This window comes from Streptomyces sp. NPDC058295 (assembly GCF_042880655.1).
In the GTDB taxonomy this organism is placed as follows: Bacteria; Actinomycetota; Actinomycetes; order Streptomycetales; family Streptomycetaceae; genus Streptomyces; species Streptomyces coriariae.
This window is the reverse complement of record NZ_JBHVYO010000011.1, coordinates 115,344-228,720: the sequence shown is the minus strand read 5'-3', so window position 1 is coordinate 228,720 and position 113,377 is coordinate 115,344. Positions and strand designations below refer to the sequence as shown.

Below are 113,377 nucleotides of genomic sequence, written 5' to 3'. Positions count from 1 at the left end.
CAGCTCCGTCGGGTCCGTCATCCTCAGCCGGTTCCCGCTGACGGCCACCGCGGGCGTGCCCGGCAGCATGGGCATGCCCGGGGCGGTGGCCGACATCGGCGGACATGCCGTACGGCTCCAGCTCGCGCACCCCAAACCCCCGCTGCCCGGCCAGGTGCCCCTGTGGAAACGGGAGCTGGGGCGCCTGCGGGACTTCGCCGCCCGGTACGAGAACGCCCCGCTCGTCCTGGCCGGCGACTTCAACGCCACGCAGGACCACGCCGTCTTCCGCCGCGTCCTCGGCACCGGACTGCGCGACGCGGCCCGACTCGCCGGCGAGGACCGCGAGCCGAGCTGGCCCAGCCGCACCTCGCCCGCCTTCGGCGCGCAGATCGACCATGTGCTCGTGTCGCGCGACTTCGCGGCGGCCGGGGCCCGATTCCTCCACCTCGCCGGCACCGACCACCGCGCCCTGGTCGTCGACCTCACCCTCCACGAGGGCCGCCGGCCGGGGCCCGGAGGCCGGGCCGCCGCCGGGCGGGGACGATCGTGGACGCGGGCGATCGGCGCCGGGAGACCCTAGACCCCGATGTCCTGGCCGTCCTTGCGCCACACGGCCACCACCGCCGGGCGGACGATCTTCCCGGCGCCGTCCGGCCAGGTGCTCGCCGGCTTCTCGACCGTGGCGCCGTCGACCTCGCCCGGGTGCTGCACGGCGACGAGCACCCGCCGGTCCTGGACGATCGGACCGCAGGTCTCCGCACCCTTCGGCACCGTCAGGAACTGCTTCAGCTCGCCGCGTCGCGCGCCGCGCGTCGCGACACCGAACAGCCCGTCGTGCGAGCCGAGCTGGCTGCCGTCGGTGGAGATCCACAGGTTGCCGTGCGGGTCGAAGGCCACGTTGTCCGGGCAGGAGATCGGGCTGACCTCGTCCTTCGGGAAGCCCGCGAAGTAGGTCGCCGGGTCCTCGGGGTCACCGGCGACGAGGAACAGCGACCAGGCGAACGTGGTGCTCTCGGGACGGCCCCGCCGCTCGGTCAGCTCCAGGATGTGCCCGTGCTTGTTGGCGTTGCGCGGGTTGGCCTCGTCGGCCTTGGCGTTCGCGCCGACACCGCGGTTGGTGTTGTTGGTGAGGGCGACGTACACCTTGCCGGTGACGGGCGAGGGCTGGATGTCCTCGGGCCGGTCCATCTTCGTCGCGCCGACCTTGTCACCGGCGAGCCGGGTGAAGACGAAGACCTCCTCGGCGCTCATCCCCTCGACGTGCGAGACGGCGCCCTTGGCGGTGGCGGTGGCGATCGGGATCCACTCACCGCTGCCGTCGAACTCGCCGTCGGCGGGCAGCTTGCCGGTGCCGTCGATCTCGATCGCGGGGGAGTCGCCGGTGAGCCGGGCGACGTAGAGCGTGCCCTCGTCGAGCAGCGACAGGTTGTGCTCGCGGACGGCCCGGCTCGACCCCTTCTTCATCCGCTTGCTGCCGACGAACTTGTAGAAGTAGTCGAACCGCTCGTCGTCACCGGTGTAGACGACCGGCCGCCCGTCGTCGGTCAGCCGGACGGTCGCGGCCTCGTGCTTGAACCGGCCGAGGGCGGTGTGCTTGCGGGGCGTGGAGTTCGGGTCGTACGGGTCGAGCTCGACGACGTACCCGAAGCGGTGCACCTCGTTCGGCTCCTGGGCGACGTCGAAGCGCTTGTCGAACCGCTCCCACTTGCGCTCCGTCGCGCCGGTCCCGATCCCGTACCGCTTGTCCGTGGCCCGGCCGCTGTTGGCGAAGTACTGGTTGAAGTTCTCCTCGCCGTGCAGCGTGGTGCCCCACGGCGTGGTGCCGCCGGAGCAGTTGTTGAGCGTGCCGAGCACCTTCGTGCCGGTCGGGTCGGCGGAGGTCTTCAGCAGGTCGGAGCCGGCGGCGGGCCCGGTGAGCCGGAACTCGGTGGTGGCGGTGACCCGCCGGTTGAGGTGGTGCCGGGGCACGGCGGTCAGCTTGCCGGTCCGCCGGTCCTCCGCCACGACGACGACACCCAGCCCGTGCGCCGCCCAGGCCACCTCGACCTGCTGCCGGGTGGGGTTGGCGGCGTCGTAGCCACGGAACATGAGCACTTCGTCGGTGTACTCGTGATTGGCGACGAGCAGCTGCCGGTCGCATTCGCCCGGAATGGGCAGCAGCGCCAGGAAGTCGTTGTTGTAGCCGAACTGCCCGGCCTGGGCGGCGGCGGTCTGATTCTCCGGGTCGAAGGCGGGAGCCCCGCGCAGGATCGGCTCACCCCAGCGGATGACCACATTCTGCGCGTATCCGTCCGGAACGGTGACGGCGTCGGCGGTATTCGGAGCGACAGAGCTGTACCGCAGCCCCCGCGCGCCCTTGGCGGCCGGTTTCCCGGAATTCCCCGAACTCGCGGAATTCCCGGAGGACTGCCCGGAATTCCCGGAGGACTTTCCGGACGTATCGACGGACGCGGCCGCCGCGGGCAGCGCCCCGGCGACACCTGCGGTCCCGGCGGCGGCCGCGACGGTGACGACCGCGGCGGCTCGCACCATCGCGCGGCGGCCGATCGCCCCCGCGATGACCTCACCGACGTACGCGTTGTCGCTGGTGTTGGGCACCTCGTGGAAGCAGGCGTCACCACACCGGAAGCGGCAGGTCATGGCGGAGCGTCCGCCGGGATGGGACTGGGACGGCGTTCCGATCAACGGCAGAAGCTTGCGCACCTTTAATCTCCCCTTGCATGCCCTTGGTGTGCTCGTGACGTTAGGGGCACGTATGTGCGGAGGCGCTGCTGTGGGATGAACGGAAAGTGAAGCCCCGGCAGCCACAAGGGTGTTGGACTTGCGCGGAGGGGGGTCCGAGGCGGTATTGACACACCTGGATTCCTTACACTCACCCCTGCCCAAGATCACCATCCGGGGCCGCTAACCTTACGTGTCCGTCCTGGCCAGGGATTTACGGGCTTCAACTCACGCGAAGGGTTGCGCACATGGGCATTCTCACTCTCCTGCGGAACGCGTTCGGACGGTCACGCAAAGAGCGGGCCGCCGAGGCAGAGAGTGCGGAACAGGTTCCTTCGCAGGAACAGACCGCCTCCGAGGAGCGGGACCAGGAGTCGACCGGGGCCGCCCCCACGTCGACAGTCGCGCCGACCCCGGCGCCCGAACCGACGGTCCCGTCCCCCTCCCCCGAACCCACCCCGAGGGCCACCCCCACGGCCCAGGTCCCGGAACCCCGCCCGGCATCCCAGGACGAACACGACCTCGTCTCAGCGGCCTTCGACAACGTATCGGTCCCCAAGCCGACCCAGTCGACGGAGGATTTGCCTACGGAGACTCCGGAGACGCCCGAGCCGACCGCGAAGCCTGCCAAGGCTGCCAAGGCTGCCAAGGCCCTGGAGGCCGAGGCCGCCGAGACAACCGCGGACATCGAGCCGACCACGGAGGCCGCGGAAGCAGCGGAAGCAGCGGAAGCCGCGGAGGCCGCGGAAGCAGCAGAGACTGAGGCTGCGGCAGAGGCAGAACCCCAGGCCGAGGTGCCGCCGCAGGCCAAGGCGGAAGCCGAGCCCAAGGAAGAGGTCGGGCCCGAGGCCGAGGTGGCCGAGCCGACGGTAGTCGCGGTGGCCGAGGAGCCGACGTCGATGACGGCCGCCACGGAGCCTGCGGCGGAGCAGCCGGAGAACGAGCCGGTGGCGGAGGAGCCCACACCGGAAACGGCCGACGAGCCCGCGACCGCGCCGGAACCCGAGCCGACCACTGTCGCCGAACCCGAGGCCGCCGAGCCGACCGCTGCCGCCGACCAGCCCGAGGCCACTGAGCCTGCGGCTGAGGCCGACGAGCCCGAGGTCGCCGAGGTCAAGGCGGAGGTCGCCGCGCCGGCGACGGCGGAGGCCGACGAGCCCGCGGCCGCCGACGGCGAGGACGCCGCACAGGGGCCACTCGCGGCCGACAACGAAAGCCGCACGGGTGGTGCGGGTGGGAACGACTCGGCCGAAGGCGAAGCCGAGGCCAAGGCCAAGGCCGAGCCCGAGCCCGAGCCGGTCGCCGTCACCGACGAGCCCGCGCTCGCCGCGCCGGCGACGGCGGAGGCCGACGAGCCCGCGGCCGCCGACGGCGAGGACGCCGCACAGGGGCCACTCGCGGCCGACAACGAAAGCCGCACGGGTGGTGCGGGTGGGAACGACTCGGCCGAAGGCGAAGCCGAGGACGAGGCCGAGGTCACACCCGAGCCCGAGGCTCACCCGACCCCGACCCCGACCCCGACCTCAACCTCGACCCCCACCCCCACCCTCCCCGCCGGCCTCGCCACCGCCTACGCCGCGGCGGCCACCGCCCTGGAGGCAACCCAACTCACCACCACCCGAGCGAAGCTCTACCTCGTACTGGACCGCTCCGCGAGCATGCGCCCGTACTACAAGGACGGCTCCGCCCAGGCCCTCGCCGAGCAGACCCTCGCCCTCGCCGCCCACCTGGACCCCGAGGCCAAGGTCCACGTCGTCTTCTTCTCCACGGAACTGGACGGCACCGGCGAGCTGACCCTCACCGACCACGAGAACAAGATCGACGACCTGCACGCAGGGCTCGGCCGCATGGGCCGTACCAGCTACCACGCGGCGGTCGAAGCGGTCCTCACCCACCACGAGAAGGAAGCCGCGGACACCCCCGCCCTGGTCGTCTTCCAGACGGACGGCGCCCCGGACGCGAAGACCCCGGCCACCCAGTCCCTCACGGACGCGGCGAAGAACCACCCCGCCGTCTTCTTCTCCTTCGTCGCCTTCGGCGAGCCCGACAACAAGGCCTTCGACTACCTGCGCAAGCTGAAGACCCCCAACACGTCCTTCTTCCACGCGGGCCCGACCCCGCGCGAGCTGACGGACGCCGAGCTCTACGAAGGCGTACTGGCCACCTGGCGCCCGTAGGCCCCCTTCGGGGGGTGGAGCATCACGTCCACCCCCCGAAACGCATGTGAGTGGATCTTCGCGGGCCCAGTAGGATTTCGGGCATGGCGGCCACTGGAACCGAGAAGCAGGGTGGCAAGGCGTTCTACGTCTCCACCCCCATTTACTACGTCAACGACGCTCCTCACCTGGGCCACGCCTATACGACCGTCGCAGGCGACGTGCTCACCCGCTGGCACCGCCAGCGTGGCGAGAAGGTGTGGTACCTCACCGGCACGGACGAGCACGGTCAGAAGATCATGCGCACCGCGGAGGCGAACGGCGTCAGCCCGCAGCAGTGGGCCGACAAGCTCGTCGACGAGGCCTGGCGCCCCCTCTGGGAGCACCTGGAGATCGCGAACGACGACTTCATCCGCACCACGCAGCAGCGGCACACCGACCGCGTCCAGGAGTTCGTGCAGGACCTGTACGACAAGGGCGAGATCTACAAGGGCGGCTACGAGGGCCCGTACTGCGTCGGTTGCGAGGAGTACAAGCTCCCGGGCGAGCTGCTCGATGGCGAGGGCGAATTCGCAGGTCAGAAGCTGTGCCCGATCCACAAGAAGCCCGTGGAGATCCTCAGCGAGGAGAACTACTTCTTCAAGCTGAGCGCGTACGGCGACAAGCTCCTCGCCCTCTACGAGGCGAACCCGGGCTTCATCCAGCCCGAGTCCGCGCGCAACGAGGTCGTGAACTTCGTCCGGCAGGGCCTGCAGGACCTGTCCATCTCGCGCTCCACCTTCGACTGGGGCATCCCGATCCCGTGGGACCAGAAGCACGTGATCTACGTGTGGGTCGACGCGCTGCTGAACTACGCCACGGCGGTCGGTTACAACGAGAACCAGGAGAAGTTCGAGGCCACCTTCCCGGCCGACGTCCATCTGGTCGGCAAGGACATCCTGCGCTTCCACGCGGTGATCTGGCCCGCGATGCTGATGGCGCAGGGCCTCCCGCTGCCCGGGAAGATCGCCGCGAACGGCTGGCTGATGGTCGGCGGCGAGAAGATGTCGAAGTCGAACCTGACGGGCATCAAGCCGCAGGACCTGACCTCGCACTTCGGCGTGGACGCGTACCGCTGGTACTTCCTGCGCGCCATCGCCTTCGGCCAGGACGGTTCGTTCTCGTGGGAGGACTTCTCCGCCCGCTACACGAGCGAGCTGGCGAACGACTACGGCAACCTCGCCTCCCGCGTGGCCGCGATGGTCGGCAAGTACTTCGGCGGCGTCCTGCCCGAGGCCACCGCCGACAGTGAGGCGGAGAAGGCGCTGCACGACGGCCTGGCCACCGCGGTCGCGGTGGCCGACCGGAAGATCGGCGAGGAGCTGGACTTCCAGGGCGGCATCCTGGCCGTGTTCGACTTCGTCAAGCAGGTCAACGGCTACATCACGGAGCAGGAGCCGTGGAAGGTGGCCAAGGACGACAGTCCGGAGGGCAAGGCCCGCCTGGCCACGATCCTCTATACCGCCGCGGAGTCCCTGCGCGCCGTCGCCGTCCTGCTGAACCCGGTCATGCCGGACACCTCCCAGAAGCTGTGGGACTCGCTGGGCGCCGAGGCGGTCCTGGGTGCTCTCGCGGACCAGCGGGTCCAGGAGGCCGGCACCTGGGGCATCCTCCCGGCCGGTACGACGGTCACCAAGGGAGCGGTGCTCTTCCCGCGCCTGGAGGAGAAGCCGACCGCGTAGCGCGTCGACGACCGACCACGGGGTCCGGGAACGAGGAGTTCCCGGACCCTGGTCGGAAGATGTAGAGGAAGAGTCGTAGAGGTTCCCCCGACTCGGGCATGTTCCCGCCAAGCCGTATGGTTTCCGCCATGGCAGTCCCCAACGTCATTCCGATCGCCTACGAGCCGAAGCACCGCACCGAGTCCATCGGACGGTACGCGGACGGCCAGTTCCTCGCGTCGGTCACGTACGCCTTCCCCGAAGGGTTCCGTCTCGACGACGGCTGGGAAGAGCACAAACGCCTCTACACCGTGCTGCACACCTTCGACGCGGACGGCACCTACCGCGACTCGGACATCTGGTGTGCCGGCACCTGGGCGGAGCAGCAGCGCGACCCGTACGGCGACGACTCGGTCCTCACCCGGGCCCGCGTCCGCCTGGCGACCCTCCTGCGCAGTCTGCCCCGCCGCTCCTACACGGACATCGCGGTCCGCCCCTTCCGGCTCACCTTCGAGGGCGTGCTGTTCGGCCTGGTGATCCGCGAGGACAAGGACGAGGACGGCGAGCCGGAGACCTGGGCGGAGCTCTACCCGGACCGCCTGGCCTTCGCCGAGCCGTGGGACGGCACGTACGACACGTGACGACGCCTGACGGCTGGTGAACGCGAGGGCCGGGGGCTCGTGGTCACCCGGCCCTCGCGTGTTCGGGGGTGTTACTTCAGGACGCTCGCGCCCGTGGTCGTCGCGAGGGTCGTCGGCAGGTTCTTCGCCGAGGTCTCCAGGCCCGAGGTGAGGGCCGGGGTCCAGTTGACCGTGGTCTTCAGGTCCTTCGACGAGGCGGCGTTGTACGCGGCGACGACGTCGGTGACCGTGCCGTTGACGAGGTTGCCGGAACCCTTGACCGCGCCGGTTCCGTCGCCGCTGAGGAGCTTGGCGACCTTTCCGCCGGTCGGGACCTTCCAGTAGTTGTTCTCGGCGACGACCTGGGCCTTGGCACGGGAGTTGATGCTGTACTGCGTCGCGTAGCCGTTGAGGGTCGTGACGTCGTAGTAGTTGTTGTAGATGTGCACCTGGCCGACCCGGGCCAGCGGGGCGCGCTGGACGATGCCCTTCCAGATGTTGTGGTGGATGGAGACGCGCAGCTTGCCGGCGGGCTCGCTGTCGCTGCTGCCGATCAGCATCGTCTTGTCGTGGTTGGTGAACTGGTTGCGCGAGACGGTCACCAGGTCCGAGCTCTTGGTGATGTCCAGGGCGCCGTCGTGGATCTGGTACTCGCGGCCGTAGTACTTCGGGTTGGCGCTGTCCAGGTGGGGCGCGTCGGTGAACGTGTTGTGGTCCGCCCAGACGTGGGTCGCGCCGCGCAGCGTGACCGAGTCGTAGTTGGAGTTCCAGTTGCCGTCGTCACCGTCGGTCGGGTCCCACTGCGGGAAGCAGTCCTCGGTGCCGGCGAAGGTCAGGTTGCGGACGACGACGTTGTCCACGTTCTGGATCTGGAGCATGCCGCCGGAGATCCCGGCGTTGGTGCCCGGCACGCCGACGACGCTGGTGTTGGCCGGCACCTTGAAGACGATGTTCTTCGCCTGCTTGGTCTGGGCCGCGGCGCGGGCCTTCTCCTGGGTGCCCGAGGGCAGCTTGGAGGTGCCGTAGGACGAGGGGTCGTACGCCTTCAGGTAGGCGGAGAGCGAGTAGCCCGTGCCCGACGCGTAGTCGGCGCAGGTCAGCTTCTTGCCGGCGTCGTCGGTGTTGGCGTCGATCGTGCCCTTGATCTTGATGATCCGGGGGGTGGTGTCGGAGGCGGACCCCAGCGCCTTCACCAGCTGGGCGCGGGTGGAGACGGTGAAGGTGTGCGCGGCGTCGGCCTTGGTGCCACCGGTGGTGCCCGTGCCGGAGGAGGCCCAGCCGTCCTTGGCGGCGAGCGTCTGGTGGTACAGGTCGACGGTCCCGGCGTTCGCGTTCATCACGACGACACCGGCGCCGACGGCCGCGGCCACGGCTGCGGCGGAGACGACGAGGGCGCGGCGCGAGCGGAGGGACCGGCGGTGGGAGGGAGCTGCCACGGGGGATCCTTACGGGGAGGAGCGGACTTACGTCCTGTCAGTGGTCGCCGCCGCGTGAAGAGTTGCCGCGTGAAGAGGGTTTTTTCCGGGGCCGTCTCCGCCGGTCGATCAAACACCTTCACGATTCCCCCACCTCCCCCTTAAGGTGCGCATCGGGGACGAAGACCTCTCTCCGGGGAGGGATCACCACACATGGACCGGCGTCATCGTCAACTGGGGGATCTTCCATGGCACTCTTCGGCAACGCGCACCCGATCGACCCGGCGCAGGCGCAGCAGGACTACGCCCGTCTGCTGGGCCAGGGCGAGCATGTGCAGGCCGCCTTCCTGCTGATCCGCGACACCATCCTGTTCACGGACCGGCGGCTGATTCTCGTCGACAAGCAGGGGATCACCGGCAAGAAGACGGAGTACCACTCCATTCCGTACCGCAGCATCACGCACTTCGCGGTGGAGACCGCCGGCACCTTCGACCTGGACGCCGAGCTGAAGATCTGGGTGTCCGGCTCGTCCGTGCCGATCGAGAAGACGTTCACCAAGGGTGTGGACATCTACGAGGTGCAGGCGATCCTCACGCAGTTCGTGGCGAAGTAGCCCACCCTCGTCTGAGCCCGGGTCGCCCGGCCACCACCCGGTGACGGCCGGGTGACCGGATCCGCGCCGCCTCGCATCCGGACGCCCCTGGAGGGCAGCGCGCGGTGGGAGTACTCGTCGCCGGTGACGCCGCCGCGCCCGCCGAACCCCGCACGCCGGTCACCGCACCTGGTACGACTACCCGGTGGACCTTCTCGAACCCCACCTCCGGCTCCTCGCCGAGGTCTTCGACGTGGCCGCCGCCGGCGCCCCCTGGGCCCTGGCCGGCGGCTACGCGCTCCAGGCGCACGAGCTGCTCCAACGCCCGCACGCGAACGTGGACTTGGCGACCGAGAGCGCGGAGCCGATGCCCCGGCTCGCCGAGGCGCTGGGCGCGGCGCTCACCTCCCGGGGCGGCCACGAGGCGACGGTCCGGGACGCGGACCCGCTGTCCGCACACCTGGCCGTGCTGGACCGCGCCACGGACACGGTCCTCCGGTTGGCCCTGCACAAGGAGACCTTCTGGAGCCCGCCCGTCCCGACCCCGTACGGTCCGGCGCTCGCCCTCCCCGACGCGGTGGGCACGAAGGTGCGGGCGCTCTACGACCGCGGTCTGGCCGTCGACCTGATCGACGCGAGGGCGGCCTCGGCCCGCTTCACCCACCCCGACCTGGAGGAACTGGCCCGCCGCCACGCCCGGGACGACTTCGACCTGCCCACCCTCCAGACCCGGCTGACGGGCACGGACCACTACCCGGACACGGCGTTCACGGCGTACGGCCTGACCGAGGACCAGCTCATCGACCTGCGCGCGTGGGCCCAGAGCTGGTCGACGGACATCGCGGAGCGGCTGCTGGAGGAGGGGGCGTCACCGGACGAGTGACCGGGACGCAACGGTGCACGGGACGCCCCCGCCGCCGCCCGGATCAGCTGGAAGAGGCCGACGCCTCGGCCGACGCCGTCTCGGACGCGCCCGGCTGGACCGCGTCGTCGGTGCCCTCGTGGGTGGCGTCGGGCTCGACGCCCATCGTGATCGAAGCCACGACACCCTTGGCGATGTTCTTCTTGTTGTACTTCAGCGTGAGCAGACCGCCCTGGACACCGCTCTGGTCGTAGATCGTGTCCTCGGTGAGCGTGGTGCGCTCGGTGGTGCTGGTCGAGTACGGCTCCACCTCGGCCGAGGCGAGCACGGACTCCTCGTCGAAGAAGAACTGGCCCGTGTGGCAGGTGTTGCCACCCTCGTAACCGGCGTCGGTCCACTCGCCGTTGACGTGCACCTTGGTGTGGATGTGCACCGTGCGGCCGCGGTACCAGCCCGGGAAAACCGTCTTGAAGGTGACGCGTCCCTGCCTGTCGGTCTTCCAGGTCCCCCGCAGATAGCGCTCGTCGTCGGTGGGCTCCTCGTGCGCGCCGCCACCGCCACCGCCGGACGGCGGCTCGCCGGTCGGGGTGCCGGTCGGCGCGTCGGTCGGCGTGCCGGTCGGGGTCCCGGACGGCGCGTCGGTGGGGGCGCCGCCGCCACCACCGGTGGAGAGGCTCTCGTAACCGGAGTAGATGCCGAGGGCGTCGCAGTGCCAGACGTCGACGGCGGCGTTCGCGAGGGGCTTGCAGGTCTCGGAGTCGATCACCTTGAGGGCGAGGGTGAGCGGGATGCCCTCCTTGTCCTCGGTGATGTCCTGGCGCAGCTTGTCCGCGTCGATGTAATACGGGCCTTCGGTGGTCTCGGAGGTGAGCTTGTAGCAGACCTCGCCGGCGGAAGCGGCGGCCTTGGGCTTGTGCCCGCTCTTCTCCCCGGCGAAGGCACCGGCGGCGAGCGCCCCGCCCGCCCCGACGGCGACGGCCGCGCCCGCACCGGCCACGACCACCTTGCGTCGGGTCAGATCACGCTTGTGCCTGGGGCCCTGTCGGTCATTCTCGGCACCGGCTGTGTTTGCTGGGTTTCCTGAGTTTCCCGTCATGGCCGCGAAGCTAGGAGGCGGGCCTGTCAGAGGCGTGGGAACGACCTGTGGAATTCCAAGGGCAGGCAAAAAGCGCCGGGCTCCGGGTCTGTTTTGAGCCTACTCATGGTAAAGCGATTGGTGAGGCTTCCTTACTTTTATCTCCCGCCTCCGCGCGCGACTCGGCGCCGTCCGACGCCACCCGGAAGCAGCACTTGACGTCACCCGGAAGCGCCGCCCGGCACCCGCCCGAGCATCGCCCGGAAGCAGCATCTGACGTCACCCGGAAGTCCCGACTGGCGCCACCTGGAGCACCTCCTGGCACCACCTCCGCGCCACGAGGTGCCACGGGGTGCCATGTGGCGCGATGCGGGTGCCATCGGGTGCCACCGGGCGCCATTCGATGCCACCAGAAACCCATGAGTGCGTATGGCGCCATGATGACCCAAACAAGTGCCATCGCATTTCCGCAGGTCAGCGCGATATCGTCAGCCAATGACGCAGAGATGCCGCTGCACGGCTTGCACATGGCGCCATTGTGGTGCCATCATGGCGTCATGGACCTCACCCCGTACGTCGACACCCTCCGCCGCGAACTCGCGGTGGCCGCCGAAGCCGGCGGTGACGAAGCCCGCGAGCTGGCGGAGCGGCTCACCGCTCCCCTGGAGTCGGCGACCCGGCTGACCATGCTCCATGTGCTTTCCGCAGCCACGGACGAGATCACCCGCGATCTCGCCCCCGGCTCGGTCGACGTACGGCTGCGCGGGCTCGACCCTCAGTTCGTGGTGACACTCCCACTCGGCGACGGCGGGGCCATCGCGGAGCCGGTCGCGCCCACCGAACCGCTCAAGGCTCCGGCCGAAGGCGACGAGGGCGGCACCGCCCGCGTCAACCTGCGCCTGCCGGCCCACCTCAAGGCCCGCGCCGAGGAGGCCGCGACCCGCGAGGGCCTGTCGGTCAACGCGTGGCTGGTGCGCGCCGTGTCGGCCGCGGTCGACGGTGGCGCCCGGGCGCCGCGCACGACGGAGAAGACCCAGGCCCTCGGACAGAGCTTCACGGGCTGGGTGCGCTAGCCCCGCTCCCGCTCGCACCCCACCACACCGCACCGCACCGCACCCGCACCACCTCACCCACACCACGTCCCACCAGCGGGGACGCCCAGAAGACCCAAGAGGACGGGACAGCCATGCCTTCTTTCGACACTCCCGAACCGATCTCGGTCACCGCACGCGTGGACGCCGGTTCGCTCCAGTTCACCGCGACCGACCGCCCCGACACCGTCGTCGAGGTGCGACCCCGCGACCCGGAGAAGGACCTGGACACACGGGCGGCCGCCCAGACCGAGGTCACCTACGCGAGCGGTGTGCTGACCATCAGGACGCCCAAGCCCACGCTGTTCGGCCTCGGCCGCACGGGCACCGTCGACGTGACGGTGGACCTGCCCACGGGCTCACGCCTCGACACGACCGGCGCCTGGACCCAGGTGATCGGCGAGGGCCGGCTCGGCGAGGTCCGCGTGAAGAACTCGGCCGGCGACGTCCGCCTCGACACCACGGGCCCGCTGGAGCTGACCGCCTCGCACGGCACGATCACCGTGGACCGCGTCGAGGGCTCCGCCGAGATCACCGCCAGCTCCGGCAGCATGCGCGTCGGCTTCGTCGACGGCTCCGCCGTCCTGAAGAACTCGCACGGCAGCACGACGGTCGGCGCCGTGACCGGCGAACTGCGGGTGAGCGGCGCCAACGGCGACATCGACATCACGCGCGCCGAGGACTCGGTCACCGCCACCACCGCCCACGGCACCCTGCGGGTCGGCGAAGTGGTCCGCGGCACCGTCCAGTTGGAGACCTCCTACGGCGCCATCGACGTCGGCATCCGCGAGGGCACGGCCGCCTGGCTCGACGTCAGCTCCGACTCCGGCCAGGTGCGCAACACGCTCACCGCGTCCGAGTCCCCGGAGAAGACCGAGGACACCGTGAAGATCCGCGCCCGCACCCGGTACGGCAACATCCACGTCCGCCGCACCAAGGCCTGAGCACCGCGCTCGACCAGCCCCGCCCCCACCCACCTCGAGCCTTCGAACGGAGGGCCCCATGCCTTCTTCTGTCATGCCCACGCCCAGTCGGGGTGACGGTCACTCGTCGCCGATCGCCGTCTCCACCATCGGGCTGCGCAAGTCCTACGGCGACAAGACCGTCCTCGACGGCATCGACCTGCGCATCCCGGCCGGTTCCGTGTTCGCGCTGCTCGGGCCGAACGGCGCCGGCAAGACCACGGCCGTCAAGATCCTGTCCACGCTCATCGCCGCCGACGGCGGACAGGCCCAGGTCGCGGGTCACGACCTGGCGGCCGATCCGCAGGCGGTGCGTGCCGCGATCGGTGTCACCGGGCAGTTCTCCGCCGTGGACGGGCTGATCACCGGCGAGGAGAACATGCTCCTCATGGCGGACCTGCACCACCTGTCCAAAGCCGAGGGACGACGGGTCACCGCCGCCCTGCTGGAACGCTTCGACCTGGTCGAGGCCGCCAAGAAACCCGCCGCCACCTACTCCGGCGGCATGAAACGCCGCCTCGACATCGCCATGACCCTCGTCGGCAGCCCACGGATCATCTTCCTCGACGAGCCGACCACCGGCCTCGACCCACGCTCCCGGCACAACATGTGGCAGATCATCCGCGAGCTGGTCGCCGACGGCGTCACCGTCTTCCTCACCACCCAGTACCTGGAAGAAGCCGACGAACTCGCCGACCGCATCGCCGTCCTCAACGACGGAAAGATCGCCGCCGAAGGCAGCGCCGAAGAACTCAAACGCCTCATCCCCGGCGGGCACGTCCGGCTCCGCTTCACCGACCCCGCCGCCCACCGCTCCGCCGCCCGCGCCCTGGGCGAGGTCACCCGGGACGACGAGGCACTCACCCTGCAGATCCCCAGCGACGGCACCCAGCGCGACCTGCGCACCGTCCTCGACCGGCTCGACACGGCCGGCATCGACGCCGACGAACTGACCGTGCACACCCCCGACCTCGACGACGTCTTCTTCGCCCTGACCGCCTCCACCGTGCCGCTCCGGTCCAGCCGGCCCGACCAGCCCAAGGAGAACGCCCGATGAGCTCCCTCTCCCTCGCCGTACGCGACTCGACGACCATGCTGCGCCGCAACCTCCTGCACGCCCGGCGCTACCCGTCGATGACACTGAACCTGCTGCTCACTCCCGTCATGCTGCTGCTGCTCTTCGTCTACATCTTCGGCGACGCGATGAGCGCCGGCATCGGCGGCGGCGACGCCGACCGCTCCGCGTACATCGCCTACCTCGTGCCCGGCCTGCTGCTGATGACCATCGGCTCCACCACGATCGGCACCGCCGTCTCCGTCTCCATGGACATGACCGAAGGCATCATCGCCCGCTTCCGCACCATGGCCATCCACCGCGGCTCGGTCCTCTTCGGACACGTCGTCGGCAGCGTCATCCAGTGCGTCATGAGCGTGACCCTCGCCGGAGCCGTCGGCGTGGCCATCGGCTTCCGGTCCACGGACGCCACGGCCCTGGAATGGCTGGCCGCCTTCGGACTGCTCGTGCTCTTCGCCACCGCGCTCACCTGGATCGCCGTCGGCATGGGCCTGTCCAGCCCGAACGCCGAAGCGGCCAGCAACAACGCCATGCCGCTGATCTTCCTGCCGCTCATCTCCAGCGCCTTCGTCCCGGTCGACGCGATGCCCGGCTGGTTCCAGCCGATCGCCGAGTACCAGCCCTTCACCCCGGCCATCGAAACCCTCCGCGGACTCCTGCTCGGCAGCGAGATCGGCCACAACGGATGGCTCGCCGTCGCCTGGTGCCTGGGACTGGCGGTACTCGGCTACTTCTGGTCCAGGTCGCTGTTCGACCGCGACCCGAAGTAACCCGAAGTAGGGAGAAGGACCGGTCAGCATCAGCAGCGTGCGGGCATGCGCCCGAAGCTCGTCCCGCTGCGGGGCGGCGCACTCCGGCCCCGCGTCGGCGTACGCCGCCCCGCAGCCGTTCACGCGGCGGCACCGAGGGAGGGGCGGCGCGTGGAGGGCCGCCCCGCGAACAGGGCAAGGCAGACACAGCAAGGCAGGCGCGGCGAGGCAGATACGGCGAGGCAGGCCAGGCAGGCGCGGCGAAGGTCGTCTAGCGGGACGGGACCGCGCAGGCCGCGCCGACCGCCGGGACACGGGCGGCACGGGGGAGCGCGGGTCCGTCCACGGCCGAGGCCGGTTGTCCCAGCGCCGCACGGGCCGCCCGTAGATGCTCCAGCCCTTCCTTCGCCACCCGTGTGACCTCCTCGTACTCCCCCGCCGTACGGGCCCCGGACAGCCGGTCGCGCGCCGTGCGATGGCACTCCGCCGCGCTGGTCAGCGCCCGGCCCGCCGTCTCGTCCGCACCCGCCCAGGCCCGCGCGCCCGGCGGGACGAGACCGCCGCCCAGCCGGATCAGCCAGTGGTTCGCCTCCGCCTCCGCATCCAGGTCGGACAGTCCGGAGGGGCCCGACGCACCGGACCGACCCGGACGCCCGAGCCGCCCGGACCGATCGGGGCGATCGGGGCGATCGGGGCGTCCGGGCCGACCGGCCGGGCGTCGGGTGCGACGCGCGCGGCGCTGGGCCACCACCCCCGCCACCGCGCCGACGATCAGCAGCACCGACAGCGTGATCATGAACCCCGTGGATCCCATGGCTGGCTTCCTCCCTTGCCCCGTCGGCCCGTGCCGGCGTACCGCTATGAGACGACGCGGCGCTGTGCTCCCGCCTCGGGCTTCCTGTGCGCCTCCGGTGAGGTGTCCAGGAGCGGTTCGGAGGCCGCGTGGGCCCCGCGGATGTACCTCGCCGCGACCACCGCCAGCAGCGACGCCGCCGACAATGTGTACAGGCCGCCGTTCGTGCTGCCGGTCGTGTCCTTGAGGTAGCCGAAGAGCGTGGGGGAGAAGAAGCCACCCAGGTTGCCGATGGAGTTGACCAGCGCCAGGCCCGGCGCCGCGATCCTCAGGTCGAGCCCCGACTGCGCCATCGGCCAGAAGAGCGTCGCCGCGCACTTCGAGCCGACCCCGGCCAGCGTGATCGCCGCGAGGCCGAACCAGGGGGAGCCCAGCGTGGCCAGAAACGTGCCCGTCGCCGACAGCACCAGGGTGATCGCCAGATACGGACGGCGGTCCGGGGCACGGTCGGTGAAGTGGCTCATCGAGTACATGGCGATCATGGAGCAGACCGCCGGGATCGCGGACAGCAGCCCGACCTGGAAGGACGACAGTCCGCCGATGTCCTCGATCAGGCTCGGCAGCCAGAAGGTGATCGCGTAGCCGGTGAGCGTCATCGCGAAGAACGCGCCGGTCAGCAGCGCGACCTGTGGATGGAAGAGCAGCTTGAACCGTGACTGGTGCGGGGCGCGGCTGCGGGCCTCCCGGTCCTCGGCCACCGCCGCGCCGAGCACGTCCTTCTCCTCCCGCGTGAGCCAGCGCGCGTCCTCGATCCGGGAGACGAGGAAGAACCCGGCGACGATCCCGACCACGACCGAGAACGCGCCCTCCAGCCCGAACATCCACCGCCAGCCGGCGACCCCGCCCGCGCCGTGCAGCTCGAGCAGCGCCCCGGTGACCGGGCCGGTCACGATGCCCGCCGCCGCCGAACCGCCGAGGAAGATCGCCGTCGCCCGGCCCCGGCTCGCGTCGGGCAGCCACTGCGTGATGTAGAGCATCGCGCCGGGGAAGAAGCCGGCCTCCGCGACGCCGAGCAGGAAGCGCAGCGAGTAGAACATGGTCACGTTGTGGATGAAGCACATCGCCACGATCACCAGACCCCAGGTGATCATGATGCGGGTCAGCCAGACCCGGGCGCCGAAGCGCTCCAGGAGCATGTTGCTGGGCACCTCGAACAGGGCGTACCCGATGAAGAACAGGCCCGCCCCGAGGCCGTAGGCGGTGGCGCTGATACCGACGTCGGCCTGGAGCTCGTCCTGGACGAAGCCCACGTTCGTCCGGTCGAGATTGTTGACCAGGAGCATCAGGACCAGGATCGGCATCATCCGGCGAAGGAACTTGCCCACCGCCCGGCTCTCGGCGCCGTTCCCGGCCCCGTTCTCAGCCCCGCTCTCGGGTTCTGACATCGTTGTCTCCCCATCATGCTGTTCACATACTTGAACTACTGTTATGTATGTGGGAACGATATGGAGGCAACGACTCCGGGTCAATGAGTTGTTCATACACCCACATACGTGAATGACCCATGAAGAGAGCCACGCCCCCGACACGCAGGTCGGGGGGCGTGGCCCGGAGAAATCCGTCAGCTGTCGGAGGCCGAAGGTGAAGCCGAGGCCGAGGCGGAATCAGACGCCGAAGGCGAAACTGACGTGCTCGGCCGCGGCGGCGCACCCTGGCCGTCCTCCGTCGCCTCCGGGTCCACCCCGACCGTGAGCGACCCGTGGACGCCCCTCGCGATGTCCCGCTTGTCGTAGCGCAACTTCAGCAGACCGCCCTGGGTGCCGCTCTGGTCGTAGATCGTGTCCTCGGTGAGGGTCGTGCGCTCCGCGGCGTTGCTCGCGTACGGCTCCACCACCGCCGAGGCGAGCACCGACTCCTCGTCGAAGAAGAACTGACCGGTGTGGCAGGTGTGCCCGCCCTCGTAACCGGCGTCCGTCCACTCGCCGTCCACGTGCACCTTGACGTGGATATGGACGCACCGGCCGCGGTACCAGCCCGGGAATACCGTCCGGAAGGTCACCTGGCCGTGCCGGTCCGTTCGCCAGGTGCCGCGCAGATAGCGGCTGTCGTCCGTGGGCTCCTGGTGGCCGCCTCCCGGGGGTGCCCCGGTGGGCGCCCCCGTCGGAGGTTCGCCGGTCGGGGGTTCGCCGGTCGGAGCGGGACCGCCGCCACCGCCGTTGCCCTGGTCCTCGTAGCCCGAATACACCCCCGCCGCATCGCAGTGCCAGATGTCGACGGCCGCGTCCCGGATCGGCCTGCACGTCTCCGAGTCGATCACCTTCAGTCCGAGGAGGAGCGGGATGCCCGCCCGGTCCTCCGTCACGTCCCGGCGGATCTTGTCGGCGTCGATGTAGTAGGGGCCCTCGACCGTCTCCGAGGTCAGGCGGTAGCAGACCTCCCCGCCGGTGCCGGTGCCGGTCCGAGCCGGTCTGCCGTGCCCGTCGGCGGCGCTCGCGGCGAAGGCGGTGCCGCCCAGGCCCGCCGCCGCGATGCCGCCCGCGGCGACGGCCACGACCTTACGACGTGATAAGTCCTGTTCGCTGTGTGGTTTCTGAGATCCCGTCATGAGGCCGGGACGCTAGGGACGAAACCTGTCAGCAGCATAGGGAAGAGCTGTCAGTTGCCGGGGAAAACGAAAGTGGCCCGGAACCGACGTAGGTTCCGGGCCACTCCGCGAAAGGGCCTGCCGATACCGCTCGTGCGTGCTACTTCGGCTGCGGCTTGCGCACCGACAGGTGCAGTTCCCTCAGCCGGGCCTCCTCCAGCTCCGTCGGCGCGCCCATCATCAGGTCCTGGGCGTTGCCGTTGAGCGGGAAGGCGATCGTCTCGCGGATGTTCGGCTCATCGGCCAGCAGCATCACGATGCGGTCGACGCCCGGCGCGATACCGCCGTGCGGCGGGGCGCCGAAGCGGAACGCGCGCAGCATGCCGGCGAACTTCTCCTCGACCGTCTCCCGGTCGTAGCCCGCGATCTCGAACGCCTTGAGCATGATCTCCGGCTCGTGGTTCCGGATCGCGCCGGAGGACAGCTCCACGCCGTTGCAGACGATGTCGTACTGCCAGCCCAGGATGTCCAGCGGGTCCTGGGTCTCCAGGGCCTCCAGACCGCCCTGCGGCATCGAGAACGGGTTGTGCGAGAAGTCGATCTTGCCGGTCTCCTCGTCCTTCTCGTACATCGGGAAGTCGACGATCCAGCAGAAGCGGAAGACGTTCTCCTCGAAGTGCCCGGCACGCTTGGCGGCCTCGACCCGCACCGCGCCCATGATCTTCGAGACCTCGTCGTACTCGCCCGCGCCGAAGAACACCGCGTGGCCGGCGGCCAGCGACAGGCGCTTGGTCAGCTCGGCGACGTTCTCCTCGGTCAGGAACTTCGCGATCGGACCGGTCAGCGAGCCGTCCTCGGCCACCCGGACCCAGGCCAGACCCTTCGCGCCCAGCGTCACCGCGAAGTCGCCGAGCTGGTCGAAGAACTTACGGGACTGCGCGGCGACGTCCGGCACCGGCAGCGCACGGACGTGCTTGCCCGCGAAGGCCTTGAACTCCGAGCCCTCGAAGATGTCGGTGATGTCGACGAGTTCCAGCTGAGCCCGCAGGTCCGGCTTGTCGGAGCCGTACTTCAGCATCGACTCGCGGAACGGGATGCGCGGGAAGGGGGAGGTGACGTGGCGGCCGCCGCCGAACTCCTCGAACAGCTCCGTCATGAGCTTCTCGATCGGCTGGAAGACGTCCTCCTGCTCGACGAAGCTCATCTCGACGTCGAGCTGGTAGAACTCGCCCGGCGAGCGGTCCGCGCGCGCGTCCTCGTCGCGGAAGCAGGGCGCGATCTGGAAGTAGCGGTCGAAGCCCGAGATCATCAGCAGCTGCTTGAACTGCTGCGGGGCCTGCGGCAGCGCGTAGAACCGGCCCGCGTGCAGACGGGACGGGACGACGAAGTCGCGGGCGCCCTCGGGGGAGGTCGCAGACAGGATCGGCGTCGCCATCTCGTTGAAGCCCAGCGCCGTCATCTTGTGCCGCATCGCCGAGATGACCGACGTGCGCAGCATGATGTTGCGGTGCATGCGCTCACGGCGCAGGTCCAGGAAGCGGTACTCCAGGCGCCGCTCCTCGTTGACCCCGTCCTCGGCGTTGATCGTGAAGGGCAGCGGCTGGGCAGCGCCGAGCAGCTCGACCTCGCCGACCTCGACCTCGACCTCGCCGGTCGGCAGGTCCGCGTTGACGTTCTCCGAGCCGCGCGAGACGACCTTGCCGTCGATGCGGACCGTCGACTCCTTGGTCAGCCGGTCGAGGGTCTCGTACGCGGGCGTGCCCGGACGGGCGACGAGCTGCGTGATGCCGTAGTGATCCCGCAGATCGATGAAGAGGATGCCGCCCAGGTCGCGCCGATTGTGCAGCCAGCCGCTCAGCCGGACGTCGGTGCCGACGTCAGAGGCGCGGAGCTCGCCGCAGGTGTGGGACCTGTACCGATGCATCGTCGTTCATCCAGTCTTCGCGGATCGGGGGCGTGTTTCACGTGAAACAACCCCCAGCGTACCGGGCGGTCACTGATCACCTCCCCTCAATACGGGTGCGGCGATCAGTGGCACTTCTCCATCCCATCTTCCTAAAGTGGGGCAATGCGCACTCGCGAGCCGTTGCCCGCCGTGGGGGAGGTCCTCGCCTCCCTCGCGACCGGCCTGTGGCACTGGGACACCGCCACCGGGCTGGTCACGGTCGACGCCGAGGCAGCCCGGCTGCTCGGGCTGCCCCCGGAGGAGACGGTCCTCACCGAGGCCCAGACCCGGGCCCGCCTCCACCCCGTCGACTGGAACGAGATCACCGGGGTGATCCAGCTCGCCGTCGCCGAGGGCACCCTCGCCGAGGTGCGCATCCGGATCATGGACGACCGCGGACGGGTCGTCCGGGTCGTGCGCAGCCGCTCCAAGCCGGCCTTCGACCCGGTGAAGAAGGCGTACGAGCTGATCGGCACCCTGCAGGAGGTGACCGAGCCGACGCCGGGCACCCCCGCGGGGCGGACCGCCGTCACCGGCGACTGGCGGCGCTCACGCGAGGCGTTCCTGCTGGACGCGGGCCGGGCGCTGGCGGAGGCGCGGTCCACCGAGGAGGTGCTGAGGGTCGCGGCGGCCCTGTCCATGCCGGGCTTCTCCCCCGACGGACTGGCCGTCTTCGGCGTGGAGGGCGAGCGGTTGACGATCATCGGCCACCACGGACACCGGTCCGGCGACGACGACCCCTTCAGTCAGATGTCCATCCATACGGACTATCCGGCCGCCGAAGTCGTGCGCACCGGACGAGCCGTGTATCTGTCCTCCCCCGAGCGGTACAAGGAGCGCTACCCGCTCACCTGGCCGCTGGCCGCGCACTTCGGCCGTCACTCATGGGCGTTCCTGCCGCTGACGGTGGCCGGCCGCACGATGGGCGCCTGGATGGCCGGCTTCGCGTACCCGGTGGCGTTCACCCCGGACGAGCGGTCCGTGCTGACGACGGTCGCGCGCATGCTCGCCCAGGCCCTCACCCGCGCCGGCGCGGCGGAGACCCAGCGCGAGCTGACCGACGGCCTCCAGCGCTCCATGCTCCCCACCCTCGGCCCCGAGATACCGGGCATGACCCTCGCCGCCCGCTACATACCGACCGGCGGCGGCCTTCAGGTCGGCGGCGACTGGTACGACATGATCCCGCTGCCGAGGGGCCGCTTCGCCCTGGTCATCGGCGACGTCCAGGGCCACGACGTCCGCGCCGCGGGGCTCATGGGCCAGCTGCGCATAGCGGTACGGGCGTACGCCGCCGAGGGCCACCGCCCCGACGCCGTCCTCTCCCGCGCCTCCGGCTTCTTCCACGGCCTCACCGACACGGATGGCGGAGCCGGGGCCGATCCGCGTTTCGCCACCTGCCTGTACATAGAGGTGGACCCGGTGACCGGGGTCCTGGAGACCGCCCGGGCCGGACATCTGGACCCCACGATCCGTATGTCCGACGGCACCGTGCTGGTCCGCGCCACCGCCGGTGGCATGCCCCTCGGCATCGACCCGGACGCCGACTACCCCACCACCCGGCTCGCCCTGGAACCCGGCGAGGCGCTGATGCTCTGCACCGACGGCCTGCTGGAGACCGGCGGCCACGACCTCGACACCGGCTGGCGACGCGTCCGCAAGATCCTCGAGGCACACCAGGGCGACCTGGAGGAGCTGGCCGACGCCCTGGTCCAGGCGGTGCACGGCCCTTCCTCTCACCACACCACGGGCCCTCTCGCGGACCGCCGCGAGGACGACATCGCCGTGCTGCTCCTGTGCCGCCAGGGCGAGGGCTGCTGCGGCCCGGGGGCCGCTCCCGTGCCGGTCCGGCAGCCCGTGCGGCGCTCGATGCTGACGGTCGCGCAGGCCGAGCCCGAACGGATCGCCGTGGCCCGGCAGCAACTGCGGGAGCTGCTGCACGACTGGACCTGCGAGGACCAGGTCGACTCGGCGGTCCTGCTCGTCTCCGAGACGCTGACGAACGTCCTCGTCCACACCGACGCGGACGCGCTGCTCGTCGCCGAGGTCACCGGCGCCCCCGGCGAACGCCTGCTCCGTATCGAGGTCACCGACGCCGGCGACGACCTCCCCCACAAGCGCCGCCCCGGCGAACTGGCCTCCTCGGGGCGTGGCCTGGTCCTCATCGAACTGCTCGCGGACACGTGGGGGGTGGCACCCCGGGGCGAGGGCAAGAGCATCTGGTTCGAGCTCTACGAGTTCGGCGATCCCTCGGCGGGAGCCCTGTGACGCGTCCGTAGTTCGTGCAGGACCCCGAAGGCGGCGGCCGTCACGGGCACGGCGAGCAGCATGCCCAGGATCCCGGCCACGGACGCCCCGGCCGTGATGGCCACCATCACCACCGCCGGATGCATCTGCACGGTACGGCTCTGGATCACCGGCTGCAGCACATGCCCCTCCAGCACCTGCACCGCCAGCACCACCCCGAGCGCCCACAGCGCGATGACGAAGCCCCGGTCGGCGAGCGCCACCAGCACGGCGACGGCCCCGGAGAGAAAGGCACCGAGATAGGGGATGTACGCCCCGACGAAGACCAGGGCACCCAGCCCGACCGCCCCCGGCACATCGAGGACGAGCAGTCCGAGGGTGATGCACACGGCGTCGATGAACGCGATGAAGGTCGTGCCCCGCATGAACCCCTCCACGGCCCGGAAGGCCCGCCGGGCCATGGCCTCCAGGGTGTCGCCGGTACCGCGTGGGGCGACGGAACGCAGCGCGCCGACCGCCCGGTGCGAGTCGCGCAGAAAGAAAAAGACGAGCAGCAGCGCGAGCACGGCCATGGCGATGCTCTCGCCGACGACACTCACCCCGCTGATGACATTGGACGCGGCCGTCCCCCCGAACTTGGTCAGCAACTCCTTCGCGTTGGACGCGAGGTCGTCGAGCGAGGTCCCGGCGGCCCCGAAGTGCTCGGCGATACCCCGCGCCGCCGACCTGAGCGCGGCGACGATCTGATCCCCGCTGTCGATCAGCGCGGCGACGACGATGTACACCGCCCCGCCGACCACGGCGACGACGGCGACACACGTCAGCCCCGCCGACACCGACCGGGGCACCCCCACCTCCACCAGCCGCCGGTACAGCGGCCTGAGCAGCGCGGTCCCGAGCAGCGCGAGCAGGACGGGCGTGACGGCCGTACGGAGCTCGGCACACAGCCGGATCCCCACGTACCCGACACCCGACGCCAGCAGGATCACGGCACACCAGGCGGCGAACCGGCGCGCGGGAACGGGGAGCAGGTGCACGGGTCCAGCGGATCACGGACCCGCCGGGTTGTCCTGACCGGACGGCCGCCCGGGTGACGGGACATGACTCGGACTCAGAATCGAACGTCCGCTCCTAAAGGGTGAACATCCTTGCCAGCGAGGCCAGTTGCGGTGGCATATGCCTATTTTCCATGGCGGAGGTGATGCTCGATGTACGAGCAGAACAACACACCGCCGCCGGACCGGTCGGCGGCACAGCAGGACGCGATCGAGATCAGTGACTTCGTCTACGCGGCGACCGGCGCACGGGTGCGCAGGCTCACCACGCCGGACGGGACGCACTGGTTCCCGGCAGTCGACGTGTGCAGGAATCTGGGCTACGCACACGTCGGATCCGCTCTGCGCAACATTGCCGACGCAACCAACTTCGACAGTGTCGAGAGTGTGCTCCTGAAGCACACTCTCGACGTTCCCGCAGGTCGGAAGTGGCGCCGAGACATGAAACTCGTCAGCCTCCAGGGCTTGATCCTTTTGGTCAACGCCTGCACCAAGCCGGAGGCCCAGCCCTTCAAAACCTGGGTCGCAGGAGTCATCGCCACCATCCAACGCGACGGCTCCTACTCCCTGGAACCGGCCGCCGTGCAACCCGCCCTCGTCGGCGGCACCGCGTACGCCATGCCCGAGCAAGTCGTCGACGCCATCGTGCGCCTCGAAGAACGCAACATGCAGATGGACGAGAGGCTGGCGGCCTTCGCCGGCGAGCGCAACGACCTGCTGCGGCAGATCAACGACAGCCTCCAGGGCATCGCAGCGGCTCTCAAGCGTCCCGACGACCGCTCCCGGCCCTCACCGGCTCCGGAACTGACGCCTCAGCAACTCCTCGCCAAGTGGAGGGCGAAGAATCTCGTCATCGCTGAGGATGTTCACACGGTGGGCGCCTACCTGGCCCCGGCCCTGCTGCACGGCGGGGCCCGGTATCGCGTGGAAGAGATCACCGCCCACACAGGTCTGTCGCACGAGCGCGTACACGACTGCTTGCAGCTGCTGTTCGAGCAGGGGTGTGTGCGGCATGCGGGCCGTGCACCGGACGGGAGCCCGATCTGCGTACTGCCGTAACGCCGTAGCGGGACCGGACTGACAAGGGCCCGAAGTCGCAAACCTAAGTTGCGGCTTCGGGCCTTGTCACACCGTAGCGGTTTCGGCGGGGCCGGAGGGCTAGATGCCCTCCGCCGTCATCCCGTGCACCGCCGGAATCGTGCCCAGCCGGCCCTTCTGGAAGTCGTCGAAGGCCTGCTGGAGCTCGTCCTTGGTGTTCATCACGAACGGGCCGTAGTGGGCCATCGGCTCACGGATCGGCTGCCCGCCCAGCAGCACGACCTCCAGGTCAGGCGTGTGCGAGTCCTGCTTCTCGTCCGCGCGGACCGTCAGAGAGGAACCCGCGCCGAAGACCGCCGTCTGACCCAGGTGGATCGGCCGGCGCTCGGCGCCGACCGAACCGCGGCCGGCCAGGACGTACGCGAGACCGTTGAAGTCCTCACGCCACGGAAGAGTGAGTTCCGCGCCCGGCGCGAGGGTCGCGTGGACCATCGTGATGGGGGTGTGGGTGATGCCGGGACCGGCGTGGCCGTCCAGCTCGCCCGCGATGACCCGCAGCAGCGCGCCGCCGTCCGGGCTCGCCAGGAGCTGTACATGGCCGCCGCGGATGTCCTGGTACCTGGGCGCCATCATCTTGTCCTTGGCCGGCAGGTTCACCCAGAGCTGGAGGCCGTGGAAGAGACCGCCGGACATGACCAGCGACTCCGGCGGCGCCTCGATGTGGAGGAGACCCGAGCCGGCCGTCATCCACTGGGTGTCGCCGTTGGTGATGGTGCCGCCGCCGCCCTGGCTGTCCTGGTGGTCGAAGATCCCGTCGATGATGTAGGTGACGGTCTCGAAGCCGCGGTGCGGGTGCCAGGGGGTGCCCTTCGGCTCACCCGGCGCGTATTCCACCTCGCCCATCTGGTCCATCATGATGAACGGGTCGAGGTGGCGGTAGTTGATCCCGGCGAACGCACGGCGTACCGGGAAGCCCTCACCCTCGAAACCGCTGGGCGCGGTCGTGACGGTGAGCACGGGACGTGCGACCGCGTCGGCCGATGCGGTGACGCGCGGCAGGGTCAGCGGGTTCTCGACGGTCACTGCGGGCATGTCCGTACCTCCTTGGGCGACGTACGTCCCAGTTTAGTTGAGCATTGAACTTTCTGCTACCCGTAACGATGGAAGCCCGGAGGACATTCCCGCGGAGAGGCGACCGCGCAGGGGCAGTGGCGCGGGGGAACCCTATGACATGGCTGTGAAGGGCATGAGGCATCCACCGGACACCCGAGGGACGGCCGGTAAGAAGGAGAAGGAAGCAGAAGGAGGGAGAAGACGGGACGAGAAGACAGGGGGAGAAGAGAGGAGCGGAAGCGAATGAGAGGGAGAGGGAGAGGGAGAACCCTCAGCCGTACATCCGCCGCATCGCGAACTCGACCATCTGCTCGACCGCCTTCGCGTCGAAGACCATCCGGTGCTCACCCTCCATGTCGAGGACGAAGCCGTACCCGGTGGGCAGCAGGTCGATCATCTCGGACCCGGTGATCACGAAGTACTTGGACTCCTTGCCCGCGTACCGGCGCAGCTCCTTGAGCGAGGTGAACATCGGGATCACCGGCTGCTGGGTGTTGTGCAGGGCGAGGAAGCCGGGGTTGTCACCGCGCGGGCAGTAGACCTTGGAGGTCGCGAAGACCTGCTGGAAGTCCTCCGCGGCCAGCTGCCCGGTGGTGAAGGCCCGCACCGCGTCCGCGAGGGACGGCGGGGACGGCTCCGGGTAGAGCGGCGGCTGCTGACCGTACCCGCCGTGGCCGCCGGGCATCTGCTGCTGCGGCGGGGCGTACTGCTGCTGCGCAGCACCGCCGTCCATGGGCTGGCCGTATCCGTACATGGGCGCAAGCGTACCGAGCGCGCCCGGCGGGCGGGGCGGTACGGGGGCCCCTTCCGGGGCGCACGGGACGCGTTACGCGTCACAGATGGCCGGTTCGGGGTTGCGACTTATTACCGACGGGTAGCATCATCGGTAGCTACTTGTTGGTACGTGAACTAGCGCGAGGATCCAGTCCCTCGCCGATCTCTCTTTTACGGAGCCGTCGCCATGGGGCACTACAAGTCGAATCTCCGCGACATCGAGTTCAACCTCTTCGAGGTGCTCGGGCGCGACAAGCTGTACGGCACCGGCCCGTTCGGGGAGATGGACACCGAGACCGCGAAAAGCATCCTCGAGGAGCTGACCCGCCTCGCGGAGAACGAGCTGGCGGAGTCCTTCACCGACGCCGACCGCAACCCGCCGGTCTTCGACCCCGAGACCAACACCGCGCCGGTCCCCGCGTCCTTCAAGAAGAGCTACCAGGCCTTCATGGACTCGGAGTACTGGCGTCTGGGCCTGCCCGAGGAGATCGGCGGCACCACCGCCCCGCCGTCCCTGATCTGGGCTTACGCGGAACTGATCCTCGGCGCCAACCCGGCCGTGTGGATGTACTCCTCCGGCCCGGCCTTCGCCGGCATCCTCTTCGACGAGGGCAACGACGTCCAGAAGAAGATCGCGCAGATCGCCGTCGACCGGCAGTGGGGCTCCACCATGGTCCTCACCGAGCCGGACGCCGGTTCGGACGTGGGCGCCGGCCGCACCAAGGCGGTCCAGCAGGAGGACGGCTCCTGGCACATCGAGGGCGTGAAGCGCTTCATCACGTCCGGCGAGCACGACATGTCGGAGAACATCCTCCACTACGTGCTGGCCCGTCCCGAGGGTGCCGGCCCCGGCACCAAGGGCCTGTCCCTCTTCATGGTGCCGAAGACGCTCTTCGACTTCGAGACCGGTGAGCTGGGCGAGCGCAACGGCGTCTACGCCACCAACGTCGAGCACAAGATGGGCCTGAAGGCCTCCAACACCTGCGAGATGACGTTCGGCGACCGGCATCCGGCCAAGGGCTGGCTGATCGGCGACAAGCACGACGGCATCCGCCAGATGTTCCGCATCATCGAGTTCGCCCGGATGATGGTCGGCACGAAGGCGATCTCCACGCTCTCCACCGGCTACCTCAACGCCCTGGAGTACGCCAAGGAGCGCGTCCAGGGTCCCGACCTGGCGAACTTCATGGACAAGGCCGCGCCGAAGGTCACCATCACCCACCACCCCGACGTGCGCCGCTCGCTGATCACGCAGAAGGCGTACGCGGAGGGCATGCGCGCCCTCGTCCTCTACACGGCCTCCGTCCAGGACGCGATCGCCGTGAAGGAGGCGAACGGCGAGGACGCGAAGACGGAGCACGCGCTCAACGACCTGCTCCTGCCGATCGTCAAGGGCTACGGCTCGGAGAAGGGCTACGAGCAGCTCGCCCAGTCGCTCCAGACCTTCGGCGGCTCCGGGTTCCTCCAGGAGTACCCGATCGAGCAGTACATCCGCGACGCCAAGATCGACACCCTGTACGAGGGCACCACGGCCATCCAGGGACAGGACTTCTTCTTCCGGAAGATCGTCCGCAACCAGGGTGCCGCGCTGAACTCCCTCGCCGAGGACATCAAGAAGTTCCTGGCGCTGGGCACCGGCGGCGAGGAGCTGGCCGGCGCCCGCGAGCACCTGGCCAAGGCGGCCGTCGAGCTGGAGGCCATCGTCGGCCTGATGCTGACCGACCTCGCGGCCACCGAGCAGGACGTCAAGAACATCTACAAGGTGGGCCTGAACACCACCCGCCTGCTGCTCGCCTCCGGTGACGTCATCGTCGGCTACCTGCTCCTCAAGGGTGCCGCCATCGCCGCCGAGAAGCTGGAGTCGGCCGCGACCAAGGCCCTCTCCGCGAAGGACGTGGCGTTCTACACCGGCAAGATCGCCGCGGCGAAGTTCTTCGCGGCCGACGTCCTGCCGGGCGTCACCCTGGCCCGCAAGATCGCCGCGGGTGTCGAGCTCGACCTGATGGAGCTGGACGAGGCCGCCTTCTAGCACGGGGAGGCCGCGTTCCAGGACGCATCCGCACAACCGCCCAGCACTCCACATTGTCCTCACGAGGGCCCGCTCCCCATCACCGGGAGCGGGCTCTCGTACGTCGTTAAGGTGAACCCCATGAGCGCACCCTCCCGCTTCGACCGCGGCCACACCGACGACCTCATGACGTTCCTGACGGCGAGCCCGTCGCCGTACCACGCCGTGGCGAACGCGGCCGAGCGCCTGGAGAAGGCCGGGTTCCGGCAGGTCTCGGAGACGGACGCCTGGGACGCGGAGACCTCGGCGGCCTCCGCCTCGGGGAGCGGCGGCAGGTATGTGCTGCGCGGCGGCGCGATCGTGGCCTGGTACGTGCCCGAGGGCGCCGCGCCGCACACGCCGTTCCGGATCATCGGCGCGCACACCGACTCCCCGAACCTGCGCGTCAAGCCGCAGCCCGACACCGGGGCGCACGGCTGGCGCCAGGTGGCCGTGGAGATCTACGGAGGTCCGCTGCTCAACTCCTGGCTGGACCGCGACCTGGGTCTGGCGGGGCGGCTGACCCTGCGGGACGGCTCCACGCGTCTGGTCGACGTGGGCCGTCCACTGCTGCGGGTCCCCCAACTCGCCATCCACCTGGACCGGGCCGTCAACACCGACGGCCTCAAGCTCGACAAGCAGCGCCACCTCCAGCCCGTCTGGGGCCTGTCCGGCGACGTGCGCGACGGCGACCTGATCGCCTTCCTGGAGCAGGAGGCCGGGCTGGCCGCCGGTCAGGTCACCGGCTGGGACCTGATGGCGCACTCCGTGGAGCCGCCCGCCTACCTGGGCCGCGACCAGGAGCTGATGGCCGGTCCCCGGATGGACAACCTGCTCTCCGTGCACGCCGGTACGGCGGCGCTGACGGCCGTGGCGACCGGCGGCGAGGCCCTGCCGTACATCCCGGTGCTGGCCGCCTTCGACCACGAGGAGAACGGCTCGCAGTCGGACACCGGCGCGGACGGGCCGCTGCTGGGCAGCGTGCTGGAACGTTCGGTCTTCGCGCGCGGAGGGTCGTACGAGGACCGGGCGAGAGCCTTCGCGGGCACCGTCTGTCTGTCCTCCGACACCGGTCACGCCGTCCATCCCAACTACGCGGAGCGGCACGACCCCACGCACCACCCGCGGGTCAACGGCGGCCCGATCCTCAAGGTCAACGTCAACAACCGCTACGCGACCGACGGTTCGGGCCGGGCGATCTTCGCCGCCGCCTGCGAGAAGGCGGGCGTGCCGTTCCAGAACTTCGTCTCCAACAACTCCATGCCCTGCGGCACGACCATCGGCCCGATCACCGCGGCCCGGCACGGCATCCGCACCGTCGACATCGGCGTGGCCATCCTGTCGATGCACAGCGCGCGGGAGTTGTGCGGCGACGCCGACCCGTACCTGCTGGCCAACGCGCTGGTGGCGTTCCTGGAGGGGTAGCAAGTCGGCGCCCGCGCATGGGAGTCGGGCCCCGGGGTACCCGGATCCGGTGGTGAACCGGAGTGGCCGGTACACCGGACAGGAGGCAACATCATGGGCCTCGGCGGATGCATCATCCTCATCGCCGTGGGAGCCATCCTCACGTTCGCGACGGACTGGGACCTGCAGGGCGTCAATCTCGATCTGGTCGGCGTCATCCTGATGATCGTGGGGCTGATCGGCGTGACGACGTTCAGCAGCATCGCCCGGCGCCGCCGGGTGATGGTGCCTCCGACCTCGACCACGGTGGTCGAGACAGAGCGGCACCAGCGCGACGGTTACAACGGCGGCTACGGCGTCTGACCGTGACCCGGGTCAGGCGCCCGGTTCGGCCAGAACCGACGGAATCCGGTCCGCCCCGCCCTCGGGGGAGGCGGACCGGGACACTCCGGTCCTGCCGGTGGACAAGGCGGGCGGGGTAACTCCCCCGGCCCTCGACTGGCCCTCGACTGGCCCTTCGGGTCGGGCTCCGGCGTGCGGGACGGGTCCGTGCCCCGCGGCCGCGCCCTCACTCTCACCCTCGTTCTCGCCCTTGAGCAGCGGCTCGGGCGGGCCGACGCAGACCGGCAGCCGGGTCGGCCGACGTCGGGCCGACGCGACGGCCACGATGTCCTCGTCGGCCGACCGTCATGTCAGTTCGACATCGGCTCGACGCCAGCTCAGCTCGACGTCAGCGCGTGCCCCGTGGTGGCGTCCACATGGTCCGGCACGTCGTCGTGACGGTCCCCGACGGTGAACGTGCCGGTCGGCTCGAACACGAGGATCTGCGTGGGGACCGGCGCGAACGGCTTGTGCTCCGTTCCGCGCGGGACGGTGTACACCGAGTCCTTGGGCAGGACGACGGTGCGTTCGCCGCCCGCTTCCCGCAGCGCGATGTGCAGCTCACCGTCCAGGACGAGGAAGAACTCGTCGGTGTGGTCGTGGACGTGCCACACGTGCTCGCCCTCGACCTTCGCGACGCGCACGTCGTAGTCGTTGACCGTGGTGACGATGCGAGGGCTCCAGCGCTGGGTGAAGGAGGCGAGGGCAGTGGCCAGGGAGACGGGTTCGGTGGTCATGCGCTCAGCGTGCGGGATGCGCCGACCACCCCACGAGTGCTAGGAATCGCACATGCCGCAAGATTCCTCTCAACGCGCCGTGCGTGCGCCGCACCGGGTCGCCGTGATCGTGGACGAGGGCACCAATCCCTTCGAGGTCGGTGTCGCCACCGAGCTGTTCGGACTGCCCCGGCCCGAACTCGGGCTGGCCCGGCCGCTGTACGAGGTCGTGCTGTGCACCCCCGCGCGCGAGGTGCGGATGAACCACGGGTTCTTCACCATGACCGGCGGGCGCGGCCTGGAGGCGGTGGACTCGGCGGACACCCTCGTGGTGCCGGGCCGGCCCGACAACGTCGTCCCGCGCGGCCCCGCCGTCCTCGACGCCATCCGGCGCACCCACGCGCGCGGGGCGCGGGTGATGAGCTTCTGCACCGGCACCTTCGCGCTCGCCGAGGCCGGGCTGCTCGACGGACGCCGGGCCACCACGCACTGGATGTGGGCCGAGACGTTCCGCGATCTGCATCCGAAGGTGCTGCTGGAGTCCGACGTCCTCTTCGTCGACGAGGGCGGCATCCTCACCGCCGCGGGCAGCGCCGCCGCCCTCGACCTCGGGCTGTACGTCGTACGGCGCGACCACGGCGCGGAGATCGCCAACGCCGTCTCCCGCCGGCTGGTGTTCGCCGCGCACCGGGACGGCGGCCAGCGGCAGTTCGTGGAGCGCCCGGTACCGGACGTGCCCGACGAGTCGCTGGCACCGCTGCTCGCGTGGGCGCAGGAGCGGCTGGGGGAGCCGCTGACGGTGGCGGAGCTCGCGGCGCGGGCGGCGGTGAGCCCGGCGACCCTGCACCGGCGGTTCCGGGCGCAGCTCGGCACCACCCCGCTCGCCTGGCTGACGGCGGAGCGGGTGGCGCTCGCCTGCCGGCTGATCGAGCGGGGTGAGCAGCGGCTGGACGTGGTGGCGGCCAGGAGCGGGCTGGGGACCGCCGCGAACCTGCGCGCACGCGTGCGACGCGAGACCGGACTCAGCCCATCGGCCTACCGGCGGCGTTTCGGACCGGCCGTCGGGGAAGCCGTAACCGCATGAGATTCCTCGTACGCGACCGGCTCCTCGGCTTCGGTGACGACTACTGGATCGAGGACGACCACGGCAACAAGGTGTACCTCGTCGACGGCAAGGCGATGCGGCTGCGGGAGACCTTCGAGCTGAAGGACACCCGTGGGCGGGTCCTGATCGACATCCACCAGAAGATGTTCGCCCTGCGGGACACGATGGTGATCGAGCGGGAGGGCGAACCGCTGGCCACGATCCGGCGCAAGCGGCTGTCGCTGCTGCGCAACCACTACCGGGTGGCCCTGGCGGACGGCCGCACCGAGCTCGACGTCAGCGGCAAGATCCTCGACCGGGAGTTCGCGGTCGAGTACGACGGCGAACTGCTGGCCGTCGTCTCCCGGCGGTGGCTGCACGTGCGGGAGACCTACGGCGTCGACGTCGTACGGGAGGACGCGGATCCGGCGCTGCTCATCGCGGTGGCGGTGTGCGTGATCCACCTCGCCGACAAGGAGCGTGAGGACTGACGCGAGGGCCAGCGCGAGAACCAGCGCGAGGGCCAGGGAGAGGGCCAGGGAGAACCAGCCCGTGGGCCAGGAGCGGGAGATCAGGAGCGCGCAAGGCCGGGAGCGGCTGGGAGCAGGACGCCGGGAGCGGCTGGGGGCGGGATGCCGGGAGCGGCTGGGAGCAGGACGCCGGGAGCCGCTAGGGGCGGGAGGCCGGGAGCGGCTGAGGGCGGCGTTCGGGAGTGCGCAGGCCGAGCACCCGGTCCTTCAGGGCCGGGAACTGCTCACGGGTCGTGGCGACCCTGGACGGGTCGAACTCGGCCCTCAGGACCTCCTCGCCCGAACCCGCCTCCGCCAGCACCTCGCCCCACGGATCCACCACGATCGAGTGACCCGCCTGCGGAACTCCGGCATGTGTCCCGGCCGTTCCACAGGCGAGCACGAACGCCTGGTTCTCGACCGCCCGCGCCCGGGCCAGCAGCGTCCAGTGCGCCCGGCGGCGCTCCGGCCAGCCCGCGGGGATCACGAGGGTCTCGGCGCCGGCGTCGACGAGACCGCGGAAGAGTTCGGGGAAACGGAGGTCGTAGCAGGTGGCGACACCGACGGTCGTTTCGGGGAGGCGGACCGTCACCAGTTCCTCGCCCGCGCCCATCAGCACGGCCTCGCCCTTGTCGAAGCCGAAGCGGTGGATCTTGCGGTAGGAGGCGGCCAGCTCACCGGAGGGGGAGAAGACGAGAGACGTGTTGTAGAGGGGCCCCTCGCCCGCGGCGGAGCCGCCGCCGGACGGAGCCCGCTCCGGGATCGAACCCGCGTGCAGCCACACACCCGCGTCGCTCGCGGCCTTGGCCATCGCCTCGTACGTCGGCCCTTCCAGGGGCTCGGCCTCGCTGCCGAACTCCTCGTAGGCGAACGCCCCGGTCGTCCACAGCTCCGGCAGCACCACGAAGTCGGCGGCACCGGCCTCTTCTCGTACCAGTGCGGCAACCCGCACCCGTCGCGATTCGACCGATTCGCCCTCTTCTACAGCGATCTGGATCAGAGAGGCGCGCACACTACCACCGTCCTGGCATTCGAGTCGTCCACACGGGCCTACGATCGTCACACGAAAGCACTGCCGGGGTGCCTCACAGCAGCGTAACTTAGCGTTCCGAGACACCCGCCGACACCCGGCGACACCCGCCGATACCTGCCCACACCGCCACCTCCCGCTGGCAACGCCGCCACAACCACCCGAGTACCGACCGCCGAGGGGTCCCGTTTCCGTGAGTCTGCATCCCACCCTCCAGCCCTACGCCGACGCCTGGACCCACTCCATCGAAGCGATATCCGAGCTGGTGCTCCCGCTGGTGGAGGCGGACTGGAACCGCCGGACGCCGTGCCCCGGCTGGTCGGTGCGCGACATCGTTTCGCATGTCATCGGGCTGGACTGCGAGATGTACGGCGACCCGCGTCCCATCCACACCCTGCCGCGCGACCTGTACCACGTCACCAACGACATCCAGCGCTACATGGAGATGCAGGTCGACGTCCGCCGCCACCACACGGCGCCGGAGATGACGTCCGAGCTGGAGTACACGGTCATCCGCCGCAACCGCCAGCTGCGCAACGAGTCGCGCCAGCCCACCACGATGGTGCGCGGTCCGCTCGGCACCGAGCTCACGCTCGAGGAGTCCATGCGCAAGCACGCGTTCAACGTGTGGGCGCACGAGCAGGACCTGCGCGCCGCCCTCGGCCGGCCCGGCAACCTCGACTCGCCCGGCGCGCACATCGCCCGTGACGCGCTGCTCGCCGAACTCCCGGCGGTCGTCGCCGAGAAGGCCGACGCCCCGCGCAGCTCCGCGGTCGTCTTCGACGTGCACGGTCCGATCGAGTTCCTGCGCACCATCCGCGTCGACATCCAGGGCCGCGGCACCCTGGAGACGGCCCCGGCGCTCGGCCCGGCCGCCGCGTTCACCCTCGACTGGGAGACGTACGTGCGGCTGGCCTGCGGCCGGGTGACCGCGGAGGCGGTCGCCGACCGGGTGAAGGCGGAGGGCGATCCGGAGCTGACGGCGGCGATCCTGCGGAACTTCGCCGTCACCAGGTAACGGTCACCAGGTAGCGGTGGCCGGCGGCGCTCCCCTCGGCCGCCGCGGTCGCCGCGGTCACCGGCATGAGCGCACCCCGCCCCCTCGACGGAACGGGCCCGTCGTGACGATCACGACGGGCCCGTTCTGAAGGTGCTACCGATTGAGCAGGTGTCAGCCCAGCCTGGCGAAGCCGTAGTTCAGCAGCTTCGTCGCGTCGGCGGCACGCACCGTCGCGCTGGTGGAGGCCAGCACCGTACCCACAACGGTCTTGCCGTTGCGGGTGGCGGCGAAGACGAGGCAGTACTTCGCCTCCGGGCCGGAGCCCGTCTTCACACCGATGGTGCCGCTGTAGCTGCTCAGCAGCGTGTTGGTGTTGGTCCAGGCCGCCATGGTGCGGGTGGAACCGGTCTTGGTGATCGTCTTGGCGGTGTACGACTTCGTCTTGACGACCGCACGGAAGTTCGCGCTCTTCAGCGAGTTGCTGGCGAGCTTCGTGAGGTCCTTGGCGGTCGAGTAGTTCGACCCGTTGCCGATGCCGTCGAACGAGTCGAAGTGCGTCCTCGTCATGCCGAGCGCCTTCGCCTTGCTGTTCATCTTGGCGATGAAGCTCTTCACGCGCGCGGCCCGCGTCGTGCCCGTGCCGAACTTGTCGGCCAGGGCGTACGCGGCATCACAACCGGACGGCAGCATCAGCCCGTAGAGCAGCTGACGGACCGTGACCTTGTCGCCGACGATCAGGCGCGCGGACGAGGCGTTGTTCGCAACGATGTAGTCGCTGTACGCCTTCTGGATGGTGACCTTGGTGTTCAGATTCAGGTTCGTCTGCGACAGCACGACGTTCGCCGTCATGATCTTCGTGGTCGAGCCGGTGGACAGCTTGGTGTCCATGCCCTTGTTGTACAGCGCGGCGCCGTTCGCGTTGTTCATCACGAAGCCGGTCTTGGCGGCGATCGTGGGCGTCGTGACGGCTTGTGCGGGCGCCGCGGTGAGAGCTCCGGTCGCGAGCACTGCGCCGACGGTGACGGCGACGGATGCGGCCCTGCGGACTCGGATGCCCTTGGTGGCGGTTATCAACTGAAATACCCCGATTACGTCGAATGCCCCTGCGATGCGGCCAAGTTGAAGGGGAAAGAAGAAGAAGGGGCCGCATGTGTGTGACACGTAAGTAGCACAGAAAGTTGTGCGCTTGCTGGGCCGAATTTCCGATTACTTGACCCGGCTCTTACCCGGCCCTCGCCCACCCCGCTTCCCGCGCCGCTCCCCACCCCGCTTTCCACACCCCTCCCGCCTCCCTCGCCGCACCCCTCTTCACACCCCGTCACGGGTCCGCATTCTGGACCGGTCCCCCGTTGCGTACGTGTTGTATCTATCCTGTGGGCATGCCGTCCTCCGCCCCGCCCGCCCCCGTCCCCGTGAAGCAACCGCCCGCCGCCGACCGTGTGTACGCCCACGTCAAGCAGGGCGTCCTGGACCGCCGCTACGAGGGCGGCACCCTCCTCACCGAGGGAGAGCTCGCCGAGGCCGTGGGGGTCTCGCGCACTCCGGTGCGGGAGGCGCTGCTGCGCCTGGAGGTGGAGGGGCTGATCAAGCTCTACCCGAAGAAGGGCGCCCTGGTCCTGCCGGTCTCCGCACAGGAGATCGCGGACGTGGTGGAGACCCGGCTGCTGGTGGAGGAGCACGCGGCACGCAAGGCGGTCCCCGCCTCGGCCGCGCTGATCCAGCGACTGGAAGAGCTGCTCGCGAAGCAGAAGGCGCAGGCCGCAGCGGGCGACCTGGCCGCGGCCGCCGTGACGGACCGCTGCTTCCACGCGGAGATCGTCCGCAGCGGCGGCAACGACATCCTGTCGAGGCTGTACGACCAGCTCCGCGACCGTCAGCTGCGGATGGGCGTCGCCGTGATGCACTCCCACCCCGACCGGATAGCCAAGACACTGGGCGAGCACGAGGAGATCCTTCAGGCGCTGCGCTCCGGTGACGCCGAGGCCGCTGTCGAGATCGTGCACCGGCACGTCGGCTGGTTCTCGCACCTCGCCCGCGGGGAGGTCCGATGAGCCCCGGCTCCCGCGGCCTGAACTCCACCCTTCCGGGTGATCCGCCGGGCGGACGGCGCGCGATGGCCGTCTGGGGGATCGGCGTCTCGGTCTACTTCGTCGCGGTCATCTTCCGCACCTCCCTCGGAGTGGCCGGCCTGGACGCCGCCGAACGCTTCCAGGTCAACGCCTCGGCCCTGTCCACCTTCTCCATCCTCCAGCTCCTGGTCTACGCGGGCATGCAGATACCGGTGGGTCTGCTGGTCGACCGGCTCGGCACGAAGAAGGTGCTGACCATCGGCGTCGTGCTGTTCACGGCCGGCCAGCTCGGTTTCGCCTTCTCCCCGTCCTACGGCACGGCCCTCGCCTCACGCGCGCTGCTCGGCTGCGGGGACGCGATGACGTTCATCAGCGTCCTGCGACTGGGCACCCGGTGGTTCCCGGCGCGCCGCGGGCCGATGGTCGCGCAGCTGGCGGGACTGGCGGGGATGGCGGGCAACCTGGTCTCCACCCTCGTCCTGGCCCGCCTCCTGCACGGCATCGGCTGGACGGCGGCCTTCGCGGGCAGCTCGCTCGCGGGAGTGGTCGTCCTGGTCCTGCTGCTGCTGTTCCTGAAGGACCACCCCGAGGGCCACGAGCCCGAGCCGTTCCCGCACCAGGGCGCGGCGTACGTCCGCCGCCAGATCGCCGCGTCCTGGCGCGAGCCGGGCACCCGCCTCGGCCTGTGGGTGCACTTCACCACCCAGTTCCCGGCGATGGTGTTCCTGCTCCTGTGGGGCCTGCCGTTCCTGGTGGAGGCGCAGGGCCTGTCGCGGGCGACGGCCGGCGAACTCCTGACCCTGGTGGTGCTGAGCAACATGGTCGTGGGCCTGGTCTACGGCCAGGTCGTCGCCCGCCACCACGGAGCTCGGCTGCCGCTGGCCCTGAGCACGGTCGGCGCGACCGCCCTGATGTGGGCGGCCACGCTCGCCTACCCCGGCGAACGGGCGCCGATGTGGCTGCTCGTGGCGCTCTGCGCGGTCCTGGGCGCGTGCGGCCCCGCCTCCATGCTCGGCTTCGACTTCGCCCGCCCGGCCAACCCGCCCGAGCGCCAGGGAACGGCTTCCGGCATCACCAACATGGGCGGTTTCGTGGCGTCGATGACGACGCTCTTCGCGGTCGGCGTGCTGCTGGACGCGACCGGCGACGACTACACGATCGCCTTCTCCTGCGTCTTCGTCCTGCAGGCCCTCGGCGTCAGCCAGATCCTTCGGCTGCGCCGCCGAGCGGCTCGGCGGGAGCGGGAGCGGCTGGTGGCGAGCCGAGTGGAGACGGTGCACGTCCCGGCGTAGACGGCCCGGAGGACCGAGGGCCCGGACGGCCGGAGGCACGGACGGCCGAGAGTGCCTGGACGGCTGGACGGCTGGACGGCCCAGCGGGCTCGGACGGCTGGACGATAGGCGACGTAGACGACGCAGACGGCATACAGGCGCCGACGGCGTGCGGGCTGTTCATGGCGTGCATGCCGTTCATCGCTCCTCGCCGCCGAAACACGGTTGAACGGACGCCCGTTCGACGTCTACCGTCGGGCCTCATCGACGTGTAGCTCAGCAGCCAGAGCACCGGGCTTTTCACCCGGAGGGCGCAGGGGCGGAACCTGCCACGTCGGCTCATCGACGTGTAGCTCAGCAGCAGAGCACCGGGCTCGGGACCCGGAGGGCGCGGGGGCGGCACCCGCCACGTCGGCTTATGAACGACGACGCTGACCAGCAGCACCTCGCAGAGGCCAATCCGGGCTACGCCTCCGGCCAACTGGCCAGGGCGCTCAGCACCGCGCTCACCCACGAAGACCCCGACACCCGCCGGCGCGCCGGGGAACGACAGCGCGCGTGGCGGTCCGTACTGGCGGGCATGGCGAACGGGCTGCTCACCATCGGCTCCCGCACACCGGTCCGGGATCTGCCCGCGTGGGTGACGCCCGAGGTGCTCCGGGGCGGCTTCGCCACCGGCGCGCCGAGCGCCGGCGGCCCCCTGACGGAGTACGAGACCGAGGCCGCGCGCCGGGCCGGCGTGCCGCGGGACCGGCAGGCGCTGTTCGCGTACTGGCTGTCCGAGGACGGCCTGGCGCAGCTCTACGAACTCCTCGACGGCGGACGGTACGAGGTGACCGTCCCCGAGGAGGCCGCCCTGCTCACCGTGGCCTGGCTGGCCCGGGCCGGGGAGACGGACGCGGCGCTCGGACTCGTCGAGGAACTCGCCCCGTTCGCGGGCCGGCTGCGGTTCACGCCCCGCCCGTCCACCCGACCGGCGCCCGACGCCGGCACGGTGCACCGCCGTACCGTCGCCGAGGCCGGGGAGAGCCTGGCGCGGCGGCGGACCAGCGAGGCGGTGGAGACGCAGCGGGAGGCGCTGGCCGTGTGGCAGCCGTTCGGCGACGAACTGCTCGCCCACTGGCTGGAGACCGCCGACGCCGGGCAGCCGGCCCGGGTGCTGACGCGCGCCCCCGACGCCGCCTGGCACGGGCATGGTGCCGAACTGCTGCGCCGCTACCGCGACCTGGCCGATCGTCACACCTACTGCACCAAGCACCTCAAGCCGAAGGAGAACCTGGGGATCCTGCGCGGGGCGCTGGAGGAGACCGTCGCCGGACGGGAACTGGACGCGCGCCGGCTCGGGTTGCTGCGGCACGCCGTCACGTCCATGGTGGGGCGGCGCGGGCTGCCCGGCTCCGCGGAGCTCACCGCGCTGCGCCGGGAGCAGGCCGCGCAGGCGGCGCTGCCCTCGCACCACGCGCTGGCCCAGCTGGTGCTGCGCCGGCTGTCCGGGCTGGACCAGCAGGCGGGCGTGGCCGAGGTCGCGCCGCTCGTCGCCGAGGTCGGCGAGGAGGAGGCGCGGGAGACGGGGCTGCCCGTGGGCGCGGTGGTTCCGGCGGGCGTACGGCGGCCCGTCGAGGCCGCGCTGAGCGCACCCCTGAACACCCTCGTGGAACGCGGTGTCGTGCCCTCGGCCGAGGTGCTGGCCGAGCTCGTACCACAGCTCGTCGCCGCCACCACCGCGCAGGCCTATCCCGACCCGGCCCTGCGCACGCTGGCGGCCGCCCACCACCGGGCGTTCGCGGGCCGCCGTTCGCTGCTGCTGCTCAACCTCCAGCGGCAGGTACGGGCGGAGGAACTGCCGTGGATACGGGCCGTGGCCGGGCAGCGCGCGGACGGCGAGGCGGGCGCGGTGTCGGCCGTCGCGCTGCGGCAGCTCGGCGAGCTGGCCGTGCAGGCCTTCCCCGGCACGATCCTGCCCAACTCCCTGGTCCGTGAGCTGTCCGTGCTGGCCCGTCAGGCCGACCTGGGCGCTCCCCTGGTCGAGGAGCTGGCCGCGGACATCTTCATGGGCACCTTCACCCCGAAGTTCCTCGCCGCGGCCCGGATCGCGGCGGAGCTGCTGGGCGGCGGCTCGCTCTACGAGCGCTACTACGCCATCGACTACCGGGCCGTCCGCAATCTGGCGATCGTCGAGGCCGGCGAGGCGCTGACGCGGTCGTACGGGGCCAGGACCTCGCCCGGGTTCGCGAAGCTGTGTGTCGAGCGGGCCGAGGCCGGCTCGTCCCGGTCGCGGCGCGGAGACGGATCGGTGGCCGCGAACGGCAAGGTGATCGAGCAGGCGCAGATCCTCACCACACACAACCTGGCCACCCTGGTCCACCGGGTCGGCATCGAGCCGGCCGCGGGCTGGGCGGACCTGGCCCGCCGCTGCTTCGTCACCGTGTGCCGGCTGACCGGCCGCGTGCATGGCAACCCGCGCCCGCTGAGCACGATCAAGGACGTGGCCTACGCCTGGCGGCAGCTGGTGTTCCACCTGTCCCTGTGCACCCCCGGCGAGCGGGCCCGCACGCTGGCCTGGCTGCCGGAGGAGCTGACCCGGCACCCCGGCCATGTGGCGGCGCGGCTGGCCCCCGCCCTGACCGGCCTGCACCAGGTCGCCGAGGGCGGCCGGGCCGACGAGGGCACCGGGCGGCTGCTCCTCGGCTGGACCACGGACGGACACTGGCTGCGTCCGGACCCGGCCTCGGCCGCGGCGGGCTGAGGCCGCCGGGTCGTGGGCCGCGCCCCCTCGGGGTGCGCGGCCCGGCCGGCCGGGCCGCCGCTAACCCCAGGTGATCAGCTTCTTGGGCTGCTCCAGGATCGCCGCCACATCCGCCAGCACCTTGGAGCCCAGTTCCCCGTCCACCAGCCGGTGGTCGAAGCTCAGCGCCAGCGTGGTCACCTGACGTGGCTTCACCTTGCCCTTGTGGACCCACGGCTGGAGCTTGATCGCACCGATCGCGAGGATCGCGGACTCGCCGGGGTTGAGGATCGGGGTGCCGGTGTCGACGCCGAAGACGCCGACGTTGGTGATGGTCACCGTGCCACCCTGCATGGCGGCCGGGGACGTCCGGCCCTCCCTCGCCGTCGAGACCAGCTCGCCCAGGGACTCCGCCAGCTCCGGCAGCGTCTTGGCGTGGGCGTCCTTGATGTTCGGGACCAGCAGGCCCCTGGGTGTCGCGGCCGCGATGCCCAGGTTGACGTAGTGCTTGACCACGATCTCCTGCGCCGCCTCGTCCCAGGACGCGTTGATCTCCGGGTGGCGCTTGACGGCGACCAGCAGGGCCCTGGCGATCAGCAGGAGCGGGTTGACCCGCAGGCCCTGCATGTCCTTGTCCTGCTTGAGCTCCTCGACCAGCTTCAGCGTGCGCGTCACGTCGATCGTCACGAACTCCGTGACGTGCGGCGCGGTGAAGGCCGAACCGACCATCGCCGCGGCCGTCGCCTTGCGGACGCCCTTGACCGGGACACGGGTCTCACGGGCCGTGTCGTACGACGGCACGGGCACGGCCGCGGAGGTCGTGACCGGCGCCTGTGTCACCTGCGGCACCGGCTCGGCCACCGGAGCGGCCTGGGTCGCCGGAGCGGCCTGGGTCGCCGGAGCGGCCTGGGTCGCCGGGGCGGCCGGGGCCACCGCCGCGTGGACGTCCTCGCGGGTGATGATGCCGTCCGGGCCGGACGGGACCACCGTGGCGAGATCGACGCCGAGGTCCTTGGCCAGCTTGCGCACCGGCGGCTTGGCCAGCGGGCGCTCGCGCACGGCGGGCGCGCCGCCGTGGCCGTTGAGTTCCGCCTGGATCGTGTCCGGGACCCGGGAGACCGCGATCTCCGGGCCCTTGCGCGGACGGCGCTTGGTGGAGGACGCCGCCACGCCGTACCCGACAAGGACCGGCTGGCGGCCGGAGCCCACCGGCTTAGCCGCCTCGGCCCGAGGCGCTTCGGCCTGCGGTGCGTCGGCCTGAGGTGCTGCGGCCTGCGCCGCCTGCGGCTGCTTCTCCGGGGCGGCCGGGGCCTGCGCGGGTGTCTGCACGGCCGCCTGTGCCGGTACCTCGGCGACCGGGGCGGCCACCGGGGCGGCGCCCGCTCCTCCCGACACGTCCACGGCAATGATCGACATGCCCACGTCGACCGTGGTGCCCTCGGGGAAGTGCAGCGCGCGGACCACCCCGTCGTAGGGGATGGGCAGCTCGACGGCGGCCTTGGCCGTCTCGACCTCGCACACCACCTGGCCGTCCGTCACCGTGTCCCCGGGCTGGACGTACCACTTGAGGATCTCGGCCTCGGTGAGCCCCTCGCCCACGTCGGGCATCTTGAACTCGCGTACGGACGCTTCCGTCATCGTCGTCACGACCCTCTCCTCAGTACGCCAGGGCACGGTCGACGGCGTCGAGCACCCGGTCCAGGCCCGGCAGGTACTCCTCCTCCAGGCGCGCCGGCGGGTACGGGGCGTGATAGCCGCCGACCCTGAGCACCGGAGCCTCCAAGTGGTAGAAGCAGCGCTCGGTGATCCGGGCGGCGATCTCCGCGCCCGAGCCGAAGAACACCGGTGCCTCGTGGACCACGACCAGGCGGCGGGTCTTCTCGACCGACGTCTGGATCGCGTCGAAGTCCATGGGGGACACCGAACGCAGGTCCAGGACCTCCAGGTTCTTGCCCTCCTCGGCGGCCGCGGCGGCGACCTCCTGGCAGAGCTTCACCATCGGACCGTAGGCGACGAGGGTCAGGTCGGTGCCCTCGCGGACGACCTGGGCCTTGTGCAGCGGGCCGGGGATCGCCTCGAAGTTGACCTCGCCCTTGTCCCAGTAGCGACGCTTCGGCTCGAAGAAGATCACCGGGTCGTCGCTCTGGATGGCCTGCTGCATCATCCAGTACGCGTCGGACGCGTTGGACGGGGAGACGATCTTCAGGCCCGACACGTGCGCGAAGAGGGCCTCCGGCGACTCCGAGTGGTGCTCGACCGCGCCGATGCCGCCGCCGTAGGGGATGCGGACGACGACCGGCAGCTTGACCTTGCCGAGCGAGCGCGCGTGCATCTTGGCGAGCTGGGTGACGATCTGGTCGTAGGCCGGGAACACGAAGCCGTCGAACTGGATCTCCACCACCGGGCGGTAGCCGCGCAGGGCCAGCCCGATCGCGGTGCCGACGATGCCGGACTCGGCGAGCGGGGTGTCGATGACGCGGCTCTCGCCGAAGTCCTTCTGCAGGCCGTCCGTCACCCGGAAGACGCCGCCGAGCTTGCCGACGTCCTCACCCATGATCAGGACCTTGGGGTCCGCCTCCAGGGCGCGGCGCAGCGACTCGTTGATCGCCTTGGCCAGGGCCAGGTTCTTGGACGTCACGGTTTCCGCCATCTCAGTTTCCCCCCGAACCCGCGGCGAAGCCGCTCTCGGCTTCCGTCGCGAACGATGCCTGGTAGGCCGCGAACTGGGCCCGCTCCTCGTCGACGAGCGCGTGTCCGTCCGCGTACACGTTCTCGAAGATGGCGAAGCGGTCCGGGTCCGGCATGGCGCGGACCGCTTCGCGCACTCGCCTGCCCAACGCCTCGCTCTCCGCCTCGAGTTCCGCGAAGAATCCCTCGTCCGTGTGGTTTGACGCCTCCAGGTGGCGGCGCAGGCGCAGGATCGGGTCCTTCGCCTCCCAGGCCTCGCGCTCCTCGTCGGCCCGGTACTTCGTCGGGTCGTCGGAGGTGGTGTGGGCGCCCATGCGGTACGTGTACGCCTCGACGAGGGTGGGGCCCTCGCCGTCGCGGGCCCGGTCCAGCGCCCAGCGGGTGACGGCGAGACAGGCCAGGACGTCGTTGCCGTCGACCCGGACGCCGGGGAAGCCGTAGCCCTGCGCGCGCTGGTAGAGCGGCACCCGGGTCTGCTTCTCGGTGGGCTCGGAGATCGCCCACTGGTTGTTCTGGCAGAAGAACACGACGGGCGCGTTGTAGACGGCGGAGAAAGTGAAGGACTCCGCCACATCGCCCTGGCTGCTCGCGCCGTCGCCGAAGTACGCGATCACCGCGCTGTCCGCGCCGTCCTTGGCCACGCCCATGGCGTAGCCCGTGGCGTGCAGCGTCTGGGAGCCGATGACGATCGTGTAGAGGTGGAAATTGTTGCCGTTGGGGTCCCAGCCGCCGTTGTTCACCCCCCGGAACATGCCGAGCAGGTTGGTCGGGTCGACCCCGCGGCACCAGGCGACGCCGTGCTCGCGGTAGGTCGGGAAGACGTAGTCGTCGTCGCGCAGGGCCCGGCCGGAGCCGATCTGGGCGGCCTCCTGGCCGAGCAGCGAGGCCCACAGACCCAGCTCGCCCTGGCGCTGGAGGGCGGTGGCCTCCGCGTCGAAGCGGCGGGTGAGCACCATGTCGCGGTAGAGGCCGCGGAGCTCTTCGGGGGTCACGTCGGCGACGTACTTGGCGTACTCGGCGTTCTTCGCGTTCTTGACCCGCTTGCCCTCAGGCGTCAGCAGTTGCACGAGCTCGGGCTCGGCGGACTTCCTGGCGGTGGTGCGGGTGGTGCGCTCGGTGCCGGTGGTGCCGGCCTTGCTTCCGGCGCTGCGTCGCGGCTTGCGCGCGGCAGTGCTCTCCACGGTCACGTGTGCTCCTCCGTCGGTCCGGCCCCCGGGGTTGCCGGGTAACCAGTGCGGCTCACCTGTTCCGGCACCCGTGCACGGGGTGGGTGTCACTCGGTCGGAACAGGCGTGACAGGTGCCCCGGCGAGCGCCCTGCGGTCATCACGTTACCCAGTGCTTCACATTTCTGTGAAACCCCTCTTGACCTGCGTTTTTGCTTGGATTTCCAAGTAAATCGGCAAAGTCGGGAGAGAGCCAGGTCACAGCCTTGCAGGAGGCCGGAGCAACGGCACGTTATCCCGCGCACCCAGTCCACGGGAAGACTCCGTATGTGAGACCGCCCGCGTGCGCGAATAGGGAAAAATCACCGTTTTCCTAGTCGCCGACCATGAGGTCGTCCGGCGCGGGGTCCGCGAGATGCTCTCCGTGGAGAGCGACATCGAGGTGGTCGGCGAGGCCGGCACGGCGGCCGACGCGCTGGTGCGCATCCCGGCCACCCGGCCCGATGTCGCGGTGCTCGACGTACGGCTCCCGGACGGCAGCGGCGTGGAGATGTGCCGCGAGATCCGCTCCCGGGACGACGCCGTCAAGTGCCTGATGCTGACCTCGTACGCCGACGACGAGGCACTCTTCGACGCGATCATGGCAGGTGCCTCCGGCTACGTCCTGAAGGCCATTCGCGGCCAGGAGCTGCTGACGGCCGTACGGGACGTCGCCGTCGGCAAGTCGCTCCTGGACCCTGTCGGCACCGCGCGCGTGCTCCGGCGGCTGCGTGAGGGCGCTCCCAAGGCCGACGACCGACTCGCGCACCTCACCGACCAGGAGCGCGGGATCCTCGACCTGATCGGCGAGGGCCTCACCGACCGACAGATCGCCGGCACCGAGTACGGCCGGGTGGCCGCCGGCCCGCGCGCGATGCCCTTCCTGGCCTCTGCCCGCCACATCGTGACGGACGGCCGTCTGCTGCTGCGCATGCACCGCGGCCACGGCTACCCCGGGCCTGCGTCGGCCATGTGGTCGCCTACGGCTCGGACAACCTGAACCGGGCGCGGCCGGGCTCCGCCGAGGGCCGGTGGCCGGTGGTCGGTGGTCGGTGGTCGGTGGTCGGTGGTCGGTGGTCGGTGGTCGGTGGTCGGTGGTCGGTGGAGATCGTCGGGAAGTGCGCGGCGTGGAACCCACCGCGGTCGAACTGGAGCTCTTCGGACCCGCGCCCCGGTCCGTGGACGGTGGGGTCCCCTTCGACCCGGTCTACCTGCGCGTGACCTCGCAGTTCGTGACCGTGCACCATCAGGAAGCGACCTGAAGCGACCGGGGAGGCGACCTGGAGCGCCGCGAGGCGACCCGGAGCGACCACCCGTGACAGTTGTTGATCTTTAGTGACTGTCTGTGACAACGCCCAGCTCACAGCCTCGGATCGTGCCCTAGCATCGGGCGCGTGCCGCGCTCCTGTGTACCCCCTTTAGTGCTCCACGCGCCCCCTCTGGGCGCCCTGCTCCGCCGGTACTCCGCCGGCACCGCGCTCACCTGTGAGCCCGTCGACGAGGGGCTGCTGAACCGCGGCTACCGGCTGCGCACCACCCGCGGCCGCTACTTCCTCAAGCACCACTTCGACCCCGACACCGCCGACCCCGCCTCCATCGCCCGCCAGCACCGGGCCACCGCGCGACTGGCCGACCTCGGCGTCCCGGTCGCTCCCCCGCTGCCCGGCCACGACGGACGCACGGTCGCCGTCGTCGGCGGCCACGCCTACGCCCTGCACCCGTGGATCGACGGCCGCCACCGTCACGGCGCCCAGCTCACCCCCGGCCAGTGCGGCCGCCTGGGAGCGCTGCTCGGGGTGGTGCACGCCAGCCTGGAGCAGGTGATGCGGGCGGCCCACGGCGAACTCCTGCCCCCGGTCCGCGGAGGACACGTGCCCCGGGGCCTCGGGGTCGACACGCCTCCGGGGAGCGACGCGCCCACGGGGGACCACGCGCCTCCGGCAGGCGGCCCGCGACGCGGCCGGCGACGCGACCCGGACCGTGCCCCGGGGTACGCCCCTGAGGGCCGCGGCGCCCCGTCCGAGCGCCCTGTGCGCGCCGCGGCCACCGCTCCCGCCGGGCCCGCCACCGCCGCCGAGCGCACCCCGCCCGTCGCGGCGGCCGTCCCCGCCGCGAGCCCCGACCCCGCCGACACCTTCGTCCTGATCGAGGACCTCCTCGCGCGCGTGCGGCGCCATCGCCCCGCCGACTCCTTCGACGAACTCGCCCGCCACCGCCTCCTGGAACGGCGCACGCTGCTGGAACGGCACGCGGACCGGCGTCCTCCGCACAGCGGCCCGGTCGGCTGGGTGCACGGGGACTTCCACCCCTTCAACCTGCTCTACCGCGGGGACGCCCCGGCCGCAATCGTCGACTGGGACCGGCTGGGCGTGCAGCCCCGCGCCGAGGAGGCCGTCCGCGCCGCCGCGATCTTCTTCGTCCGTCCCGACGGCACCCTCGACCTGCCGAAGGCGAGGGAGTACGCACGCGCGTACCGGCGCGCGGCCGGGGCCACGCCGTCCGAACTCGGGGCGGCCGTGCACCGGGTGTGGTGGGAGCGCCTCAACGACTTCTGGATGCTGCGCTGGCACTACGAGCGCGGCGACACCCGCGCGGACTCCCAGTTCCCGGCGGCCTCGGCCCTGGCCGTGTGGTGGACCCGCGAGTACGACGCGGTGTGCGGCGCGTTCGCGGCCTGACCCGGGCTCCGCGAACGCGACACGCGCGCGGGGAGCCCTGTGCCGGGTCCACGCGCGCGTGAGGCGTACTGCGGTCAGTTTCCGATGCTGCCGAGGGTGCCGCCCTCGGTGGCCGGGTCGCTCGGCTCCACATCCGTCGGATCGTCCGAAGGCTGCGTGTCCGTCGGATCGTCCGAAGGCTGGGTCTCCGTCTCCTCGTCCGTCGGCTCGCTGCTGGCCGATTCGGAGGGGGAGTACGACGGCGAGTACGAGGGCGAGTACGACGGCGTCCAGTCCGAATCGGAGTTCGAACCGGAGTTGTCGTCCGAGGTGTCGTCCGTGGACGTGTCGGTCGCCTCGTCGCTCGGCGTCGCGGTGGAGGTGTCGTCCGTCGCGGACTGCGAGGTGGACGGCGACGGCGAGGTGTCGGTGCCGCCGCTGCCCTTCCCCTGGCCGTTCAGCGCGAGCGCGACGCCCGCGGCGATGGCGATCACCGCGAAGACGGCGAGGATCCACAGCTTGCCGCGACCGCTGCCCTTGTTGCCGTGCCCCTCGAAGCCGCCTTCGTCACCGCCGCCGTAGCCGGTGGGCAGGATCGGCTGCGGGATCTGCGAGGTGCTGGAGGCGTCGGCGCCGTGCGCCAGCGCGGTCGTGCTCGCGAAGCCGCCGGCGGGCGTGCCGCGGCCGTCGTGCGCGCCGACCGGGCCGGTGTTCCAGGTACCGGTGTGGCCGCCCTGGTCGTACAGCATCTGGAGCCCGTACTGGACCAGACCGCGCATCTCCTCCGCCGTCTGGAACCGGTCGTCGGGGTCCTTGGCCAGGGACCGCATGACGAGACCGTCGAGCTCCGGCGGGCACACCCCGTCCGAGGTCTGCGACGGCGGCACCGGGATGTCCTGCACGTGCTGGTAGACCACCGACAGCGGCGTCTCGCCGGTGAACGGCGGCCGCAGGGCGAGGAGTTCGTACAGCAGGCAGCCCGTCGCGTACAGGTCGGAGCGGTAGTCGACGGCCTTGCCGAGCGCCTGCTCCGGGGAGAGGTACTGCGGGGTGCCCATGACCATGCCGGTCTGCGTCATCGTCGTGGACGCGCCGTGCAGGGCGCGCGCGATGCCGAAGTCCATCACCTTGACCGCGCCGTTGTGCGTGATGATCACGTTCGCCGGCTTGATGTCGCGGTGCACGATGCCGTGCTGGTGCGAGTAGGCGAGCGCCTCCAGCACCCCCGAGGTGATGATCAGGGCCTGCTCGGGGCCGGGCGCCTCGGCGTTGAGGAGGAGGTCGCGGATGGTGCGTCCCTCGACGATCTCCATCACGATGTACGGCACGCTCTGGCCGCCCACGAAGTCCTCGCCGGAGTCGTACACGGCGACGATCGCATGGTGGTTGAGGCCGGCCACCGACTGGGCCTCGCGCGTGAAGCGGGCCTTGGACACGGGGTCCTCGGCGAGATCGGCGCGCAGCAGCTTCACCGCGACGGTGCGTCCGAGGCGAACGTCCTCGGCCGCGAACACCTCGGCCATGCCACCTCGGCCGAGTCTGCGGGTCAACCGATATCGGCCGTCCCCGACCAGCCCGCCGTTGCCCCAGTTCTCCGGCGCATCTGACATACCGCCGCCAGTCGCCTCGGGGTCGGACGGGCCCTGAGCGCGCTGCTGTGCCATCAGTCCTCGCCGTCGTTTCTGCCCGCGGAACGCGCGGTGTTGTTACGGTCTCCGTCGGCCACGCTACAGCCTCCACGCAAGCCTCCGGCCCGGGACGATCCCCGGGACATCGCCCGGGGCGAGCCCGGGCGCCGGTCCGCGACGGACCGGCCATCAAACCTGTACTCCGTACCGACGTGCAAATTCTGTGTACCGGCCGTACGGCACCTGTAACGCTTCCGCGACGCTTCTTTCTCGTAGGGTCACGGAACGGGCACCGAGCTTGACGTGTCAGTGCGCTACGGCAGACTTGGCCGGGAATAGCACTTTCGATCAACGACAGTCAACGGCGCCTGAGGGCCTACGGGGGACGCAGAAGATGAGCCAGGACGGCGCGCAGGGCCGGTATGCGGGGCGGGCGCTCGCCGCCGGCCGGTATCAGCTGCGCGACTTGCTCGGCGAGGGCGGCATGGCCTCGGTGCACCTCGCCTACGACGCCGTGCTCGACCGTCAGGTCGCGGTGAAGACCCTGCACACCGAACTCGGCCGTGAGCAGGCCTTCCGCGAGCGCTTCCGCCGCGAGGCCCAGGCCGTGGCCAAGCTCACGCACACCAATATCGTCTCCGTCTTCGACACCGGCGAGGACGACGTCGAGGGGTTGACGACTCCGTACATCGTCATGGAGTACATCGAGGGCCGCCCGCTCGGCTCGGTGCTCGACGAGGACGTACGGCAGCAGGGCGCGATGCCCGCCGACAAGGCGCTGAAGATCACCGCGGACGTGCTGGCGGCGCTGGAGATCAGCCACGAGATGGGGCTCGTCCACCGCGACATCAAGCCCGGCAACGTGATGATGACCAAGCGCGGCGTGGTCAAGGTGATGGACTTCGGCATCGCCCGCGCGATGCAGTCCGGGGTCACCTCGATGACGCAGACCGGCATGGTCGTCGGCACCCCGCAGTACCTCTCGCCCGAACAGGCCCTGGGGCGGGCGGTGGACGCCCGGTCCGACCTGTACTCGGTCGGCATCATGCTGTTCCAACTGGTCACCGGGCGGTTGCCGTTCGAAGCCGATTCGCCGCTTGCGATCGCGTACGCGCACGTGCAGGAGGAGCCGGTGGCTCCTTCCTCGATCAACCGGGCGCTGCCGGCGGCCGTCGACGCGCTGATCGCCCGCGCGCTGAAGAAGAACCCGAACGAGCGCTTTCCGACCGCCGTCGCCATGCGCGACGAGTGCCTGCGGGTCGCCGCCTCCTTCCAGCCGGCCCCGCCGAGCATCGTCCCGGGCGCGCAGACCTCGAGCGGGGCGGGCGTCGGTTCCGCGGTGTTCCCGCCGATCGGCCCGGGCACCCCGGCGCCGCAGGCGGGCGTCCAGACGCCCTACCAGCCCGCGCCGACCCCGAACCCGTACGGCACCCCGACGCCGCCCGCCTCCTACGGCTACCCGCAGCAGGGTTACCAGACGCCCGCTCCGGCCTACGGCCACCAGCAGGCCCCGCACACCCCGCCCGCGTACAACCTCAGCCCGCAGCCGTCCACCTCGGTGTCCTCGGGCGGTGGAGGCCGCCGCAACAGCAAGCCGGTGCTCATCGGCTCGGCCGTCGTCGCCGTGGTGGCGGTGGGCGGCCTCATCGCCAGCCTCGCGATGAGCGGAGGCGACGACGACGCCAAGGGCGGTACCTCCAGCTCCTCGCCGTCGGTGACGAAGGCGGCGGACTACCGGGCGCCGGACACCTCCAAGACGATCGAGCCGACGGAGTGCTCCGAGCCGCAGGAGTCGTACAACGACCCCGACAAGATCCGGGTGCCGAACCTCAAGTTCAAGTACATCGGCTCGGTCAAGGAGTGCTTCCAGGCCGCCGGCTGGCAGTACAAGATCGTGAAGGTGGACGAGAACACGTACGGCGACGGGGCGGTCATGGACCAGTTCCCCGCCGCCGGGACGGACGTCGACCCGAAGGACATGCCCGAGATCCAGATCAAGGTCTCCACGGGCAACCCGGCGTCGTGACCGCCTGACGTCAACCGCCTGATGTCATGGGAGAAGGGCCCGGCGCCGAATACGCCGGGCCCTTCTCGTGTGTACGGCTACGGATGACTGTCCGGCGCTCTAGAGGTACGGCCCGCCGGTACGGCCGCCCGCCGCGCGCGGATCGTCGACGCCCTCGTGCCCCACTCCCGGCGGCAGCGCCCGGCGCATCTGCTCCAACTGGGCACGTGCGGCCATCTGCTGGGCAAAGAGCGTGGTCTGGATGCCGTGGAAGAGGCCCTCCAGCCAGCCGACCAACTGGGCCTGCGCGATGCGCAGTTCCGCGTCGCTCGGCGTCGAGTCCTCGTTGAACGGCAGGGACAGCCGCTCCAGTTCCTCGACCAGCTCCGGCGCCAGGCCGTCCTCCAGCTCCTTCACCGAGCTCGAGTGGATCTCCTTCAGCCGGACCCGGCTCGCCTCGTCCAGAGGAGCCGCGCGTACCTCCTCGAGCAGCTGCTTGATCATGCTGCCGATCCGCATGACCTTCGCCGGCTGTTCGACCTGCTCGGTCACCGGGATCTCACGGGAGTCGTCGTCAGCGTCGATGTCACCGAGCGCCATGCCGTCCTGACCTACGACCAGGATCTTCTGGGCGTTCTCCGGCGACCTTTCGTTCCTCGGCATCTCCATGCCGTCATTCTCTCGCACGTCCCCACCTCATCACCGTGGCACCCCCCGGGAAAGGTGATCCACTGTTTCCGTTCGGCGGAGTCCGGAATGCGGTGACAGTTCCCCGATGTGAGGCTTGTTGCGTCTTTTCTTGGCGACTGGGCACCGGGAGGGGGTCACGGACGTGGCTCCATGGCAGCAGGCGTGGTGCGCGACGCGGGCAGGCGTGGGCGTCGGAGCGGTCGTGCTGGGCGGGCTCGTGCTGCCCTGCGGGGGCGTCTCCTCGTACGCGGCCGTCGCGTCGTACACCGCCGTGTCGGCGTCCGCCACCCCCGCCCCCTCCTCCTCCGCACCCGACCGGGCCGGCAGCCGGGCGGGCGAGGGACGCCAGCGGCCCGGCCGGGCCGGCGACCACGCGGAGGAGGCCGACGAGGACGCGGAAGAGGAGACGCAGGACACGGAGGGCGAGGACAGCACGGGCGAGGGCAGCGACGACGGCGGCCTCTCCGACGACACCGCCGCGTCCGAGTCGCCGGAGACCACCGCTCCCATGCCCTCGGGCGCGCCACGGGACCCCGCACGGCGTCCCGTGGCGCAGCCGGAGGGGTCCGACGGCCCCGTGCTGCAGATCCTGCCGCTGGGCAGCGGTCTCGTCCTCATCGGCCTCGGCATCGCTCTCGCCCTGGCCGCCCTGCGGCTGCGCCGCACCTGAGGCCACCGCCGCGTCAGGGCCTCCCTAGGTCGTGACCAGCAGTACCTTGCCGACGTGGGTGCTGGCCTCGACGATCCGGTGGGCCTCGGCCGCGTCGCTCATCGGGACCTCGCGGTCGACGACGGGGCGGACATGGCCGGCGGCGAGCAGTGGCCAGACGTGTTCGCGTACGGCCGCCACGATGGCCGTCTTCTCCTCCAGGGGACGGGCCCGCAGCGAGGTCGCGCTGATCGCGGCGCGCTTGCCGAGAAGCGCGCCGATGTTCAGCTCGGCCTTGATGCCCCCCTGCATACCGATGATCGCGAGGCGGCCGTTGACGGCGAGCGCCTGGACATTGCGATCCAGGTACTTCGCGCCCATGTTGTCGAGGATGACATCGGCGCCCGCGCCGTCCGTGGCCTGCTTCAGCTCGGCGACGAAGTCCTGCTCGCGGTAGTTGATCAGGATGTCCGCGCCCAGCTCGGCGCACTGGTCCAGCTTCTCCTTGGTGCCCGCGGTGACGGCGACCCTGGCGCCGACGGCCTTGGCCAGCTGGATCGCCATGGTCCCGATGCCACTGGAGCCGCCGTGCACCAGCAGCGTCTCGCCGGGACGCAGGTGGGCGATCATGAAGACGTTCGACCAGACGGTGCTGGTCACCTCGGGGAGCGCGGCGGCCCGCCGCAGATCGACGCCGGCCGGCACGGGCAGCAGCTGGCCGGCCGGCACGGCGACCTTCTCCGCGTATCCGCCGCCCGCGAGCAGCGCGCACACCTCGTCGCCGACGGCCCAGCCGGAGACGCCGGGGCCGACCTCGACGATCCGGCCGGAGCACTCCAGGCCGGGGTAGCGGGAGGCACCGGGCGGCGGATCGTAGAAACCCTGCCGCTGAAGGATGTCGGCCCGGTTGACGGCGCCGGCCACCACCTCGACCAGGACCTCGCCCGCGCCGGGTACGGGATCGGGGACCTCGTCCCACACCAGCGCCTCGGGACCACCAGGTTCGGGAATCGTGATCGCATGCATGAAGGGGACGCTACTCCTCCCGCCTCCTGGCTCCCGATCATGGTCCGCGGCGGCGATGGCGGGGGAGCGCGAAAATCGAGATGCGATCACCGATGAGTTCGGGCGACGGTAAAGGTCTCCCCATGCGTAGCCCAAGTACGCGGAAGGAACCCCATGAGCCAGCACACCGCCGGCCTGGCGATCGAGACTGCGGGCCTGGTCAAGACATTCGGCGAGACCCGGGCCGTGGACGGCGTCGATCTCGCCGTCCCCACCGGCACGGTCTACGGCGTCCTCGGGCCGAACGGCGCCGGCAAGACGACCACCGTGAAGATGCTCGCCACGCTGCTGCGGCCGGACGGCGGCCAGGCCCGAATCTTCGGCCACGACATCGTCCGGGAGGCCGACGAGGTGCGCGGCCGGGTGAGCCTGACCGGCCAGTACGCGTCCGTGGACGAGGACCTCACCGGCACCGAGAACCTGGTGCTGCTCGGCCGGCTTCTCGGGCACGGCAAGAAGGCCGCCCGGGAGCGGTCCGCGCAGCTCCTCGCCGCGTTCGGGCTCACCGGCGCGGCCGGAAAGCAGGTCAAGCACTACTCCGGCGGCATGCGGCGCCGGATCGACATCGCCGCGTCCATCCTCAGCACGCCCGACCTGCTCTTCCTCGACGAGCCGACGACCGGGCTCGATCCGCGCAGCCGCAACCAGGTGTGGGACATCGTGCGGGCGGTGGTCGCCCAGGGCACCACCGTGCTGCTGACCACGCAGTATCTGGACGAGGCCGACCAACTCGCGTCCCGGATCGCCGTCATCGACCGGGGCCGGGTCATCGCCGAGGGCACGAAGGGCGAGCTGAAGGCGTCCGTCGGCGCCGGCTCCGTCCATCTGCGGCTGCGCGACGCCGAGCAGCGGCCCGAGGCCGAGCAGGTGCTGCGGCTGGCCCTGGACGCGGACGTCCAGCGGGAGCCGGACCCGGTGGCGCTGACCGCCCGGCTCGACGCGGCGGTGGGCGACGCGGCCGCAGCGCAGGCCGCCCGGGCCCTCGGGGAACTGGCCCGGGCCGGGATCGTCGTCGACAACTTCTCGCTGGGCCAGCCCAGCCTGGACGAGGTGTTCCTCGCCCTCACCGGACACGATACGAAGACCGACACCGAGCCCGGAACACCGGCCGACGCCGGTACATCGACCCGCGGTCAGAAAGGCGAGGTGCCGGTATGAGCACCGTGACCAGCACGGACGTCCAGGATCTGGCCCCCGTCAGCGCCGAGTCGCTGGCCGCGCTGCTCGTCGCACAGGAGCGGCCGCCCCGCCCGAGCGCCCTCTCGGCCTCCCTCACCTTCGGCTGGCGGGCGATCCTCAAGATCAAGCACGTGCCGGAGCAGCTCTTCGACGTCACCGCGTTCCCGATCATGATGGTGCTGATGTACACGTACCTGTTCGGGGGCGCCCTGGCCGGGTCCCCGGAGGAGTACATCCAGTTCCTGCTGCCGGGCATCCTGGTGATGTCGGTCGTGATGATCACGATGTACACGGGTGTCTCGGTGAACACCGACATCGAGAAGGGCGTCTTCGACCGCTTCCGGTCGCTGCCGATCTGGCGGCCGTCGACGATGGTCGGCTATCTGCTGGGCGACGCGCTGCGCTACACGATCGCGTCCGTCGTGATGCTCACCGTCGGCATGATCCTCGGCTACCGGCCGGACGGCGGGCTCGCGGGCGTGGTCGCGGGAATCGCCCTGCTGGTCGTCTTCTCGTTCGCGTTCTCATGGATCTGGACGATGTTCGGGCTGCTGCTGCGCACCGAGAAGTCGGTGATGGGCGTCAGCATGATGGTGATCTTCCCGCTCACCTTCCTGTCCAACGTGTTCGTCGACCCCCGCACCATGCCGGGCTGGCTCCAGGCGTTCGTCAACAACAGCCCGGTCACCCATCTGGCCTCGGCGGTACGGGGACTGATGGCGGGTGACTGGCCCGCTGCCGAGATCGCCTGGTCGCTGGGGTGGGCCGGACTGTTCGTGCTGGTCTTCGGGCCGGTGACGATGCGGCTCTACAACCGCAAGTAGCGCCCGCCGCCCTCTTCGAGCACCCCGAGCTGTCCGACCCGCCGGCGGGCAGCGCCCGGGAGCGTGCGCCTCAGGCCGGCGGGAGCGGCGGGACCCCGGGCATGCCGGGGGTCCCAAGGGGGGCCCGGCTACGGTCCGGGCCCACCCGCACGATCGTGACCACCCGGTCCGTCGGCTCCAGCATGCCGATCGCGGGATCGTCGTAGGCGAGGACGCGGTGCCCGCGGACGACACTCACCACCAGGTCGTCCGTCTCCCGCGGTCCGCGGCCGGCCTCGGCCTTGGTGACGGGCCGTTCGACGAGGTCGAGCCCGTCGCCCTGCTGGATCAGGTCCTCCATGACCCGGCCCGCCGCCGGGCTGAGCACGGACAGGCCGAGGAGCCGGCCGGCCGCACCGGCACTGGTGATGACCTCGTCGGCGCCCGACTGCCTGAGCAGCGGGGCGTTCTCCTCCTCGCGGACCGCCGCCACGATCTTCGCCCTGGGGTTGAGCTGGCGGGCCGTCAGCGCCACGAGGACGGCCGTGTCGTCCCGCTGGGTCGCGATGACGATCCGTCCCGCCCGCTGCACCTCGGCCCGTCGCAGCACATCACTGCGGGTGGCGTCCCCGACCACACCCTCGTACCCCTCGGCCGTCGCCGCGTCGATCACCTTCGCACTGGGATCGATCACCACGACCTGTTCCTTGCGCAGGCCCGCCGTGCAGGCCGTCCGGATCGCGGACCGCCCCTTCGTTCCGAAGCCGACGACGACAGTGTGGTCGCGCAAGGGGACCTCCGGGATCATGGATCTGTGGACTCATGGACACGTGTTGCTTCATGACGGGCAGGAGCCCGCCGGGAACCATGGTGCCCACCGATCGGATCACCGTCACAGGGGGCACACGATGAAGGACCACGAACGACCGCCGGCCGGCCCGGCCAGACTCTCCCTCTTCAGGTCCCTCTGGTACCGCTCTCGCACCGAAGCCCGGGACGACGCCGAGGCGGGCCGTTCCATCACGATGCCCATGCGCATCGCCGTCCCCCCGCTTCTGCAGGTACTCCGACGCCTCGCCATGGGCCTGCTGGTACTGGCCGTCACCACGTTGATCGTCTACGTCGACCGTGACGGCTACAACGACAACTCGGACGGCTCCGTCAGCCTCCTCGACGCCGCCTACTACGCCACCGTCACCCTCTCCACCACCGGCTACGGCGACATCACCCCGGTCAGTGAAACGGCCCGGCTCGTCAACATCCTCGTCATCACGCCACTGCGCGTGCTGTTCCTGATCATCCTGGTCGGCACCACCCTGGAAGTACTCACCGAGCGCACCCGGCAGCAGGTCCGCGTCCACCGCTGGCGGGCCCGCACCAGCAATCACGTCGTGGTAGTCGGTTACGGCACGAAGGGCCGCCACGCGGTGGAGACCCTCGTCGGGCAGGGCATCGCCAAGGACCGGATCGTCATCGTGGACGCCCAGCGCAAGGCCGCGCTCGCCGCCGGCGACGACGGACTGGTGTCGGTCACCGGGGACGCCACCCGCTCGGAGACGCTCCTCAAGGCCGAGGTCCACACCGCCTCCCGGGTGATCGTCGCCCCGCAACGCGACGACACGGCCGCCCTGGTCACCCTCACCGCCCGGCAGCTGAACCGGCGCGCGACGATCGTCGCGGCCGCCCGGGAGGACGAGAACGTGCCGCTGCTCAAGCAGAGCGGCGCGGACACCGTGATCACCAGCTCCAGCTCCGCCGGCCGGCTGCTCGGCGTTTCGATGGTCAGCCCGACCGTGGCCAGGACCCTGGAGAACCTGATGACCCTCGGCAACGGCCTGGACCTCATCGAGCGGCCGGTCAGCAAGGCGGAGGTCGGCGCGGCGCCCCGCAGCTGTGCGGACCTGGTCGTGGCCGTCGTCCGGGGCAAGGAACTGCTGGACTACACCGACCCCCGGCTCTCCCGGCTCCATATGGGGGACCGCGTGATCACGGTCAGCCGCGCCGTCCCGGCGCCTGAGCAGGCATGACGATGTTTCACGTGAAACCGGGGGCGAGCAGGGGCGAGCTCGACCAAGCCGGGGCCGTTTCACGTGAAACATGGGTGGATCAGGGCTGTTTCACGTGAAACAGGCGTCGATCCCGGCCGTCGCCCACGGCAGGTCGAGGAGCTCCGTCTCCTGACCCGTGCGTGCACCGCCCGGCGGCACGACGGCGAGGGCGTCGGCCGCCGCGATGCCTCGCAGCATGGCCGGGCCGTTGTAGTGCAGCGGCACGGCATGGTCACCGCGCAGGACGACCGGGATGAGCCGGGTGTCGTACGGGTGCCCGTGCACCGATTGCCGCAGCGGCAGCGCGTACGGCTCGGGAGCCGGCCGGGCGGCGAGGGTGCGCAGCAGCGGCTCGGCGAGCGTGAGCAGGCCGGAGACGGCCGCGAGGGGGTTGCCGGGCAGGCCGACGAGGTGCTGGTTCTCCTTGAGGCGGGCCAGCAGCATCGGGTGACCGGGGCGCACCTTGACGCCGTCGACGAGGAGTTCGGCGTCGAGCCGGCGCAGGGTGGGGTGCACGTGGTCGACGGGTCCCGAGGCGGTGCCACCGGTGGTGACGACGAGATCGGCGCCGGATGCGGTGATGGCCTTGTGCAGGGCCTTCGCGTCGTCGCCGAGCCGGCGTACGGAGGTGACCTCGGCGCCCAGCGCCCGCAGCCACGGGGGCAGCATCGGCCCGAGCGCGTCCCGGATGAGGCCGTCGTGCGGGCGGCCCTCGGTGAGCAGTTCGTCGCCCAGGACGAGAACCTCGACCCGGGGTCTGGGGACGGCGGCCAGCGTGTCGTACCCGGCGGCCGCGGCGAGGCCCAGGACGGCCGGGGTCACCACCGCCCCGGCCCGCAGCAACTGATCCCCGCTGCGGCATTCCTGGCCCCTTGAGCGGATGTCCTGGCCGTGCTGCATCTCGCGGGTCGGGTGCAGCCGGCCGTTGTCGTCGGTCCGGCCGTGCTCGCTGCGCAGGACCGCGGTGGTGTCCGGGGGGATCCGGGCGCCGGTGGCGATCCGTACGGCCTCGCCGTCGGCCAGGGGCGCGGGCGCCGAGCCGCCGGCCAGCACGCCCTCCTCCCGTACGTACCAGGGGCCGGGACCCGCGACAGCCCAGCCGTCCATCGCCGAGGTGTCGAAGGAGGGCAGGTCGGTGAGGGCCGTCAGCGGGGCGGCCAGCACGAGGCCGAGGGCATCGCCGAGGGTCACGGAGACGGGAGCGGTACGGGCGGCGCCGGAGCGGGCGGCGCGGGCGGCGATCGTCCGGGCCTCGGACCAGGAGGTCGCCCGGTGGCGGTGCTCGGCAGCGTCGGCCCGGTGACCCGCCTCCGGGCTCCGGGCCGAGGAAGAAGGGGAGGAGGAGGGCGGCGTGCCCTCGCCGCTGCCCTCGCGCTGTGCGGGGCCGTGGCCGCCGGGGCGGCGGGCGGTGCCGTTGCCGTCCTTCACGAGGGCGAGCGCCTCCTCGACGTCGAGGTCCTCGGCGTCGAGGCCCTGCCGGGTACCGCGGGCGGTCATCCGGCGTCCGGTCCGGAGCCGCCGGGCTTGTCGGCCTTCTCGGCCTTCTCGGCCTTCTGCTGCTCGGCTTTCTCCTGTTCGGCCTCCTCCGCCCAGCGCAGCGCGAGCGCGGCGGCCTTGCGGGCGGCCTCGGCGACGGCTTCGGGGCCTCCCTGGGCCTGCGCGGCCGCATAGCCGACCAGGAAGGTGGTCAGCGGGGCCGCCGGCCTGGCCACCCCGTGGGCGGCGTCGCGGGCCAGATCGAGGAGGGCGCCGGTGTCGACGTCGAGGTCGATGCCCAGCTCGTCCTTGACTGCGGAAATCCATTCATCCAACACGTGGTCATGCTCCCTGATACGTGCCCTGGCGGCGGCGATGTCGTCCCAGGTGTCGCAGTCGAACGACGCGACCGGGTCGGGGACGCGGGTGAGGTCGAGTCCGGCGGTCAGCCGGCGCAGCGGCAGTCCGGTGAGGCCGCCTTCGCCGGCGGTGAGCACCGCCAGTTCGCGGCGCAGGGCGGCCGTGCGGTACGCGGCGACGAGCGGCTGGTCACGGCCGTCGGCGTCGGTGAGCAGCACGCCCTCGGCCGCGCCGACGCGCAGGGCGGTCAGCAGTCGCCGTACGGTGTCCGCCGCGAGGAAGGGCAGATCGGCGGAGAGGACGAGGACGTCGTCCGCCGTGGTGTGGCGCAGTCCGGCGTCGAGCGCGGCGACGGGCCCCGCGCCGGGCGGGTCCTCGCGCGCCCAGCGCACGGGCCGCGCGGTGGGGCGGGGATCGGCGACGACGACGGTGGTGCGCGCGTCGGCGCAGGCGCCGAGCACCCGGTCGAGCAGCGCGCGTCCGCCCACCCGCACCCCCGGCTTGTCGGCGCCGCCGAGCCGGCGGGCGCCGCCACCGGCGAGCACGACGGCGTCGTGGGCGGCGGGCTCGTTCGAGGTCACCCCCCGAGTATGCGGGCCGCCCCGGCGATGCGGGCCCGCCGGATCACGGGAAACGCGCGAATCGCCGGGGCACGCCCGCCATCACAGGGTGCGCAACAGCACCGCCGGCTGCTCCACGCAGTCCGCCACGTAGCGCAGGAAGCCTCCCGCCGTTCCGCCGTCGCACACCCGGTGGTCGAAGGTGAGCGAGAGCTGGACGACCTGGCGCACCGCCAGCTCGCCCTCGTGCACCCACGGCTTCGGGATGATGCGGCCGACACCGAGCATGGCCGCCTCGGGGTGGTTGATGATCGGTGTGGAGCCGTCGACTCCGAACACCCCGTAGTTGTTCAGGGTGAAGGTGCCGCCGGTCAGGTCGGCGGGGGTGAGACGGCCTTCCCGGGACGCCTCGGTGAGCCGGGCGAACTCCGCGGTGAGTCCCTCGGCGTCCCTGGCGTGCGCGTCGCGGACGACGGGCACGACGAGTCCCCGCTCGGTCTGCGCGGCGAAGCCGAGGTGGACATGGTCGAACTGGACGACCTCCCGGGCCGCCAGGTCGACGGTGGAGTTGAGCTCCGGGAAGCGGGCCAGCGCCGCGGTGCAGATACGGGCGAGCAGCGCGAGGAGGGAGATCTTCGGCCCGCCGGACGCGTTCATGGCCGCCCGGGCCCGCATCAGCTCCGTCGCGTCGGCGTCCACCCAGCAGGTGGCGTCGGGGATCTCGCGTCGGCTGCGGGAGAGCTTGTCGGCGACGGCACCCCGGACGCCCTTGAGCGGGACGCGGCGGCCTCCGGAGGGAGCGGAGGACCGGGACGGCAGCTGGGCCGCCTGGTCCCGCGGGGCGGCCCCCCGCAGCGCGTTCTCCACGTCCGCCCGCAGGATCAGCCCCTGGGGCCCGGAGCCCGTGAGCTCCCGCAGGTCCAGGTTGTTCTCCCGGGCGAGTCTGCGCACCAGGGGGGAGATCACCGGGACGGGGCCGTCGGCTGCCACGGTCGGAAGGACCGGCGCCGCCGGGGCCGCCGGAGCCGCGGCGACGGTCACGGCGGCGGGTTCCGGGCGCGCCGACCGGACCCGGCGCCTGCGCGCGGGTGCCTCCGAGGTGCCGTAACCGACGAGCACGTTGCCCGACCCCTCGGCGCTCTCGGCGGGAACGTCCAGGCCGTCGGCGGCCGGCGCGCCGACCGCGACCGTGATCAGCGGGGCGCCGACGGGCAGTTCGGTGCCCTCCTCGCCGAAGCGCGCGGTGACCACACCGCCGTAGGGGCAGGGCACCTCGACCATCGCCTTGGCCGTCTCGACCTCGACGACCGGCTGGTCGACGGCGACGACGTCGCCCACCTGGACCAGCCAGCGGACGATCTCCGCCTCGGTGAGTCCCTCCCCGAGGTCGGGGAGCTTGAACTCCAGCACCTGTGCCATCAGTTGCCCGCCTCCCACTGCAACCGCGCCACGGCGTCCAGGATGCGGTCGACGCCGGGCAGGTGGTGGCGCTCCAGCATCGGCGGCGGGTACGGAAGGTCGAACCCGGCGACGCGCAGCACCGGCGCCTCCAGGTGGTGGAAGCAGCGCTCCGTGACGCGGGCCGCGATCTCGCCGCCCGGGCCGCCGAAGGAGCCCGACTCGTGCACGACGACCGCGCGTCCGGTCCGCCGGACCGAGGCGCAGACGGTCTCGTCGTCGAAGGGCACCAGCGAGCGCAGGTCGACGACCTCGAGGTCCCAGCCCTCGGCGCGCGCCGCCTCGGCGGCTTCGAGGCAGACCGGCACCGAAGGACCGTAGGTGATCAGTGTGGCGCTCCGGCCCGGGCGCCGCACCACCGCGCGGCCGATCGGTTCGACACGCTGCGGTTCCTCCGGGTTCCAGGAGTCCTTGGACCAGTACAGGCGCTTGGGTTCGAGGACGACGACCGGGTCGTCGGAGGCGATGGCGGCGCGCAGCAGACCGTAGGCGTCGGCGACCGTGGCGGGCGTGACGACGTGGAGGCCCGGGGTCGCCATGTAGTACGCCTCGGAGGAGTCGCTGTGGTGCTCGACGCCTCCGATGCCGCCGCCGTAGGGCACCCGGACGGTGATCGGCAGGGGCATACGGCCGCGGGTGCGGTTGCGCATACGGGCGACATGGCTGATGAGCTGCTCGAACGCCGGGTAGGCGAAGGCGTCGAACTGCATCTCCACGACCGGCCGCAGTCCGTACATCGCCATGCCGACGGCCGTGCCGAGGATGCCCGCCTCGGCGAGCGGGGTGTCCGTGCAGCGGTCCTCGCCGAACTCCGCGGCGAGCCCGTCAGTGACCCGGAAGACACCGCCGAGGGTGCCCACGTCCTCGCCCAGGACGTGCACGCTCGGGTCGGCGGCCATCGCGTCCCGGAGCGCGCGGGTGAGGGCCTGCGCCATGGTGGCGGGCTTGAGGGCGACGGTGGTCATCGGTGCGTACCCTCCTGGTCGGCGTGCTCGGCCTCGAGCTCCGCCCGCAGCAGGTCCCGCTGCTCCCGCAGTTGGGGGGTGGGTTCGGCGTACACATGGGCGAACAGGTCCATGGGGTCGAGGACCGCGTCCTGGTTCATGCGGGCGCGCAGGTCGGCGGCCATTACCTCGGCGGCGTCCCGCGCGGACTGCTTCACGTCCTCGTCGAGCAGCCCGCGCGTGGTGAGTTCGCGCTCCAGCAGCTGGATCGGGTCGTGTTCGCGCCAGGTCTCGACCTCGGCGTCACCGCGGTAGCGGGTGGCGTCGTCGGCGTTGGTGTGCGCCTCGATGCGGTAGGTCACCGCCTCCACGAGGGTGGGGCCGCCGCCCTCCCGCGCGTGCCGTACGGCGTCGGTCAGCACCTCGTGCACGGCGGCCGCGTCGTTGCCGTCGACCAGGCGGCCCGGCATGCCGTATCCGACGGCCTTGTGGGCCAGCGAGGGAGCGGCGGTCTGCTTGGCGAGCGGTACGGAGATCGCGAAGCCGTTGTTCTGCACGAGGAAGACGACCGGGGCCTGCCAGACGGCGGCGAAGTTCAGCGCCTCGTGGAAGTCGCCCTCGCTGGTGCCGCCGTCGCCGACCATCGCGAGCGCGACCACGTCGTCGCCCTTGAGGCGGGCGGCGTGCGCGAGACCCACGGCGTGCGGGAGCTGGGTGGCGAGCGGGGTGGACAGCGGCGCCACCCGGTGCTCGTAGGGGTCGTAGCCGGTGTGCCAGTCGCCGCGCAGCAGGGTGAGGGCCTCGACGGGATCCACGCCGCGCGCGACGACGGCGAGGGTGTCGCGGTAGCTGGGGAAGAGCCAGTCCCGCTCCTGGAGAGCGAGCGCGGCGGCGACCTCGCAGGCCTCCTGGCCGGTGCTGGAGGGGTAGACGGCGAGTCTGCCCTGCTTGGTGAGGGCGGTGGCCTGGACGTTGTAACGGCGGCCGCGCACCAGCTGGGCGTACAGCCGACGCAACAGCTCCGGGTCGGCCTGCGCGGCCGCGTCGGTGCCGAGCACGCGGTACGGCTCCGCGTCGGGCAGCAGCGGCGCGGGGTCGGTACGGGGCTGCCAGGCCGGCGGCGGAGTCGGCCGGTAAGCGCCCCGCTGCTCCATGACCGTCATGACGGCACCTCCTCATGGGAGTGGCTACGGGAGACGCGTCGGTTGTGATGCGCCTCACCTACCGATTGTTCGGTCGTCGGCACATTTTGGCTACAGGGCCCCTCAGGCTGTGGACAAACGGTTCTCCACAACCTGAGATGGGTGCAGTACGTCCATGGCAGGGAGGCAGGGGGACATGGCACCTGAACAAATGGCCGAAGGGCCGGAGAACGGCACCGCGCCGCCTCCGGGCAACCCTCCGCCACCGACCGGTGTCCTGTCGCCCAGCAGCGCCCCGTCACCGGGCGGCGCCCCGCTGCCGCTGCCGCCGCCGCGTCCGCTGGACGCCATCGACCAGGACATCCTGCAGATACTCCAGGCGGACGGCCGCGCCTCTATACGGTCGGTCGCCGAGCGGGTCCACGTCTCGCGTGCCAACGCCTACGCGCGGATCAACCGGCTCATCGAGGACGGCGTCATCCGCGGCTTCGGCGCCCGTGTCGACCACGAGCGCGCCGGGCAGGGCACGAGCGCCTACATCACGCTGAAGATCGTGCAGAACTCCTGGCGGACGGTGCGCGAGCAGCTGAGGCTGCTGCCCGGCGCCTCCCACATCGCCCTCGTGGGAGGCGATTTCGACGTCCTGCTCCTGGTGCACACGCCGGACAACAGGGCGCTGCGCGAGGTGGTGCTCACCCGGCTCCAGCTGATCCCCGAGGTGCTCAGCACGCGCACGCTGCTGGTGTTCGAGGAGGAGGACCTGGAGCCGCAGGGGTGAGCCCTACGACGCCCTAAGGTGCTGTGCGCAGCCCCTCGAAGACCAGCCGCACCACCGCGTCGGCGACCTCGATCTCGACCATCCCCCGGCCGCCCGGCCGGTACCACTCGACGATCGAGTTGATCATCCCGAAGACCAGCCGGGTGGCCAGCCGTACCTCCATGTCACCGCGTATGTCCCCGTCGGCGGCGGCCGCCTTGAGCAGCTCGGCGACCCGGTGGTCGAAGTCGCGGCGCCGCTCCAGGGCCCACCGTTCGGTGTCGGTGTTGCCGCGCACGCGCAGCAGCAGTGTCACGTACGGCAGTTCGCCGATGAGCACCTCGACCATGCGCCGCACGACGTACTCCAGGCGCTCCGAGGCGTCCCCCACGCGCGCGTGCTCCTCCTCGAGGATCCCGAAGAGGCCGTCCAGGGCCCGGCTGACGGCCCGCCGCAGCAGTTCCTCCTTGCCGGCGACATGGTGGTAGATCGACGACTTGGAGATGCCGGCCGCCTTGGACAGGTGCTCCATCGAGGTGCCGTCGTAGCCGCGCTCGTTGAAGATCTGGACGGCGACGGAGAGCAGGGTCTCCGGGGTGTACGTGTCGCGCTTGGCGGTCGTCACGAGGCGCCCTCCCGCTTCTCGGTGGCATAGGAGTGGCGGTACAGCGCGAGGGACGGCGCGTAGCGGCCGGAGGGGTCGCGCTCGTGCAGGTCGTCCAGGAGGGAGCAGGCCCAGGTGCGGCCCAGCCTGCGGCTCCACTCGAAGGGGCCGAGAGGGTAGTTGACACCCAGCCGCATCGCGGTGTCGATGTCCTCCTCGGTGGCCACGCCCTTGGCCACGGCGTCGTGCGCGAGGTCGACGATCCGCGCGACCGTACGGGCGACGATCATGCCCGGGACGTCGCCGATGACGCTGACGTCCTTGCCGAGCGCCTGGAACAGGCCGATCGCCTCGGACATCGTCTGCGTGGAGGTGTCCTGGGAGGCGGACAGGGCGATGCGGGTGGCCTTGCGGTAGTCCAGGGCGAGGTCGAAGTAGACGACGTCCCGGAACTCCACGGACGTCTGGCCGTCGGCGAGGGCGAGCTGGCCGCCGCCGGGCAGCACCAGGCGGGTGCCGTGGTCCTCCTCCTCCTCGCGGACCTGGATGCCCGCCTCGCGGATCAGCGCGAGCAGTTCGGAGGCGGGGCCCAGATTGCCCTCGGCGGCGACGTACGCGGGCGGCTGGGCCTTCTCCGCGGTGTGCGGTTCGGCGGCTCCGGCCTTGTCCGCGTAGTCGTACCAGCCCTGGCCGGTCTTGCGGCCGAGGCGCCCCGACTCGACCAGACGCCGCTGGGCGAGCGAGGGCGTGAAGCGCACGTCCTGGAAGAAGGACCGCCACACGGAGTGCGTGACCGACTCGTTGACGTCCTGTCCGATCAGGTCGGTCAGCTCGAAGGCGCCCATCTTGAAGCCGCCCGACTCGCGCAGGATCGCGTCGATGGTGGCCGGGTCGGCGCCCTGCGCCTCGTAGACGGCGAACGCCTCGGCGTAGAAGGGCCGCGCGATGCGGTTGACGATGAAGCCGGGGGTGTCGGCGCAGGCGACCGGCGTCTTGCCCCAGGAACGGGCCGTCTCGTACGCGCGGGTGGCCGACGTGACGTCGGTGGCGTACCCGGAGACGACCTCGACCAGCGGCAGCAGCGGCGCGGGGTTGAAGAAGTGCAGGCCCACCAGGCGGCCCGGGTTGCGCAGGGCGCCCCCGACGGCGGTCACCGACAGGGACGAGGTGTTGGTCGCGAGCAGGCAGTCCTCGCCGACCACGTCCTCCAGCTGCCGGAACAGCTCCTGCTTGGCCTCCAGGAGCTCCACGACGGCCTCGACGACCAGGGAGCAGTCGGCGAGGTCGGTGAGGCTCTCCGCGGGCCGCAGGCGGGCACGTGCCTCGTCCCGGTCGCCGGCGGCGAGGCGGTCCTTCTCGACGAGCCGGTCCAGACGGGCGCCGATCGCGTCGGCCGCCTCGCGGGCGCGGCCGGGCACGGCGTCGTACAGCCGCACGGGATGACCGGCGACGAGCGCGACCTGGGCGATGCCCTGGCCCATGGTGCCGGTGCCGACGACGGCCACGGGGCTGCTGAGGTCGAGTGCTGTCATGTGCGCGATCCTCCCGCACGGGGTTTTCCACAGATGCGGCAGGCCCCCTTGTCCCGACCGATCGTTCGGTTACTCTAACCCTGACTGGCTGTTCCTGCCCAGGTTTCCGCCAGGTCATGAGCTCGACGGAGAGTTCTCAAGACGAGGAGTTGGTCCCGCATGGCCGCCGCCGAACCGACCGCGCACGCTCTGATCGCCCAGCACCGGCCCACCCTCGACCAGGCCCTGGAAGCGATCCGCACCCGCGCGTACTGGTCCCCGCACCCGGAACACCCCAAGGCCTACGGGGAGAACGGCAGTCTGGACGCCGCGGCCGGCAAGGCCGCCTTCGACGCCGTGCTGCACACCCGCCTCGACCTCGGCCAGCCCGGCACCGACGACTGGGTGGGCGGCGAGGTCTCGCCGTACGGCGTCGAACTGGGCGTGACCTACCCGCACGCGGACGTGGACACGCTGCTGCCCGCAATGCGGGCCGGACAGGGTGCCTGGCGGGACGCGGGAGCGGAACTGCGCGCGGTGGTCTGTCTGGAGATCCTCAAGCGGATCAGCGACCGGACGCACGAGTTCGCGCACGCGGTCATGCACACCTCCGGCCAGGCCTTCATGATGGCGTTCCAGGCGGGCGGCCCGCACGCGCAGGACCGCGGCCTGGAAGCGGTGGCGTACGCGTACGCGGAGCAGGTCCGCACGCCCGGCACGGCGGAGTGGAGCAAGCCCCAGGGCAAGCGCGACCCGCTCGCGATGACCAAGCGCTTCACCCCGGTCCCGCGCGGGATCGCCCTGCTCATCGGCTGCAACACCTTCCCGACGTGGAACGGCTACCCGGGCCTGTTCGCCTCCCTTGCCACCGGCAACGCGGTCCTGGTCAAGCCCCACCCGCGCGCGGTGCTGCCGCTCGCGCTGACCGTCGGCGTCGCGCGCGAGGTGCTCGCCGAGGCCGGCTTCGACCCGAACCTGGTCGCGCTGGCCGCCGAGCGCCCCGGCGAGGGCATCGCCAAGACCCTGGCCACCCGCCCCGAGATCCGGATCGTCGACTACACCGGCTCGACCGCCTTCGGCGACTGGCTGGAGGCCAACGCCCGCCAGGCGCAGGTCTACACCGAGAAGGCCGGCGTCAACACGGTGATCGTGGAGTCCACGGCGAACTACAAGGGCATGCTCGCCAACCTGGCGTTCTCGCTCTCCCTGTACAGCGGCCAGATGTGCACGACCCCGCAGAACCTGCTGATCCCCCGCGACGGCATCCGCACGGACGAGGGCGCGAAGACCTTCGACGAGGTCGTCGCCGACCTCGCCCGCTCGGTCGACGGCCTCCTCGGCGACGACGCACGCGCGAACGCGCTGCTCGGCGCGATCGTCAACCCGGACGTCAAGGCCCGCCTGGAGGCCGCCGCGGGCCTCGGCGAGGTCGCCCTCGCCTCCCGCGAGGTGAGCAACCCGGAGTTCCCGGACGCGATCGTGCGCACCCCGGTGCTCGTCAAGCTCGACGGGGCGCGGAAGTACTGGGAGGGGACGGACGACGAGGCCGCCTACATGGGCGAGTGCTTCGGCCCGGTCTCCTTCGCCGTCGCCGTCGACTCCGCGGCCGACGCGGTCGCCCTGCTGCGGCGCACGGTGCGCGAGAAGGGCGCGATGACGGTCGGCGCGTACACCACCGACGCGGAGGTCGAGCAGGCCGTCGAGGAGGTCTGCCTGGAGGAGGCCGCCCAGCTGTCCCTCAACCTCACCGGCGGGGTGTACGTCAACCAGACGGCCGCGTTCTCCGACTTCCACGGCTCGGGCGGCAACCCGGCGGCCAACGCGGCCCTGACCGACGGCGCGTTCGTCGCCAACCGCTTCCGGGTGGTGGAGGTCCGCCGGGACGCCTAGGCGACCGGGCGTTTCCTCGTCTACGGGACGTGCGGTGCGCCCCCGGTGGCGCTCCAGTGGTACAGCGTCATGGCCACACTGGTCGCGAGGTTGTAGCTGGAGACCTGGGGGCGCATCGGCAGGGCGAGAAGGTGGTCGGCACGCGCGCGCAGCTCGGCGGAGAGCCCGCTGCGCTCCGAGCCGAAGGCCAGGAGGGCGTCGTCCGGCAGCTTGACGCCCCGGAGGTCGTCACCCTCCGGATCGAGGGCGAACACCGGGCCGGCCGGCAGCTCGCCGACGGTCAGCCGCTCCACGGCGGTCGCGAAGTGCAGCCCCGCCCCGCCGCGCACCACGGTCGGGTGCCAGGGGTCGAGCGTGCCGGTGGTGACCACCCCGGTGGCCCCGAAACCGGCGGCCAGCCGGATCACCGCGCCCGCGTTGCCGAGGTTGCGCGGGTTGTCCAGGACCACGACGGGAGTGACGCGGGGCGCGTGCTCCAGCCGCTCCAGATTGGCCTCCCGGCTGGGCCGTACGGCCAGGGCGGCCACCGCGGTGGGATGCGGGCGCGGCACCAGGGAGGTGTACGTCGCCTCGGGGACCTCCGTCAGCAGAGCGTCCAGCGCGTCGCGCACGTCCGGGGCGAGTTCGTCGGCGAGGGCGAGCGTCGCCCGCCGGTCGGCGGTGACCGCCACCGGGACCTCGGCTCCGAAACGCACCGCGTGCTTGAGGGCGTGGAAGCCGTCGAGCAGGACGGAGGCGTCGGCGAGCCGCCGCCACCGGCCGAGCGGATCGGAGCCGGCGGTCACGGGGTCGGTCATGCCGTGAACCCTACGCGCGCGTGCTCGGGGTCCTCCTGGGCCTGCGGCCCCGGTGACCCGGGCTCCGGGGTACGACCGACGCCGGAGAACAGCCCGTCACGCGCGCGTGACGCCCATCCGCCCACCCGGTGCAGGAAGGTCGTCGGCAGGAAGACGGCGTCCGTCGCGATCATCGCCAGCGAGAAGAACGGCAGCCCGAGCACCAGGGCGATCACCGCGTGCTCCGTCATCATCAGGGCCAGCAGCACGTTCTTCAGCCGCCGGTTGGCGAGCGTGAACGGGAAGGCGACCTGCACGATGACGGTCCCGTAGGTGGCCAGCAGGACCATCGTGCCGCTGCCGGCCAGCAGGTCGGCGAGCGCGGGCCAGGGCGAGAAGTAGTCCAGATGCAGGGGGTAGTAGGCGGCGGTGCCGTCCTGCCAGCGCGAGCCCTGGATCTTGTACCAGCCTGCCGTCGCGTAGATCAGACAGGCCTCGGCCATGATCACGACCAGGGCGCCGTTGTGCAGGATGTTGCCGATCACGTCGAGCAGGATTCGGGGCTCCGCCGACTTCGTGCGGCGGCCGACGGCCCACCACAGGCCCTGTACGGCCCACGCCGCCCACAGAAGCGCCGGAATCATCCAGGCGCTGTGGAAACGGCCCGCCACGGTCACCGTGACCAGGACGAACCCGGCCACGGCCCACAGGGCGGGACCCACCCGGTCCGTGACCCGCTCCCCACGCGCGCGTGCCTCCTGCGCGCGCCGTTCCCGCCGCGCGTCCAGCGACCACACCCGGCCGCATCGTATGAACACGAGATAGATCGACATCAGGTGCAGGACGTTGTCCCCGCCGTCCCCCATGAAGACGCTGCGGTTCTGGAGCGACAGCACGCCGACCATGAACAGGACCGACATCGCGCGGGTGCGCCAGCCGAGGAGCAGCAGCGCGGCGGAGAGCAGCGCGAGCAGGTACACCGCCTCGAACCAGCCCCGCCCGTCCGACCACATCAGCGCCGAAAACGCGCCGTTGGTGTCGATCAGCTGGCGGGCCAGCTCCCAGTCCCAGGGACCGTCGGGGCCGTAGAGCTCATGGCGGTGGGGGAACTCGCGCAGCAGGAACAGCAGCCAGGTGGCGCTGAAGCCGATCCGGACCACGGCGCTCTGGTACGGCGCGAGCGCCGACTCGGTGACGCGCGCGATGGCGCCGGACACCTTCAGGGAGAACCGGTTCACCTCGTGCCCCCCTCGGTCTCGCCGTCCGGCACCGACCACCAGGACAGTTCGCGGTACACCGGACTCATCGACACCTTCTCGGTGCTCCACGTCGGCGGGGTCACGTTGGTGGTCTGCGAACGGATCTGGATCCGCTCGACGACAGCGCCGTCATCGGCCACGCCGCCGCGCTCCAGACGCAGCACCACGATGCGGCGCAGGTACGTCTCGGAGAGGGCACCGCGCAGGGCGACGGGGCGGTTGTTGTTGTCGTGCGTGGCGGTGAAGAAGTCCCAGGCGCGGCGCAGCTCGTTCTGCTGGGTGTGGCTCGGCACCAGATTGCCGTCGATGGCCCGGCCGTCCTGCGCCGACAGGTCGTACCAGCCGGTGGTCCGGGACCCGCCGTCCGCGGTACGGACCTGGGCCCGGACCTGGACCGCGACGTTCTGCTGAAGCGGGTTCGGCGCGAAGAGCTTCCAGTTCTGCTCGAACTCCGGGTAGATCCAGTCGTCGATCGCCTTGCCGTGCGTCTTGGTGACCGTGTTCGACGGAGCGACGTGCAGGAACACCATCCCGACATGCACGCAGACGGTCACCGCGACGACGGCCAGCGCCAGCGCGGCGCCGACCTGATAGCGGGGCGAGAGGGCGGCCACACCGGTACGGGACTCCGGCCGCCGAGGCCCACTCACGAGACCGGTGGCGGGCTCACCGACGGGATCACCGGCAGACTCGCTGACGGAGTCACCCACGGGATCACCGACGGGGTCGGAGACGGGGTCGGCGGGCTCAGTTTGGAAGGCACCGCCCGAGTCGGCGTGCGCGGCCCGCGGAGCTTGCTCGGAGTCCCCGTCCTCGGCCCGGGAGGCAGGCCCGGGGTCCGCGCCTTCGGCCCGGGAGGCGGCTGGTTCGGGGCTCGGGAGTTCGGCTCGGGGGCGGGGCACGGTGTCCCGGGCGGGTGGCGTCTCCGCCTCCGCCTCCCTCGACGTGTTCGGCCCCTGTGGAGAGCCGGCCCCTCCGTCGTGCACGTCCATTCCGCCCCGTTCCCCGATACCGGTCGTCTTCGCGCTGCGTCGCGCAATCGCGAACGGTACTCAGCCTCACCCGTTCGGCGCAGCCCCCTCCCCGCGACACCCGGGCCGGGAAGGGCCGGGGCAGGTTGTCCACAGGGGATGCCCGCAGGTTATCCACAGCGGTTGACACCTTACGACGGCCGTCCCACCATGGAATCGCACGGACCGAACGATCGGTCGGGAGACGGCTCGGCAGAGCCGAGGCCGAGGCAGCGCGCCGAGGCCCGAGGTCAAGGGGGACCGCATGGCGACAGCAGCCGCGCACCAGACGGCCCGCACACAGCCGCACACCGGGCAGGACAGCGGAGCCGGCGCCGACGAGGCGTACGCGCGCGTCTTCGACGCCACCGTGGCCGCCGACGAACGCATCGAGCCACGCGACTGGATGCCCGACGCCTACCGCGCGACGCTGGTGCGCCAGATCGCCCAGCACGCCCACTCCGAGATCATCGGCATGCAGCCGGAGGCCAACTGGATCACCCGCGCGCCCTCCCTGCGCCGCAAGGCCATCCTCATGGCGAAGGTCCAGGACGAGGCGGGCCACGGGCTCTATCTGTACAGCGCCGCCGAAACCCTCGGCGCCAGCCGGGAGGAACTGCTCGACAAGCTCCACTCCGGCCGCCAGAAGTACTCCTCGATCTTCAACTACCCCACGCTGACCTGGGCCGACGTCGGCGCCATCGGCTGGCTGGTGGACGGCGCCGCGATCACCAACCAGGTGCCCCTGTGCCGCTGCTCCTACGGCCCGTACGCACGCGCGATGGTCCGCGTCTGCAAGGAGGAGTCCTTCCACCAGCGCCAGGGGTACGAGCTGCTGCTGGCCCTCAGCCGAGGCACCCCGGAGCAGCACGCGATGGCGCAGGACGCGGTGGACCGCTGGTGGTGGCCGTCACTGATGATGTTCGGCCCGCCCGACGACGAGTCCGCGCACTCCGCGCAGTCGATGGCCTGGAAGATCAAGCGCCACTCGAACGACGAACTGCGCCGGCGCTTCGTCGACATCTGCGTCCCCCAGGCGGCCTCGCTCGGCCTCACGCTCCCCGACCCGGACCTGAAGTGGAACGAGGAGCGGGGCCACCACGACTTCGGAGCCATCGACTGGACCGAGTTCAAGGAGGTCCTCAAGGGCAACGGCCCCTGTAACGAACAGCGGATAACGCAACGCAGGCGCGCACACGAAGAGGGCGCGTGGGTACGAGAGGCGGCCGTCGCCTACGCGGCCAAACACAGCTCGCGGACGGAAGTGGAGCAGGCATGACGAACACCGACTGGCCCCTGTGGGAGGTCTTCGTGCGCTCCCGGCGCGGCCTCTCCCACACCCACGCCGGCAGCCTGCACGCGCCGGACGCCGAGTTCGCCCTGCGCAACGCGCGCGACCTGTACACCCGGCGCGGCGAGGGCGTCTCGATCTGGGTCGTGCCGTCCTCCGCGGTCACGGCCTCCTCGCCGGACGAGAAGGACCCGTTCTTCGAATCGGCCGCCGACAAGCCGTACCGGCACCCGACCTTCTACGAGATCCCGGAAGGGGTGAAGCACCTGTGACCGAAGCACCTGTGACCACGACGACCCACACCCACACCGCCGCCCTCGCCCTCGGCGACGACGCCCTGGTGCTCTCCCACCGCCTGGGGGAGTGGATGGGCCACGCGCCCGTGCTCGAGGAGGAGGTCGCCCTCGGCAACATCGCCCTCGACCTGCTGGGCCAGGCCCGGATCCTGCTGTCGATGGCGGGCGACGAGGACGAGTTGGCGTATCTGCGTGAGGAACGCGCCTTCCGCAACCTCCAGTTGGTCGAGCAGCCCAACGGCGACTTCGCCCACACCATCGCCCGTCAGCTGTACTTCTCCACCTACCAGCACCTGCTGTACGCGCGGCTGGCGTCCGTGGAGGGCCCGTTCGCGGGGCTGGCGGCGAAGGCCGTCAAGGAGGTCGCCTACCACCGCGACCACGCCGAACAGTGGACGCTGCGGCTCGGCGACGGCACCGAGGAGAGCCACGAGCGGATGCGGCGGGCCTGCACGGCACTGTGGCGGTTCACCGGGGAGATGTTCGCCCCCCTGGAGGGCCTCGACCTCGACCGGTCGGAGCTGGACGCGGCCTGGCTGGAGTCGGTGCGGAGCGTGCTGGAGCGGGCCGGCCTGGCCGTGCCCGAGGGATCACGCACCGGAGCCTGGCGCGCCGGCGCGGGCCGCGAGGGCCTGCACACCGAGTCCTTCGGCCGGATGCTCGCCGAGATGCAGCACCTGCACCGCAGTCACCCGGGTGCGTCATGGTGACGCTCACCCCGCTGGAGGCGGAACTCCTCGAGGTCGCCGGCTCGGTGCTCGACCCCGAACTGCCCGTGGTCACCCTTCGGGAACTCGGCGTGCTGCGCGCGGTGCACGTACGCGACGCGGACACCGTCGACGTCGAGCTGACCCCCACCTACACCGGCTGTCCGGCGGTGGAGGCGATGTCCATGGACATCGAACGGGCGCTGCACGCACACGGGGTCCGCGAGGTCACCGTGCGCACGGTGCTGTCCCCCGCCTGGTCGACCGACGACATCTCCGCCGAAGGGCGCCGCAAACTCCGGGAGTTCGGCATCGCACCGCCCCGCGTGCGCAGGGCGGCCGAACCGGTCGGCGTCACCCTGGGCCCCACCCGGACCCGGGACGCGGACCTGGGCGTGGCCCTGGAGCCGATCCTCTGCCCGCACTGCGGCTCCGCCGACACCGAACTGCTCAGCCGCTTCTCCTCCACCGCCTGCAAGGCGCTGCGGCGCTGCCTCGCCTGCCGTGAACCCTTCGACCACTTCAAGGAGTTGTGATGGCCCGCTTCCACCCGCTCCAGGTGGCCGCGGTGGACCACCTCACCGACGACTCCGTCACCCTCACCCTCACGGTTCCCGACGCGCTGCGCGAGGAGTACCGGCACGCGCCCGGCCAGCATCTCGCCCTGCGCCGCGTGGTCGACGGGACCGAGGTCAGGCGGACGTACTCGATCTGCTCGCCCGCACCCGGACCCGACGGTGCGGGGCCCGGCACGCTGCGGGTGGGCGTCCGGCTGGTCGAGGGCGGGGCCTTCTCGACGTACGCGCTGAAGGAGATCACCGTCGGCGACGAGCTGGACGTGATGACGCCGGCCGGCCGGTTCACCCTCACTCCCGCGCCCGGCCGGTACGCGGCGATCGTCGGCGGCAGCGGGATCACGCCCGTGCTGTCGATCGTCTCCACACTGCTGGCCCGCGAGCCCGCGGCCCGGTTCTGCCTCATCCGCAGCGACCGGACGGCCGCCTCGACGATGTTCCTGGAGGAGGTCGCCGACCTCAAGGACAGGTACCCCGAGCGGTTCCAGCTGGTCACCGTGCTCTCCCGGGAGGAGCAGCAGGCCGGGCTGCCGTCCGGGCGGCTGGACCGGGAGCGGCTGACCGGGCTGCTACCGTCGCTGCTGCCGGTGGCGGAGGTGACGGGGTGGTTCCTGTGCGGGCCGTTCGGCCTCGTCCAGGGCGCGGAGCAGGCGCTGCGGGAGATCGGGGTCGCGCGGTCCCGGATCCACGAGGAGATCTTCCACGTGGAGGTCACGGCGCCCCCGGTACGTGTGGCGGCGCCCACCCACAGCACCGTGACCGCCCGGCTCGACGGCCGGGGCGGCAGTTGGCCCGTGCGGGACGGGGAGTCCGTCCTGGAGACGGTGCTGCGCAACCGGCCGGACGCGCCCTACGCCTGCAAGGGCGGGGTGTGCGGGACCTGCCGGGCTTTCCTGGTCTCCGGCGAGGTGCGCATGGACCGCAACTTCGCGCTGGAACCGGAGGAGACGGACTCCGGATATGTGCTGGCCTGCCAGTCGCATCCGCTGACGGAGGCGGTGGAGGTGGACTTCGACCGGTGAGGGGCACGCGATGAGGGGAATGACGGGCGCGATGAGGGAGGGCGATGAGGAGACGACCGACCGTTTCCCCTCGGACCGACCGTTCCCTTCTTCTAGAACCTGTTCTATCTTGACGCTCCGTCAGATCAGCTGACCCGTCGGGAGGACAGGCCGTGGACTTCACCTTCACCGAGGAGCAGCAGGCAGCGGCGGAGGCGGCGCGGGGGGTGTTCGCCGGGGTCGCCCCCGACGAGGTGCCGAGCCCCGCGCTCACCCGGGGCGCCGTGGCCGACGACTTCGACCGCGCGCTGTGGGCCACACTCGCCTCGGCGGACCTGCTGAGCCTGCTCCTGGACGAGGAGTTCGGCGGGGCCGGCCTCGACGCGATCGCGCTCTGTCTGGTGCTGCGCGAGGCGTCGAAGGTGCTGGCACGGGTGCCCCTGCTGGAGAGCAGCGCGGCCGCGGCCGCCCTACAGGCCTACGGAGGACCGGAGTTGAAGTCGTCCCTGCTCGCCCGGGCCGGCCGGGGCGAGATCGTCCTCACCGTCGCCGCCAATGGCCGCACCGGCCACGATCCGGCCGAACTCGCCGTGACCGCACGGCAGAACGCCATGCCAGGCACGACCGGCGCGACCGGCACGGGTGACGAACACGGTGCGGGCGGCGGCGCGGGGGAGCCGGGCGCCGGCGAGTGGGTGCTGGACGGGGTGCAGACGGTGGTGCCGTGGGCGTACGACGCCGACTTCGTCGTCGTACCGGCGCGCACCGGCGACGACCGGAGCGTCCTCGCCGTCGTCGCCCGTGGGCACGAAGGAGTCGTGCTCGCCGAGCAGATCTCCACCACCGGTGAGCGGCTGGGCGAACTGCGCCTCGAATCGGCGAGGATCGCCGACCGGGACGTCATCACCGCCGACGGCGCCTGGGAGTGGCTGCGCGCCTTGCTGACCACGGGGACCTGCGCGCAGGCGCTCGGTCTGGGCGAGCGCGTCCTGGCGATGACCGGCGAGTACGCCGGCAAGCGGGAGCAGTTCGGACACCCCATCGCGACCTTCCAGGCCGTCGCCGTGCAGGCCGCCGACCGCTACATCGACCTGCGCGCGATGGAGGTCACGCTGTGGCAGGCCGCGTGGCGGATCGCCTCCGGGGCGCCGGGCGCGCTGCCGGCCTCCGGCGACGTCGCCGTGGCCAAGATCTGGGCCTCGGAAGGCGTACGGCGGGTCGTACAGACCGCACAGCATCTGCACGGAGGCTTCGGCGCCGACGTCGACTACCCTCTGCACCGCTACCACGCCTGGGCCAAGCACCTGGAACTGTCGCTCGGCCCGGCGGCGGCACACGAGGAAGCCCTGGGCGACCTACTGGCCGCCCACCCCCTCGGCTGACGCCCACCCCGGCAGGACGAACCCGCCGACCCGACAAGGCGACCGCCGTCCAAGAACCCGCAGGTCCCCCGGCCCTCCGGTCCCCGACCCGCAGGTCCCCGACCTGCCAGTCGCACGACCTACCGTCCCGGCGACCCGCTGGTCCGACGACCTACCGTTCCGGCGACCCGCGGTCCCGACGACCTGCGGTTCCGAGCGCTTACAGGACGGCGCCCGGGTTGCCCTCGTCCGTGACGACCGGGCGGCCCGTGGCGGCCCAGATCTGCATGCCGCCGTCGACGTTCACGGCGTCGATGCCCTGCTGGACGAGGTACATGGTGACCTGGGCCGAGCGACCGCCGGAGCGGCAGATCACATGGACCCGACCGTCCTGCGGCGCCGCCTCGGTCAGCTCGCCGTAGCGGGCGACGAACGCGCTGATGGGGATGTGCAGTGCCCCTTCGGCATGACCCGCCTGCCACTCGTCGTCCTCGCGGACGTCCAGCAGGAAGTCGTCGTCCTTGAGGTCGCCGACCTCGACCGTGGGCACACCAGCTCCGAAACTCATGCGCCCGACGCTACCCGACCGGGCATACGACACGACCAGGCGCGAGACACGACCGGTCCGCCCGAGCCTGCCTCAATCCGCCAGCTCGGCCAGCTCCAGCTCGCGGGCGGCGACGTCCGCGAGGAGCTTGTCGGCGATCTCGTCCAGGAGCCGGTCGGGGTCCTCCGGTGCCATGCGGAGCATCGAGCCGATCGCGCTGTCCTCCAGTTCCCGGGCGACCAGCGCGAGCATCTCCTTGCGCTGGGCGAGCCACTCGAGTCGGGCGTAGAGCTCCTCGCTGGGGCTCGGGCTCCGCTCCGCGGGTGCCGGACCGGCCGCCCACTCCTCGGCCAGCTCGCGCAGCAGGGCTTCCTCACCACGGGCGTAGGCCGCGTTGACGCGGGTGATGAACTCCTCGCGCCGGGCCCGCTCGGCGTCCTCCTGGGCCAGGTCCGGGTGCGCCTTGCGGGCCAGCTCGCGGTACAGCTTGCGGGCCTCCTCGCTGGGCCGTACCCGCTGCGGGGGCCGGACCGACTGGTCCGTGAGCATCGCCTCGGCCTCGGGGAAGAGACCTTCGCCGTCCATCCAGCCGTGGAACAGTTCCTCGACCCCGGGCATCGGCATCACCCTGGCCCGCGCCTCGGCGGCCTTGCGCTTGTCCTCGGGATCACCGGTGCGGGCGGCCTTGGCCTCGGCGATCTGGGCGTCCAGTTCGTCGAGCCGGGCGTACATCGGGCCGAGTTTCTGATGGTGGAGCCGCGAGAAGTTCTCGACCTCGACGCGGAAGGTCTCCACCGCGATCTCGAACTCGATCAACGCCTGCTCGGCGGCCCGCACGGCCTGCTCCAGCCGTGCTTCGGGCCGGGGCTGCTCAGCTTCGGGGGTCGTCACCCGACCAGCCTAGGCCAACGCTCCCCCGAACCCACCCGGCCGACGGTCCCGCAGGGGTCGCCCTGACCGGTCTCCGCCTGCCGCGGCTTCCCCTGCGCCGACTGCGCCCGGCCGCCTCTCACACGCCCGTCTCCGCCGGGATCCGCCCCGCCCGTACCGCCGCCACCAGGTCCGAGTGGTCCGCCTCGGTGCGGTCGGCGTAGGCGACGGCGAAGGTGGCGATCGCCTCGTCGAGCTCCTCGTTCTTGCCGCAGTAGCCGGCGACGAGGCGGGGATCGGCGCTGTGGGAGTGGGCGCGGGCGAGGAGCGCGCCGGTCATCCGGCCGTAGTCGTCGACCTGGTCGGCGGCGAGCGCGGCCGGGTCGACGCTGCCCTTGCGGTTGCGGAACTGCCGTACCTGGAAGGGGAGTCCGTCGACCGTCGTCCAGCCCAGCAGTATGTCGCTGACCACCTGCATGCGCTTCTGGCCGATGACCACCCGGCGTCCCTCGTGCTCCACCTCCGGCACCTCGAAGCCGGCGGTCAGCAGATGCGGGACCAGGGCCGAGGCGCGGGCCTCCTTCACCTGGAGGATCAGCGGCTCGCCCCGGTGGTCGAGCAGCAGCACCACATACGACCTGGTCCCCACGCTGCCCGTGCCGACGATCCGGAAGGCGACGTCGTGGACCGCGTGGCGGGCCAGCAGCGGGTGGCGGTCCTCGGACAGGGTGGTCAGGTAGTGCTCCAGGGACGCGGCCACTGCGTGGGCCTCCGCGTCCGGGACGCGGCGCAGCACCGGCGCCGCGTCGACGAAGCGGCGGCCCCCGTCCTGCGTCGGCTCGGTCGACTTCGCCGCGAACCGCCCACTGGTGTTGGCCCGCGCCTTCTCCGAGACCCGCTCCAGGGTGCCCAGCAGGTCGTGCGCGTCGGTGTGGGAGACCAGTTCCTCGTCGGCGATGGCGTTCCACGCGTCCAGCACGGGGAGCTTCGCCAGAAGCCGCATGGTGCGGCGGTAGGAGCCGGCCGCGCCGTGCGCCGCCCGGCGGCAGGTGTCCTCGTCCGCGCCGGCCTCGCGGCCCGCGAGCACCAGAGAGGCGGCGAGACGCTTGAGGTCCCACTCCCAGGGGCCGTCGACGGTCTCGTCGAAGTCGTTCAGGTCGATGACCAGGCCGCCCCGCGCGTCGCCGTACAGACCGAAGTTCGCGGCGTGGGCGTCGCCGCAGATCTGGGCGCGGATCCCGGTCATGGCGGTCCGGGCCAGGTCGTACGCCATGAGTCCGGCCGAGCCCCGCAGGAACGCGAACGGCGTCGCCGCCATCCGGCCGACCCGGATCGGGGCCAGCTCCGGGATGCGGCCCCGGCTGGACTCCTCGACCGCCGCCAGCGCGTCCGGCCGGGAGGGGTCCAGGTCGAACGCTGCGTGTGCCGACCGAGGCACCCGGTCACGCAGGGCCTTGCCCGCCTCCTTGGGAGACCCCGGCCGGGACGAGCCCGGAACCGCACCCGCTTGCGGTCCCGCGGCGGGGCGCTCAGTGGGCCACTCGGCGAAGCCCCGCACTCGGGGAAGCCTGCGTGCCCCACCCCTCTCTGTCCCCGCGCCACCGGCCTCGGTCACCACGACCGCCTCCCCCGCACACATACGTCCGTCGGCTCGACGAGCCGAACATCAACTCGTGCCGACCGTACAGCCCGACGACGGGACGGCGGCAGCCCCTGTGGACAACCTCCCGCCTGTGGAAATCCCCTCGTCCACCCCTGTGGGACAGCCCGCCCGGCGCACCCCTCACCGACGGTGACAGCTTCACGGCGGCGGCTCCACGAGGACAGCTCCACGACAGCGGGAATGTTTCACGTGAAACACGCCCCCCGTGCCAAAACGCCCACACCCCACACACCCTCGCGCCCCACACCCCGCCCCTGCTCACCGCGCGCCCCGCCTCCGCGCACCGCTCCCCGCCTCCGCGCACGGCACACCGCTCCCCGCGCACCGGTCCCACCCCTCGCGTCACGCAGGTCTCACCACACACAGGGCAGCTCCACAGCGATCGTGGTCGGTCCCCCGGCGGGGCTGTCCACGTTCACCAGCCCGTCCAGCGCGGCGCCCCGGCGCCGGATCCCCAGCAGGCCGGACCCCGCCCTCTCGTCCGCGCCACCGAGACCCTCGTCCCGCACCACCGCCCGCAGCCCGTTCCGCAGCCGCAGCCGCACCAGCTCGACGGCCGCCCGCGGCGACCCGCTGTGCTTGACGACGTCGGTGAGCACCTCCGCCACCGCGAAGTAGGCAGCCGCCTCCACAGCGGTGGGCGGCCGGTATCCGCGGTAACCGGCAGCGCCACCCGGCCCACCGCTCGGGCCCACCGCCCCACCGCCACCGCCACTGCCGCCGCCTCCGATGCCTCCGCTTTCCAGGAGTCCTTCCACCCGCACCGTCGCCTTCAGCCCGCGGCCGGCGGCCAGCGGCCAGCGCCAGTACCCTCGCCCCGCCTCCCGGATCGTCGTCGTCATCGGGATCGTCCGCGCCATACATCAACGCCGGGCCGCACCCGGGGTGAACGCGGTGCAGCCCGCTACGCCCTCATGCGACCCCCGCCGACGACCGGCTGCCCGCCCGGGTCGTCACCGCCCACGGGGCTGAGATCTTCCTCACACACGGTGAGCAGCCATGGGCTGGACACGCACGCCTGTGCCGGACGGCACACCTTCGGGACATGCGAAAGCCCCGTAGGTCTAAGACCTACGGGGCTTTCAGCTGTGCGCGAGGGGGGAGTTGAACCCCCACGCCCTTGCGGGCACTGGAACCTGAATCCAGCGCGTCTGCCTATTCCGCCACCCGCGCATTGGGTGTGTCTTCGGGCTTGTGGGCCTTGCGGCCTGGCACCTTCCGACACGCAGAACATTAGCACGCGGGCCAGGGTGCGTTCACATCCCTTCTGCGGGGGCAGGGAGCAGGTGGGAGGCCATCGGCGGCTCCCGCACGTCTCGGCGGTGACTGGTTCACGTATCAACCTCGTACCTAAGGCGGCCGTCTCCCCCGGAGCCGGACGAGGACCACAGTCAGGTGCGGGACACTGGTCCTCGGCCGCCTCTACGATCCTGGGCAGAAGCGGGTGCGCAAGAGGGCGTCGACACCCGTCGACGGGGCCGACAGGGGGAACCAGCCGATTCACCGGCGCGTGGATACGATCAGTAAGCAGTACCAGGTAAGCAGCACGGCACGGGACAGCAGCCACTACGGAGGAGGTGCCCCATGGGAGTCCTGAAGAAGTTCGAGCAGCGTCTCGAGGGTCTGGTCAACGGCACCTTCGCGAAAGTGTTCAAGTCCGAGGTCCAGCCCGTGGAGATCGCGGGCGCGCTCCAGCGCGAGTGCGACAACAACGCGACCATCTGGAACCGGGACCGGACCGTCGTCCCCAACGACTTCATCGTGGAACTGAGCACGCCGGACTACGAGCGGCTCAGCCCCTACTCCGGCCAGCTCGGCGACGAGCTCGCCGGAATGGTGCGCGACTACGCCAAGCAGCAGCGCTACACCTTCATGGGCCCGATCAAGGTCAACCTGGAGAAGGCGGACGACCTCGACACCGGCCTGTACCGGGTGCGCAGCCGTACGCTCGCCTCCTCCAGCAGCCAGGCGCCGGAGCAGCCGCCCGCGGGCGGCCGACAGCGTCCCGGCGGATCCGGCGGGCCCGGCTATCCCGGGGCCGGAGCCGGCGCCGCCGCTCCGCCCATGCCGTCCGCTCCGCCGCCCGGCGCCCGTGCCGGCGGCTATGGTTACCCGCCCGCCGCGAGCGCCCAGCGCCCCGGTGCGGCGGCCGGCGGCCTGGCCGGGGCTCCGCAGCCCGGATCACGTGCCCGCCACTGGATCGAGATCAACGGCACCCGCCACCAGATCTCCCGCGGGACACTGGTGATGGGCCGCAGCACCGAGGCCGACGTACGGATCGACGACCCCGGCGTCTCCCGCCGGCACTGTGAGATCCGGACCGGTTCGCCCTCGACTATTCAGGATCTCGGCTCCACCAACGGCATCGTGGTGGACGGGCAGCACACCACCCGCGCTACGCTCCGCGACGGCTCGCGGATCGTCGTGGGCAGCACCACCATCATTTACCGGCAAGCCGAAGGGTGAAGCGGGGGCAATGTCAGAGCTGACCCTCACGGTCATGCGGCTGGGTTTTCTGGCCGTACTGTGGCTGTTCGTCATCGTGGCCGTGCAGGTCATCCGCAGCGACCTCTTCGGTACGCGTGTCACCCAGCGCGGCTCGCGCCGGGAGGCAGGGCGGGCGCAGCAGGCACAGCGCCAGCAGGCGCCTCCGCAGCAGCGCCAGCAGCCCGCCGCCGCCGGCCGCACACGTCGTAACGCACCTACCAAGCTGGTCGTGTCCGAGGGCACCCTCACCGGCACGACCGTCGCGCTCCAGGGCCAGACCATCAGTCTGGGCCGGGCGCACGACAGCACGATCGTGCTGGACGACGACTACGCCTCCAGCCGTCATGCCAGGATCTACCCGGACCGCGACGGCCAGTGGATCGTCGAGGACCTGGGTTCCACCAACGGCACGTACCTCGACCGATCGCGGCTGACGACTCCCACACCGATCCCGCTGGGCGCGCCGATCCGTATCGGCAAGACCGTCATCGAGCTGCGGAAGTAGTGCTACATCATGAGTGAGTGCGAGCGGAGCGAGCACGCGGCGGCGGCCGGCACCCATGGCCCCGGCGTGCTCCCGACCGGAGGGTGGGCAGTGTGGCTCGACACGACCGGCTGTACCCGGGGCCGACGGGCGAGGTGCGCATGAGTCTGTCACTGCGTTTCGCCGCCGGATCGCACAAGGGCATGATCCGGGAGGGCAACGAGGACTCCGGTTACGCCGGACCCCGCCTGCTCGCCATCGCCGACGGCATGGGCGGCGCCGCCGCCGGTGAGGTCGCCTCCTCCGAGGCCATCTCCACCATCGTCGCCCTGGACGACGACGTCCCCGGCTCCGACGTCCTCACCTCGCTCGGCACCGCCGTCCAGCGTGCCAACGACCAACTGCGCTCGCTGGTCGAGGAGGACCCCCAGCTCGAGGGCATGGGGACCACCCTGACCGCCCTGCTGTGGACCGGCCAGCGCCTCGGGCTCGTGCACGTCGGCGACTCGCGCGCGTACCTGCTGCGGGACGGCGTACTGACCCAGATCACGCAGGACCACACCTGGGTGCAGCGCCTCGTCGACGAGGGCCGCATCACCGAGGAAGAGGCCACCACCCACCCCCAACGGTCGCTGCTGATGCGCGCGTTGGGCAGCGGTGAGCATGTCGAGCCGGATCTGTCGATCCGCGAGGTCCGGGCCGGCGACCGCTATCTGATCTGCTCCGACGGCCTGTCCGGCGTCGTCTCGCACCAGACGCTCGAGGACACCCTCGCCAGCTACCAGGGCCCCCAGGAGACCGTGCAGGAGCTGATCCAGCTCGCGCTGCGCGGCGGCGGCCCCGACAACATCACGGTCATCGTCGCCGACGTCCTCGACCTGGACACCGGCGACACCCTCGCCGGGCAGCTCTCCGACGTCCCGGTCGTGGTCGGCGCGGTTGCCGAGAATCAGCTCCAGCTGCAGGACAACGGCATCATGCAGACCCCGGCAGGGCGCGCCTCCGGCCTCGGCCGCAGGCAGCAAGGGCGCGGCGGAGGCGGCGAGTTCGGCCCGCCCGGCTCCGGCGGTGACATCACCGGTTTCATCCCCACCGACGGCTTCGGCGACTACACCGACGAGGACTTCGTCAAGCCACGCAAGGGCCGTAGGTGGCTGAAGAGATCCTTCTACAGCGTGCTCGCGCTCGCCGTGATCGGCGGCGGCCTGTACGGCGGCTATCGCTGGACGCAGACGCAGTACTACGTCGGCACCAGCGGCGAGCACGTCGCGCTGTACCGGGGCATCAGCCAGGACCTGGCATGGGTGTCGCTGTCGAAGGTGGAGAAGGACCACCCCGAGATCGAACTCAAGTACCTCCCGGACTACCAGCAGAAGCTGGTCGAGGCGACGATCGCCGAGGGCAACCTGGCCGCCGCCCAGAAGAAGATCGACGAGCTGGCCGTCCAGGCCTCCGCATGCAAGAAGCACGCCGAGACCCCCACGGCGAGCAAGACCGGTTCGAAGACCGGCGAGGGCCAGGCCGGCGGCACCACGGGAACCACGCCCGTCTCCGTCACGTCCAAGGCATCGCCGAGCCCCTCGGCAACCGCGTCCCCGTCCGCACCCGCGACCACTACTCCCACCCCCGGCCCCAGCCTTTCGGAGGAAGAGCAGAAGGTCGTCTCGCGGTGCGGTGAGCAGTAGGCAAGCCGTGAGAGGCCCCGTCACACGATGAGCAGTACTACCAACTCGCCGACGCACCACACGTCCACGATCGGCTCGATCGGCACCCCGAGCCGGCGCAACACCGAGCTCGCGCTCCTGGTGTTCGCCGTCCTGATCCCGGTCTTCGCCTACGCCAACGTGGGCCTCGCCATCAACGAGAAGGTGCCGTCCGGCCTCCTGAGCTACGGCCTCGGCCTCGGCCTGCTGGCCGGCGTCGCGCACCTCGTCGTGCGCAAGTTCGCGCCGTACGCGGACCCGCTGCTGCTGCCGGTGGCCACGCTGCTGAACGGGCTCGGGCTCGTCGCGATCTGGCGGCTCGACCAGTCCAAGGTGCTGCAGCGGATCGAACAGGCCGGTACCGCCGCGCCACGGCAGCTGCTCTACACGGCGATGGGCATCTCGCTGTTCGTCGTGGTGCTGGTCTTCCTCAAGGACCACCGTGTCCTGCAGCGTTACACCTACATCTCCATGGTCGGCGCGATCTTCCTGCTGCTGCTGCCGCTCGTGCCGGGCCTCGGGCAGAACATCTACGGCGCCAAGATCTGGATCTCGGTGGCCGGTTTCTCCATCCAGCCCGGTGAGTTCGCCAAGATCGTGCTGGCGATCTTCTTCGCCGGCTATCTGATGGTGAAGCGCGACGCGCTCGCCCTGGCCAGCCGCCGGGTCCTGGGCCTGTACCTGCCGCGCGGCCGCGACCTCGGTCCGATCATCGTCGTCTGGATCATCTCGATCCTGATCCTGGTCTTCGAGACGGACCTCGGCACCTCGCTGCTGTTCTTCGGAATGTTCGTCATCATGCTGTACGTCGCCACCGAGCGGACCAGCTGGATCGTCTTCGGCATGCTGATGTCCGCGGCCGGCGCGGTCGGCGTGGCCCAGTTCGAGAGCCACGTCCAGCAGCGAGTCCAGGCCTGGCTCGACCCGATGAAGGAGTACACGCTCTCCCAGCAGGGCGTCGTCGGCCACTCCGAGCAGGCCATGCAGGCCCTGTGGGCGTTCGGCTCCGGCGGCACCCTCGGCACCGGCTGGGGCCAGGGCCACTCCGAGCTGATCAAGTTCGCCGCCAACTCCGACTTCATCCTCGCCACCTTCGGCGAGGAGCTCGGCCTGGCGGGCATCATGGCGCTGCTGCTGCTGTACGGCCTGATCGTCGAGCGCGGTGTGCGCACCGCCCTCGCCGCCCGCGACCCCTTCGGCAAGCTGCTGGCCATCGGCCTCTCCGGCGCCTTCGCCCTCCAGGTGTTCGTCGTCGCCGGCGGTGTGATGGGCCTCATCCCGCTCACCGGTATGACGATGCCCTTCCTGGCCTACGGCGGTTCGTCCGTCATCGCCAACTGGGCGCTGATCGGCATCCTGATCCGCATCAGCGACACCGCGCGCCGCCCCGCGCCCGCCCCCGCCTCGAACCCCGACGCCGAGATGACCCAGGTGGTCCGCCCGTCATGAACAAGCCCCTGCGCCGGATCGCGATCTTCTGCGGCCTCCTGGTCCTCACCCTGCTGCTGCGCGACAACTACCTCCAGTACGTCAAGGCGGACACCCTCGCCAGCGACACCAAGAACCGCCGCGTCAACATCACGCGCTACTCCACCCCGCGCGGCGACATCATCGTCGACGGCAAGGCCATCACCGGCTCGGTCGAGACCACCGGCGACTACAAGTACAAGCGCACCTGGTCCAACGGCGCGATGTGGGCGCCGGTCACCGGCTACTCCTCGCAGGCCTTCGGCGCCACCCAGCTGGAGAAGCTGGAGGACGGCATCCTCAGCGGCAACGACGACCGGCTCTTCTTCCGCAACACCCTGGACATGATCACGGGCAAGGAGAAGGAGGGCGGCAGCGTCGTCACCACCCTCAACGCCGCCGCGCAGAAGGCCGCGTACAAGGGCCTGGGCGACAAGAAGGGCGCGGTCGCCGCGATCGAGCCGTCCACCGGCAAGATCCTCGCGCTGGTCTCCACGCCGTCGTACGACCCGTCGAAGTTCGCCGGTTCCTCCGACACGGACGCCGAGGCGTGGAAGGCCGTCCAGAAGAAGAACGACGCCGACGACCCGATGCTCAACCGCGCGCTGCGCGAGACCTACCCCCCCGGCTCCACGTTCAAGGTGGTCACGGCCGCCGCCGCGCTGGAAAACGGCGAGGTCTCCGACGTCGACGCGAAGACCGACACCCCGGACCCGTTCCCGCTGCCGCAGTCCACCAGCAAGCTCACCAACGAGCACGGCGCCTGCGAGAACGCCACGCTGCGCTACGCGCTCACCGTGTCCTGCAACACCGTCTTCGCGAAGATGGCCGACAACGTCGGCAACGAGAAGATGATCGAGCAGGCCGGGAAGTTCGGCTTCAACGAAGCCGAGCTGGACACCCCGGTGCGCGCCGCCGAGTCGGTCTACCCCGAGGACAACCGGCCGCAGAACTCCCTGGACGGCATCGGCCAGGGCTCCAACCGCGCCACCCCGCTCCAGATGGCCATGGTCGCCTCGGCGGTCGCCAACGACGGCAAGCTGATGAAGCCGTACATGGTCGACCAGCTCAAGGCCCCCAACCTGGACACCCTGGAGACGACCGAGCCCCAGCAGCTGTCCCAGGCCGTCTCGTCCGAGACGGCACAGGCCCTCCAGGAAATGATGGAGTCGGTCGTCAACGATCCGCAGGGCACCGGCGGCAAGGCCAAGATCGACAACGTCGTTGTCGGCGGCAAGACCGGTACCGCCCAGCACGGTGTCGACAACAGCGAGAAGCCGTACGCCTGGTTCATCTCCTACGCGAAGCTGTCCGACGGCAGCGCGCCGGTGGCCGTCGCCGTCGTCGTCGAGGACGGCGCCGCCGACCGCGGTGACATCACCGGCGGCGGTCTCGCCGGTCCGATCGCAAGGGACGTGATGAAGGCAGTCATCGACAGCAAGAAGTGACCCCCATCACGTCGCCTACACATCGGTGCACGTTGCGATACCGGTCCTGTATCGGGTGACGGGCTTGGCCAGGTCACACAGCGCCGTCCGGGTACGGTATGCCCGGACGGTAGCCTCCGGCCGCACACGTGTGCCGGTCGGGACCGACGGAGAGGGCTGGTAGGTAGCTATGGAAGAGCCGCGTCGCCTCGGCGGCCGGTACGAGCTGGGCCATGTGCTCGGCCGTGGTGGCATGGCCGAGGTCTATCTCGCGCATGACACCCGCCTCGGCCGCACCGTGGCGGTGAAGACGCTGCGCGCGGACCTCGCGCGCGACCCTTCCTTCCAGGCCCGGTTCCGCCGGGAAGCCCAGTCTGCCGCCTCGCTCAACCACCCCGCGATCGTCGCGGTCTACGACACGGGCGAGGACTACATCGACGGGGTCTCGATCCCGTACATCGTCATGGAGTACGTCGACGGCTCCACGCTCCGTGAGCTGCTCCACTCCGGCCGCAAGCTGCTGCCGGAGCGGACGCTGGAGATGACCATCGGCATCCTCCAGGCCCTGGAGTACTCGCACAGAGCCGGCATCGTCCACCGCGACATCAAGCCCGCGAACGTCATGCTGACGCGCAACGGCCAGGTCAAGGTCATGGACTTCGGCATCGCCCGCGCCATGGGCGACTCCGGGATGACGATGACCCAGACGTCCGCGGTCATCGGCACGGCCCAGTACCTCTCGCCGGAGCAGGCCAAGGGCGAGCAGGTCGACGCGCGCTCCGACCTGTACTCGTCGGGCTGTCTGCTCTACGAGCTGCTCACGGTCCGCCCGCCGTTCGTCGGGGACTCCCCGGTGGCCGTGGCCTACCAGCACGTCCGGGAGGAGCCGCAGCCCCCGAGCGTCTTCGACCCCGAGATCACCCCCGAGATGGACGCCATCGTCCTGAAGGCGCTGGTCAAGGACCCGAACTACCGCTACCAGTCCGCCGACGAGATGCGCCTGGACATCGAGGCCTGCCTCGACGGCCAGCCGGTCGGCGCGACGGCGGCCATGGGCTCGGTCGGTTACGGCGGCTACGGCGACGACCAGGCGACCACGGCCATGCGCTCCGCGGACGCCGGGGCCACGTCGATGCTGCCGCCCATGAACCCGGACGACGGCGGCTACGGCTACGACGACCGTCCCGACCGCCGCCGCCAGAAGAAGTCCAACGCCTCGACGATCCTGCTGGTCGTCGCCGCGGTGCTGGTGCTCGTCGGTGCGGTACTGATCGGCAAGTGGGTGTTCAGCGGCGGCGTGAACAACGAGTCGGTGGCGGTGCCCAACCTGCTCGGCCAGGTCCAGGCCGACGCGGAGAAACAGCTGACCAACAGCGACCTCAAGCTGGGCACGGTCACCCAGAAGGCCTGCGAGGACCAGCCCAAGGGCAAGATCTGCGACCAGGACCCCAAGGCCGCGACCAAGGTCGACAAGGACTCCACCGTCAACCTCGTCGTGTCGACCGGCGCACCGAAGGTGGCCGTGCCGAGTGTTCTCGGCAAGAGCCTGGAAGACGCCAAGGCGCTCCTGGAAGGCGACCAGTACGGGCTCGTCGTCGAGACCAAGCAGCAGGTGTCCACCGAGGCGGAGGGCACCGTCCTGGAGCAGAGCCTGAAGCTCGGCAAGGAGGTGGAGAAGGGGACCACCATCACCCTCACCATCGCCAAGGCCCAGGAGAAGGCCACCGTCCCGGACGTCTCCAACAAGAGCTGCGACGAGGCCAAGGCGCAGATGGAGCAGAACGACCTCAAGGGCAACTGCGTCGAGGTCGACACCCAGGACCAGAACCAGGTCGGCAAGGTCATCCAGACCGTCCCGGCGATCGGCTCCCAGGCCGACAAGGACTCCACGGTCCAGATCCAGATCGGCAAGAGCACCCAGACCCAGGTCCCGTCCAACCTCCAGGGCCTGAGCGTCAAGGACGCCAAGAAGGCGCTCCAGGACGCGGGTCTGACCGTCGGCAACATCACCGGCAACTCGGACGACGACGCCCAGGTCATCAGCTCGGACCCGGCCCCCGGCAGCACCGTCAACAAGGGCCAGACGGTCAACCTGGTCGCCTTCAAGAACGGTGACAACAACAACGGCGGCAACAACGGCGGCGTCAACTTCTTCGGCGGCACCGGCGGTTGACCGCACGCGGCTGACCGCACAAGGCAAGAGCGTGGGCCCCACCGGATGCGTCCGATGGGGCCCACGCCTTTGCTTCACCCGACCGAGCCCACGCCCACAAAACGATCGTGTCTTCATATCGGCTGACTCGTTGATCGATTGGGGTGGGGTGTCATGTCACAGCTCTGCCCTGGCCACACGGCCCGACCACGAACAGAGCGGCAGACGTGATCAACGAATCGGTACTGCTGGAATCCAAGAGCCTGCGCGACAGCGCGCTCGACCGCACGGACGTACTCGACAGGGTGAAGGCACTGTCCCTGCTGCCGGACGGGATGCATGTGTCCACGGCGATGGTGGCGGCGTACTTCGAGGTGGGTTTGGAAGCCATCAAGTCACTCGTTAAGGAACACCGAAGGGAGCTTGAAGCCAACGGCTACCACGCCCTGACGGGCGAGCCACTGAGGTCTTTCAAGGACCTCAGTGGCATTCAGTCGCGTACCCGCTCCCTGGCTCTCTTCTCCCGCCGAACCGTCCTCAACGTGGCCATGCTGCTACGAGACAGCGACGTCGCACGTCAGGTGCGCGTGTACCTCTTGGACGTGGAGCACGCATCCCGCCCACAGCCTGTGGAAATCTCCGCCCACGGCAACACAGCTTCCCTCGACGACCGCATCGACCAGCGCATCACCCACATCCTCGGCCAAACCGTCGTACCCATGTTCAACACCCTGATCGAAACAGCAGGCGAGCACCAACGGGAGCTGATCGCCCTCCGAGCAGGCGTCCAACGGGTCGAAAAGCGGCTCCGGCAGCACCACGCCCGGCTGCAGCGGCTGGAAGCCCCACGCGACGACCGGCCGCTCGCCGGAGTCATGGCTTCCATGGACGCCATGAACGGACGCGAGTTCGAGGAGCACATCGCCACACTGCTGCGCCGCGACGGCTGCACCGATGTCGTCGTGCAGGGCGGCGGAAGGGACCGCGGCGTCGACATCACCGCCCTCACGGCCCACGGGCGACGCCTCGTAGTCCAATGCAAGAGGTTCGCGCCCCACCTCTCCATCACCAGCCCCGAGCTCCAGAAGTTCCTCGGGGCCGCCAAGGTCCTGCACGACTCCGAGGTGGCGCTGTTCGTAGCAACCTGCCCCTTTACGCGTGATGCCCTCAACATCGCCGCCGAGACCGGCATCACCGCCGTGCACCGGGGGCTGCTGGAGGAGTGGAGCGCTGGGGCGGCCCTGGCGGTTCTCGAGTAACCAGGAGCCAGGCAGATGGCCCGAAGCCGCAAAGGCAAGTTGCGGCTTCGGGCCATCGTCATGCTAGGTGACGAAGCCCTTGAAGAAGGGCTCTGTCACTTCAGCCCAGTTCCTCCGGCGGCGTCCGGTCCGCGTCCACCTTCTCCACGCGCTCCAACTCGCCCCACACGACGTACCGGTAGCGGCTCGTGTAGACCGGCGTGCAGGTCGTCAGGGTGATGTAGTGGCCGGCCTTCTTCCTGCCGGACTCCTTGGGGATCTGGCCGAGGACCTCCACGTTGTACTTCGAGGTCTCGGGGAGGACCGCGTACACCTTGTAGACGTACCAGTCGTCCTTCGTCTCGAAGACGATCGGGTCGCCCTTCTCCAGCTTGTCGATGTTGTGGAACTTCGCGCCGTGGCCGTCGCGGTGGGCGGCGAGCGTGAAGTTGCCCTCCTTGCCGCTCGTCGGGAGAGCGGCCTTGAAAGGGTCGGTGTAGTAGCCGGCGACGCCGTCGTTGAGGATCTTCGACGAGGTGCCCTTCTCGACCAGCACCTCGCCGTTCTTCATCGCGGGCACGTGCAGGAAGCCGATGCCGTCCTTGGTGTCGAGCGCCCCGGGACCGCCGTCCTGCCGGGCCCAGGTGTCACGCACCTTGTCGCCCTGCCGGTCCGCGTGCCGGTCGGCCACGACATTCGTCCACCACAGGGAGTAGACGACGAAGAGGCCGAGCACCAGGCCGGCCGTGATGAGGAGTTCGCCGAAGACGCTGACGGCCAACGCGATCCGGCCGCCACCGCGGCGCCGCGGCGCGGGATCGGGCGCGTCCACGCGCGCGTGCTCTTCGTGCTCGGTGTCGCCGGTGGTCGCTGCCACGTTCATCTGCCCCTACTCGACTGCACGCCTACTCGACGAGCGCATCCGGCTTTCCCTTGCTGCGCGGCCGTTCCTCGACCATCTTGCCCCAGACGATCAGGCGGTACTTGCTGGTGAACTCCGGGGTGCAGGTGGTGAGGGTGATGTACCGGCCCGGCCCGGTGAATCCGGACTCCGGCGGCACGGGGTCGAGGACGCTCGTGTTGCTGGGCGCGGTCACCGGCAGGGAGGACGCCATCTTGTAGACGAAGTACTCGTCCTGCGTCTCGACGACGATGTCGTCGCCCGCCTGCAGCCTGTTGATGTAGCGGAACGGCTCGCCGTGCGTGTTGCGGTGACCCGCGAGCCCGAAGTTGCCGGTCTTCGCGTCGGGCATCGCCGTCTCCAGCGGGCTCTCGCCGTAGTGCCCGACCATGCCCTTGTCGAGCACCTTCTTGTTGCTGATGCCCTCCGCGATCGGCACCACCACGTCCAGCTTCGGGATGTGCAGGATGGCGAAGCCCTGCCCCGGCGAGAACACCCCCGGGGCGCCCTTGCCGCTCGCCCAGTCGTTCTGGAGGCTGCTGGCCTCCTTGTCCGCCTGCGCGTGCGCCCGCACGTTCGTCCACCACAGCTGGTAGGTGACGAACAGCAGCATCAGCACGCCCGTGGTGATGAACACCTCGCCGACCGCCCGGCTGGCGACCACGGCGGCGCTCGGCTTACGGGCCCGCTGCCGACGGCGCGCCTCGACGCGGGACAGCGGCCGCTCGCCCTGCGACGGCGCATCGGCCCCGTTGTACGACTCGGAGACGTCGCCCGGGCCCCCATGGCGGCCGTGACGGCCCTTGGCGGCCTTTCTGCGGGCCGCACGACCGCCCGCCGGGGTTCCAGGGGTGGGGGAGGCCGTCGAGGCGCCAGAAGCGGATATGGGGTCGCCGCCGAACATGGACGCCGGCGGTATCCGCAGCGCCACCGTCTCCTCGTCGATCGGCGGCTGGTACGGCTCCCCTGCGTAGGGACCGGCTCCGTAGGCATCACCGCCGAACGACTCGTACGGCGCGGTGCCGTACGAGTCCTCGCGCTCGGGGCGCAGCGCGGTCACGCCGAGGCCCTGCCCACCACCGGGGCGAGCCCCGCCGACCTCGCCACCGCGCCCTGGTCGCCGCACTCCACCAGCCAGTTGGCCAGCATCCGGTGCCCGTGCTCGGTCAGCACCGACTCGGGGTGGAACTGGACGCCCTCGACGGGCAGTTCACGGTGGCGCAGGCCCATGATGATTCCGTCGTGCGTACGGGCCGTGACCTCGAGTGCGGCCGGAACCGTGGCCGGCTCGGCGGCCAGCGAGTGGTAGCGGGTCGCCGTGAAGGGGGTCGGCAGGCCGGCGAACACACCCCGGCCCTCGTGCTCCACCAGCGAGGTCTTGCCGTGCAGCAGCTCCGGCGCCCGGTCCACGACACCGCCGTACGCCACCTGCATCGACTGCATGCCCAGGCAGACGCCGAAGACGGGGACACCGGTGGCCGCGCAGTGCCGGACCATCTCGACGCACACGCCGGCCTCCTCGGGCGTACCGGGCCCGGGGGAGAGCAGCACGCCGTCGAAGCCGTCCTGGGCGTGGGCCGTGGAGACCTCGTCGTTGCGCAGGACCTCGCACTCGGCGCCCAGCTGGTACAGGTACTGGACCAGGTTGAAGACGAAACTGTCGTAGTTGTCGACGACAAGGATGCGCGCGCTCACTGGTTGTCCACCGTCACATCGTTGAAGGGAAGCAGCGGTTCGGCCCACGGGAAGACGTACTGGAACAGCGCGTACACGACGGCCACGACCAGCATGATCGAGATCAGCGCCTTGGCCCACGCGTTTCCCGGCAGATGCCGCCAGATCCAGCCGTACATGCCGTCCCTTCCGTCGCATCACGGCACCTGACTCACGCCGTACGCCACCAGACTAACGGCGCAGGGCCTTCGGTTCGCCTGCCTCCACGGGCTGTGTGGAGTCCAGGTGCGCCCAGACGATCAGCCGGTGACTGTGCCCCCATTCCGGATCGCACGTGGTCAACGTCAGATACCGGCCCGGACGCGTATACCCCGACTTACGTGGCACAGCGTCGATCACCTCGACGTCCGAGGGCACGGTTTTGTAAGGCCCTCTGTCGATGCGATACGTGAACCAGGTCGTCCCGTCCGTCAGGACCACCGCGTCCCCCCGCCTGAGCTCGGGAAAGTCCTTGAAAGGGTCGCCATAGGTACGGCGGTGACCGGCCACGGAGAAGTTCCCGGTCTGCCCGAGCCGCGCGCTGCCCGCGTAGTGCCCCAGCCCCTTCTTCAGGGTGCCGGTCGCCGTGCCCTCGAGCACCGGCTTGTTCCACGTGAAACCAAGGCGCGGGATGTACATCACCGCGAAGGGCCTGCCCACGCGGTACGGCGCCGGCTGCGCGGTGGCGCTCGCGCCGGGGGCGGGGGCCGCGGTCCCCTGTGCCCACTGATCGTGGAGGTCGTCGATCTGGTCACCCATGACGCGGTCGGCCTGCACGCCGGTCCAGAACAGTACGTAGACCACGAAGAGGACGATGACGGTGCCGGCGGTGATGCACAGCTCGCTGAACGTCCTGACGATCACCCGCACCGACACAGGCGCCCCCCGGCGGCCGCTGCTCCCCTACTCCACAGGCTTGGCGTAGTGCAGATCCACTGTGCCCGAGTAGCCGGGCAGAGTCACCGCCCCGTCCTCGGTGACTTTCCAGCCGAGGCCGTAGACATTCACATAGACCATGTAGTTCTGGATCGCCGGGGCCTCGGCGAGCGCCTGCTGAAGCTTCTCCGGGTCGCCGACCGCCTGGATCTTGTACGGCGGCGAGTAGACGCGGCCCTGGAGGATCAGCGTGTTGCCGACACAGCGCACGGCGCTGGTGGAGATCAGCCGCTGGTCCATGACCTTGATGCCCTGGGCACCGCCCTGCCAGAGCGCGTTCACGACGGCCTGGAGGTCCTGCTGGTGGATGACCAGGTAGTCGGGCTGCGGCTCCGGGTAGCCGGGGAGCTTGGCGGTGGCGTTCGGCGGGGCGTCGTTGAGGGTGACCGTGATGGCCTTGCCCTTGACCTTCTGGGTCCCGGCGTCCTTCTCCAGGCCCGCGAGCTTGTCGTCCTGGGCCTGGGTGCTGCCGTCGTCGGCCTCGGCCAGCGACTCCACGTCGTCGCGCAGGACCCCGTTCGTCTCGTCCAGCTCGCCGTTCTTCTGGCTGCGCTCCTGGATGAGGTCGGACAGCTTCAGCAGGGAGGCGTCCGTGCGGATGTTGGTGCCCTTGGCCGTGTTGAAACTGGTGAAGAAGAGGAGGCCGGCGAGGGCGAAGACCCCCACGGTGAGCACCCGTACGGGCCGGAAGCCGCCCCGGCGGTCGGAGGCGGAGGGGGAGTCGCCGGCGGACTCGGGGGCGGAACCCGTTGTACCCGTCCCGGGGGAGTCGGCAGAATTGCTCAACGTACCCTTATCTCCTTCGGCGCCGTAGAAGCACTACGCTAACGGACGCCCGGGGGAGCCCTTCAGTCCCCTAGCACGCAGCCCCCGAGCCCGATCCAGCACCTGCGCGGCCACGCAGCGCATCGACAGGAGAGACCCTCGTGCCGAAGTCACGTATCCGCAAGAAGGCCGACTACACGCCGCCCCCGGCGAAGCAGGCGACCGCCATCAAGCTGAACAGCCGTGCCTGGGTCGCGCCGGTGATGCTGGCCATGTTCCTCATCGGACTCGCCTGGATCGTGGTCTTCTACGTCACGGACGGCTCCCTGCCCATCGATAAGCTGGACAACTGGAACATCGTCGTGGGCTTCGGGTTCATCGCGGCCGGATTCGGCGTCTCCACGCAGTGGAAGTAACGGTGACAGCAGCAAGGTCGGCGCGGGGCGAGTAGCTCTGCCCAGATCTATCCCCTGAGTTATCCACAGCAGTTTTCCACATGGGGAAAAGAAAGACGATCTGTGGATAACTCATCGGAGGTTGACGCCGGTGTGACGTAACTACCGGCTGTCACCCTCACTCGAAAGCATGTTCGCCCCCTGCCTGACCTGTGCAAACACAGGTCGATGGCAGGGGGCACAGCTGTTCCCGCACGTTGTGCACAAGATTCGCCACAGACTGTGGACAACGGCGCGCTCAGGTGAGCTGGATGGTCCTCAGGAGCGTCACCACCACGACGATCGCCAGCATCAAGCCGCAGATCCCGAACTGGACGAGGGCCCGGCGCTCACGGGGGGCGTGGACCATGCCGACGCCGATCACCACACCGGCGACCAGACCGCCGATGTGCGCCTGCCAGGAGATACCGCTCCATCCGAACGTGATGACCAGGTTGATCACCAGCAGCGCGATGATCGGCCGCATGTCCTGCCGCAGCCGGCGCATGAGGACGGCCGTCGCGCCGAACAGACCGAAGACCGCGCCCGATGCGCCCAGCGTCGCGGTGCCCGGCGCGGCGAGCAGAAAGACCAGCGCACTGCCCGCGAGGCCGGACACCAGGTAGAGCGACAGATAGCGGGCCCGGCCGAGCGCCTGTTCCAGCGGGCCGCCGAGCCACCACAGGCTCAGCATGTTGAAGGCGAGGTGCCAGGGAGCCTCGTGTGTGAACATCGAGGTGACCATGCGGTACCACTCGCCCTCGGCCACACCCTCCGTCGGGTTGAAGGGGGCCGGCGGCCACTGGCCCAACAGCACCAGGCTGTCCAGCAACGAGGACCGCAGCTGCACGGCGAGGAACACCGCCACGTTGATCCCGATGAGGATCTTGGTGAGCAGCCGGGGATCGGCGGTGACGACGCCTCCCGCGAGCGTGCGGGGCTGCGAGGCACTGGGCGCGTGACCCGTGCCGGAGCCCTCGCGGACGCAGGTGGGGCACTGGAAACCGACGGAGGCGCTGACCATGCACTCCGGGCAGATCGGGCGCTCGCAACGGGTGCAGCGAATGCCGGTCTCCCGGTCGGGGTGCCGGTAGCAGACGGGCAGGCCGCTCTGCGCGTCGTCCTGCCGGCTGCCAGGCGCCTGGTCCATGGGCTCCCCCAGGTAAGTCGTCCGAGTTGTCGTGGTCGAGTGTCGGAGCAGTCGGCGTAGTCGGAAAGGAACCGCCCTGCTCATCCTTACGGACGAGCAGGGCGTTTGGTTCCCGACGGGGCGCCGGTGGCTCCCGGCGGTGCGCCGCGGCGTCGCCTCAGCTCTTGCGGCTCTCGACGACGACCGACTCGATGACGACGTCCTTCAGCGGACGGTCGGTGCGCGGGTTGGTCTGGGCGCCCGCGATGGCGTCCACCACCTTCTGGCCGGCCGGGTCGACGACCTCGCCGAAGATGGTGTGCTTGCGGGTCAGCCAGGCCGTCGGGGAGACGGTGATGAAGAACTGCGAGCCGTTGGTCGCCGGGCCGGCGTTCGCCATGGCCAGCAGGTAGGGCCTGTCGAAGCGCAGGTCCGGGTGGAATTCGTCCTCGAACTGGTAACCGGGGCCGCCGGTCCCGTTGCCCAGCGGGTCGCCGCCCTGGATCATGAATCCGCTGATCACGCGGTGGAAGACCGTGCCGTCGTACAGCTTGTCCTTGGACCGCACGCCGGTCTCCGGGTTGACCCACTCACGCTCGCCGGTCGCGAGGTCGACGAAGTTCTTGACCGTCTTCGGGGCGTGGTCCGGGTAGAGCCGGATCTCGATGTCGCCGTGGTTGGTCTTCAGGGTGGCGTACAGGCGCTCGGCCACGGTCTGCCTTCCGTTGTCTCTCTGTGACCCACAGATCCTCGCACGATCCGACTCAGGCACGGTCCGACGGCCCGTTCCGGCATCAGAACCGGCGGTTCGGGTACACAAAAGCATCCGACCCGTCCGGGACGGGAGCGGGCGGCGCCGATCCGTGGCATCGTCGGCTTTGTCGCTCTGTCGACCCTCTATTGCCATTGCCCCGATCCATCCCCTATCGCAGGTGATCAGTACCCGTATGCCCGTCCACGCGTGCCGGGACGGCCATTGACAGGCATGATCCGTAAAAGGGTGGAAAGTCGAAATACCGTACGCCACCGAGGAGGAGGAACCCGTGACCCGCATCGACAGCGTGCGCGCCGCGACCGGCTCGGCGAAGGACAGCGTGCTGCACGCCGCGGAAGTGGTGGCGCCCTACGCCGACACGGCCAAGGAACGGGCCGCGCTCTACGCGCATGAGGCCCGTGTACGGCTCGCGCCCAAGGTGTCGCTGGCCGCAGAACAGGCCCGCGTGCAGTACGGCGCCCACGTCGCCCCGCGTCTGGAGCAGGCGAAGACCCATGTCCCGCCGAAGGTGGACCTGGCCGCGCAGGAAGCGGCCGCCCGCACCCGACTGGTCGCACGACAGGCCGCCGACTATTCCCGGCCGAGGATCGAACAGGCAGTGGCCGCGGCCGGCCCCGTGAAGGACGAGGCCGCCGCCCGAGGCGTCGCCGCGCTGGCCGCTCTGCGCGGCCAGGTGACGCCGAAGGAGATCGAGAAGCTGACGCGCAAGCACCGGCGGCGGGCCAAGGCGGGCAAGCTCGCCAAGGCACTGATCGTCCTCGGTGCCGTCGCCGGCGGTGCCTACGCGGCCTGGAAGTGGTGGGACAAGCAGGCCAACCCGGACTGGCTGGTCGAGCCGCCGGCGGCTACGGAGGTACCCGCCTCGGGCGGCCTGACCTCGGTGGACGGCAGCGTCGACCCGTCGGTCCTGGACGCCGAGGTACAGGCCAAGGAGGCCGAGGAGGAGGCCGCGAACCGCGACGACCGCAGCTGAGCGGCCGACGGCCCACCTACGCCCCCACCTCACGAAAAAAGACCCCGCCCACCTGCGTTTACGCAGGTGGGCGGGGTCTTTCCGGTGGAGCCTAGGGGAGTCGAACCCCTGACATCTGCCATGCAAAGACAGCGCTCTACCAACTGAGCTAAGGCCCCGCAAGAGACGTCCGGCCGGAAAACCTCGTACCGGCGGGCGCCGCAGACCAGAGTACCGGGTCACCCGGGGTATCTCGCAAAAAGATTGGGGGTCCCCGCGGATGACCACTCTCCGTAAGATGCTCGGACGCGGTTCGCTACAGCGAACCGCGGTTTCTGGGGAAGCGATGGGGAGACGCAATGGACGCCGCACAGCAGGAAGCGACCGCGAGAGCGCGGGAACTTCAGCGGAACTGGTACGGAGAGCCGCTGGGGGCGCTCTTCCGTAAGCTCATCGACGATCTTGGCCTCAACCAGGCTCGTCTCGCTGGGGTACTGGGACTCTCGGCGCCGATGCTGTCGCAGCTGATGAGCGGTCAGCGGGCGAAGATCGGCAACCCGGCCGTGGTGCAGCGGGTGCAGCTGCTCCAGGAGTTGGCGGCCCAGGTGGCGGACGGCAGCGTCAGCGCCGCCGAGGCGACCGAGCGCATGGACGAGATCAAGCGGTCCCAGGGGGGCTCGGTGCTCAGCAACACCACACAGACGACGAGTGGTTCGGGAGCGCCCACGGTCAAGCGGGTCGTCCGCGAGATCCAGTCACTGCTGCGCTCGGTGGCCGCCGCCGGCGACATCATCGACGCCGCCGACACTCTCGCCCCGACCCACCCGGAACTGGCAGAGTTCCTCAGGGTGTACGGCGCCGGCCGTACCTCCGACGCGGTCACGCACTACCAGTCCCACCAGAACTGAGCCCTCGGCCCGGTCGCCGAAGGGGGTTCGGCAGCCGGGCAGTCGGCAGTTCGGGGGGCGTCAGGACGCAGCGGGGAACACGGGGGTCGTATCGCTCATCGCGGGGGAGACAGAGGGGCAGAGGGGGAGACCCGAGCGGGACCAGGGGGAGGAGCGACGCACAGCCATGGGTGAGGTCTTCGCCGGACGGTACGAACTGGCCGACCCGATCGGTCGCGGAGGGGTCGGTGCGGTCTGGCGCGCCTGGGACCACCGGCGCCGCCGCTACGTGGCCGCCAAGGTGCTCCAGCAGAGCGACGCGCACGCGCTGCTGCGCTTCGTCCGCGAGCAGGCGCTGCGGATCGACCACCCCCATGTGCTCGCGCCCGCCAGCTGGGCCGCCGACGACGACAAGGTCCTGTTCACCATGGATCTGGTGGCCGGCGGTTCGCTGGTCCATCTCGTCGGCGACTACGGCCCGCTGCCCCCGGTCTTCGTGTGCACGCTGCTCGACCAGTTGCTCTCCGGGCTCACCGCGGTCCACGCGGAGGGTGTCGTGCACCGCGACATCAAACCCGCCAACATCCTGCTGGAGGCCACCGGTACGGCCCGGCCGCGCCTCAGGCTCTCCGACTTCGGCATCGCGATGCGGCTGGGCGAGCCCCGGCTGACCGAGACCAACCTGGTGGTCGGCACGCCCGGTTACCTCGCGCCCGAGCAGATGATGGGCGCCGAACCGGACTTCCCCGCCGACCTGTTCGCCGTCGGCCTGGTCGCGCTGTATCTGCTGGAAGGCGCCAAGCCGGACGCCAAGGCCCTCGTCCAGTACTTCACCGAGCACGGAACTCCGGGCGCCCCGAAGAGTGTGCCGGAGCCGTTGTGGCAGGTGGTCGCCACCCTGCTCCAGCCGGACCCGCAGGCCCGCTTCCGTACGGCCACAGGGGCGCGCAAGGCGCTCGCGGCGGCCGTCGAGCTGCTGCCCGAGCCCGGCCCGGACGACGAGCTGATCGAGATCTTCGACCAACTCGGCCCGCTCCCCCCGGGTTTCGGCCCCCACGGTCCACCAAAACGACCAAGGCCCCCCAACTCCCCGTCCCCCCACTCGAACACCAACCCCGGTCAGGGCCGCCCGCACACCACCTCCGACCCGGACCGCTCGCCAACCACACCCGACCAGAGCCCGCCGCACACCGCCCCCGACCCGGGCCGCCCGCACACCACCTCCGGTACGGGCCCTCTGAGCACCGCGCCTGAGTCGGGCGGCCTGGGTGACGGTTACGGTCGGGGAAGCCTTGGCCACGCTTCTGGTCCAGGCGGCCTGGGTGACGCTGCGGATCCGGGCGGCCTCGGCGATGCTTCCGGTCCAGGCGGCCTCGGCCACGATGCCGATCCGGGCGGCCTGGGCCAGGCTTCCGGTCCAGGCGGCCTCGGCCACGCTTCCGGTCCAGGCGGCGTGGGCGCCGCTCTGGGTACCGGTGGCTCGGGCCCCGCTCCCGATCCGAGCCGCCCGCACACCGCACCCGGCCGCCCCGGTGGCTCGGGCGCCGCACCTGCCCCAGGCCGCCCGATCGCTCCTCCCGAGTCGGCCGGCCTCGACATCGCGCCTGCCCCGGGGCGGCCGAACACCCCACCCGAGTCCGCCGGTCTCGGCGCCGCACCCGGTTCGGCTTCGGCTCTGCCGGACGGCGCGCCCCAGTCGGCCGGCAGCGGCACCGGTTCGCTGCCCGCCCGTCCGGGAGTGGCCCCCGGTGCAGCCCCTGCGGGCACCGGACCTCTCCCCTCCGGGCCAGCGGCGCCCGCCGCTCCTGCCCATCCGGGCACGGGTGGCCTGTCCTCCCGGCCGGACGGAGCGCCTGATCCCTCCCGCCCAGGCACGGGCTCGGCTACCGGTACGGGCTCGGGCGCCGGCGGCGGCGTGGGATCCGGCGCCGGTGCCGGGTCTGCGTGGTCGGGCCGGGGATCCGTGCCGTCCGCGCCAGACCATGCGCCGGGCTCCGTGCCGAGCGACCCACGGCGGCAACCGGGTTCGACGCCTACCGATCCGCGTCGGCCCGCGCGACCGACGCCACGGTCGGCCACCTCCGCCCCCGCGCCCACGAACGCTCCCCCCATGTCGGACACCGGCAGCTTCCACCTGCCGCCCCCGCGACCGGCGGCCGGCTCCTTCACCGAGCCCGGAGCCCCGGAGCCCTCCACTCCGTATCCCCCCGCCTACGCGCCGACTCCCGGCCCCATGACCGCGCCCCCGTACGAGCCCACCTTCGTGTTACCCACCCGCGGGCAGCACGGTGAGGTGTCCACCGCCTCCTACACCGCCCACGACCCTCAAGCCGCACGAGCCCCGCAGGTTTCTGCTTCGCCGCAGGTCGTCTCGCCGCACGGCCGGCGCCGCGGGCATCGTGCCGCCCGCCGTGGGCGTCCCGGTCCGCCCGCCAGGATCGCGCTGCCGCTGCTGTTCCTCGCGCTGGCCTGCTACGCCGTGGGATTCTGGGCGTTGACGCGCATCTGAGCCGCCGCCCGGCGCCGGGCGGTCAGCGTCCACACCCCGAGCACCATCAGCAGCACGCTTCCGGTGCCGATGCCACCCACGGCGACCGCCTTCATCGCGGGATCGCCGCCCGACGCTCCGTCACCGGACGCGTCGGCGCCCGCCGAGCCCCCGCCCCCCGAGGGCACCGGGTCCGGCGCGCCGACGTCGAAGAACCCGCGCGGTACCGACTGCCGCGCGTACCCCGGGCCGGTCTGGACGCTGCCGCCGAGCCGGACGCGCAGGGTCAGCCCGTACGGCCCCTCACCGAAACGATCGGCGACCTGCGCCGCGAGGTGCACCACCAGGTAGTACGAGCCGGCGAACCGCAGGGACTTCGTCGGGTCGGTGGGGGCGTACCGGTTGGCGTATCCGACCGGCGGGACCGGGGGCAGCGAGGCCGACTTCTGGCTGCCGCCGTAACCGATGCCCGTGTCCTTGACCGAGGCGCGCACCGGGTTGTGGAGCGTCATCTCCAGGGCGTCGACCACGTACCCGGAGTTCTTGCCCGCGCTGCCCAGGTCGACGGTGGCGGACAACTGCTGCCCCCAGTCGACGGGCACCTTGTAGAAGAGGGTCTGCCCGGGGACGATCTCGTCGCTCCAAACGCCCTGCTTCACGGCGGTCGCCTCGGCGAAGCCTGCCCCGCCCCGGACGGAGACCGGCTCGTCCACGGGCGGCGCGGGCGTGGACGAGTCCCACACCTCGGGCACGCGCGTGGCGGCCGCCTTCACCAGGGGCGCTTCGGAGACGGGCGCGAGTTCCAGGTCCCAGGTCCGGCCGTCGGAGAGGTCCGTGTCCTCCTCACCACTGCCGGTGCCGGTGCCGGTGCCACTGCCGCTGCCGCTGCCGCTGCCGGTGCGCTCGACGACGACGTAGTACGTACCGGCCTTCTGGCACAGCCCTTTGCCCGGCAGGAGTTCGCGCGCTCCCCAGGCGGTGAGCGGCTGGGGGCTCCCGGCGGCTCCGACGGTCACGGAGTCGGAGGAGCAGGTGACGCTGTCGGCGTCCTGCACGGAGACGCTGATCCCGTCCCCGGCGGAGAGCGTGGCTCCCGCGCGCGGGATCGCCGTGACGGAGACGTACACGTCCGACGTGCCGTCGAGTTCGAGGCGGTAGTAGGCCTTGTCCTCGCCCTGGAGGGAACTCCGGTACGTGACGCCGGGTTCCAGACGGGCGGCGCCGGTGGTGCCCGTCGTCGCGGGGGCGCTGCGGACGTCGTCGGCGAAGGCGTACGAAGGGACGTCCGGCGCGGCCATGGCGACCCGCCCGGGCAGCAGCGCCGACGGCACACAGAGCACCGCGGCTACGACCGCGCTCCGCACGACGGCCCGCCACACGGCCGCTCCACGCCCCGTACGCCGGCCCATCGACCCCGCCCCCTCGCCTTCGACCGAACGTGGGCCATCCTCCCCCGCACGCGCGCGTGCCACCCCCGCATTCCGTACGAGCGTCCGAAAAGCCCGCCTCTAACCGCGGGCCGGGGGATCCGCAACACAAAACCCCGACCGCGAGCGGCGGCCGGGGTCTGTTCAGTCTTCGGTATCGATACTCACGAACCCGTGGGCACGGAGTCAGTCGCCTCCGTCCACAGATCCTGCTCGGCGCGATCCGCCTGGATCTGGCGGTACACGAGGAGCCCGCCGATGGCGGCCAGTGCGACCAGGAGAAGCTTCTTCACCGCGCGACCTCGTCTTTCCTTGACGTAGGGGACCTCTGGCGCCCGACTATACACACCGACCGATACCGATCGGTGACCTGCGTCCGCCCCTCAACTCCCGCCCTCGGCAGCGCAGTAGGAGCGGATCACACCGCTCCGATCGGAGGGTGATCACATCCATACGGACGGTGATGTTTGTCCGCCCTCATCCCATCTGATCCTCACTTCTACGCTTTTAGAGCTCTTTGCGGCCATCCGGGTGGTGTTCATCAGAACAACACCACGCCGCGAGCGTCGGTCCACCACTTCGCGGCCTCCCTACACATCATGAGGAAAGTACGCAAATCGCCCAACCCGAAAGTGAGGGGCCATGCCCGAGAACCGGGTCATGAAGCTGTGGACCGCCATCGTCACCGCCTTCCTCGCGCTGTGCACGGCGCTCGGACTCATCACGACGACCGCCACCACGGCGGCGGCGCAGACCGCTCCGACGCGCAGCAGCGAGAGCGTGACCACGATGGACACGACGGCGTGGCCGACGGTCGCGGCTCCCTGGGTCTGGGCCCAAGCCCGCTCCCTGCCCCCCACGATGAAGCAGCGCATCCGCGCCGAGGCACACGGCAAGTCACCCAGCTGCCGCCACCGCGGCCTCCCGGACACGGAAGCGGCCGAGCACACCACCGCCTCCTGCGACTCCGCGGACCCGGCCGAGCCGGCCACCCCACTCCAGCGCTGAGCCCCCGGCACGCCACGTGCCGCCTCCCCCGACGTAACGGCGAACTTGCGTACAGCCCGCACGAGCAGGCCCGGCAGCTCCCCAGGAGCCACCGGGCCTTCGCCATGCCCCCGCCGCACTCACTCCTCCCCGGCCAGGGGTCCTCACCCCCGCCGTGGGCCAAGGACACAGAACTCGTTGCCTTCGGGGTCTGCCATGACGACCCATGACTGATCGCCCTGGCCGATGTCGACCCGCTTCGCGCCATGAGACTCGAGGCGGAGCCACCTCGGCGTCCTGGTCATCGGGCCTCTGGTCGATCACGGGGGTCTGTCGACGTCGGCCAACGGCCGTTGCGCCTTGGTCGATCGTTCACCGAGGTCCGGCGCTGACCGCTGCGGTTCGTGCTTGGTGGTGGCAGCCGCTGGTGTAAGACGGCGCACGCAGTCGCGACAAGCCTTACCTCGCCGCTCTACAGCACCCGTCCTACTCCTCCGGGTCCCACGCGCGGAGCAGGTCGAACAAACCTGCGTCCCCCTCGATCTGCAGGGAGTCCGCCGGGATTCGGTCGTACACGAAGAGGACCAGCTCACTGGCCGTGCCGCGGACGGAGACGCCAGCCGCGTTCGGGACCTCGTCGGCAGCGGCGACAGGCGTCGTGCCGGGTGCGGGGATACGGATGGAGCGTGCGCCGTCGCCGTCGACCGTGAGGCGCCAGGAGTGGCCCTCGGTGGCGTGGAAGTCGAAGGCGGTGGGCTTGTGCGGCCAGGCACTCGTCGTTGCGACGCAGGTGGACAGGAACTCCTCGACACCGTCGAGTGCCACCTCATCCGGCAGCGGCTCCGGGGCACCCACCGTGACCTGGGCGTCGTAGGTGTGCACCGCGATCTGCTGGAGCTGGTGCCGGGCGACGGCGCCACAGGCCTGCGGCGACTGGGACGCACCCCACCACGTCCAGCAACCGCGATCCGGGCCGGCCTCCCGCAGCGCGTCCACCAACTCCTGCGTCGACGCGGCCAACCAGGCCGGCACGGCCTCGCGCTCCCGAGGCGCAGCCGGGGCGCCCTCCGCTGCGGACTTGGCCGGAGCAGGCCCTGCGGCGACGGTGGCGGCCCAGGAGCGGCGTCCCTCGCCGATGTGCTGCGCCAGATCGAACAGCGTCCACTCCGGGCAGGTCGGCACCTGCACGTCGAGGCTGGGCGCGGAGGCGACCACGGCGCGGAAGGCGCTCGACCGTTCGTCGATCAGTCGCAACAGAACGGGGAACGTAAGTGTCGTTGTCACGTGGACTCTCTACCACCGTGTTCCGACGATCGGACAGTGATTTTCACAGCCGAGGCGGCGAGCGCGCGGCACGGGCCGGGCGCCCTCGGATGACGCCGTGTCCCCATTGCTCGCCTTCCTGAAGGTGCATCCCAAGGTCGCTCAGGCGATCCTGCGGCACAGCCAGATCAGCATGACGATGCCATTCACGGCCGTTGATGTCAGCCGTAGATGCCAAAGACCCCCAACCATGATCGGTTGGGGGTCTTCGTACTGGTGGGGCTAACAGGATTTGAACCTGTGGCCTCATCCTTATCAGGGATGCGCTCTAACCAACTGAGCTATAGCCCCGCCGCGCTCTGCGGAGTGTGTCCCGCGCGCTGACTCCTGAAGATTAGCGCACGACGTGGGCAGTCCCAAAATCGATAGTCGCGGGCCGCCCAGCAGGGTTTGAAACCGCTACGACGGCAGAGGTCACTCGTCCTCGGCCAGCGTCAGCTCGACGCCGCCGACGAAGCCCGCGGACAGGTTGTAGATGAACGCGCCGAGCGTCGCGAGCGCGGTCGCGAGGACGACGTCGATGACCGCGATGATCGACGTGAACATCAGGACGTGGGACAGCGACAGGAAAGACTGGAGGTCGAAGCCGTTCGACTCGTTCGAGCCGGTCGCCTCCGAGACCGTGCTGCCGACCGTCGAGAAGACACCCATCGCGTCCATGACCATCCACAGGACGGCGGCCGCGACGATCGTGCAGATACCCAGGGCGATGGAGAGCAGGAAGCTGACCTTCATCACCGACCAGGGGTCGGCCTTCGACACCCGCAGCCGCGCCTTGCGGACCCGGGGCGTGGTGCGGGCGCCGGTCCGCGGACGCCGTACGGCGCCGGCCGCGGCAGGGGCCGCGGGCGCCTGGGACGGGTAGGCCTGCGGCGGGTGGTAGGGCCCGCTGGGCTGCTGCGTCGGCTGCCGGTCACCGGGGAGCGGCGATGCCTCCTGCTTGGCCTGCGTGCCTCTGGTGTCCGTCACGGTTCCCCCCTGGGATCCCTTCGATCCTTGCGTGTCGGTCGAGGGTGAGGGCGAGTCGGCCGCAGGGGGCTTGATGGCCTTCAACTGGGTCGTGTGGGTGTCCGCCGCACGCCCCTCGGCGCCCCCCGCGCCCCGCGCGTCGGTCGTACGCGCGTCCCCCGCCGGCGCGGCGGAGCCACGGCCGCCGCCGTTCTTTCCCGTACCGGCAGACGTACCGGCGCCCGTGGCTCCGCTCACGATGACTCTCTCCTCGTGCTACTCGGACGAGGGCGACTCACCCTCGTCCGTGCCGGTGGTCGTGGCTGCCTCGGCGGTCTCGTCCACGGCGACCTCGCCGTCGACCTCCTCCGCCTCGCGCCCCGCCTCGGCGTTACGTGCGATACCGACGACGGCATCGCGCTTGCCCAGGTTGATCAGTTGGACGCCCATGGTGTCACGGCCCGTCTCCCTGATCTCGTTGACTCGCGTACGAATCACACCGCCGGACAGCGTGATGGCGAGGATCTCGTCGGTCTCCTCGACCACCAGTGCGCCGACGAGCGAACCGCGATCCTCGACGATCTTGGCAGCCTTGATACCCAGGCCGCCGCGACCCTGGACGCGGTACTCGTCGACGGCGGTCCGCTTCGCGTACCCACCGTCTGTGGCAGTGAACACGAACGTACCGGTTCGAACAACATTCATCGAGAGCAGCTGGTCTCCCTCACGGAAGCTCATGCCCTTGACACCCGAGGTGGCACGGCCCATGGGCCGCAGGGATTCGTCCGTGGCGGTGAACCGGATCGACTGTGCCTTCTTGCTGATCAGAAGCAGATCGTCGTCGGCCGAGACAAGTTCGGCTCCGATCAGTTCGTCGTCGGAACCGTCCTCCGTCTCACGGAGGTTGATCGCGATGACACCACCGGCACGCGGCGAATCGTAATCCTTCAGAGGCGTCTTCTTGACCAGGCCGCCCTTGGTGGCCAGGACCAGATAGGGCGCCGCCTCGTAGTCGCGGATCGCGAGGATCTCGGCGATCGCCTCGTCCGGCTGGAAGGCCAGCAGGTTCGCGACGTGCTGGCCACGCGCGTCACGGCCGGCGTCGGGCAGCTCGTACGCCTTCGCCCGGTACACCCGGCCCTTGTTGGTGAAGAACAGCAGCCAGTGGTGCGTGGTGGAGACGAAGAAGTGGTCGACGATGTCGTCTTCCTTGAGCTTCGCCCCGCGCACGCCCTTGCCGCCGCGCTTCTGGGAGCGGTAGTCGTCCGTCTTCGTGCGCTTGACGTAGCCACCGCGCGAGATGGTGACGACGATGTCCTCTTCGGCGATCAGGTCCTCGATGGACATGTCACCGTCGTAGGGCACCAGCATCGTCTTGCGGTCGTCGCCGAACTTCTCGACGATCGCGGCCAGTTCCTCGCTCACGATGCCGCGCTGGCGGACCGGCGAGGCCAGGATCGCGTTGTACTCGGTGATCTTCGCCTGGAGTTCGTCGTGCTCCTGGATGATCTTCTGGCGCTCCAGGGCGGCCAGCCGGCGCAGCTGCATCTCGAGGATGGCGTTGGCCTGGATCTCGTCGATCTCCAGGAGCGCCATCAGGCCCGTGCGCGCGATGTCGACGGTGTCGCTGCGCCGGATCAGCGCGATGACCTCGTCGATGGCGTCCAGGGCCTTCAGCAGGCCGCGCAGGATGTGCGCCCGCTCCTCCGCCTTGCGCAGCCGGAAGCGCGTACGGCGGACGATGACCTCGATCTGGTGCGCCACCCAGTGGCGGATGAACGCGTCCAGCGAGAGCGTGCGCGGGACACCGTCGACCAGGGCCAGCATGTTGGCGCCGAAGTTCGACTGGAGATCCGTGTGCTTGTACAGGTTGTTGAGGACGACCTTGGCGACCGCGTCCCGCTTCAGCACGATGACCAGGCGCTGGCCCGTACGGGACGACGTCTCGTCACGGACGTCCGCGATGCCGCCGACCTTGCCGTCCTTCACCAGGTCGGCGATCTTCTGCGCGAGGTTGTCGGGGTTGGTCTGGTACGGCAGCTCCGTGACCACCAGGCACTGGCGGTTCTGGATCTCCTCGACCTCGACGACCGCGCGCATCGTGATGGAGCCACGGCCCGTGCGGTACGCCTCCTCGATGCCCTTGCGGCCGACGACGAGCGCGCCGGTCGGGAAGTCGGGGCCCTTGATGCGCTCGATGAGGGCATCGAGGAGCTCCTCGTGCGAGGCCTCCGGGTTCTCCAGGTACCACTGGGCGCCGGACGCGACCTCGCGCAGGTTGTGCGGCGGGATGTTGGTCGCCATGCCGACCGCGATACCGGCCGAGCCGTTGATCAGCAGGTTCGGGAAGCGGGCCGGCAGGACGGTCGGCTCCTGGGAGCGGCCGTCGTAGTTGTCCGTGAAGTCGACGGTCTCCTCGTCGATGTCACGGACCATCTCCATGGACAGCGGCATCATCTTGCACTCGGTGTACCGCATGGCGGCCGCCGGGTCGTTGCCGGGAGAACCGAAGTTGCCGTTGGAGTCCACCAGCGGCATCCGCATCGACCACGGCTGCGCGAGGCGGACCAGCGCGTCGTAGATCGAGGAGTCGCCGTGCGGGTGGTAGTTGCCCATGACGTCGCCGACGACGCGGGCGCACTTGTAGAAGCCCTTCTCGGGCCGGTAGCCGCCGTCGTACATGGCGTACAGGACGCGGCGGTGGACGGGCTTGAGGCCGTCCCGGACGTCCGGCAGCGCGCGCGAGACGATGACGGACATCGCGTAGTCGAGGTACGAGCGCTGCATTTCCGTCTCGAGCCCGACGGGCTCGATGCGCATCACGACGTCGCCGCCCTCTTCAGGGCTGACGGGAGTGTTCTCGTCGGTCATTGCTGGTGAGAATCCTTTCTGGTGCGGTCAGCTGAGACCGACTCAGATGTCGAGGAACCGGACGTCCTTGGCGTTGCGCTGGATGAACGCGCGACGCGCTTCGACGTCCTCGCCCATCAGGACCGAGAACAGGTCGTCGGCCTGGGCGGCGTCGTCCAGGGTGACCTGGCCGAGGACGCGGTGCTCCTGGTCCATGGTCGTGATGCGCAGCTCCTCGGCGTTCATCTCACCGAGGCCCTTGAAGCGCTGGATCGAGTCCTCGCGCACGCGCTTGCCGCGCTGGCGGCCCATCTCGAGCAGCGCGTCGCGCTCCCGGTCGGAGTACGCGTACTCGATGTCCTCCCGGCCCCACTTGATCTTGTACAGCGGTGGGCGGGAGAGGAACACGTGCCCGGCCTCGACCAGCGGCCGCATGAAGCGGAACAGGAAGGTCAGCAGCAGGGTGTTGATGTGCTGGCCGTCGACGTCGGCGTCCGCCATCAGGATGATCTTGTGATACCGGAGCTTGGAGATGTCGAAGTCCTCGTGCACACCGGTGCCGAAGGCGGAGATCAGCGCCTGGATCTCCTGGTTCTGCAGGATCTTGTCGATCCGCGCCTTCTCGACGTTGAGGATCTTGCCCCGGATCGGGAGGATCGCCTGGTACTGCGGGTTGCGGCCGGACTTGGCCGAACCGCCGGCGGAGTCACCCTCGACGATGAAGATCTCACATTTGATGGGGTCGTTCGACTGGCAGTCGGAGAGCTTGCCCGGCAGGGACGCCGACTCCAGCAGACCCTTGCGGCGGGTCAGGTCGCGGGCCTTGCGGGCCGCCACGCGCGCGGTGGCCGCCTGGATGCCCTTGCGGACGATGTCCGCCGCCTCCACCGGGTTGCGGTCGAGCCAGTCGTTGAGGTGCTCGTAGACCGCCTTCTGGACGAAGGTCTTCGCCTCCGTGTTGCCCAGCTTGGTCTTCGTCTGGCCCTCGAACTGGGGCTCGCTCAGCTTGACCGAGATGATCGCGGTCAGACCCTCGCGGATGTCGTCACCCGTGAGGTTGTCGTCCTTCTCACGCAGCAGCTTCTTGTCGCGCGCGTACTTGTTGACCAGGTTCGTCAACGCCGCGCGGAAGCCCTCCTCGTGCGTACCGCCCTCGTGCGTGTGGATGATGTTGGCGAAGGAGTACACGCCCTCGGTGTAACCGCTGTTCCACTGCATGGCGACTTCGAGGGAGAGGCTCTTGTCCTTGTCCTCCGCCTCGAGGTCGATCACCGTGGGGTGAACGGCCTCGCCCTTGCGGGAGTTGAGGTACTTCACGAAGTCGACGATGCCGCCCTCGTAGTGGTACGTGACGGTCTTGACCTCGTCCTTCTCGTCCGCACCCGCCTCGTCCGCCCCGGCGGTGGCCTTCGCCGACTCGCGCTCGTCGGTGAGTTTGAGCGTCAGACCCTTGTTGAGGAACGCCATCTCCTGGAAGCGCCGCGAGAGCGTCTCGAAGGAGTACTCCGTGGTCTCGAAGATGTCGGCGTCGGCCCAGAAGGTGACCGAGGTGCCCGTCTCGTCCGTGGCCTCGTGCTGGACGAGCGGGGCCGTCGGGACGCCCATCTTGTAGTCCTGCGTGTGGCGGTAGCCGTCGGTCTTGACCTCGACCGCGACCCTGCTCGACAGGGCGTTCACGACCGAGACGCCGACGCCGTGCAGACCACCGGAGACCGCGTAGCCGCCGCCGCCGAACTTGCCGCCCGCGTGCAGCACGGTCAGCACGACCTCGAGGGCCGGCTTGCCCTCGGACGCGACGATGCCCACCGGGATACCGCGGCCGTTGTCGATGACACGGACGCCGCCGTCGGCCAGGATCGTCACGTCGATGGTGTCCGCGTGGCCGGCCAGCGCCTCGTCGACCGAGTTGTCGACGACCTCGTACACGAGGTGGTGCAGGCCGCGCTCGCCGGTCGAGCCGATGTACATACCGGGTCGCTTACGGACCGCGTCCAGACCCTCGAGGACGGTAATGGCGCTGGCGTCGTACGAGGCGGTGACCTCGCTGGTCGAGGCGGCTGCCCCGCCGCTCGCGCCGGCGTCGGTGGACGGGATGTTCTCGTTGGGGTTGCCGGAATCGGCCACGAAGCGCCCTTTCTGGCACAGCACCAGCCAGGCTCGTCGGCAGGTTGCCGGAGCGGCTGCGGCATGTTGCGTTGGTAAGCCTTGATCAGCGTTGCTCAGCTTCTCCCGGGCGGTCCCCACGTTCGGGGCGGGATTGGCTTCCAGTCTACCGGTAGCACTGACACTGATGGGGGTTTGCCGGTACCTGAGTCCGCATGTGCCGCCCTCAACCGGTCTCTTCCGGGTCCCGATATACGGAAGGGGGCTCCAAGAGGCTCACGGAGGCACTCAGCGCTTCCGGGCGTCAACCCTTGGCTACTTGGGAGTCACGTCCGAATTCGCACCCGCACGCAGGCACACGCGACAAAGGCCGGGCGGTTCCCGCAGGACCCTCCCGGCCTTGAAAAGCGTGACGCACGTCACCCGTAGGTATCGCCGGGACCGGTGCTCCCAGGGGCCCTGAGGGGGCCGTAGCGGCGCGCGGGGCCGTTGGGACCGAGCACCTTGATCTGCCGCACCGTCCCGTGGCCCAGATCCTCGTTGAGGCGCGCCACCAGAGTCGGCGCGAGCAGCCGCAGGTTCGTCGCCCAGGCCGTGGAGTCACAGCGCACGATCAGCGCCCGCTCGTCCTCGTCGTACTTCTCCGGCACGCAGTGATTTGCCACGTCCTCGCCGACGATCTGCGGCCACCGGCCCATCACCCCGCCCACCGCCGCCGGCGCCTCCCACCCGCGCTCGTTGAGCAGCCGGTTGATCGCCGCGCCCAGCGCCATGGGGTCGCGGCCGTCCGCGCGCGCGCCGGAGCGCAGGCCGCCACCGCGCCGTGCCTGCTTCTTCTGCTGAGCCGCGTCGCCCCGCGCGCGTGCCTGCTCGCGGGCCGCCCTGAGCGCCACCCGCGCGAGGTCGACGCCGGACGGCTCGGGGGCCCGCTTCGGGGTCTCGTCGGCGGTCATACGCGCTCCACCGTCCCCTCGGCCACGGCGTACCTGGCCCCCGCGAGCACATGCGGTACGTCGTCGTCGACCGCCGCCGTCACCAGCACCTGCTCACCGGGCGCCACCAGCTCGGCCAGCCGTTCCCGCCGACGGGCGTCCAGTTCGGCGAAGACGTCGTCCAGAACCAGCACCGGTTCGTTGCCCTCGGCCCGCAGCAGGTCGTACGAGGCCAGCCGCAGCGCCAGCGCGTACGACCAGGACTCGCCGTGGGAGGCGTACCCCTTGGCGGGCAGCTGGCCGAGCTTGAGAACGACGTCGTCCCGGTGCGGGCCCACCAGGGTCACGCCCCGCTCGATCTCCTGCTTGCGGACGTCCGCGAGCGCGGCCATCAGCTGCCCGTAGAGGTCCTCACGCGTGTGTGCCTCACCGGGCGCGGACGGCTTGTACTCCAGGGCCACCGGACCGCCGCCGGGCGCCAGCTGCTCGTACGCCTTGTCGGCGAGCGGCTGGATCGCGGCGACCAGGTCGAGGCGCTGGGCGAGCAGCTCGGCGCCCACGCGCGCGAGGTGCTGGTCCCACACGTCCAGGGTCGACAGGTCCATGGAACGGCCGCCGTGCCGCCGGGCGAGCGCGGCCGACTTGAGGAGTGTGTTGCGTTGCTTGAGCACCCGCTCGTAGTCCGAGCGCACGCCCGCCATCCGCGGGGAACGCGCGGTGATCAGCTCGTCGAGGAAGCGGCGCCGCTCACCGGGATCGCCCTTGATCAGCGCGAGATCCTCGGGCGCGAACAGCACGGTCCGTACGATGCCCAGCACATCACGGGGCCTGACCTGCGAGGACCTGTTGATGCGAGCACGGTTGGCCTTGCCCGGATTCAGCTCCAGCTCGACCAGCTGCTGCCGCTCGCCCTGCCTGATCTGCGCCCGGATGATCGCGCGGTCGGCGCCCATCCGCACCAGGGGCGCGTCCGAGGCGACCCGGTGGCTGCCGAGGGTGGCGAGGTAGCCGACGGCCTCGACGAGGTTCGTCTTGCCCTGCCCGTTGGGGCCCACGAACGAGGTGACGCCCGGGTCGAGCGGAACCTCGACCCGGGCGTACGAGCGGAAGTCGGCCAGCGACAGATGCGTGACGTGCATGGTCGTTCGCCGACCTCCCCCAGGGTTGTGGATCGCGGGGCGACCCTGTGGACTACTTCTTCTCGACCGCGTGGCCGCCGAACTGGTTGCGCAGCGCCGCGATCATCTTCATCTGCGGCGAGTCCTCCTGACGGGAGGCGAACCGCGCGAACAGCGACGCCGTGATGGCGGGCAGCGGCACGGCGTTGTCGATCGCGGCCTCCACCGTCCAGCGGCCCTCGCCGGAGTCCTGCGCGAAGCCGCGCAGCTTGTCGAGGTGCTCGTCCTCGTCGA

The 113,377-nt window shown here is 70.7% G+C and carries 99 protein-coding genes, 5 tRNA genes and 2 pseudogenes (2 of these 106 only partly in view); 51 read left to right on the top strand and 55 right to left on the bottom strand.

The window, feature by feature from the left end:
* Positions 1-562: the 3' portion of an endonuclease/exonuclease/phosphatase family protein gene (locus tag ACFVYS_RS14880; protein ID WP_389502103.1), read on the top strand. Its footprint begins 470 nt before the window's first position; the window shows 562 of its 1,032 coding nt (coding positions 471-1,032); the start codon falls outside the window, past its left edge; it ends in the stop codon at positions 560-562.
* Here ACFVYS_RS14880 and ACFVYS_RS14875 read toward each other — a convergent pair.
* Positions 559-2,685 carry a PhoX family protein gene (locus ACFVYS_RS14875; RefSeq protein ID WP_389502101.1) on the bottom strand — a complete coding sequence of 709 codons (2,127 nt, stop codon included), beginning with the start codon at positions 2,683-2,685 and terminating at the stop codon, positions 559-561. The genes ACFVYS_RS14880 and ACFVYS_RS14875 overlap by 4 nt on opposite strands.
* Before the next feature lie 266 nt (positions 2,686-2,951).
* On the opposite strand from ACFVYS_RS14875, the gene ACFVYS_RS14870 reads away from it, so the two are divergent.
* From ACFVYS_RS14870 to ACFVYS_RS14860, 3 genes are all read left to right on the top strand, one after another.
* Positions 2,952-4,880, top strand: a complete 1,929-nt coding sequence (locus ACFVYS_RS14870) for a VWA domain-containing protein (protein WP_389502099.1) — start codon at positions 2,952-2,954, stop codon at positions 4,878-4,880.
* Positions 4,881-4,963: 83 nt separating this feature from the next.
* A complete protein-coding gene (metG, locus tag ACFVYS_RS14865) occupies positions 4,964-6,580 on the top strand; it encodes a methionine--tRNA ligase (protein WP_389502097.1) in 1,617 nt (538 codons plus the stop codon).
* A 128-nt stretch (positions 6,581-6,708) separates the two neighbouring features.
* On the top strand, positions 6,709-7,200 hold the full coding sequence (locus ACFVYS_RS14860) for a hypothetical protein (RefSeq protein ID WP_389502095.1): 492 nt from the start codon (positions 6,709-6,711) through the stop codon (positions 7,198-7,200).
* A gap of 71 nt (positions 7,201-7,271) precedes the next feature.
* On the opposite strand, the gene ACFVYS_RS14855 is transcribed toward ACFVYS_RS14860, so the two are convergent.
* Positions 7,272-8,615, bottom strand: a complete 1,344-nt coding sequence (locus tag ACFVYS_RS14855) for a polysaccharide lyase family 1 protein (protein WP_389502093.1) — start codon at positions 8,613-8,615, stop codon at positions 7,272-7,274.
* A 227-nt stretch (positions 8,616-8,842) separates the two neighbouring features.
* Between ACFVYS_RS14855 and ACFVYS_RS14850 the strand changes: the two genes are divergently transcribed.
* Both ACFVYS_RS14850 and ACFVYS_RS14845 read left to right on the top strand, forming a co-directional pair.
* Positions 8,843-9,208, top strand: a complete 366-nt coding sequence (locus ACFVYS_RS14850) for a PH domain-containing protein (RefSeq protein WP_020130553.1) — start codon at positions 8,843-8,845, stop codon at positions 9,206-9,208.
* Between the two features lie 184 nt (positions 9,209-9,392).
* Positions 9,393-10,070: a hypothetical protein gene (locus tag ACFVYS_RS14845; RefSeq protein ID WP_389502091.1), complete on the top strand. Its 678-nt coding sequence runs from the start codon at positions 9,393-9,395 to the stop codon at positions 10,068-10,070.
* A 43-nt stretch (positions 10,071-10,113) separates the two neighbouring features.
* Here the strand turns inward: ACFVYS_RS14845 and ACFVYS_RS14840 are convergent, their stop codons facing one another.
* Positions 10,114-11,145: a dioxygenase gene (locus ACFVYS_RS14840; RefSeq protein WP_389502089.1), complete on the bottom strand. Its 1,032-nt coding sequence runs from the start codon at positions 11,143-11,145 to the stop codon at positions 10,114-10,116.
* Between the two features lie 536 nt (positions 11,146-11,681).
* Here ACFVYS_RS14840 and ACFVYS_RS14835 point away from each other — a divergent pair.
* The 4 genes from ACFVYS_RS14835 to ACFVYS_RS14820 all read left to right on the top strand — a co-directional run bounded on the left by ACFVYS_RS14835 (position 11,682) and on the right by ACFVYS_RS14820 (position 15,022).
* A complete protein-coding gene (locus ACFVYS_RS14835) occupies positions 11,682-12,197 on the top strand; it encodes a toxin-antitoxin system HicB family antitoxin (protein ID WP_389502087.1) in 516 nt (171 codons plus the stop codon).
* A 113-nt stretch (positions 12,198-12,310) separates the two neighbouring features.
* Positions 12,311-13,159 (top strand): DUF4097 domain-containing protein, encoded by an 849-nt coding sequence (locus ACFVYS_RS14830; protein WP_389502086.1) that lies wholly within the window; start codon positions 12,311-12,313, stop codon positions 13,157-13,159.
* A 58-nt stretch (positions 13,160-13,217) separates the two neighbouring features.
* The gene (locus ACFVYS_RS14825; RefSeq protein ID WP_389502084.1) at positions 13,218-14,234 is read left to right on the top strand and encodes an ATP-binding cassette domain-containing protein; all 1,017 of its coding nucleotides are present in this window, start codon (positions 13,218-13,220) and stop codon (positions 14,232-14,234) included.
* On the top strand, positions 14,231-15,022 hold the full coding sequence (locus tag ACFVYS_RS14820) for an ABC transporter permease (protein ID WP_389502083.1): 792 nt from the start codon (positions 14,231-14,233) through the stop codon (positions 15,020-15,022). The genes ACFVYS_RS14825 and ACFVYS_RS14820 overlap by 4 nt, the downstream gene beginning before the upstream one ends.
* 250 nt (positions 15,023-15,272) lie before the next feature.
* Here the strand turns inward: ACFVYS_RS14820 and ACFVYS_RS14815 are convergent, their stop codons facing one another.
* The 4 genes from ACFVYS_RS14815 to aspS form a co-directional block, all read right to left on the bottom strand.
* Entirely contained in the window at positions 15,273-15,815 is a 543-nt protein-coding gene (locus ACFVYS_RS14815) for a hypothetical protein (RefSeq protein WP_389502081.1), read from the bottom strand.
* Between the two features lie 44 nt (positions 15,816-15,859).
* A complete protein-coding gene (locus ACFVYS_RS14810) occupies positions 15,860-17,239 on the bottom strand; it encodes an MFS transporter (protein WP_389502079.1) in 1,380 nt (459 codons plus the stop codon).
* 176 nt (positions 17,240-17,415) lie between these two features.
* Positions 17,416-18,399: an intradiol ring-cleavage dioxygenase gene (locus ACFVYS_RS14805; protein WP_389502077.1), complete on the bottom strand. Its 984-nt coding sequence runs from the start codon at positions 18,397-18,399 to the stop codon at positions 17,416-17,418.
* A 139-nt stretch (positions 18,400-18,538) separates the two neighbouring features.
* Positions 18,539-20,302: an aspartate--tRNA ligase gene (aspS, locus tag ACFVYS_RS14800; protein ID WP_389502076.1), complete on the bottom strand. Its 1,764-nt coding sequence runs from the start codon at positions 20,300-20,302 to the stop codon at positions 18,539-18,541.
* Positions 20,303-20,446: 144 nt separating this feature from the next.
* Between aspS and ACFVYS_RS14795 the strand changes: the two genes are divergently transcribed.
* Positions 20,447-22,588 (top strand): SpoIIE family protein phosphatase, encoded by a 2,142-nt coding sequence (locus ACFVYS_RS14795; RefSeq protein ID WP_389502074.1) that lies wholly within the window; start codon positions 20,447-20,449, stop codon positions 22,586-22,588.
* On the opposite strand, the gene ACFVYS_RS14790 is transcribed toward ACFVYS_RS14795, so the two are convergent.
* Positions 22,552-23,604 carry an AI-2E family transporter gene (locus ACFVYS_RS14790; RefSeq protein WP_389502073.1) on the bottom strand — a complete coding sequence of 351 codons (1,053 nt, stop codon included), beginning with the start codon at positions 23,602-23,604 and terminating at the stop codon, positions 22,552-22,554. The two genes, ACFVYS_RS14795 and ACFVYS_RS14790, sit on opposite strands and share 37 nt — an antisense overlap.
* Positions 23,605-23,775: 171 nt before the next feature.
* On the opposite strand from ACFVYS_RS14790, the gene ACFVYS_RS14785 reads away from it, so the two are divergent.
* Positions 23,776-24,681: a Bro-N domain-containing protein gene (locus ACFVYS_RS14785; RefSeq protein ID WP_389502071.1), complete on the top strand. Its 906-nt coding sequence runs from the start codon at positions 23,776-23,778 to the stop codon at positions 24,679-24,681.
* Between the two features lie 99 nt (positions 24,682-24,780).
* Here ACFVYS_RS14785 and ACFVYS_RS14780 read toward each other — a convergent pair whose 3' ends face one another.
* Together ACFVYS_RS14780 and ACFVYS_RS14775 are read right to left on the bottom strand one after the other, a co-directional pair.
* Positions 24,781-25,752: a pirin family protein gene (locus ACFVYS_RS14780; RefSeq protein WP_389502069.1), complete on the bottom strand. Its 972-nt coding sequence runs from the start codon at positions 25,750-25,752 to the stop codon at positions 24,781-24,783.
* A gap of 292 nt (positions 25,753-26,044) precedes the next feature.
* A complete protein-coding gene (locus ACFVYS_RS14775; protein WP_028806966.1) occupies positions 26,045-26,527 on the bottom strand; it encodes an SseB family protein in 483 nt (160 codons plus the stop codon).
* A 207-nt stretch (positions 26,528-26,734) separates the two neighbouring features.
* Here ACFVYS_RS14775 and ACFVYS_RS14770 point away from each other — a divergent pair, with 207 nt between their 5' ends.
* The 3 genes from ACFVYS_RS14770 (at position 26,735) to ACFVYS_RS14760 (ending at position 30,361) form a co-directional block, all read left to right on the top strand.
* Positions 26,735-28,576 (top strand): acyl-CoA dehydrogenase, encoded by a 1,842-nt coding sequence (locus tag ACFVYS_RS14770; RefSeq protein ID WP_057606236.1) that lies wholly within the window; start codon positions 26,735-26,737, stop codon positions 28,574-28,576.
* Between the two features lie 120 nt (positions 28,577-28,696).
* On the top strand, positions 28,697-30,019 hold the full coding sequence (locus ACFVYS_RS14765; protein WP_389502067.1) for a M18 family aminopeptidase: 1,323 nt from the start codon (positions 28,697-28,699) through the stop codon (positions 30,017-30,019).
* Positions 30,020-30,112: 93 nt separating this feature from the next.
* Positions 30,113-30,361, top strand: coding sequence for a DUF6458 family protein (locus ACFVYS_RS14760; protein WP_389502065.1), 249 nt, complete (start codon positions 30,113-30,115; stop codon positions 30,359-30,361).
* Between the two features lie 356 nt (positions 30,362-30,717).
* On the opposite strand, the gene ACFVYS_RS14755 is transcribed toward ACFVYS_RS14760, so the two are convergent.
* The gene (locus tag ACFVYS_RS14755; RefSeq protein ID WP_389502063.1) at positions 30,718-31,116 is read right to left on the bottom strand and encodes a cupin domain-containing protein; all 399 of its coding nucleotides are present in this window, start codon (positions 31,114-31,116) and stop codon (positions 30,718-30,720) included.
* Between the two features lie 52 nt (positions 31,117-31,168).
* On the opposite strand from ACFVYS_RS14755, the gene ACFVYS_RS14750 reads away from it, so the two are divergent.
* Both ACFVYS_RS14750 and ACFVYS_RS14745 read left to right on the top strand, forming a co-directional pair.
* Complete coding sequence (locus ACFVYS_RS14750; RefSeq protein ID WP_389502061.1) at positions 31,169-32,179, top strand: GlxA family transcriptional regulator; 1,011 nt, start codon at positions 31,169-31,171, stop codon at positions 32,177-32,179.
* The gene (locus tag ACFVYS_RS14745) at positions 32,176-32,670 is read left to right on the top strand and encodes an LURP-one-related/scramblase family protein (protein ID WP_389502059.1); all 495 of its coding nucleotides are present in this window, start codon (positions 32,176-32,178) and stop codon (positions 32,668-32,670) included. Before ACFVYS_RS14750 ends, ACFVYS_RS14745 begins: the two co-directional genes overlap by 4 nt.
* Positions 32,671-32,848: 178 nt before the next feature.
* Here ACFVYS_RS14745 and ACFVYS_RS14740 read toward each other — a convergent pair whose 3' ends face one another.
* The gene (locus ACFVYS_RS14740) at positions 32,849-33,700 is read right to left on the bottom strand and encodes a carbon-nitrogen family hydrolase (RefSeq protein ID WP_389502057.1); all 852 of its coding nucleotides are present in this window, start codon (positions 33,698-33,700) and stop codon (positions 32,849-32,851) included.
* A 211-nt stretch (positions 33,701-33,911) separates the two neighbouring features.
* Between ACFVYS_RS14740 and ACFVYS_RS14735 the strand changes: the two genes are divergently transcribed.
* Positions 33,912-34,736 carry a maleylpyruvate isomerase family mycothiol-dependent enzyme gene (locus ACFVYS_RS14735; RefSeq protein WP_057606242.1) on the top strand — a complete coding sequence of 275 codons (825 nt, stop codon included), beginning with the start codon at positions 33,912-33,914 and terminating at the stop codon, positions 34,734-34,736.
* Positions 34,737-34,889: 153 nt separating this feature from the next.
* Here ACFVYS_RS14735 and ACFVYS_RS14730 read toward each other — a convergent pair whose 3' ends face one another.
* Complete coding sequence (locus ACFVYS_RS14730) at positions 34,890-35,792, bottom strand: D-alanyl-D-alanine carboxypeptidase family protein (protein WP_389502055.1); 903 nt, start codon at positions 35,790-35,792, stop codon at positions 34,890-34,892.
* A 305-nt stretch (positions 35,793-36,097) separates the two neighbouring features.
* Between ACFVYS_RS14730 and ACFVYS_RS14725 the strand changes: the two genes are divergently transcribed.
* The 5 genes from ACFVYS_RS14725 (at position 36,098) to ACFVYS_RS14705 (ending at position 40,804) form a co-directional block, all read left to right on the top strand.
* Positions 36,098-36,769, top strand: coding sequence for a GntR family transcriptional regulator (locus ACFVYS_RS14725; protein ID WP_327184074.1), 672 nt, complete (start codon positions 36,098-36,100; stop codon positions 36,767-36,769).
* 62 nt (positions 36,770-36,831) lie between these two features.
* Positions 36,832-38,079 carry a nitrate/nitrite transporter gene (locus tag ACFVYS_RS14720; protein WP_389502141.1) on the top strand — a complete coding sequence of 416 codons (1,248 nt, stop codon included), beginning with the start codon at positions 36,832-36,834 and terminating at the stop codon, positions 38,077-38,079.
* Positions 38,080-38,323: 244 nt separating this feature from the next.
* Positions 38,324-38,396, top strand: a tRNA-Lys gene (locus ACFVYS_RS14715).
* Between the two features lie 5 nt (positions 38,397-38,401).
* A tRNA-Pro gene (locus ACFVYS_RS14710) sits at positions 38,402-38,473 on the top strand.
* A gap of 3 nt (positions 38,474-38,476) precedes the next feature.
* A complete protein-coding gene (locus ACFVYS_RS14705; RefSeq protein ID WP_389502053.1) occupies positions 38,477-40,804 on the top strand; it encodes a hypothetical protein in 2,328 nt (775 codons plus the stop codon).
* A 60-nt stretch (positions 40,805-40,864) separates the two neighbouring features.
* Here the strand turns inward: ACFVYS_RS14705 and ACFVYS_RS14700 are convergent, their stop codons facing one another.
* From ACFVYS_RS14700 to pdhA (ACFVYS_RS14690), 3 genes are read right to left on the bottom strand one after another with little or no spacing between them, the layout of a single operon-like run.
* Positions 40,865-42,430, bottom strand: a complete 1,566-nt coding sequence (locus ACFVYS_RS14700) for a dihydrolipoamide acetyltransferase family protein (protein WP_389502051.1) — start codon at positions 42,428-42,430, stop codon at positions 40,865-40,867.
* A 10-nt stretch (positions 42,431-42,440) separates the two neighbouring features.
* Positions 42,441-43,433 (bottom strand): alpha-ketoacid dehydrogenase subunit beta, encoded by a 993-nt coding sequence (locus ACFVYS_RS14695; RefSeq protein WP_054242059.1) that lies wholly within the window; start codon positions 43,431-43,433, stop codon positions 42,441-42,443.
* A gap of 1 nt (position 43,434) precedes the next feature.
* Positions 43,435-44,658, bottom strand: coding sequence for a pyruvate dehydrogenase (acetyl-transferring) E1 component subunit alpha (pdhA, locus tag ACFVYS_RS14690; RefSeq protein ID WP_389502049.1), 1,224 nt, complete (start codon positions 44,656-44,658; stop codon positions 43,435-43,437).
* A gap of 339 nt (positions 44,659-44,997) precedes the next feature.
* Here pdhA (ACFVYS_RS14690) and ACFVYS_RS14685 point away from each other — a divergent pair, with 339 nt between their 5' ends.
* From ACFVYS_RS14685 to ACFVYS_RS14675, 3 genes are all read left to right on the top strand, one after another.
* The gene (locus ACFVYS_RS14685) at positions 44,998-45,675 is read left to right on the top strand and encodes a response regulator (RefSeq protein ID WP_389502139.1); all 678 of its coding nucleotides are present in this window, start codon (positions 44,998-45,000) and stop codon (positions 45,673-45,675) included.
* Between the two features lie 127 nt (positions 45,676-45,802).
* The gene (locus ACFVYS_RS14680) at positions 45,803-45,937 is read left to right on the top strand and encodes a hypothetical protein (RefSeq protein WP_389502047.1); all 135 of its coding nucleotides are present in this window, start codon (positions 45,803-45,805) and stop codon (positions 45,935-45,937) included.
* Positions 45,938-46,096: 159 nt separating this feature from the next.
* Positions 46,097-47,353, top strand: coding sequence for a phosphotransferase (locus ACFVYS_RS14675; RefSeq protein WP_389502045.1), 1,257 nt, complete (start codon positions 46,097-46,099; stop codon positions 47,351-47,353).
* 74 nt (positions 47,354-47,427) lie between these two features.
* Here ACFVYS_RS14675 and ACFVYS_RS14670 read toward each other — a convergent pair whose 3' ends face one another.
* Complete coding sequence (locus ACFVYS_RS14670) at positions 47,428-48,942, bottom strand: protein kinase (protein WP_389502043.1); 1,515 nt, start codon at positions 48,940-48,942, stop codon at positions 47,428-47,430.
* Positions 48,943-49,354: 412 nt separating this feature from the next.
* Here ACFVYS_RS14670 and ACFVYS_RS14665 point away from each other — a divergent pair, with 412 nt between their 5' ends.
* The gene (locus ACFVYS_RS14665) at positions 49,355-50,986 is read left to right on the top strand and encodes a protein kinase (protein ID WP_389502041.1); all 1,632 of its coding nucleotides are present in this window, start codon (positions 49,355-49,357) and stop codon (positions 50,984-50,986) included.
* Between the two features lie 99 nt (positions 50,987-51,085).
* Here the strand turns inward: ACFVYS_RS14665 and ACFVYS_RS14660 are convergent, their stop codons facing one another.
* Positions 51,086-51,634 (bottom strand): bacterial proteasome activator family protein, encoded by a 549-nt coding sequence (locus ACFVYS_RS14660; RefSeq protein WP_389502137.1) that lies wholly within the window; start codon positions 51,632-51,634, stop codon positions 51,086-51,088.
* 163 nt (positions 51,635-51,797) lie between these two features.
* Between ACFVYS_RS14660 and ACFVYS_RS14655 the strand changes: the two genes are divergently transcribed.
* Complete coding sequence (locus ACFVYS_RS14655) at positions 51,798-52,325, top strand: hypothetical protein (RefSeq protein WP_389502039.1); 528 nt, start codon at positions 51,798-51,800, stop codon at positions 52,323-52,325.
* A gap of 24 nt (positions 52,326-52,349) precedes the next feature.
* Here ACFVYS_RS14655 and ACFVYS_RS14650 read toward each other — a convergent pair whose 3' ends face one another.
* On the bottom strand, positions 52,350-53,330 hold the full coding sequence (locus ACFVYS_RS14650; protein WP_389502037.1) for an NAD(P)H-quinone oxidoreductase: 981 nt from the start codon (positions 53,328-53,330) through the stop codon (positions 52,350-52,352).
* Positions 53,331-53,483: 153 nt separating this feature from the next.
* Between ACFVYS_RS14650 and ACFVYS_RS14645 the strand changes: the two genes are divergently transcribed.
* Both ACFVYS_RS14645 and ACFVYS_RS14640 read left to right on the top strand, forming a co-directional pair.
* Positions 53,484-54,527: an ATP-binding cassette domain-containing protein gene (locus ACFVYS_RS14645; RefSeq protein ID WP_389502035.1), complete on the top strand. Its 1,044-nt coding sequence runs from the start codon at positions 53,484-53,486 to the stop codon at positions 54,525-54,527.
* Complete coding sequence (locus tag ACFVYS_RS14640; protein WP_142265206.1) at positions 54,524-55,372, top strand: ABC transporter permease; 849 nt, start codon at positions 54,524-54,526, stop codon at positions 55,370-55,372. Before ACFVYS_RS14645 ends, ACFVYS_RS14640 begins: the two co-directional genes overlap by 4 nt.
* A gap of 70 nt (positions 55,373-55,442) precedes the next feature.
* Here the strand turns inward: ACFVYS_RS14640 and ACFVYS_RS14635 are convergent.
* A pseudogene (locus ACFVYS_RS14635) lies at positions 55,443-56,141 on the bottom strand (potassium channel family protein); the annotation flags it as partial.
* Between the two features lie 118 nt (positions 56,142-56,259).
* Here ACFVYS_RS14635 and ACFVYS_RS14630 point away from each other — a divergent pair.
* Positions 56,260-57,378, top strand: coding sequence for a potassium channel family protein (locus tag ACFVYS_RS14630; RefSeq protein ID WP_389502033.1), 1,119 nt, complete (start codon positions 56,260-56,262; stop codon positions 57,376-57,378).
* Positions 57,379-57,468: 90 nt separating this feature from the next.
* On the opposite strand, the gene ACFVYS_RS14625 is transcribed toward ACFVYS_RS14630, so the two are convergent.
* The 5 genes from ACFVYS_RS14625 to pdhA (ACFVYS_RS14605) all read right to left on the bottom strand — a co-directional run bounded on the left by ACFVYS_RS14625 (position 57,469) and on the right by pdhA (ACFVYS_RS14605) (position 63,360).
* On the bottom strand, positions 57,469-58,896 hold the full coding sequence (locus ACFVYS_RS14625; protein ID WP_389502031.1) for a molybdopterin molybdotransferase MoeA: 1,428 nt from the start codon (positions 58,894-58,896) through the stop codon (positions 57,469-57,471).
* The gene (locus tag ACFVYS_RS14620; RefSeq protein ID WP_389502029.1) at positions 58,893-59,816 is read right to left on the bottom strand and encodes an NTP transferase domain-containing protein; all 924 of its coding nucleotides are present in this window, start codon (positions 59,814-59,816) and stop codon (positions 58,893-58,895) included. Before ACFVYS_RS14620 ends, ACFVYS_RS14625 begins: the two co-directional genes overlap by 4 nt.
* An 81-nt stretch (positions 59,817-59,897) precedes the next feature.
* Positions 59,898-61,214 carry a dihydrolipoamide acetyltransferase family protein gene (locus ACFVYS_RS14615; RefSeq protein ID WP_389502027.1) on the bottom strand — a complete coding sequence of 439 codons (1,317 nt, stop codon included), beginning with the start codon at positions 61,212-61,214 and terminating at the stop codon, positions 59,898-59,900.
* Positions 61,214-62,218, bottom strand: a complete 1,005-nt coding sequence (locus ACFVYS_RS14610) for an alpha-ketoacid dehydrogenase subunit beta (RefSeq protein ID WP_389502025.1) — start codon at positions 62,216-62,218, stop codon at positions 61,214-61,216. The genes ACFVYS_RS14615 and ACFVYS_RS14610 overlap by 1 nt, the downstream gene beginning before the upstream one ends.
* Positions 62,215-63,360, bottom strand: coding sequence for a pyruvate dehydrogenase (acetyl-transferring) E1 component subunit alpha (gene pdhA, locus ACFVYS_RS14605; RefSeq protein ID WP_389502023.1), 1,146 nt, complete (start codon positions 63,358-63,360; stop codon positions 62,215-62,217). Before pdhA (ACFVYS_RS14605) ends, ACFVYS_RS14610 begins: the two co-directional genes overlap by 4 nt.
* Positions 63,361-63,535: 175 nt before the next feature.
* Between pdhA (ACFVYS_RS14605) and ACFVYS_RS14600 the strand changes: the two genes are divergently transcribed.
* A complete protein-coding gene (locus ACFVYS_RS14600; RefSeq protein WP_389502021.1) occupies positions 63,536-64,117 on the top strand; it encodes an Lrp/AsnC family transcriptional regulator in 582 nt (193 codons plus the stop codon).
* Positions 64,118-64,130: 13 nt separating this feature from the next.
* Here ACFVYS_RS14600 and ACFVYS_RS14595 read toward each other — a convergent pair whose 3' ends face one another.
* A complete protein-coding gene (locus ACFVYS_RS14595) occupies positions 64,131-64,721 on the bottom strand; it encodes a TetR/AcrR family transcriptional regulator (RefSeq protein ID WP_389502019.1) in 591 nt (196 codons plus the stop codon).
* Positions 64,718-66,232, bottom strand: coding sequence for a 3-hydroxyacyl-CoA dehydrogenase (locus tag ACFVYS_RS14590; protein WP_389502017.1), 1,515 nt, complete (start codon positions 66,230-66,232; stop codon positions 64,718-64,720). The genes ACFVYS_RS14595 and ACFVYS_RS14590 overlap by 4 nt, the downstream gene beginning before the upstream one ends.
* A 159-nt stretch (positions 66,233-66,391) precedes the next feature.
* Between ACFVYS_RS14590 and paaN the strand changes: the two genes are divergently transcribed.
* A complete protein-coding gene (gene paaN, locus ACFVYS_RS14585) occupies positions 66,392-68,101 on the top strand; it encodes a phenylacetic acid degradation protein PaaN (RefSeq protein WP_389502015.1) in 1,710 nt (569 codons plus the stop codon).
* 20 nt (positions 68,102-68,121) lie between these two features.
* On the opposite strand, the gene ACFVYS_RS14580 is transcribed toward paaN, so the two are convergent.
* Genes ACFVYS_RS14580 through ACFVYS_RS14570 form a run of 3 tightly spaced genes read right to left on the bottom strand, consistent with a single transcriptional unit; the run spans position 68,122 to position 71,128 of the window.
* On the bottom strand, positions 68,122-68,898 hold the full coding sequence (locus ACFVYS_RS14580) for a TrmH family RNA methyltransferase (protein WP_389502013.1): 777 nt from the start codon (positions 68,896-68,898) through the stop codon (positions 68,122-68,124).
* Positions 68,895-70,115: an HTTM domain-containing protein gene (locus ACFVYS_RS14575; RefSeq protein ID WP_389502011.1), complete on the bottom strand. Its 1,221-nt coding sequence runs from the start codon at positions 70,113-70,115 to the stop codon at positions 68,895-68,897. The genes ACFVYS_RS14580 and ACFVYS_RS14575 overlap by 4 nt, the downstream gene beginning before the upstream one ends.
* Positions 70,112-71,128, bottom strand: a complete 1,017-nt coding sequence (locus tag ACFVYS_RS14570) for a DUF5819 family protein (RefSeq protein ID WP_389502009.1) — start codon at positions 71,126-71,128, stop codon at positions 70,112-70,114. The genes ACFVYS_RS14575 and ACFVYS_RS14570 overlap by 4 nt, the downstream gene beginning before the upstream one ends.
* Positions 71,129-71,411: 283 nt before the next feature.
* Between ACFVYS_RS14570 and paaA the strand changes: the two genes are divergently transcribed.
* The 6 genes from paaA (at position 71,412) to ACFVYS_RS14540 (ending at position 76,398) form a co-directional block, all read left to right on the top strand.
* On the top strand, positions 71,412-72,425 hold the full coding sequence (gene paaA, locus ACFVYS_RS14565) for a 1,2-phenylacetyl-CoA epoxidase subunit PaaA (protein ID WP_389502007.1): 1,014 nt from the start codon (positions 71,412-71,414) through the stop codon (positions 72,423-72,425).
* Complete coding sequence (gene paaB, locus ACFVYS_RS14560; protein WP_389502005.1) at positions 72,422-72,709, top strand: 1,2-phenylacetyl-CoA epoxidase subunit PaaB; 288 nt, start codon at positions 72,422-72,424, stop codon at positions 72,707-72,709. Before paaA ends, paaB begins: the two co-directional genes overlap by 4 nt.
* Entirely contained in the window at positions 72,706-73,443 is a 738-nt protein-coding gene (gene paaC / locus ACFVYS_RS14555) for a 1,2-phenylacetyl-CoA epoxidase subunit PaaC (RefSeq protein WP_389502003.1), read from the top strand. Before paaB ends, paaC begins: the two co-directional genes overlap by 4 nt.
* The gene (paaD, locus tag ACFVYS_RS14550) at positions 73,437-73,976 is read left to right on the top strand and encodes a 1,2-phenylacetyl-CoA epoxidase subunit PaaD (RefSeq protein ID WP_389502001.1); all 540 of its coding nucleotides are present in this window, start codon (positions 73,437-73,439) and stop codon (positions 73,974-73,976) included. The genes paaC and paaD overlap by 7 nt, the downstream gene beginning before the upstream one ends.
* The gene (locus ACFVYS_RS14545; RefSeq protein WP_389501999.1) at positions 73,976-75,037 is read left to right on the top strand and encodes a 2Fe-2S iron-sulfur cluster-binding protein; all 1,062 of its coding nucleotides are present in this window, start codon (positions 73,976-73,978) and stop codon (positions 75,035-75,037) included. The genes paaD and ACFVYS_RS14545 overlap by 1 nt, the downstream gene beginning before the upstream one ends.
* A gap of 152 nt (positions 75,038-75,189) precedes the next feature.
* On the top strand, positions 75,190-76,398 hold the full coding sequence (locus ACFVYS_RS14540; RefSeq protein WP_389501998.1) for an acyl-CoA dehydrogenase family protein: 1,209 nt from the start codon (positions 75,190-75,192) through the stop codon (positions 76,396-76,398).
* 199 nt (positions 76,399-76,597) lie between these two features.
* Here the strand turns inward: ACFVYS_RS14540 and ACFVYS_RS14535 are convergent, their stop codons facing one another.
* The 5 genes from ACFVYS_RS14535 to ACFVYS_RS14515 all read right to left on the bottom strand — a co-directional run bounded on the left by ACFVYS_RS14535 (position 76,598) and on the right by ACFVYS_RS14515 (position 80,630).
* Positions 76,598-76,927 carry a rhodanese-like domain-containing protein gene (locus ACFVYS_RS14535; RefSeq protein WP_389502135.1) on the bottom strand — a complete coding sequence of 110 codons (330 nt, stop codon included), beginning with the start codon at positions 76,925-76,927 and terminating at the stop codon, positions 76,598-76,600.
* Positions 76,928-77,017: 90 nt separating this feature from the next.
* Positions 77,018-77,815: a J domain-containing protein gene (locus tag ACFVYS_RS14530; protein WP_389501996.1), complete on the bottom strand. Its 798-nt coding sequence runs from the start codon at positions 77,813-77,815 to the stop codon at positions 77,018-77,020.
* Positions 77,816-77,933: 118 nt separating this feature from the next.
* Entirely contained in the window at positions 77,934-79,433 is a 1,500-nt protein-coding gene (locus ACFVYS_RS14525) for a DUF2252 domain-containing protein (protein WP_389501995.1), read from the bottom strand.
* A 377-nt stretch (positions 79,434-79,810) separates the two neighbouring features.
* On the bottom strand, positions 79,811-80,299 hold the full coding sequence (locus ACFVYS_RS14520) for a hypothetical protein (RefSeq protein WP_389501993.1): 489 nt from the start codon (positions 80,297-80,299) through the stop codon (positions 79,811-79,813).
* 247 nt (positions 80,300-80,546) lie between these two features.
* A tRNA-Leu gene (locus ACFVYS_RS14515) sits at positions 80,547-80,630 on the bottom strand.
* Positions 80,631-81,041: 411 nt separating this feature from the next.
* On the opposite strand from ACFVYS_RS14515, the gene ACFVYS_RS14510 reads away from it, so the two are divergent.
* The 7 genes from ACFVYS_RS14510 to ACFVYS_RS14480 all read left to right on the top strand — a co-directional run bounded on the left by ACFVYS_RS14510 (position 81,042) and on the right by ACFVYS_RS14480 (position 90,436).
* Positions 81,042-81,923: an FhaA domain-containing protein gene (locus ACFVYS_RS14510; protein ID WP_389501991.1), complete on the top strand. Its 882-nt coding sequence runs from the start codon at positions 81,042-81,044 to the stop codon at positions 81,921-81,923.
* 10 nt (positions 81,924-81,933) lie between these two features.
* Positions 81,934-82,449 carry an FHA domain-containing protein gene (locus tag ACFVYS_RS14505; RefSeq protein WP_093780442.1) on the top strand — a complete coding sequence of 172 codons (516 nt, stop codon included), beginning with the start codon at positions 81,934-81,936 and terminating at the stop codon, positions 82,447-82,449.
* A 140-nt stretch (positions 82,450-82,589) separates the two neighbouring features.
* Positions 82,590-84,113 carry a Stp1/IreP family PP2C-type Ser/Thr phosphatase gene (locus ACFVYS_RS14500; RefSeq protein WP_389501989.1) on the top strand — a complete coding sequence of 508 codons (1,524 nt, stop codon included), beginning with the start codon at positions 82,590-82,592 and terminating at the stop codon, positions 84,111-84,113.
* A 27-nt stretch (positions 84,114-84,140) separates the two neighbouring features.
* Positions 84,141-85,580, top strand: coding sequence for an FtsW/RodA/SpoVE family cell cycle protein (locus ACFVYS_RS14495; protein ID WP_384118086.1), 1,440 nt, complete (start codon positions 84,141-84,143; stop codon positions 85,578-85,580).
* Positions 85,577-87,046: a peptidoglycan D,D-transpeptidase FtsI family protein gene (locus tag ACFVYS_RS14490; protein ID WP_389501987.1), complete on the top strand. Its 1,470-nt coding sequence runs from the start codon at positions 85,577-85,579 to the stop codon at positions 87,044-87,046. Before ACFVYS_RS14495 ends, ACFVYS_RS14490 begins: the two co-directional genes overlap by 4 nt.
* A gap of 169 nt (positions 87,047-87,215) precedes the next feature.
* Positions 87,216-89,198 carry a Stk1 family PASTA domain-containing Ser/Thr kinase gene (gene pknB / locus ACFVYS_RS14485; protein WP_389501985.1) on the top strand — a complete coding sequence of 661 codons (1,983 nt, stop codon included), beginning with the start codon at positions 87,216-87,218 and terminating at the stop codon, positions 89,196-89,198.
* Between the two features lie 206 nt (positions 89,199-89,404).
* Entirely contained in the window at positions 89,405-90,436 is a 1,032-nt protein-coding gene (locus ACFVYS_RS14480; RefSeq protein WP_389501983.1) for a restriction endonuclease, read from the top strand.
* A 100-nt stretch (positions 90,437-90,536) separates the two neighbouring features.
* On the opposite strand, the gene ACFVYS_RS14475 is transcribed toward ACFVYS_RS14480, so the two are convergent.
* From ACFVYS_RS14475 to ACFVYS_RS14450, 6 genes are read right to left on the bottom strand one after another with little or no spacing between them, the layout of a single operon-like run.
* Positions 90,537-91,298, bottom strand: a complete 762-nt coding sequence (locus ACFVYS_RS14475; protein ID WP_389501982.1) for a class E sortase — start codon at positions 91,296-91,298, stop codon at positions 90,537-90,539.
* A 22-nt stretch (positions 91,299-91,320) separates the two neighbouring features.
* Positions 91,321-92,376, bottom strand: coding sequence for a class E sortase (locus tag ACFVYS_RS14470; protein ID WP_389501980.1), 1,056 nt, complete (start codon positions 92,374-92,376; stop codon positions 91,321-91,323).
* Positions 92,373-93,011 (bottom strand): aminodeoxychorismate/anthranilate synthase component II, encoded by a 639-nt coding sequence (locus tag ACFVYS_RS14465; RefSeq protein ID WP_389501979.1) that lies wholly within the window; start codon positions 93,009-93,011, stop codon positions 92,373-92,375. Before ACFVYS_RS14465 ends, ACFVYS_RS14470 begins: the two co-directional genes overlap by 4 nt.
* Positions 93,008-93,169, bottom strand: a complete 162-nt coding sequence (locus ACFVYS_RS14460; RefSeq protein WP_142265183.1) for a hypothetical protein — start codon at positions 93,167-93,169, stop codon at positions 93,008-93,010. Before ACFVYS_RS14460 ends, ACFVYS_RS14465 begins: the two co-directional genes overlap by 4 nt.
* A 52-nt stretch (positions 93,170-93,221) precedes the next feature.
* Entirely contained in the window at positions 93,222-93,899 is a 678-nt protein-coding gene (locus ACFVYS_RS14455) for a class E sortase (RefSeq protein WP_389502133.1), read from the bottom strand.
* Positions 93,900-93,932: 33 nt separating this feature from the next.
* Positions 93,933-94,751, bottom strand: coding sequence for a DUF881 domain-containing protein (locus ACFVYS_RS14450; protein ID WP_389501977.1), 819 nt, complete (start codon positions 94,749-94,751; stop codon positions 93,933-93,935).
* Positions 94,752-94,891: 140 nt separating this feature from the next.
* Here ACFVYS_RS14450 and crgA point away from each other — a divergent pair, with 140 nt between their 5' ends.
* Positions 94,892-95,146: a cell division protein CrgA gene (gene crgA / locus ACFVYS_RS14445; protein WP_054242100.1), complete on the top strand. Its 255-nt coding sequence runs from the start codon at positions 94,892-94,894 to the stop codon at positions 95,144-95,146.
* Between the two features lie 277 nt (positions 95,147-95,423).
* Here the strand turns inward: crgA and ACFVYS_RS14440 are convergent, their stop codons facing one another.
* Both ACFVYS_RS14440 and ACFVYS_RS14435 read right to left on the bottom strand, forming a co-directional pair.
* Positions 95,424-96,314, bottom strand: coding sequence for a rhomboid family intramembrane serine protease (locus ACFVYS_RS14440; protein WP_389501975.1), 891 nt, complete (start codon positions 96,312-96,314; stop codon positions 95,424-95,426).
* 157 nt (positions 96,315-96,471) lie between these two features.
* Positions 96,472-97,005 (bottom strand): peptidylprolyl isomerase, encoded by a 534-nt coding sequence (locus tag ACFVYS_RS14435; protein WP_389501973.1) that lies wholly within the window; start codon positions 97,003-97,005, stop codon positions 96,472-96,474.
* 331 nt (positions 97,006-97,336) lie between these two features.
* On the opposite strand from ACFVYS_RS14435, the gene ACFVYS_RS14430 reads away from it, so the two are divergent.
* Positions 97,337-98,041: a DUF5324 family protein gene (locus ACFVYS_RS14430; RefSeq protein ID WP_389501971.1), complete on the top strand. Its 705-nt coding sequence runs from the start codon at positions 97,337-97,339 to the stop codon at positions 98,039-98,041.
* 85 nt (positions 98,042-98,126) lie between these two features.
* Here ACFVYS_RS14430 and ACFVYS_RS14425 read toward each other — a convergent pair.
* A tRNA-Ala gene (locus ACFVYS_RS14425) sits at positions 98,127-98,199 on the bottom strand.
* A gap of 180 nt (positions 98,200-98,379) precedes the next feature.
* Here ACFVYS_RS14425 and ACFVYS_RS14420 point away from each other — a divergent pair.
* Together ACFVYS_RS14420 and ACFVYS_RS14415 are read left to right on the top strand one after the other, a co-directional pair.
* Positions 98,380-98,928, top strand: coding sequence for a DNA-binding protein (locus ACFVYS_RS14420; RefSeq protein WP_020130633.1), 549 nt, complete (start codon positions 98,380-98,382; stop codon positions 98,926-98,928).
* A 166-nt stretch (positions 98,929-99,094) separates the two neighbouring features.
* The gene (locus ACFVYS_RS14415; protein WP_389501969.1) at positions 99,095-101,416 is read left to right on the top strand and encodes a protein kinase; all 2,322 of its coding nucleotides are present in this window, start codon (positions 99,095-99,097) and stop codon (positions 101,414-101,416) included.
* Here the strand turns inward: ACFVYS_RS14415 and ACFVYS_RS14410 are convergent.
* Positions 101,380-102,804: a hypothetical protein gene (locus ACFVYS_RS14410; protein WP_389501968.1), complete on the bottom strand. Its 1,425-nt coding sequence runs from the start codon at positions 102,802-102,804 to the stop codon at positions 101,380-101,382. The two genes, ACFVYS_RS14415 and ACFVYS_RS14410, sit on opposite strands and share 37 nt — an antisense overlap.
* 182 nt (positions 102,805-102,986) lie before the next feature.
* Positions 102,987-103,115 carry a DLW-39 family protein gene (locus ACFVYS_RS14405; protein ID WP_003999697.1) on the bottom strand — a complete coding sequence of 43 codons (129 nt, stop codon included), beginning with the start codon at positions 103,113-103,115 and terminating at the stop codon, positions 102,987-102,989.
* A 349-nt stretch (positions 103,116-103,464) separates the two neighbouring features.
* On the opposite strand from ACFVYS_RS14405, the gene ACFVYS_RS14400 reads away from it, so the two are divergent.
* Positions 103,465-103,830 (top strand): DUF6344 domain-containing protein, encoded by a 366-nt coding sequence (locus ACFVYS_RS14400; RefSeq protein WP_389501966.1) that lies wholly within the window; start codon positions 103,465-103,467, stop codon positions 103,828-103,830.
* Between the two features lie 143 nt (positions 103,831-103,973).
* On the opposite strand, the pseudogene ACFVYS_RS14395 reads toward ACFVYS_RS14400, so the two are convergent.
* The 9 genes and pseudogenes from ACFVYS_RS14395 to gnd all read right to left on the bottom strand — a co-directional run.
* Positions 103,974-104,130: pseudogene (locus tag ACFVYS_RS14395) on the bottom strand (VOC family protein); the annotation flags it as partial.
* A gap of 165 nt (positions 104,131-104,295) precedes the next feature.
* Positions 104,296-105,093 (bottom strand): maleylpyruvate isomerase family mycothiol-dependent enzyme, encoded by a 798-nt coding sequence (locus ACFVYS_RS14390; RefSeq protein ID WP_389501964.1) that lies wholly within the window; start codon positions 105,091-105,093, stop codon positions 104,296-104,298.
* A gap of 253 nt (positions 105,094-105,346) precedes the next feature.
* Positions 105,347-105,423: transfer RNA gene (locus tag ACFVYS_RS14385), tRNA-Ile, on the bottom strand.
* Positions 105,424-105,546: 123 nt separating this feature from the next.
* Complete coding sequence (locus ACFVYS_RS14380; RefSeq protein ID WP_389501962.1) at positions 105,547-106,338, bottom strand: DUF3566 domain-containing protein; 792 nt, start codon at positions 106,336-106,338, stop codon at positions 105,547-105,549.
* 18 nt (positions 106,339-106,356) lie between these two features.
* Positions 106,357-108,951, bottom strand: a complete 2,595-nt coding sequence (gene gyrA, locus ACFVYS_RS14375; RefSeq protein WP_389501960.1) for a DNA gyrase subunit A — start codon at positions 108,949-108,951, stop codon at positions 106,357-106,359.
* Between the two features lie 42 nt (positions 108,952-108,993).
* Positions 108,994-111,078: a DNA topoisomerase (ATP-hydrolyzing) subunit B gene (gene gyrB, locus ACFVYS_RS14370; RefSeq protein WP_389501958.1), complete on the bottom strand. Its 2,085-nt coding sequence runs from the start codon at positions 111,076-111,078 to the stop codon at positions 108,994-108,996.
* 374 nt (positions 111,079-111,452) lie between these two features.
* Positions 111,453-111,986 (bottom strand): DUF721 domain-containing protein, encoded by a 534-nt coding sequence (locus ACFVYS_RS14365; protein WP_389501956.1) that lies wholly within the window; start codon positions 111,984-111,986, stop codon positions 111,453-111,455.
* Positions 111,983-113,104 (bottom strand): DNA replication/repair protein RecF, encoded by a 1,122-nt coding sequence (gene recF, locus ACFVYS_RS14360; protein WP_389501954.1) that lies wholly within the window; start codon positions 113,102-113,104, stop codon positions 111,983-111,985. Before recF ends, ACFVYS_RS14365 begins: the two co-directional genes overlap by 4 nt.
* 52 nt (positions 113,105-113,156) lie before the next feature.
* A protein-coding gene (gene gnd, locus ACFVYS_RS14355; protein ID WP_057606303.1) for a phosphogluconate dehydrogenase (NAD(+)-dependent, decarboxylating) crosses the window boundary here: on the bottom strand, positions 113,157-113,377 show its end. The gene runs 655 nt beyond the window's last position; 221 of the gene's 876 nt are visible here — the last part of the coding sequence; its start codon lies beyond the right edge, outside the window — the gene reads right to left on this strand; it ends in the stop codon at positions 113,157-113,159.

Bases quoted from the DNA above. Each gene is read 5' to 3' on its own strand.
- ACFVYS_RS14860 (WP_389502095.1), top strand. From the start codon at position 6,709: ATGGCAGTCCCCAACGTCATTCCGATCGCCTACGAGCCGAAGCACCGC.
- ACFVYS_RS14695 (WP_054242059.1), bottom strand. From the start codon at position 43,433: ATGGCGGAAACCGTGACGTCCAAGAACCTGGCCCTGGCCAAGGCGATC.
- pknB (WP_389501985.1), top strand. From the start codon at position 87,216: ATGGAAGAGCCGCGTCGCCTCGGCGGCCGGTACGAGCTGGGCCATGTG.
- ACFVYS_RS14505 (WP_093780442.1), top strand. From the start codon at position 81,934: ATGTCAGAGCTGACCCTCACGGTCATGCGGCTGGGTTTTCTGGCCGTA.
- ACFVYS_RS14475 (WP_389501982.1), bottom strand. From the start codon at position 91,298: ATGAACGTGGCAGCGACCACCGGCGACACCGAGCACGAAGAGCACGCG.
- ACFVYS_RS14590 (WP_389502017.1), bottom strand. From the start codon at position 66,232: ATGACAGCACTCGACCTCAGCAGCCCCGTGGCCGTCGTCGGCACCGGC.
- paaA (WP_389502007.1), top strand. From the start codon at position 71,412: ATGGCGACAGCAGCCGCGCACCAGACGGCCCGCACACAGCCGCACACC.
- ACFVYS_RS14725 (WP_327184074.1), top strand. From the start codon at position 36,098: ATGCCGTCCTCCGCCCCGCCCGCCCCCGTCCCCGTGAAGCAACCGCCC.
- ACFVYS_RS14780 (WP_389502069.1), bottom strand. From the start codon at position 25,752: ATGCCCGCAGTGACCGTCGAGAACCCGCTGACCCTGCCGCGCGTCACC.
- ACFVYS_RS14525 (WP_389501995.1), bottom strand. From the start codon at position 79,433: ATGTGTGCGGGGGAGGCGGTCGTGGTGACCGAGGCCGGTGGCGCGGGG.
- ACFVYS_RS14795 (WP_389502074.1), top strand. From the start codon at position 20,447: ATGCGCACTCGCGAGCCGTTGCCCGCCGTGGGGGAGGTCCTCGCCTCC.
- ACFVYS_RS14420 (WP_020130633.1), top strand. From the start codon at position 98,380: ATGGACGCCGCACAGCAGGAAGCGACCGCGAGAGCGCGGGAACTTCAG.
- ACFVYS_RS14825 (WP_389502084.1), top strand. From the start codon at position 13,218: ATGCCTTCTTCTGTCATGCCCACGCCCAGTCGGGGTGACGGTCACTCG.
- ACFVYS_RS14520 (WP_389501993.1), bottom strand. From the start codon at position 80,299: ATGACGACGACGATCCGGGAGGCGGGGCGAGGGTACTGGCGCTGGCCG.
- ACFVYS_RS14570 (WP_389502009.1), bottom strand. From the start codon at position 71,128: ATGGACGTGCACGACGGAGGGGCCGGCTCTCCACAGGGGCCGAACACG.
- ACFVYS_RS14645 (WP_389502035.1), top strand. From the start codon at position 53,484: ATGAGCCAGCACACCGCCGGCCTGGCGATCGAGACTGCGGGCCTGGTC.
- ACFVYS_RS14365 (WP_389501956.1), bottom strand. From the start codon at position 111,986: ATGACCGCCGACGAGACCCCGAAGCGGGCCCCCGAGCCGTCCGGCGTC.
- paaD (WP_389502001.1), top strand. From the start codon at position 73,437: ATGGTGACGCTCACCCCGCTGGAGGCGGAACTCCTCGAGGTCGCCGGC.
- ACFVYS_RS14580 (WP_389502013.1), bottom strand. From the start codon at position 68,898: ATGACCGACCCCGTGACCGCCGGCTCCGATCCGCTCGGCCGGTGGCGG.
- paaB (WP_389502005.1), top strand. From the start codon at position 72,422: ATGACGAACACCGACTGGCCCCTGTGGGAGGTCTTCGTGCGCTCCCGG.
- ACFVYS_RS14440 (WP_389501975.1), bottom strand. From the start codon at position 96,314: ATGGACCAGGCGCCTGGCAGCCGGCAGGACGACGCGCAGAGCGGCCTG.
- ACFVYS_RS14415 (WP_389501969.1), top strand. From the start codon at position 99,095: ATGGGTGAGGTCTTCGCCGGACGGTACGAACTGGCCGACCCGATCGGT.
- ACFVYS_RS14835 (WP_389502087.1), top strand. From the start codon at position 11,682: ATGGACCTCACCCCGTACGTCGACACCCTCCGCCGCGAACTCGCGGTG.
- ACFVYS_RS14820 (WP_389502083.1), top strand. From the start codon at position 14,231: ATGAGCTCCCTCTCCCTCGCCGTACGCGACTCGACGACCATGCTGCGC.
- paaN (WP_389502015.1), top strand. From the start codon at position 66,392: ATGGCCGCCGCCGAACCGACCGCGCACGCTCTGATCGCCCAGCACCGG.
- recF (WP_389501954.1), bottom strand. From the start codon at position 113,104: ATGCACGTCACGCATCTGTCGCTGGCCGACTTCCGCTCGTACGCCCGG.
- ACFVYS_RS14610 (WP_389502025.1), bottom strand. From the start codon at position 62,218: ATGACCACCGTCGCCCTCAAGCCCGCCACCATGGCGCAGGCCCTCACC.
- ACFVYS_RS14495 (WP_384118086.1), top strand. From the start codon at position 84,141: ATGAGCAGTACTACCAACTCGCCGACGCACCACACGTCCACGATCGGC.
- ACFVYS_RS14830 (WP_389502086.1), top strand. From the start codon at position 12,311: ATGCCTTCTTTCGACACTCCCGAACCGATCTCGGTCACCGCACGCGTG.
- ACFVYS_RS14805 (WP_389502077.1), bottom strand. From the start codon at position 18,399: ATGACGGGATCTCAGAAACCACACAGCGAACAGGACTTATCACGTCGT.
- ACFVYS_RS14545 (WP_389501999.1), top strand. From the start codon at position 73,976: ATGGCCCGCTTCCACCCGCTCCAGGTGGCCGCGGTGGACCACCTCACC.
- ACFVYS_RS14750 (WP_389502061.1), top strand. From the start codon at position 31,169: ATGCCGCAAGATTCCTCTCAACGCGCCGTGCGTGCGCCGCACCGGGTC.
- ACFVYS_RS14490 (WP_389501987.1), top strand. From the start codon at position 85,577: ATGAACAAGCCCCTGCGCCGGATCGCGATCTTCTGCGGCCTCCTGGTC.
- ACFVYS_RS14850 (WP_020130553.1), top strand. From the start codon at position 8,843: ATGGCACTCTTCGGCAACGCGCACCCGATCGACCCGGCGCAGGCGCAG.
- ACFVYS_RS14500 (WP_389501989.1), top strand. From the start codon at position 82,590: ATGAGTCTGTCACTGCGTTTCGCCGCCGGATCGCACAAGGGCATGATC.
- ACFVYS_RS14705 (WP_389502053.1), top strand. From the start codon at position 38,477: ATGAACGACGACGCTGACCAGCAGCACCTCGCAGAGGCCAATCCGGGC.
- aspS (WP_389502076.1), bottom strand. From the start codon at position 20,302: ATGCATCGGTACAGGTCCCACACCTGCGGCGAGCTCCGCGCCTCTGAC.
- ACFVYS_RS14615 (WP_389502027.1), bottom strand. From the start codon at position 61,214: ATGGCACAGGTGCTGGAGTTCAAGCTCCCCGACCTCGGGGAGGGACTC.
- ACFVYS_RS14665 (WP_389502041.1), top strand. From the start codon at position 49,355: ATGAGCCAGGACGGCGCGCAGGGCCGGTATGCGGGGCGGGCGCTCGCC.
- ACFVYS_RS14650 (WP_389502037.1), bottom strand. From the start codon at position 53,330: ATGCATGCGATCACGATTCCCGAACCTGGTGGTCCCGAGGCGCTGGTG.
- ACFVYS_RS14870 (WP_389502099.1), top strand. From the start codon at position 2,952: ATGGGCATTCTCACTCTCCTGCGGAACGCGTTCGGACGGTCACGCAAA.
- gyrA (WP_389501960.1), bottom strand. From the start codon at position 108,951: ATGACCGACGAGAACACTCCCGTCAGCCCTGAAGAGGGCGGCGACGTC.
- ACFVYS_RS14745 (WP_389502059.1), top strand. From the start codon at position 32,176: ATGAGATTCCTCGTACGCGACCGGCTCCTCGGCTTCGGTGACGACTAC.
- ACFVYS_RS14785 (WP_389502071.1), top strand. From the start codon at position 23,776: ATGTACGAGCAGAACAACACACCGCCGCCGGACCGGTCGGCGGCACAG.
- ACFVYS_RS14775 (WP_028806966.1), bottom strand. From the start codon at position 26,527: ATGTACGGATACGGCCAGCCCATGGACGGCGGTGCTGCGCAGCAGCAG.
- ACFVYS_RS14640 (WP_142265206.1), top strand. From the start codon at position 54,524: ATGAGCACCGTGACCAGCACGGACGTCCAGGATCTGGCCCCCGTCAGC.
- ACFVYS_RS14760 (WP_389502065.1), top strand. From the start codon at position 30,113: ATGGGCCTCGGCGGATGCATCATCCTCATCGCCGTGGGAGCCATCCTC.
- ACFVYS_RS14810 (WP_389502079.1), bottom strand. From the start codon at position 17,239: ATGTCAGAACCCGAGAGCGGGGCTGAGAACGGGGCCGGGAACGGCGCC.
- ACFVYS_RS14840 (WP_389502089.1), bottom strand. From the start codon at position 11,145: ATGACGGGAAACTCAGGAAACCCAGCAAACACAGCCGGTGCCGAGAAT.
- ACFVYS_RS14765 (WP_389502067.1), top strand. From the start codon at position 28,697: ATGAGCGCACCCTCCCGCTTCGACCGCGGCCACACCGACGACCTCATG.
- ACFVYS_RS14770 (WP_057606236.1), top strand. From the start codon at position 26,735: ATGGGGCACTACAAGTCGAATCTCCGCGACATCGAGTTCAACCTCTTC.
- pdhA (WP_389502023.1), bottom strand. From the start codon at position 63,360: ATGACGGTCATGGAGCAGCGGGGCGCTTACCGGCCGACTCCGCCGCCG.
- ACFVYS_RS14600 (WP_389502021.1), top strand. From the start codon at position 63,536: ATGGCACCTGAACAAATGGCCGAAGGGCCGGAGAACGGCACCGCGCCG.
- ACFVYS_RS14670 (WP_389502043.1), bottom strand. From the start codon at position 48,942: ATGTCAGATGCGCCGGAGAACTGGGGCAACGGCGGGCTGGTCGGGGAC.
- ACFVYS_RS14720 (WP_389502141.1), top strand. From the start codon at position 36,832: ATGGCCGTCTGGGGGATCGGCGTCTCGGTCTACTTCGTCGCGGTCATC.
- ACFVYS_RS14625 (WP_389502031.1), bottom strand. From the start codon at position 58,896: ATGACCGCCCGCGGTACCCGGCAGGGCCTCGACGCCGAGGACCTCGAC.
- ACFVYS_RS14460 (WP_142265183.1), bottom strand. From the start codon at position 93,169: ATGTACGGCTGGATCTGGCGGCATCTGCCGGGAAACGCGTGGGCCAAG.
- ACFVYS_RS14630 (WP_389502033.1), top strand. From the start codon at position 56,260: ATGAAGGACCACGAACGACCGCCGGCCGGCCCGGCCAGACTCTCCCTC.
- ACFVYS_RS14755 (WP_389502063.1), bottom strand. From the start codon at position 31,116: ATGACCACCGAACCCGTCTCCCTGGCCACTGCCCTCGCCTCCTTCACC.
- ACFVYS_RS14660 (WP_389502137.1), bottom strand. From the start codon at position 51,634: ATGGAGATGCCGAGGAACGAAAGGTCGCCGGAGAACGCCCAGAAGATC.
- ACFVYS_RS14815 (WP_389502081.1), bottom strand. From the start codon at position 15,815: ATGGGATCCACGGGGTTCATGATCACGCTGTCGGTGCTGCTGATCGTC.
- ACFVYS_RS14400 (WP_389501966.1), top strand. From the start codon at position 103,465: ATGCCCGAGAACCGGGTCATGAAGCTGTGGACCGCCATCGTCACCGCC.
- ACFVYS_RS14510 (WP_389501991.1), top strand. From the start codon at position 81,042: ATGGGAGTCCTGAAGAAGTTCGAGCAGCGTCTCGAGGGTCTGGTCAAC.
- metG (WP_389502097.1), top strand. From the start codon at position 4,964: ATGGCGGCCACTGGAACCGAGAAGCAGGGTGGCAAGGCGTTCTACGTC.
- ACFVYS_RS14410 (WP_389501968.1), bottom strand. From the start codon at position 102,804: ATGGGCCGGCGTACGGGGCGTGGAGCGGCCGTGTGGCGGGCCGTCGTG.